The 115343-nt window shown below is 65.6% G+C and carries 105 protein-coding genes and 1 pseudogene (2 of these 106 cut by a window edge); 69 read left to right on the top strand and 37 right to left on the bottom strand.

Annotated features, from left to right (window positions below; genetic code table 11):
• Positions 1-193 carry the 3' portion of a hypothetical protein gene (locus tag OX462_RS12565; protein ID WP_070218501.1) on the top strand. 104 nt of this gene lie to the left of the window's left edge, so the window shows 193 of its 297 coding nt (coding positions 105-297); its start codon lies beyond the left edge, outside the window; it ends in the stop codon at positions 191-193.
• A 28-nt stretch (positions 194-221) separates the two neighbouring features.
• Here the strand turns inward: OX462_RS12565 and OX462_RS12570 are convergent, their stop codons facing one another.
• The 4 genes from OX462_RS12570 to OX462_RS12585 all read right to left on the bottom strand — a co-directional run bounded on the left by OX462_RS12570 (position 222) and on the right by OX462_RS12585 (position 2115).
• Positions 222-485 carry a hypothetical protein gene (locus tag OX462_RS12570; RefSeq protein WP_409028567.1) on the bottom strand — a complete coding sequence of 88 codons (264 nt, stop codon included), beginning with the start codon at positions 483-485 and terminating at the stop codon, positions 222-224.
• The gene (locus tag OX462_RS12575; protein WP_409028568.1) at positions 482-1054 is read right to left on the bottom strand and encodes a hypothetical protein; all 573 of its coding nucleotides are present in this window, start codon (positions 1052-1054) and stop codon (positions 482-484) included. The genes OX462_RS12570 and OX462_RS12575 overlap by 4 nt, the downstream gene beginning before the upstream one ends.
• Before the next feature lie 79 nt (positions 1055-1133).
• Positions 1134-1421 carry a putative quinol monooxygenase gene (locus OX462_RS12580; protein ID WP_121669654.1) on the bottom strand — a complete coding sequence of 96 codons (288 nt, stop codon included), beginning with the start codon at positions 1419-1421 and terminating at the stop codon, positions 1134-1136.
• Positions 1422-1542: 121 nt separating this feature from the next.
• Positions 1543-2115: an FMN-dependent NADH-azoreductase gene (locus OX462_RS12585; protein ID WP_409028569.1), complete on the bottom strand. Its 573-nt coding sequence runs from the start codon at positions 2113-2115 to the stop codon at positions 1543-1545.
• A 162-nt stretch (positions 2116-2277) separates the two neighbouring features.
• Here OX462_RS12585 and OX462_RS12590 point away from each other — a divergent pair, with 162 nt between their 5' ends.
• Positions 2278-2673 (top strand): winged helix-turn-helix transcriptional regulator, encoded by a 396-nt coding sequence (locus OX462_RS12590; RefSeq protein WP_070218572.1) that lies wholly within the window; start codon positions 2278-2280, stop codon positions 2671-2673.
• Here the strand turns inward: OX462_RS12590 and OX462_RS12595 are convergent.
• Positions 2670-2801, bottom strand: a complete 132-nt coding sequence (locus OX462_RS12595; protein WP_409028570.1) for a hypothetical protein — start codon at positions 2799-2801, stop codon at positions 2670-2672. The genes OX462_RS12590 and OX462_RS12595 overlap by 4 nt on opposite strands.
• A gap of 92 nt (positions 2802-2893) precedes the next feature.
• Positions 2894-4368, bottom strand: a pseudogene (locus tag OX462_RS12600) (efflux transporter outer membrane subunit).
• A 94-nt stretch (positions 4369-4462) separates the two neighbouring features.
• Between OX462_RS12600 and OX462_RS12605 the strand changes: the two are divergent.
• The 3 genes from OX462_RS12605 to OX462_RS12615 all read left to right on the top strand — a co-directional run bounded on the left by OX462_RS12605 (position 4463) and on the right by OX462_RS12615 (position 9337).
• Complete coding sequence (locus OX462_RS12605) at positions 4463-5083, top strand: TetR/AcrR family transcriptional regulator (protein WP_070218495.1); 621 nt, start codon at positions 4463-4465, stop codon at positions 5081-5083.
• 82 nt (positions 5084-5165) lie between these two features.
• Complete coding sequence (locus OX462_RS12610; RefSeq protein WP_099409437.1) at positions 5166-6272, top strand: efflux RND transporter periplasmic adaptor subunit; 1107 nt, start codon at positions 5166-5168, stop codon at positions 6270-6272.
• Positions 6269-9337, top strand: coding sequence for an efflux RND transporter permease subunit (locus tag OX462_RS12615; protein WP_409028571.1), 3069 nt, complete (start codon positions 6269-6271; stop codon positions 9335-9337). Before OX462_RS12610 ends, OX462_RS12615 begins: the two co-directional genes overlap by 4 nt.
• Positions 9338-9558: 221 nt before the next feature.
• On the opposite strand, the gene OX462_RS12620 is transcribed toward OX462_RS12615, so the two are convergent.
• Positions 9559-10596: a helix-turn-helix transcriptional regulator gene (locus tag OX462_RS12620; RefSeq protein WP_409028572.1), complete on the bottom strand. Its 1038-nt coding sequence runs from the start codon at positions 10594-10596 to the stop codon at positions 9559-9561.
• Between the two features lie 217 nt (positions 10597-10813).
• On the opposite strand from OX462_RS12620, the gene OX462_RS12625 reads away from it, so the two are divergent.
• Positions 10814-12826 carry a glycoside hydrolase family 3 protein gene (locus OX462_RS12625; RefSeq protein ID WP_409028573.1) on the top strand — a complete coding sequence of 671 codons (2013 nt, stop codon included), beginning with the start codon at positions 10814-10816 and terminating at the stop codon, positions 12824-12826.
• A 13-nt stretch (positions 12827-12839) separates the two neighbouring features.
• On the opposite strand, the gene OX462_RS12630 is transcribed toward OX462_RS12625, so the two are convergent.
• Positions 12840-13958, bottom strand: coding sequence for a Gfo/Idh/MocA family protein (locus OX462_RS12630; protein ID WP_409028574.1), 1119 nt, complete (start codon positions 13956-13958; stop codon positions 12840-12842).
• 34 nt (positions 13959-13992) lie between these two features.
• On the bottom strand, positions 13993-15186 hold the full coding sequence (locus OX462_RS12635; RefSeq protein ID WP_409028575.1) for a phytanoyl-CoA dioxygenase family protein: 1194 nt from the start codon (positions 15184-15186) through the stop codon (positions 13993-13995).
• A gap of 104 nt (positions 15187-15290) precedes the next feature.
• On the opposite strand from OX462_RS12635, the gene OX462_RS12640 reads away from it, so the two are divergent.
• The 10 genes from OX462_RS12640 to OX462_RS12685 all read left to right on the top strand — a co-directional run bounded on the left by OX462_RS12640 (position 15291) and on the right by OX462_RS12685 (position 26396).
• Positions 15291-16331, top strand: coding sequence for a LacI family DNA-binding transcriptional regulator (locus OX462_RS12640; protein WP_409028576.1), 1041 nt, complete (start codon positions 15291-15293; stop codon positions 16329-16331).
• A gap of 65 nt (positions 16332-16396) precedes the next feature.
• Positions 16397-18214 (top strand): DUF885 domain-containing protein, encoded by a 1818-nt coding sequence (locus OX462_RS12645; protein ID WP_409028577.1) that lies wholly within the window; start codon positions 16397-16399, stop codon positions 18212-18214.
• A gap of 66 nt (positions 18215-18280) precedes the next feature.
• The gene (locus tag OX462_RS12650; protein ID WP_409028578.1) at positions 18281-19258 is read left to right on the top strand and encodes a DMT family transporter; all 978 of its coding nucleotides are present in this window, start codon (positions 18281-18283) and stop codon (positions 19256-19258) included.
• Between the two features lie 86 nt (positions 19259-19344).
• Positions 19345-19800 (top strand): homoprotocatechuate degradation operon regulator HpaR, encoded by a 456-nt coding sequence (hpaR, locus tag OX462_RS12655; RefSeq protein ID WP_230492117.1) that lies wholly within the window; start codon positions 19345-19347, stop codon positions 19798-19800.
• A 325-nt stretch (positions 19801-20125) separates the two neighbouring features.
• On the top strand, positions 20126-21292 hold the full coding sequence (locus OX462_RS12660) for a porin (protein WP_409028579.1): 1167 nt from the start codon (positions 20126-20128) through the stop codon (positions 21290-21292).
• A 28-nt stretch (positions 21293-21320) separates the two neighbouring features.
• Positions 21321-21845 (top strand): sugar dehydrogenase complex small subunit, encoded by a 525-nt coding sequence (locus OX462_RS12665; protein WP_227741979.1) that lies wholly within the window; start codon positions 21321-21323, stop codon positions 21843-21845.
• Between the two features lie 9 nt (positions 21846-21854).
• Positions 21855-23465, top strand: a complete 1611-nt coding sequence (locus OX462_RS12670; RefSeq protein ID WP_409028580.1) for a GMC family oxidoreductase — start codon at positions 21855-21857, stop codon at positions 23463-23465.
• A complete protein-coding gene (locus OX462_RS12675; RefSeq protein ID WP_409028581.1) occupies positions 23462-24871 on the top strand; it encodes a c-type cytochrome in 1410 nt (469 codons plus the stop codon). Before OX462_RS12670 ends, OX462_RS12675 begins: the two co-directional genes overlap by 4 nt.
• 117 nt (positions 24872-24988) lie before the next feature.
• Positions 24989-25441, top strand: coding sequence for an Rrf2 family transcriptional regulator (locus OX462_RS12680; RefSeq protein ID WP_409028582.1), 453 nt, complete (start codon positions 24989-24991; stop codon positions 25439-25441).
• Positions 25428-26396 carry an NAD(P)/FAD-dependent oxidoreductase gene (locus OX462_RS12685; protein ID WP_409028583.1) on the top strand — a complete coding sequence of 323 codons (969 nt, stop codon included), beginning with the start codon at positions 25428-25430 and terminating at the stop codon, positions 26394-26396. Before OX462_RS12680 ends, OX462_RS12685 begins: the two co-directional genes overlap by 14 nt.
• On the opposite strand, the gene OX462_RS12690 is transcribed toward OX462_RS12685, so the two are convergent.
• Positions 26324-27085 carry an SDR family oxidoreductase gene (locus OX462_RS12690; protein WP_409028584.1) on the bottom strand — a complete coding sequence of 254 codons (762 nt, stop codon included), beginning with the start codon at positions 27083-27085 and terminating at the stop codon, positions 26324-26326. The two genes, OX462_RS12685 and OX462_RS12690, sit on opposite strands and share 73 nt — an antisense overlap.
• Before the next feature lie 123 nt (positions 27086-27208).
• Here OX462_RS12690 and OX462_RS12695 point away from each other — a divergent pair, with 123 nt between their 5' ends.
• Complete coding sequence (locus tag OX462_RS12695) at positions 27209-28132, top strand: LysR family transcriptional regulator (protein ID WP_409028585.1); 924 nt, start codon at positions 27209-27211, stop codon at positions 28130-28132.
• Positions 28133-28148: 16 nt separating this feature from the next.
• The gene (locus OX462_RS12700; RefSeq protein ID WP_409028586.1) at positions 28149-28901 is read left to right on the top strand and encodes a DUF4303 domain-containing protein; all 753 of its coding nucleotides are present in this window, start codon (positions 28149-28151) and stop codon (positions 28899-28901) included.
• Positions 28902-28904: 3 nt separating this feature from the next.
• On the opposite strand, the gene OX462_RS12705 is transcribed toward OX462_RS12700, so the two are convergent.
• The 7 genes from OX462_RS12705 to OX462_RS12735 all read right to left on the bottom strand — a co-directional run bounded on the left by OX462_RS12705 (position 28905) and on the right by OX462_RS12735 (position 36247).
• On the bottom strand, positions 28905-30026 hold the full coding sequence (locus OX462_RS12705) for a metallophosphoesterase (protein WP_409028587.1): 1122 nt from the start codon (positions 30024-30026) through the stop codon (positions 28905-28907).
• 118 nt (positions 30027-30144) lie between these two features.
• Positions 30145-31662 (bottom strand): ATP-binding response regulator, encoded by a 1518-nt coding sequence (locus OX462_RS12710; protein ID WP_409028588.1) that lies wholly within the window; start codon positions 31660-31662, stop codon positions 30145-30147.
• A complete protein-coding gene (locus tag OX462_RS12715) occupies positions 31649-33472 on the bottom strand; it encodes an ATP-binding protein (RefSeq protein ID WP_409028589.1) in 1824 nt (607 codons plus the stop codon). Before OX462_RS12715 ends, OX462_RS12710 begins: the two co-directional genes overlap by 14 nt.
• On the bottom strand, positions 33469-34554 hold the full coding sequence (locus OX462_RS12720) for an ATP-binding SpoIIE family protein phosphatase (RefSeq protein ID WP_240453641.1): 1086 nt from the start codon (positions 34552-34554) through the stop codon (positions 33469-33471). The genes OX462_RS12715 and OX462_RS12720 overlap by 4 nt, the downstream gene beginning before the upstream one ends.
• A complete protein-coding gene (locus OX462_RS12725; RefSeq protein WP_070291456.1) occupies positions 34551-34988 on the bottom strand; it encodes an ATP-binding protein in 438 nt (145 codons plus the stop codon). Before OX462_RS12725 ends, OX462_RS12720 begins: the two co-directional genes overlap by 4 nt.
• Positions 34989-34998: 10 nt before the next feature.
• Entirely contained in the window at positions 34999-35361 is a 363-nt protein-coding gene (locus OX462_RS12730; protein ID WP_034785745.1) for an STAS domain-containing protein, read from the bottom strand.
• 7 nt (positions 35362-35368) lie between these two features.
• A complete protein-coding gene (locus OX462_RS12735; RefSeq protein ID WP_070291455.1) occupies positions 35369-36247 on the bottom strand; it encodes an STAS domain-containing protein in 879 nt (292 codons plus the stop codon).
• 238 nt (positions 36248-36485) lie between these two features.
• Between OX462_RS12735 and OX462_RS12740 the strand changes: the two genes are divergently transcribed.
• The 4 genes from OX462_RS12740 (at position 36486) to OX462_RS12755 (ending at position 40231) form a co-directional block, all read left to right on the top strand.
• Positions 36486-36899, top strand: coding sequence for a hemerythrin domain-containing protein (locus tag OX462_RS12740; RefSeq protein ID WP_070310643.1), 414 nt, complete (start codon positions 36486-36488; stop codon positions 36897-36899).
• Between the two features lie 34 nt (positions 36900-36933).
• Positions 36934-38115 carry an NO-inducible flavohemoprotein gene (hmpA, locus tag OX462_RS12745; protein ID WP_409028590.1) on the top strand — a complete coding sequence of 394 codons (1182 nt, stop codon included), beginning with the start codon at positions 36934-36936 and terminating at the stop codon, positions 38113-38115.
• Between the two features lie 128 nt (positions 38116-38243).
• Positions 38244-38552 (top strand): DUF485 domain-containing protein, encoded by a 309-nt coding sequence (locus OX462_RS12750; RefSeq protein ID WP_409028591.1) that lies wholly within the window; start codon positions 38244-38246, stop codon positions 38550-38552.
• On the top strand, positions 38549-40231 hold the full coding sequence (locus OX462_RS12755; RefSeq protein ID WP_070291451.1) for a cation acetate symporter: 1683 nt from the start codon (positions 38549-38551) through the stop codon (positions 40229-40231). Before OX462_RS12750 ends, OX462_RS12755 begins: the two co-directional genes overlap by 4 nt.
• Before the next feature lie 90 nt (positions 40232-40321).
• Here the strand turns inward: OX462_RS12755 and OX462_RS12760 are convergent, their stop codons facing one another.
• Positions 40322-40777 (bottom strand): RrF2 family transcriptional regulator, encoded by a 456-nt coding sequence (locus OX462_RS12760; RefSeq protein WP_409028592.1) that lies wholly within the window; start codon positions 40775-40777, stop codon positions 40322-40324.
• A gap of 341 nt (positions 40778-41118) precedes the next feature.
• On the opposite strand from OX462_RS12760, the gene ppc reads away from it, so the two are divergent.
• The 12 genes from ppc (at position 41119) to OX462_RS12820 (ending at position 54738) form a co-directional block, all read left to right on the top strand.
• A complete protein-coding gene (gene ppc, locus OX462_RS12765; protein WP_409028593.1) occupies positions 41119-43872 on the top strand; it encodes a phosphoenolpyruvate carboxylase in 2754 nt (917 codons plus the stop codon).
• Positions 43873-43998: 126 nt separating this feature from the next.
• The gene (gap, locus tag OX462_RS12770; protein ID WP_070291450.1) at positions 43999-45009 is read left to right on the top strand and encodes a type I glyceraldehyde-3-phosphate dehydrogenase; all 1011 of its coding nucleotides are present in this window, start codon (positions 43999-44001) and stop codon (positions 45007-45009) included.
• A 90-nt stretch (positions 45010-45099) separates the two neighbouring features.
• Positions 45100-46560, top strand: coding sequence for a pyruvate kinase (pyk, locus tag OX462_RS12775; protein ID WP_083287864.1), 1461 nt, complete (start codon positions 45100-45102; stop codon positions 46558-46560).
• Between the two features lie 164 nt (positions 46561-46724).
• On the top strand, positions 46725-47522 hold the full coding sequence (locus OX462_RS12780; protein WP_083287220.1) for a heparin lyase I family protein: 798 nt from the start codon (positions 46725-46727) through the stop codon (positions 47520-47522).
• Between the two features lie 25 nt (positions 47523-47547).
• Entirely contained in the window at positions 47548-48456 is a 909-nt protein-coding gene (locus tag OX462_RS12785; protein ID WP_409028594.1) for a heparin lyase I family protein, read from the top strand.
• Positions 48457-48862: 406 nt separating this feature from the next.
• Positions 48863-49345 (top strand): DUF3617 domain-containing protein, encoded by a 483-nt coding sequence (locus OX462_RS12790; RefSeq protein WP_409028595.1) that lies wholly within the window; start codon positions 48863-48865, stop codon positions 49343-49345.
• A 135-nt stretch (positions 49346-49480) separates the two neighbouring features.
• Positions 49481-49987 (top strand): sigma-70 family RNA polymerase sigma factor, encoded by a 507-nt coding sequence (locus tag OX462_RS12795; protein ID WP_409028596.1) that lies wholly within the window; start codon positions 49481-49483, stop codon positions 49985-49987.
• On the top strand, positions 49984-50961 hold the full coding sequence (locus OX462_RS12800; protein WP_409028597.1) for a FecR domain-containing protein: 978 nt from the start codon (positions 49984-49986) through the stop codon (positions 50959-50961). The genes OX462_RS12795 and OX462_RS12800 overlap by 4 nt, the downstream gene beginning before the upstream one ends.
• A gap of 221 nt (positions 50962-51182) precedes the next feature.
• Positions 51183-53642 carry a TonB-dependent siderophore receptor gene (locus OX462_RS12805; RefSeq protein ID WP_409028598.1) on the top strand — a complete coding sequence of 820 codons (2460 nt, stop codon included), beginning with the start codon at positions 51183-51185 and terminating at the stop codon, positions 53640-53642.
• 75 nt (positions 53643-53717) lie between these two features.
• Positions 53718-54086, top strand: coding sequence for a hypothetical protein (locus OX462_RS12810; protein WP_070291444.1), 369 nt, complete (start codon positions 53718-53720; stop codon positions 54084-54086).
• Complete coding sequence (locus OX462_RS12815; protein ID WP_139143140.1) at positions 54083-54496, top strand: hypothetical protein; 414 nt, start codon at positions 54083-54085, stop codon at positions 54494-54496. The genes OX462_RS12810 and OX462_RS12815 overlap by 4 nt, the downstream gene beginning before the upstream one ends.
• Before the next feature lie 41 nt (positions 54497-54537).
• Positions 54538-54738: a hypothetical protein gene (locus OX462_RS12820; RefSeq protein WP_409028599.1), complete on the top strand. Its 201-nt coding sequence runs from the start codon at positions 54538-54540 to the stop codon at positions 54736-54738.
• Positions 54739-54843: 105 nt separating this feature from the next.
• Here the strand turns inward: OX462_RS12820 and OX462_RS12825 are convergent, their stop codons facing one another.
• Complete coding sequence (locus OX462_RS12825) at positions 54844-55068, bottom strand: hypothetical protein (protein ID WP_139143139.1); 225 nt, start codon at positions 55066-55068, stop codon at positions 54844-54846.
• Between the two features lie 27 nt (positions 55069-55095).
• On the opposite strand from OX462_RS12825, the gene OX462_RS12830 reads away from it, so the two are divergent.
• Together OX462_RS12830 and OX462_RS12835 are read left to right on the top strand one after the other, a co-directional pair.
• Positions 55096-58803 (top strand): PAS domain S-box protein, encoded by a 3708-nt coding sequence (locus OX462_RS12830; protein WP_409028600.1) that lies wholly within the window; start codon positions 55096-55098, stop codon positions 58801-58803.
• 13 nt (positions 58804-58816) lie between these two features.
• On the top strand, positions 58817-59812 hold the full coding sequence (locus OX462_RS12835) for an HD domain-containing phosphohydrolase (RefSeq protein ID WP_230502893.1): 996 nt from the start codon (positions 58817-58819) through the stop codon (positions 59810-59812).
• Here the strand turns inward: OX462_RS12835 and OX462_RS12840 are convergent.
• From OX462_RS12840 to OX462_RS12855, 4 genes are all read right to left on the bottom strand, one after another.
• Positions 59784-60503, bottom strand: coding sequence for an RES domain-containing protein (locus tag OX462_RS12840; RefSeq protein WP_409028601.1), 720 nt, complete (start codon positions 60501-60503; stop codon positions 59784-59786). The two genes, OX462_RS12835 and OX462_RS12840, sit on opposite strands and share 29 nt — an antisense overlap.
• 6 nt (positions 60504-60509) lie before the next feature.
• Positions 60510-61154 carry a hypothetical protein gene (locus OX462_RS12845; RefSeq protein WP_227741975.1) on the bottom strand — a complete coding sequence of 215 codons (645 nt, stop codon included), beginning with the start codon at positions 61152-61154 and terminating at the stop codon, positions 60510-60512.
• Positions 61155-61262: 108 nt separating this feature from the next.
• Positions 61263-63140, bottom strand: coding sequence for an esterase/lipase family protein (locus OX462_RS12850; protein WP_409028602.1), 1878 nt, complete (start codon positions 63138-63140; stop codon positions 61263-61265).
• Position 63141: 1 nt separating this feature from the next.
• Positions 63142-63918: a DUF481 domain-containing protein gene (locus tag OX462_RS12855; protein WP_070218454.1), complete on the bottom strand. Its 777-nt coding sequence runs from the start codon at positions 63916-63918 to the stop codon at positions 63142-63144.
• A gap of 238 nt (positions 63919-64156) precedes the next feature.
• Between OX462_RS12855 and OX462_RS12860 the strand changes: the two genes are divergently transcribed.
• The 12 genes from OX462_RS12860 to hmgA all read left to right on the top strand — a co-directional run bounded on the left by OX462_RS12860 (position 64157) and on the right by hmgA (position 76397).
• Positions 64157-64546: a hypothetical protein gene (locus OX462_RS12860; protein WP_409028603.1), complete on the top strand. Its 390-nt coding sequence runs from the start codon at positions 64157-64159 to the stop codon at positions 64544-64546.
• 97 nt (positions 64547-64643) lie between these two features.
• Positions 64644-65330 (top strand): winged helix-turn-helix domain-containing protein, encoded by a 687-nt coding sequence (locus OX462_RS12865; RefSeq protein ID WP_070218452.1) that lies wholly within the window; start codon positions 64644-64646, stop codon positions 65328-65330.
• On the top strand, positions 65323-66675 hold the full coding sequence (locus tag OX462_RS12870; RefSeq protein WP_409028604.1) for a sensor histidine kinase: 1353 nt from the start codon (positions 65323-65325) through the stop codon (positions 66673-66675). Before OX462_RS12865 ends, OX462_RS12870 begins: the two co-directional genes overlap by 8 nt.
• A 165-nt stretch (positions 66676-66840) precedes the next feature.
• A complete protein-coding gene (locus OX462_RS12875) occupies positions 66841-67737 on the top strand; it encodes a VirK/YbjX family protein (protein ID WP_409028605.1) in 897 nt (298 codons plus the stop codon).
• Positions 67738-67849: 112 nt separating this feature from the next.
• The gene (hemB, locus tag OX462_RS12880) at positions 67850-68824 is read left to right on the top strand and encodes a porphobilinogen synthase (RefSeq protein ID WP_070218449.1); all 975 of its coding nucleotides are present in this window, start codon (positions 67850-67852) and stop codon (positions 68822-68824) included.
• A 107-nt stretch (positions 68825-68931) separates the two neighbouring features.
• On the top strand, positions 68932-70275 hold the full coding sequence (locus tag OX462_RS12885) for an MBL fold metallo-hydrolase (RefSeq protein WP_409028606.1): 1344 nt from the start codon (positions 68932-68934) through the stop codon (positions 70273-70275).
• A gap of 56 nt (positions 70276-70331) precedes the next feature.
• Positions 70332-70841 carry a peptide-methionine (S)-S-oxide reductase MsrA gene (msrA, locus tag OX462_RS12890; RefSeq protein WP_409028607.1) on the top strand — a complete coding sequence of 170 codons (510 nt, stop codon included), beginning with the start codon at positions 70332-70334 and terminating at the stop codon, positions 70839-70841.
• 18 nt (positions 70842-70859) lie between these two features.
• A complete protein-coding gene (locus OX462_RS12895) occupies positions 70860-71678 on the top strand; it encodes a helix-turn-helix domain-containing protein (RefSeq protein WP_409028608.1) in 819 nt (272 codons plus the stop codon).
• 175 nt (positions 71679-71853) lie between these two features.
• Positions 71854-73206 (top strand): MFS transporter, encoded by a 1353-nt coding sequence (locus OX462_RS12900; RefSeq protein ID WP_256267170.1) that lies wholly within the window; start codon positions 71854-71856, stop codon positions 73204-73206.
• Between the two features lie 12 nt (positions 73207-73218).
• On the top strand, positions 73219-74898 hold the full coding sequence (locus OX462_RS12905) for an FAD-dependent oxidoreductase (protein WP_409028609.1): 1680 nt from the start codon (positions 73219-73221) through the stop codon (positions 74896-74898).
• A 12-nt stretch (positions 74899-74910) separates the two neighbouring features.
• Positions 74911-75096 carry a DUF2783 domain-containing protein gene (locus OX462_RS12910; protein WP_070218444.1) on the top strand — a complete coding sequence of 62 codons (186 nt, stop codon included), beginning with the start codon at positions 74911-74913 and terminating at the stop codon, positions 75094-75096.
• Positions 75093-76397, top strand: coding sequence for a homogentisate 1,2-dioxygenase (gene hmgA / locus OX462_RS12915; protein WP_409028610.1), 1305 nt, complete (start codon positions 75093-75095; stop codon positions 76395-76397). The genes OX462_RS12910 and hmgA overlap by 4 nt, the downstream gene beginning before the upstream one ends.
• On the opposite strand, the gene OX462_RS12920 is transcribed toward hmgA, so the two are convergent.
• Positions 76398-77729: an LLM class flavin-dependent oxidoreductase gene (locus tag OX462_RS12920; protein ID WP_409028611.1), complete on the bottom strand. Its 1332-nt coding sequence runs from the start codon at positions 77727-77729 to the stop codon at positions 76398-76400.
• A 155-nt stretch (positions 77730-77884) separates the two neighbouring features.
• On the opposite strand from OX462_RS12920, the gene OX462_RS12925 reads away from it, so the two are divergent.
• The 4 genes from OX462_RS12925 to OX462_RS12940 all read left to right on the top strand — a co-directional run bounded on the left by OX462_RS12925 (position 77885) and on the right by OX462_RS12940 (position 84167).
• Entirely contained in the window at positions 77885-79075 is a 1191-nt protein-coding gene (locus tag OX462_RS12925) for a sigma-54 interaction domain-containing protein (protein ID WP_121669614.1), read from the top strand.
• 233 nt (positions 79076-79308) lie between these two features.
• Positions 79309-80391, top strand: a complete 1083-nt coding sequence (locus OX462_RS12930; RefSeq protein ID WP_409028612.1) for an LLM class flavin-dependent oxidoreductase — start codon at positions 79309-79311, stop codon at positions 80389-80391.
• 26 nt (positions 80392-80417) lie between these two features.
• The gene (locus OX462_RS12935; RefSeq protein WP_121669612.1) at positions 80418-81572 is read left to right on the top strand and encodes an LLM class flavin-dependent oxidoreductase; all 1155 of its coding nucleotides are present in this window, start codon (positions 80418-80420) and stop codon (positions 81570-81572) included.
• A 222-nt stretch (positions 81573-81794) separates the two neighbouring features.
• The gene (locus OX462_RS12940; protein WP_409028613.1) at positions 81795-84167 is read left to right on the top strand and encodes a TonB-dependent receptor; all 2373 of its coding nucleotides are present in this window, start codon (positions 81795-81797) and stop codon (positions 84165-84167) included.
• Between the two features lie 114 nt (positions 84168-84281).
• Here OX462_RS12940 and OX462_RS12945 read toward each other — a convergent pair whose 3' ends face one another.
• Positions 84282-85334, bottom strand: coding sequence for an ABC transporter substrate-binding protein (locus OX462_RS12945; RefSeq protein WP_070291424.1), 1053 nt, complete (start codon positions 85332-85334; stop codon positions 84282-84284).
• Between the two features lie 259 nt (positions 85335-85593).
• Here OX462_RS12945 and OX462_RS12950 point away from each other — a divergent pair, with 259 nt between their 5' ends.
• The 8 genes from OX462_RS12950 (at position 85594) to OX462_RS12985 (ending at position 93529) form a co-directional block, all read left to right on the top strand.
• Positions 85594-86352, top strand: coding sequence for a class II aldolase/adducin family protein (locus tag OX462_RS12950; RefSeq protein WP_409028614.1), 759 nt, complete (start codon positions 85594-85596; stop codon positions 86350-86352).
• Positions 86353-86500: 148 nt separating this feature from the next.
• Positions 86501-87574, top strand: a complete 1074-nt coding sequence (locus OX462_RS12955) for a PhnD/SsuA/transferrin family substrate-binding protein (RefSeq protein WP_409028615.1) — start codon at positions 86501-86503, stop codon at positions 87572-87574.
• The gene (locus OX462_RS12960; protein ID WP_099409383.1) at positions 87571-88407 is read left to right on the top strand and encodes an ABC transporter permease; all 837 of its coding nucleotides are present in this window, start codon (positions 87571-87573) and stop codon (positions 88405-88407) included. Before OX462_RS12955 ends, OX462_RS12960 begins: the two co-directional genes overlap by 4 nt.
• Positions 88404-89168, top strand: a complete 765-nt coding sequence (locus tag OX462_RS12965) for an ABC transporter permease (protein ID WP_099409382.1) — start codon at positions 88404-88406, stop codon at positions 89166-89168. Before OX462_RS12960 ends, OX462_RS12965 begins: the two co-directional genes overlap by 4 nt.
• Positions 89161-90441, top strand: coding sequence for an MFS transporter (locus tag OX462_RS12970; protein WP_409028616.1), 1281 nt, complete (start codon positions 89161-89163; stop codon positions 90439-90441). The genes OX462_RS12965 and OX462_RS12970 overlap by 8 nt, the downstream gene beginning before the upstream one ends.
• Positions 90438-91319, top strand: coding sequence for an ABC transporter ATP-binding protein (locus tag OX462_RS12975; RefSeq protein WP_409028617.1), 882 nt, complete (start codon positions 90438-90440; stop codon positions 91317-91319). Before OX462_RS12970 ends, OX462_RS12975 begins: the two co-directional genes overlap by 4 nt.
• Positions 91320-91351: 32 nt before the next feature.
• Positions 91352-92425 (top strand): ABC transporter substrate-binding protein, encoded by a 1074-nt coding sequence (locus OX462_RS12980; RefSeq protein ID WP_409028618.1) that lies wholly within the window; start codon positions 91352-91354, stop codon positions 92423-92425.
• Between the two features lie 48 nt (positions 92426-92473).
• Entirely contained in the window at positions 92474-93529 is a 1056-nt protein-coding gene (locus tag OX462_RS12985) for an ABC transporter substrate-binding protein (protein WP_070292301.1), read from the top strand.
• A gap of 19 nt (positions 93530-93548) precedes the next feature.
• Here the strand turns inward: OX462_RS12985 and OX462_RS12990 are convergent, their stop codons facing one another.
• The gene (locus OX462_RS12990; RefSeq protein WP_268993670.1) at positions 93549-93674 is read right to left on the bottom strand and encodes a hypothetical protein; all 126 of its coding nucleotides are present in this window, start codon (positions 93672-93674) and stop codon (positions 93549-93551) included.
• 161 nt (positions 93675-93835) lie between these two features.
• Here OX462_RS12990 and OX462_RS12995 point away from each other — a divergent pair, with 161 nt between their 5' ends.
• Positions 93836-96529: a polysaccharide deacetylase family protein gene (locus OX462_RS12995; protein ID WP_409028619.1), complete on the top strand. Its 2694-nt coding sequence runs from the start codon at positions 93836-93838 to the stop codon at positions 96527-96529.
• Position 96530: 1 nt separating this feature from the next.
• Entirely contained in the window at positions 96531-96905 is a 375-nt protein-coding gene (locus OX462_RS13000; RefSeq protein WP_409028620.1) for an immunity 22 family protein, read from the top strand.
• On the opposite strand, the gene OX462_RS13005 is transcribed toward OX462_RS13000, so the two are convergent.
• Complete coding sequence (locus OX462_RS13005; RefSeq protein ID WP_070218440.1) at positions 96884-98113, bottom strand: response regulator; 1230 nt, start codon at positions 98111-98113, stop codon at positions 96884-96886. The genes OX462_RS13000 and OX462_RS13005 overlap by 22 nt on opposite strands.
• Before the next feature lie 95 nt (positions 98114-98208).
• Here OX462_RS13005 and OX462_RS13010 point away from each other — a divergent pair, with 95 nt between their 5' ends.
• Positions 98209-100278: a TonB-dependent receptor gene (locus OX462_RS13010; RefSeq protein ID WP_409028621.1), complete on the top strand. Its 2070-nt coding sequence runs from the start codon at positions 98209-98211 to the stop codon at positions 100276-100278.
• A gap of 17 nt (positions 100279-100295) precedes the next feature.
• Positions 100296-100841, top strand: a complete 546-nt coding sequence (locus OX462_RS13015) for an RNA 2'-phosphotransferase (RefSeq protein WP_409028622.1) — start codon at positions 100296-100298, stop codon at positions 100839-100841.
• On the opposite strand, the gene OX462_RS13020 is transcribed toward OX462_RS13015, so the two are convergent.
• From OX462_RS13020 to OX462_RS13065, 10 genes are all read right to left on the bottom strand, one after another.
• Entirely contained in the window at positions 100842-102020 is a 1179-nt protein-coding gene (locus OX462_RS13020; RefSeq protein WP_409028623.1) for a PepSY-associated TM helix domain-containing protein, read from the bottom strand. It lies immediately after the preceding gene.
• Positions 102021-102055: 35 nt separating this feature from the next.
• Positions 102056-104524 (bottom strand): TonB-dependent siderophore receptor, encoded by a 2469-nt coding sequence (locus tag OX462_RS13025; RefSeq protein ID WP_409028624.1) that lies wholly within the window; start codon positions 104522-104524, stop codon positions 102056-102058.
• A 103-nt stretch (positions 104525-104627) separates the two neighbouring features.
• Positions 104628-105620: a FecR domain-containing protein gene (locus tag OX462_RS13030; protein WP_409028625.1), complete on the bottom strand. Its 993-nt coding sequence runs from the start codon at positions 105618-105620 to the stop codon at positions 104628-104630.
• Positions 105617-106126 carry a sigma-70 family RNA polymerase sigma factor gene (locus tag OX462_RS13035; RefSeq protein WP_230502962.1) on the bottom strand — a complete coding sequence of 170 codons (510 nt, stop codon included), beginning with the start codon at positions 106124-106126 and terminating at the stop codon, positions 105617-105619. Before OX462_RS13035 ends, OX462_RS13030 begins: the two co-directional genes overlap by 4 nt.
• Before the next feature lie 129 nt (positions 106127-106255).
• Positions 106256-107491 carry a HupE/UreJ family protein gene (locus OX462_RS13040; RefSeq protein WP_409028626.1) on the bottom strand — a complete coding sequence of 412 codons (1236 nt, stop codon included), beginning with the start codon at positions 107489-107491 and terminating at the stop codon, positions 106256-106258.
• Positions 107488-108702, bottom strand: coding sequence for a tetratricopeptide repeat protein (locus tag OX462_RS13045; protein ID WP_409028627.1), 1215 nt, complete (start codon positions 108700-108702; stop codon positions 107488-107490). The genes OX462_RS13040 and OX462_RS13045 overlap by 4 nt, the downstream gene beginning before the upstream one ends.
• 64 nt (positions 108703-108766) lie before the next feature.
• A complete protein-coding gene (locus tag OX462_RS13050; protein WP_070218433.1) occupies positions 108767-109015 on the bottom strand; it encodes a hypothetical protein in 249 nt (82 codons plus the stop codon).
• Positions 109016-109028: 13 nt separating this feature from the next.
• Positions 109029-110537: a DUF4331 domain-containing protein gene (locus OX462_RS13055; protein WP_409028628.1), complete on the bottom strand. Its 1509-nt coding sequence runs from the start codon at positions 110535-110537 to the stop codon at positions 109029-109031.
• Positions 110538-110668: 131 nt separating this feature from the next.
• Complete coding sequence (locus tag OX462_RS13060) at positions 110669-111316, bottom strand: NrsF family protein (protein ID WP_070292256.1); 648 nt, start codon at positions 111314-111316, stop codon at positions 110669-110671.
• Positions 111313-111903 (bottom strand): sigma-70 family RNA polymerase sigma factor, encoded by a 591-nt coding sequence (locus tag OX462_RS13065; RefSeq protein ID WP_070292257.1) that lies wholly within the window; start codon positions 111901-111903, stop codon positions 111313-111315. Before OX462_RS13065 ends, OX462_RS13060 begins: the two co-directional genes overlap by 4 nt.
• A 131-nt stretch (positions 111904-112034) precedes the next feature.
• Here OX462_RS13065 and OX462_RS13070 point away from each other — a divergent pair, with 131 nt between their 5' ends.
• The 5 genes from OX462_RS13070 to OX462_RS13090 all read left to right on the top strand — a co-directional run.
• Positions 112035-112841, top strand: coding sequence for a DUF1223 domain-containing protein (locus OX462_RS13070; protein WP_409028629.1), 807 nt, complete (start codon positions 112035-112037; stop codon positions 112839-112841).
• A complete protein-coding gene (locus OX462_RS13075; RefSeq protein ID WP_409028630.1) occupies positions 112841-113437 on the top strand; it encodes a cytochrome b/b6 domain-containing protein in 597 nt (198 codons plus the stop codon). The genes OX462_RS13070 and OX462_RS13075 overlap by 1 nt, the downstream gene beginning before the upstream one ends.
• 4 nt (positions 113438-113441) lie before the next feature.
• Complete coding sequence (locus tag OX462_RS13080; protein ID WP_409028631.1) at positions 113442-114218, top strand: molybdopterin-dependent oxidoreductase; 777 nt, start codon at positions 113442-113444, stop codon at positions 114216-114218.
• 191 nt (positions 114219-114409) lie between these two features.
• Positions 114410-114721 carry a pentapeptide MXKDX repeat protein gene (locus OX462_RS13085; RefSeq protein WP_070218428.1) on the top strand — a complete coding sequence of 104 codons (312 nt, stop codon included), beginning with the start codon at positions 114410-114412 and terminating at the stop codon, positions 114719-114721.
• Positions 114722-114855: 134 nt separating this feature from the next.
• Positions 114856-115343, top strand: partial view of an MFS transporter gene (locus OX462_RS13090; protein ID WP_409028632.1) — the beginning only. 733 nt of this gene lie beyond the right edge of the window; only the first 488 of its 1221 coding nucleotides appear in the window; it begins with the start codon at positions 114856-114858; the stop codon falls past the right edge of the window.

The following is a 115343-nucleotide window of genomic DNA, read 5'->3' on the forward strand; positions in this document are numbered from 1 at the left end:
TCAGGAAATGCTTGGCACTGCCGTGGCAGCAAAATACCTGCATACAAATGGCGTGCCGCTATCTGTCGCATTGCGCGTATTGGTCTGCGAGCGCAGAAAAGATCCATCGCCGCCCAAAATGATCGGACTCGAAAAAGGGCCTGCCCATCATCCCCCGTCGAGGTTGAGCGAGACAGGCGCCGAATCGGATTGACAGCACGGGAATAAGCTGCTGTGCCGGGTCATCGCTGGAACAGATTCCTGCTTGCATGGCGTGCGCCGCCGCTTTCCACGGGCGACCAGCCGATGCTGAAACGCCGTATCAGGGCCAGATGGTGCACATTGAGCACCTTGGGCAGCGGGTAGTCCAGGGTGGCCAGGATGCGCTGGCGTACGGCGCGGGGCAGCTCGTTGTCGGCCGCGCGCGCGAGCAAGGGCGAGCACAGCAGGACGCCGGCGACGCGCAGCAGTTGGCGCCGCAGGGGCTGGCTCAGCCGTTGCATCACGGCGCCGTCAAGTCCTGGCGCTGGAATTCGATGCGGTTTTCCTGGTAGGTCCACTTGGTGTAGGGGCCGAACACGCGCCGGTTTTCCTTGCTGTCGGCATTCGATTGCTCGCGCTTCATGCGCCGCACGAGGGCGGTATCGACCAGCGGTTCGGTCGTCGTGCCGAACACTTCGTGGCGCACGCTTTGCTTGGCGTCGGCGCCGCGCGAAATGATGGTGAGCTTGCGCGTGGCGGGATCGAAGTACAGGCGCATGGCAAACGTGTTCATGTCCTGCAGGTACAGGCCATCGTCGCGCTGCTGGGCGTAGAAATAATCGCCGCAGACGGCCTTCGGCTCGCGTTTCCACTCGCAGGACAGGACGATCAGCAGGTGATGCTCATCGAGTTGCTTGACCGAGATGCGTCCCTTGGAATAGCCCCAGTTACTGGGCGGCACGGTCTTCGACGAGAGCAGATTGTATTCGCCCACCAGCTTGGTCAGGGGTAGGGGAGCTTGCGCGGAGGCGCCGGCGCAGAGAGTCAAGGCGGCAGCCGCTGAGGCGCCGCGTAGGCAGGAAAATGGAGTCATGATGGTCATAAAGAAAAGTTGCCATATTATAGATGGCAACTTGCCAAGATGGCCGCGCGCTTGCGCCGCGCGCCGCTTGTTACTTCAGCTTGCTCAATTCCGCCACGTCGATCTTGACGACCTTGCCCTCGGTGGCGGCCACGAGTGCATGGAAGTGGGGCATCGCGTAGTGCGCCGTCAGGGCCGCGTTGTTCGTCCATTCTTCCAGCATGATGAAGCGCGTGGGAATCTTGTTGTCGAGGTGCAGTTCGTAGCGCAGGCAGCCGCTTTCCGCGCGGCTCGGCGGCACGACGGCTTCCAGGGCGGCGCGCACGGCGTCGATATGTTGAGGTTGGGCATCGATGGTGGCGACGACGGTCAGGGTCATGGTGGTCCTTGTAAAGTGGTGGGGCGGATGCAGCTTAGCGCATCTTGCCCTTCCTTGTCCGCCATGCCCAGTCTGGCTGCGCCGAAACAGTTTCCGCCGCAGCCAGAGAATCAAGCTGAACCTACGCCGCCTGCAGCGCGCCGATCTGCTCGAAGGCCGCCGTCATGGCCTGCATCCTGGCCGCGTCGCTGACCTTGACGCCTTCGGCGCGCACGATCTCGAGCTGCGTGATGCCGAGGAAGCCGAGGAAGGCGCGCAGATGGCTTTCCTGGTGTTCCAGGGCGGCCATCGGCGTGTCGGCGCCGTAGTAGCCGCCGCGCGTCGAGGCGATGATCACGCGCTTGGCTCCCAGCAAGCCTTCCGGGCCATTGGCGCCGTACTGGAAGGTCTTGCCGGGCACGGCCAGCGCGTCGAGCCACGATTTGAGCTGGCTGGGGATGGCGAAGTTGTACATGGGCGCGCCGATGACGATGACGTCGGCGGCCAGCACCTGTTCCAGCGCGCCAGCCAGCGCGGCGCCTTCCGCGTCGTTGGGTGCGGCCGTAAATTGCGGCAGGGGCTGGGCGGCCAGGTCGCGGTAGTGGACGGTGGCGCCGGGCGCGGCCGCTTGCAGGCGGGCGGCGATGGCGGCGCTCAGTTGGCGGCTGACGGAGTGCTCGCCGAGGACGCTGGAATCGATATGCAGGATGTTCATGGTTGCCTTCTTGGATGGTATGATCGGGTGGTATGTTTTTGTAACCGGGTTAAATATAGTGACTATCAAATGAACGCACAAGAAGGCACTTTTTCCACACTGGGGCACACGGATGTGACCATGGGCGAGGTGGCCGCGCGCGGGGCCGAGCTGGAAAAGCGCATGCGCGACCACGGTGGCCATGCGGGCGTGGCGGACTCGTGCCGCCCGATCACGGATATCCTGACCCGCGTGGGCGACAAATGGAGCGTGATGGTGGTGATGTTGCTGGGCAATGGCACCAAGCGCTTCAACGAGATGCGCCGCCTGATCGGCGGCATTTCGCAGCGCATGCTGACTTTGACCCTGCGCGGCCTGGAGCGCGACGGTCTCGTCACGCGCACCGTGTTTCCCACCGTGCCGCCGCGCGTCGACTATGCGCTGACGGACCTGGGGCGTTCGCTATTGATTCCCATCAGCGCGCTGGGCGCCTGGGCCTACGGCCACCGCGACGCCATCGATGCGGCGCGGCTGGCGTTCGATGCCAGGGCCGATGCGGGCGCGACGTCAGGCAGCTAGCTTAGTTCGATCACTGCCAGCATGTCATTGCCATCCGCATCCATGCCTTTTTCCACGAAACCCATGCTGGCATAGAACTGTTTCGCGTTGGTATTACCGGGCTTGTAGCAGATTTCGATGCTGCGCACATCCGGGCGGGCGCGGATTTCCTACTGTTCCACCACCCGCATCAAACGGCGGTGGAACACCGAGGGCACGGCGGCTGTGGCTCGGGCCGCCATCACATTGACCTGGCAGTGACCGCCTCGGCCCCGGCCTGCGGCGCCTGCCAGCCGCCGCCCAGCGCCCGGTAGGCGGCGACTGCCGCGCGCGCCGACGCCGTTTGCGCCTGCGCGCTCGCGTCCCTTGCACGCAGCAGCCTCGTATCGGCCTGCAGTACATCAAGCCGGCTGGTGACGCCTTTCTCGTAGGCTGCCAGCGAAGCGGCGCGGGCGCGCTCAAGCGCCTCTACGCCATGCGCCTGTAGAGTGGCCTGTTCTTCATGGCGCAGCAGAGCCGAACAGGCGTTTTCCACGTCTTCGGCAGCATGCAGCGCGGCGAGCCGGTAGGCCGCCAGCAGCTCGGCTTCCTGGCCACGCGAAGCCTCGATCTGCGCATCGATGCGGCCGAAATCGAACAGGCGCCAGCGCAGGCCCAGCATGCCGGCGGCCTGGCCTGAGCCGCTGCCGAACAGGGTGCCGCCGGCCGTGGCGCTGCCAAACAAGGCGCCAAAATTGAATTTCGGGTAGTACTCGGCAACGGCCGCGCCGGTGCGCGCGCTGGCGGCGGCCAGGCGCCGCTCGGCGGCGATCAGGTCGGGCCGGCGCCGCAGCAGTTCGCCTGGCGAGCCGCCGGCCGTGATACGCGGCGCGCGCGCCATCACGCCGGCGGCGGCCATTTCATCGCCGTAGGTGCCGGGTGCCGCGCCCAGCATCACGTCGAGCGCATGCAGCGCCACCTCGCGCGCCGTGTCCAGGCCGGGCACGGCGGCGCGCGTCTGCGCCAGCGATGCTTCGGCCTGCCGCAGGGCCGGCTCGTTCGCCAATCCCTTGTCGTATAGCAGCGTGGCGAGTTCCAGCAGCGCCGCGTCGGTGTCGACCTGCCGGCGTGCGAGGTCGAGCCGCGCCTGCAGGCCCTGGATGGACAGGTAAAGGTCCGCCGTTTGCGCCGCCACGGCCAGGCGCGTTGCGGCCCATCCAGCCTCGCTGGCCTCGTAATCGGCGCGCGCCGCTTCACGTTCGCGGCGCAGGCCGCCGAACAGGTCGAGTTCCCACGACGCCTGCAGGTTCAATTCCCGCGCGCTGCCGGCGCGGTCATGGCCTGGCGTGGCGTTCAAGACCTTGCCCAGCGGCGTTTGCACCGACTGGTAGGCGCGCGCCGCCTGACCGCCAATGCTGGCCGACGGCAGCAGCGCGGCGTCTGCCGCCCCGGTGGCGGCGCGCGCCTGCCTGACCCTGGCCTGCGCCTGCTCAAGGTCGAGGTTTTGCGCCAGCGCCACCGTTACCAGACGGGTCAGGCGCGGATCGCCGAACGCTGTCCACCACTGCCGCAGTTCGGCAGCGTCCGCGTCCTGGCGCGCGCCGAGCGCCGCCTGGTGCAGATACTGCGCCGCTAGCGGCGCTTCGGGCCGGCGGTAGTCCAGGCCAGCAGTCAGCCGGTGGCGGCCAGGCCGGCGGCGATCAGCAGAAAGGGGAGGCGCAGGCGTGGCAGTGGCATGGTGGTCTTCCAGTTCAAAAAAGAAATAATGTGTGACTATAATACATATTGGTCACTTATTGTGCATTCCCTCGCGGCGCGTTAAGCTGTCGCCATGAATTCCACCACACCCGACACACCAAGCCCTGCGCGCGGCCCGGCCGGCCACGACGTGCGCGACCAGATCGTTGCCGCCGCCACCGATTACTTCAGCCGCTACGGCTATGAAAAGACGACGGTCTCCGACCTGGCCAGGGCGATCGGCTTTTCCAAGGCCTATATCTATAAATTCTTCGAGTCCAAGCAAGCCATCGGCGAGCATATCTGCGCCAGCTGCCTGCGCCAGATCGAAACCGAGGTGAGAAACGCGGTGGCGGCGGCCGGCCAGCCGCCGGAGCAGCTGCGGCGCATGTTCCGGACCAGCGTCGAGGCCAGCTTGCGGCTGTTTTTCCAGGACCGCAAGCTGTACGACATCGCCGCCTCGGCCGCCACCGGGCGCTGGCCTGCCGTGCAGGCCTACGAGCTGGCGATGGGCGCCTTGCTGCAGGATATCTTGCAACAGGGACGCAAGACGGGCGACTTTGAACGCAAGACGCCGCTCGACGAAACGGCCAGCGCGATCTATCTGGTGATGCGCCCCTACGTCAATCCCTTGCTGCTGCAGCACAGCGTCGACAGCAGCGAAACGGCGGTGCTGCAACTGTCCAGCCTGGTGCTGCGCAGCCTGTCGCCATAGTTTTGCACTAATTTGTGACCATTGACTTATTTGGTCACTGGTACCAGAATGAGAACCCTGATCACTCATTCATGGGATTCTTATGCGCTGGCGCCGCCTCGCTTCATCTGTAGTCATCTCCACCTTGCCCCTGGCCTTGAGCGCCTGCGCCGACAAGGCGCAGGCCGATCCGCGCACCGCCACGCCGCTGGTGCGCGCCGTCCCGGTGCAGGGCGCCGAAGCGGGCACGCGCAGCTTTACGGGCGTGGTCGCGCCGCGCGTGCAAAGCGACCTCGGTTTCCGCGTGGCCGGCAAGGTGCGCGAACGGCTGGTCGACGCCGGCCAGGCCGTGCGCCGTGGCCAGCCATTGTTGCGCCTCGACGCCGACGACCTGCAACTGCTGGCGCAGGCGCGGCAGGAGTCCGTCACGGCCGACCGCGCCCGCGCGCGCCAGGCGGCGGACGAGGAAGCGCGCTACCGCGATTTGCGCGGCACCGGCGCCATCTCGGCATCCAATTACGACCAGGTGAAGGCGGCGGCTGACGCGGCCGGCGCCCAATTGAAAGCGTCCGAAGCCCTGGCCGGGGTGGCGCGCAATGCGTTGCAGTACGCGGTGCTGCTGGCCGACGCCGACGGTGTCGTGATGGACACCCTGGCCGAACCGGGCCAGGTAGTCGCGGCCGGGCAGGTGGTGGTGCGCCTGGCCCATGACGGCCGGCGCGAAGCGGCGATCCAGCTGCCGGAAACCGTGCGCCCCGCGCTCGGCTCCAAGGGCCAGGCCACCCTGTTCGGCAGGCCGGGTGCCAGCGTGCCGGCCACCTTGCGCCAGCTGGCGCAGACGGCGGACCGGCAAACGCGTACTTTCGAGGCGCGCTATGTGCTCGACGCGGCGCTCTCAAGTGCGCCGCTGGGCGCCACCGTCACCCTGCGCCTGCCCGGCGCGCATGCCGCCAGCGGCACTGTGCAAGTGCCGCTGGCGGCCCTGCACGATGCGGGCAAGGGGCAGGGCGTGTGGGTGATCGCCGGTACGCCGGCGCAAGTGACCTGGCGGCCGGTGAAGGTGCAGGGGCTGCACGATGACGGCGCCGACGTCAGCGGCCTGAAGGCGGGCGAACGCATCGTCGCGCTGGGCGCCCATCTGCTGCACCAGGGAGAGCGGGTCAGGGTCGAACCGGCGCCAGTGGCCGCCGGCGCGGGAGCGCATCCATGAGCGCGGCGGGCTTCAACCTGTCGGCGCTGGCCGTGCGCGAGCGTTCCGTCACCCTGTTCCTGATCTGTCTCATTTCGCTGGCCGGCCTGCTGTCGTTCTTCAAGCTGGGGCGCGCGGAAGACCCGGCCTTCACGGTCAAGGTGATGACCATCGTCACCGCCTGGCCTGGCGCCAGCGCGCGCGAAATGCAGGACCAGGTGGCCGACAAGATCGAAAAGCGCCTGCAGGAGCTGCGCTGGTATGAACGGGCCGAAACCTACACCAGGCCCGGCCTGGCTTTCACGACCCTGACACTGCTCGACAGCACGCCGCCCGGGCAGGTGCAGGCCGAGTTTTACCAGGCGCGCAAGAAGGCCGGCGACGAGGCGGCCAATTTGCCGGCCGGCGTGATCGGCCCCATGATCAATGACGAATACGCGGACGTCACCTTTGCCCTGTATGCGCTGAAAGCCAAAGGCGAGCCGCAGCGCCTGCTGGTGCGCGAGGCGGAAACCTTGCGCCAGCGGCTGCTGCACGTGGCGGGCATCAAAAAGGTCAATATCATCGGCGAGCAGGCCGAACGCATCTACGTGGAGTTTTCGCAGGAACGCCTGGCCACCCTGGGCGTGCGGGCGCAGGACGTGTTCGCGGCACTGCACGGCCAGAATGCCCTCACGCCGGCCGGCTCGGTCGAAACGCGCGGGCCGCAGGTGTCCATCCGCCTCGACGGTGCGCTCGACGCGCTGCAAAAGATCCGCGATACGCCCGTGGTGGTGCAGGGGCGCACCTTGGCCCTGTCCGATATCGCCACCGTGCGCCGTGGCCAGGAAGACCCGGCCAGTTTCATGGTGCGCAATGGCGGCGAGCCGGCGCTGCTGCTGGGCGTGGTCATGCGCGACGGCTGGAACGGGCTGGACCTGGGCAAGGCGCTGGACGGGGAAGTGACGGCCATCGGTGCCGCCATGCCGCTGGGCATGAGCCTGGCCAAGGTTACCGATCAGGCCGTTAATATCAGCGCGGCCGTCGATGAATTCATGCTCAAGTTTCTTGCCGCGCTGCTGGTGGTGATGCTGGTGTGCTTTATCAGCATGGGCTGGCGCGTCGGCATCGTGGTGGCCGCCGCCGTGCCGCTGACCCTGGCCGTCGTGTTCATCGTGATGGCCGCGACAGGCAAGAATTTCGACCGCATCACCCTCGGTTCCCTGATCCTGGGCCTCGGCCTGCTGGTGGACGATGCCATCATCGCCATCGAAATGATGGTCGTGAAAATGGAAGAGGGCTACAGCCGCATCGCCGCCTCCGCCTACGCCTGGAGCCATACGGCCGCACCCATGCTGGCGGGTACCCTGGTGACGGCCGTCGGCTTCATGCCCAACGGCTTTGCCCGCTCCAGCGCCGGCGAATACACGAGCAATATGTTCTGGATCGTCGGCATCGCGCTGATCGCGTCATGGGTGGTGGCGGTGGTGTTTACGCCCTACCTGGGCGTGAAGCTGCTGCCCGAGCTGAAACAGGTCGCCGGCGGCCATGATGCGCTGTACGACACGCCGCGTTACCACCGCTTTCGCCGGCTGCTGGGGCGCGTGATCGCCCGCAAATGGCTGGTGTTCTGCACCGTGATCGGCCTGTTCGTGCTGGCCGTGCTGGGCATGGCCGTCGTCAAGAAACAGTTCTTCCCGATCTCGGACCGCCCTGAAGTGCTGATCGAAGTGCAGCTGCCCTACGGCAGCGCGATCGGACAGACCAGCGGCGCGGCGGCGAAAGTGGAAGCCTGGCTGGCGCGCCAGCCCGAAGCGAAGATCGTCACGGCCTATGTGGGCCAGGGCGCACCGCGCTTTTACCTGGCGATGGGGCCGGAGTTGCCCGATCCTTCGTTTGCCAAGATCGTCGTGCGCACCGACAGCCAGCAGGCGCGCGACAGCCTCAAGCAGCGCTTGCGCGAGGCCGTTGCCGCCGGCCTGGCGCCGGAGGCGCGCGTGCGCGTGACGCAACTGGTGTTCGGCCCGTACTCGCCGTTTCCCGTGGCCTACCGGGTCAGCGGCCCCGATTCCGAGGTGTTGCGCGGCATCGCCGACGAGGTGCGGCGCGTGATGCAGGCCAGCCCGATGATGCGTACCGTCAATACCGATTGGGGCACGCGCACGCCCACCCTGCATTTCAGCCTGCAGCAGGACCGCTTGCAGGCGATGGGCCTGACGTCGGCCGCCGTGGCGCAGCAGCTGCAGTTCCTGCTCAGCGGCGTGCCCGTCACCGCCGTGCGCGAAGATATCCGCACGGTGCAGGTGGTGGCGCGCGCGGCAGGCGACGTGCGGCTGGACCCGGCGCGCATCGCCGACCTGACCCTGGCCGGCGCGAATGGCGAGCGCATTGCGCTGTCGCAGGTGGGCGGCGTCGAGGTGCGCTCGGAAGAACCCGTGATGCGCCGGCGCGACCGCCAGCCGACGATTACCGTGCGCGGCGACATCGCCGACGGCATGCAGCCGCCCGACGTCTCGGGCGCCATCACGGCGCAGCTGCAAGCCGTCATCGACAAGCTGCCGGCCGGCTACCGCATCGAGCAGGCCGGCTCCATCGAGGAATCGGCGAAGGCGACGCAAGCGATGCTGCCGCTGTTCCCCATCATGCTGGCGCTGACCCTGCTGATGATCATCCTGCAGGTGCGCTCGATCTCGGCGATGGTGATGGTGTTCCTGACCAGCCCGTTGGGCTTGATCGGCGTCGTGCCCACCTTGCTGCTGTTCCAGCAGCCGTTCGGCATCAATGCGCTGGTCGGCCTGATCGCGCTGTCGGGCATCCTGATGCGCAATACCCTGATCCTGATCGGCCAGATCCACCAGAACGAGGCGGCCGGCCTGGCGCCGTTCGACGCCGTGGTCGAAGCGACCGTGCAGCGCGCGCGTCCCGTGATCCTCACGGCGCTGGCGGCCATCCTGGCCTTTATTCCGCTGACCCATTCGGTCTTCTGGGGCACCTTGGCCTATACCCTGATCGGCGGCACGTTTGCCGGCACGGTGCTGACCCTGGTGTTCCTGCCGGCCATGTATGCGATCTGGTTCAGGATACGGCCGCAGGCAAGGGTGGTGTAGATTGAAAACAGCGGGCCGGAGACGCGAGCCTGAGAAAATGCCGATGGCGGCGTTGCGCCTTCCTTGCCGTACTTGCGTACTGTCTGCGTCGCCGCGCCTTGCCCCCGACATTTTTCAGGTCCGCTTGGCCCGGGGCGCCTGTCTTTCTGACTTGGGCCGTTTCGTGGCTTGCCGGTTTGCTTGTTTGCTTGTTTCTTGTTTCTTGTTGCTTGTCTCTTTCTCTAGGCTCCGGCGGCATCCTGCCGGTAGCGCGCCGGCGGCAGTTCGAACTGGTTCTTGAAGAAGCGGGTAAATGCGCTTTGCGAGGAAAAACCCAGGCGCTCGCCGATTTCCGCCACGCTCAGGCTCGTTTCGCACAGCAAACGGCGCGATTCGCGGCTTTTCGCGCGCAATTCCAGCGCGCGGAACGAGGTCTGTTCCTGCTGCAGCTGGCGCTGCAAGGTCCAGCGGTTCATCGCCAGACCGTCACACAGGGCCGGCAGCAATGCGGTGCCGTCGGCGTCCCCGGCGTCTTGCCGGCCCAGCAAATCGATGATGGCCTGCTCCACGCGGGCCGAAAACAGCTGCGCTCCCTGTAATTGCTGCAATTGCCCCTGCGCGTAGCACAGCGCGTGCGGCGCCAGCATGGCGTTGAACTGGGCGAAGGGACGATCCAGCGCAGGCGCGTCGAACGTCAGGGTGTTGCGCGCCTGGCCGAAGGTGACGGCGGCGCCGAAGCATTCGGCAATGGCCGGCGCGAACCACGGCGCCTTGCCCTGGAAGCCGGCATGGAAGGCGGTGGGCGCGCCGTCGTCGTAGGCGCGCGCGACCAGCGACAGCATGCGGAAATTGGCCAGCGCCTGCATGGCGCCCCCCAGCTGGCAGAACTCGGACAGGTATTCGATCTCGATGCGCGTGCCATTTTCGCTCATCAGCATGAAGTCGAATTCGCCGATCAGGCCCCGCAAGTGCAGCAGCTCGTGCAGCGCGCTGCGCAGGGTGGGGCGATTGAAGCAGACGTGGGCGATGCCCGAGTAATGCGCGAACCAGTGCGTCACGTCGAGGTCGAGCAGGCCGCGGTGCTGCGGCAGCTGCTGGGCGTAGGCCGTCATGCGGCGGTGCCGCTCGGCGTTGATGCGGCCGCCCGGCTCGTCCAGCTGCGCCGGCGTGATGCCCGTCTGGCGAAAAAAGTCGGCGGGATCGTGGCCATCGGCCTGCATGGCGCGCGCGCATTGCTGCGCGATGCGGTTCGAAACCGTGCGCGTGTCGGGTTTGTGCAAGGCTGCCTCCTGCTTATTCTGCTTGTTGTAGTAATTTTTCACAAATATTAGCACTTTGTAGGAGATTGTTGGTTGTTGTGCCATCTAACCAAAAATTGTTCTCGCGGGTATAAAACGCGTGCTGCGCAGTCAAGAAACTCACGCATTCTCACGCTATATTGTTTTCGGCCGGCCTTGCTGCCGCGCCTTGATACCTACAAAAACAGTCTTGGAGATAATGATGAATTGCACTTTGAAACCGATGGCCCGCGTGGTCGCCGGCTGCGTCGCCACGCTTGCCCTGGCCGCTTGCGGCAACAACCACACCGGCAGCGAGGGATACACGCAGCCCGTGTTCGGCGCCACCACCTACACCCAGTTGAAAGTCGACGGCTATACCTTCAAGGACATGAACCGCAACGGCAAGATCGACCCGTACGAAGACTGGCGCCTGCCGGCCGAGGCGCGCGCGGACGACCTGTTGTCGCGCATGAGCCTCGATGAAAAGGCGGGCCTGATGATGCACGGCACGGCGCCCACCGTGGCCGACCCCACCGGCATCGGCCAGGGCGGCGCGTATGACTTGACGGCCTTGCAAGACCTGATCGTCAAGCAATACGTCAACACCTTCATTACCCGCATGGCGGGCGACACGGCCAATATGGCGGCCCAGTACAACAAGGTGCAGGCCCTGAGCGAAACTTCGCGCCACGGCATTCCCGTCTCCATCAGCACGGACCCGCGCCACCATTTCCAGTACACGGTGGGTGCCAGCGCGGCTACCTCCGGCTTCTCGCAGTGGCCGGAAACCCTGGGCCTGGCCGCCATCGGCGACGATGCGCTGGTGCGCCGCTTCGGCGACATCGCGCGCCAGGAATACCTGGCCGTCGGCATCACGCAAGCGCTGTCGCCGCAGGCGGACCTGGCCACCGAGCCGCGCTGGTCGCGCATCAACGGCACCTTCGGCGAAGACGCGGACCTGGCCAGGCGCATGGTGCAGCACTATATCGAGGGTTTTCAGGATGGCAATACGGGCTTGCATGACGGCAGCGTGGTGGCCGTCGTCAAGCACTGGGTCGGCTATGGCGCCACGAAAGAGGGCTTCGACGGCCACAATTACTATGGCCGCTACATGACCTACCCGGGCAACAACTTCGCTTACCACGTCAAGCCGTTCGAAGGGGCGTTCATGGCCAAGGCGGCCTCCGTCATGCCGACCTACGCCCTGCCGGACGGCAATATCACCATCGACGGCATCACCCTGGAACAAGTGGCGGCCGGCTTCAGCAAGACCATGCTGACGGATCTGCTGCGCGGCAAATACGGTTTCGAGGGCGTGATCCTGTCCGATTGGGGCATCACCTCCGACTGCGACGCCAACTGCCGCAACGGCACGGCGCCTGGCGTGGCGCCGTCCTTCATCGGCTTCGGCACGCCGTGGGGCATGGAAGACGCCACCAAGGCCGAGCGCTACGTGAAGGCCGTCACGGCGGGGATGGACCAGTTCGGCGGCGTGACGGAAGCGCCTTATCTGACGCAAGCGGTGCAACGGGGCCAGCTGACGGAAGCGCGCATCGACGCGTCGGCGCGGCGCATCCTGATCCAGAAATTCAAGCAGGGCCTGTTCGAGCATCCGTTCGTCGATGCGGCCAAGGCGGCCGCCACCGTGGGCAAGGCGGACTTCATCGAAGCTGGCCTGGAAGCCCAGCGCCGCTCGCTGGTCTTGCTGGAAAACAAGGACAAGGTCTTGCCGCTGGCCGCCACGGTCAAGAAGGTCTACCTGTACGGCATCGATGCGGCCGTGGCGCAGCAGTATGGCTACACGGTGGTCGCCACGCCGCAGGAAGCGGACGTGGCCCTACTGCGCGTGGCCGCGCCGTATGAAACCCTGCACCCGAACTACATCTTCGGCAGCATGCAGCACGAGGGCCGCCTCGATTACGTCGATGGCAACGCCGACTACGAGGCGATCAAGAACGCGGCCAAGTATGCGCCGAAGACGGTCGTCACCGTGTACCTGGACCGCCCGGCCATCCTCGGCAACGTGCAGGACAAGGCCAGCGCCATCCTCGCCAACTTCGGCGTGAGCGACGGCGCGCTGTTCGATGTCCTGACGGGCAAGGCCAAGCCGCAGGGCAAGCTACCGTTCGAGCTGCCGTCGTCGATGGCCGAAGTGCAGGTGCAGAGATCGGACGTGCCGTATGACACGGCGCATCCGCTGTACAAGTTCGGCTACGGGCTGGCTTACTAAACCGTCCCTGTTGTCAACGCACGGAAATCCAGCTGCGCTCCCGTGCGGAGCGCAGCGCGGCATCGATCAGCCGGTCCACCTCGTAGCCGTCGCGGAAGGTGGGCCAGACGGGCGCGCCGCTGGCGATAGCCTGCAGAAAATCGCGCGCTTCGATGACGATCTGCTCGTTGTACCCGGTGCCGTGCCCCGCGCCCTGGCTGAACGCCAGGTAGTCGGGGTGGGCGGGCCCCATCAGCAGGCGCTGGAAACCCTGGCGCTGCGCGGGACGGCCGGCGTCGTACAGCCACAGTGCATTCTGGTCTTCCTGATCGAAGGCGATCGCGCCTTTGGTCCCCGTGATGCGGTAGGTGTAGCCCATCTTGCGCCCGGCCGCCACGCGGCTGAAGGTGAGGGCGCCGAGCGCGCCGCTGGCAAAGCGCAGCATTACATTGCCCTGGTCGTCGTTTTCCACCGCTTCCATGCCGTGCGGGCCTTGGCGTTGCGCGTGCACGGTGTTCATATCGGCCACCAGCGCGTCGACGGGACCGCCCAGGCGCAGGGCCAGGTTGAGCAGGTGCGAGCCCACGTCGGCCAGCGCGCCGGCGCGCGTTGCCGTCGCTTCGCGCGTGCGCCACGAAGCGGGCGCGCGCGGGTCGTGCAGGTAGTCTTCCACGTGTTCGGCGGCGACGTGGATGATCTCGCCGATCTCTCCCGATTCGATGATCTGCCGCGCCAGCTGGCTGGCGGGCGTGCGGATGTAGTTATAGCCGACCATATTGGCCACGCCCGCGCTTTCCGCCGCCTGCGCCAGCATCAGGGATTCGGCGGCCGTCATGCCCAGCGGCTTTTCGCAGAATACGGGTTTGCCCAGGGCCAGCGCCGCCAGCACGATGTCCTTGTGCGTGGCCGGCGGCGTGGCGACGATGACGGCGTCGATGGCGGGATCATTGACCAGCGCGCGCCAGTCGCCCGTGGAGCGGTTCCACCCCAGTTCCTGCGCGCTGCGCGCCGCACTCTGTTCGCTGCTGGTGGCGATGCAGGCGCACACGGGATTCAGCGCCGTGTGAAAAATGCTGCGCACGGCCTTGTAGGCGATGGTGTGGGCCTTGCCCATGTAGCCGGCGCCGATCAGGCCGATGTGGATGTCTTGCATATGCGGGTACTCCGTTCGTGTCGCGGTGAGGGATTCAGGCTTGCCGGCGCCAGGCATGGCTGTCCAGCGCGTCGAGGAAGCGCGCAGCGGGCCAGTCCTGCGCCAGCGCTTCGTGCATCAGCTGCTGCTGCGTGGGCGGCGCCATGCCGGCGATGGGCTGGTCGCGGTCGAGGTTGCTGGGGAATGCATAGCCTTCGGCGCAGGCGGCCACCGCGTGGCGCACGCCGTCGTCATCGAGGGTGCCCCGGGAGCGCAGCGCCTGCAGGGCCGGATACAGGGCGGCGCTCATGGCGCGGCGGTCCAGCGCTTCCATGGCGCGCCCGAACGGCGACGACACTTGCAGCAGGTTGGCCATGCGGCGGATGTCGGACGAGCGGTTATGCCCGGCCGCGTGGAACAGGGCGGGGTTGAAGAACACGGCGTCGCCTTTGGACAGGGGCAGCTGCACGCAATGCTGCGCAAAGTAGTCGCGGAACGGCCGCTGCTGCCAGGCGAGAAAACCGGCGCGGTAGCGCTGCGACCCGGGCAGGTACAGGGTGGGGCCCGATGCCAGCGGCATGTCGCAGTGGGCGACGGCGCCCTGCAAGGTCAAGAGGGCCGACATCTGGTGCACGGGCGCGGGGTAGGCGGCGCAGCTGGCGGCGCTCTGGAAGCCCAGGTGATAGTCGCGGTGCGGCGCCTGGGCCGCTCCGCCCGGGTTGACGACGTTCACTTGCGCCGTCATCTGGTAGGCGGGCCCGAGCCAGGCCTCGGCGATCCACGCGAAAACGGGGTTGGCGTAATAGCGCGCGAACGCTTCCGGCGCGCGCAGACACAGTTTTTGCTGGGCGTTCCAGATGCGGTCATTCGCGCCAGCCTTGGCGAAATGGTCGCCGGCCGCCTGGCCGCTCGCATGCTGCTCGGCGATCAGCGCGCGAAACACGCCGCTTACCTGTTCCAGCGTGTCCATGTCGGCGACGGCGCGTTGCAGCACGATGACGCCAGGACCATCCATCAGCGCCCGGCCCCATTCGGCCTGCAGCGCGCGCAGCGACACCGCACTGGCGGCCAGCGCGCGCACCCGGTCGCAGTCGTAGACGAGAATGTTTTCTTTCACCGCAGCGGCTTGGGGATAGTCGGCCAGCGCCGTGCATAGGCTGACGGTGGCGATGAAATCCTGCAGGTCGCAGTTTTCTGATGCTAGCCAGAAGGGGCTGGGCGGCGCTGCGGTGGCGTCTGTGGTGGGCATGCGGTGTCTCCGTTGTTTAAGTTGTAGAATCAGTATAGGGATGAAAATCCGCATTTTTCATCAAAAAATCCATCAAAAAACCATCAATCTGAATTGGATATGGCATGACGCATCCGTTCCCCGTCAAGGTCGTGGCGCTGCAGGCCGGCGTCAGCGTGGCCACGGTCGACCGCGTGATCAAGCAGCGCGGGGGCGTGCACGCCAATACTGTGCGCCGCGTGATGCAGGCGCTCGATGAACTGGCGCGGCAAAGCACGCAGGTGGGCCTGTCTGGCAGAAAATTCATGCTCGATGTGCTGATGGTGGCGCCGCGCCGCTTCACGGACGCCGTGCGGGCCGCGCTGGAGGCCGAATTGCCGTCGCTGCATCCGGCCGTGCTGCGTTCGCGCTTTCACCTGCATGAAACGCTGGACGTGGACGGCATCGTCGACCTGCTGGAGCGCATCCGCAAGAACGGCAGCCACGGCGTGCTGCTGAAAGCACCGGACTTGCCAGCGGTGGCGGAAGCGGTGAACCGGCTGGCGGCGGCCGGCATTCCCGTGGTGACCCTGGTGACGGACTTGCCAGGCTCCGCGCGCCGCAGCTACGTGGGCATGGATAACCGCGCGGCGGGCGAGACGGCCGCCTGCCTGGTCGGCCAGTGGCTGGGCAGCAGGAAAAAACAGCAGGTGCTGGTGACCCTGAGCAGCAACCGTTTTCATGGTGAGGAAGAGCGCGAGATCGGCTTTCGCCGCGCGCTGCGCGAACGGCACCGCCATTTATCCATCGTCGAAGTGAGCGAGGGCCACGGCATCGACGGCGCCACGGGGGCGCTGGTGCGTCTAGCCCTGGCAGATCATCCGGCCATCGCCGCCGTGTATTCGATCGGCGGCGGCAATGCCGCCATCGTGCAGGCCTTTGCGCGAGCGGGCCGGCCCTGCCAGGTCTTCATCGGCCACGACCTCGATGCGGACAACGTGGCGCTGCTCAAGTCGGACGCCATCCAGGCCGTGCTGCACCACGACCTGGGCCAGGACATGCGCCGCGCCTGCCAGGAAATCCTGCGGGCACAGGGTGCACTGCCGGCCCTGGCGCAATCGCCGTCACTGTCCACCATCCAGATCGTCACGCCGTGGAACCTGCCCGTCCTGAACGGGGTGAATTGACAGGCCTGCGAGGCTGGCCGATACTCGCCGCTTCGCTCATCGCTCACCTTTGAAGGAATCCCCCGATGTCCGTCACTCCGCAATTGTGCAAGACCGTGCTCGCCGCCGCGCTTGCAGCCGCGCTGGCCATGCCCGCCATGGCGGCCGACCCCGTCGTTTCCGCAGCTGCTTCCGCGTCGTCCGCCTGGGTCGAGGCCAGCAACCGCAACGCGGCCATCGTGCTGGCGGCGCAGGCGCAGTTCTCGCCCGAAGACGCGTCCGACAGGGGCCTGGCCCAGTACGACGGCCTGGCCGCCGACCTGGGGCCGGACATCACCGGGCGCCAGGTCGCGGCCATGCGGAAGGCGCGCGCGCAGTTGCAGCAGAAGCTGGAACTGGAACGCGACGAACGCATACGCCAGGACCTGGAAATTCTGATCGGCGCCGTCGACCAGGAAATCGCCGGCACCGAGCTGGAAGCCAGATACACCTTGCCGTGGGTCGATGTGCCGCAAATGGTCTTTGGCAGCATGCAAAGCCTGCTGCAGGAGCAGCGCCCGGCCGCGCGCCGCGCCAAGGCGCTTGAGCGCCTGCGGCGCTATGTGGGCCAGTTCCCGGGCAGCACGCCGATCACGCAGCAGGCGAAGGCGCGCTTCACGGAGAAAATCGGCACGCCTGACCTGGCCGGTCCCGTGCGCCTGCAGGTGGCGCAGTCGCTGGAAAACGTGCCCACGTATATCGCCGGCATCCGCAAGCTGTTCGCCGACATGAAGATCGCGGGCGCCGAACCCGCGCTGGCCGCCATGGAGCAGCAGCTGAACGACTATGCGGCATGGGAAAAGCAGGTGGTGCTGCCATTGGCGCGCACGGATTTCCGCATGGCGCCCGAGCTGTACGCGTTTCGCCTGAAGCAGGTGGGCATCGACATCGAGCCGCGCGCGCTGGTGGAACGGGCGCAGGTGGCCTACCTGGAAACGCGCGCCGCCATGCAGGCGCTGGCGCCCGTGGTGGCGGCCAGGCTGGCCTTGAAGGGCGTCGACGGTAGCGACTACCGCCAGGTGCTGCGCGCGCTGAAGAGCGATTCGATCCCCAACGCGCAGCTCGAAGCGCACTACAAGGGCGTCAATACCCAGCTCGAGGAACGCATCGCCCGGCAGCGCGTGGTCGATATCCCTGCGCGCGCCATGACCATGCGCCTGGCGTCAAGCGCCGAATCGGCGGCCCAGCCGGCGCCGCATATGCGTCCGCCTCCGCTGATCGGCAATACGGGAGAGCACGGCCAGTTCGTCCTGCCCGTCAGCAATCCGGCCGCCAGCGGCAAGGGCGAAGCGTATGACGATTTCAACTTCGCGGGCGCGGCCTGGACCCTGAGCGCGCACGAGGGCCGTCCCGGCCACGAACTGCAGTTCAGCGCCATGGTGGAGCGGGGCGTGTCGCAGGCGCGCAGCCTGTATGCGTTCAACAGCGTCAACGTGGAAGGCTGGGCGCTGTACGCGGAAGCGGAGATGATCCCGTACGAGCCGGCCGAGGGCCAGTTCATCGCGCTGCAGTTCCGCATGCTGCGCGCGGCGCGCGCCATGCTCGACCCGATGCTGAACCTGGGACAAGTCACGCGCGAAGAGGCGGGGCGCATCCTGACGGATGAAGTGATGCTGTCGAAACCGATGGCGCGCCAGGAGCTGGACCGCTACACCTTCAACATGCCGGGCCAGGCGGGCAGTTATTTCTATGGCTATACGCGCATCCTGCAGCTGCGCGCGGAAACGGAGCTGGCGCTGGGAGACCGATTCGACCGCCTGGCCTTCAACAACTTCCTGCTGGGACAGGGCTTGCTGCCGCCGGACTTGCTGGCCAAGGCCGTGCGCGAACACTTCATCCCCGGGCAGAGAAAAGCGAAGGGCTGACGGCGGGCGACTCCGCACCGCATACCCTATACTGGCGTCCTTGAATAATGACGTGAGCGTGGCTGCATGTGGCGTGGGATCGTATCTGGTTTGCTGGCCGTCGCCTTCTGGGGCGCCGTTTTCATTGTGCCCGTCTTGCTGCCGGACTTTTCTCCGGCCGAGCTGATGGTGGGCCGCTACCTCTGTTACGGCGCGCTGGCGGCCGGCCTGATGCTGCCGCGCCTCTTGCCCCTGCTGCGCCGGCTGCGGCGCGGCGACTGGCTGGCCATGCTGCGCCAGGCGCTGGCGGGCAATGTCGTGTATTACCTGCTGCTGGCGTATGGCGTCAAGCTGGCCGGCGTGGCGCCCACGTCGCTGATCATCGGTTTGCTGCCCCTGAGCGTGACGCTGTTCGGCCACAAGGACCACGGCGCGCCGCCCTTGCGCCGCCTGGCCTTGCCGCTGCTGCTGGTGGCCGCAGGCATTGCCTGCATCAATGTCGATATCTTCAGCCATGCAAGCGGCGCGGGTGCGGACGGCGCCAGCCTGGCGCACAAGCTGGCGGGCGTGCTGTGCGCCATCGGCGCGCTCGCGTGCTGGACCTGGTATGCGCTCGACAATGCCCGTTTCCTCAAGCGCCATGCGCATGTCAGCGCCGCCGAGTGGTCCATGCTGTATGGCCTGGCCAGCGGCGTCATCGCGCTGGTCGTGGGCGCCGTGATGCTGGCGCTGCAGCCGGCGGGCGGCGCCGATGGCGCTCCGGCGCGCGACTGGCCCCGCTTCTGGTTTGTGTGCCTGCTGCTGGCGCTGGGCGCTTCCGTGATCGGCAACTACCTGTGGAACCTGGCGTCGCGCCGGGTGCCCGTCACCCTGTCGGGCCAGCTGATCCTGTCAGAGACCCTGTTCGCGCTGCTGTACGGCTTCGTCTACGCGCAGCGCATGCCGCGCCCGCTGGAGTGGGCGGCCGTGCTCCTGCTGACGGCGGGCGTGCTGTGGTCCGTGCAGCGGCATGCGCACGAGGAGGCAGAGGGGCGGGGAGAAGGGCGTGGGGCAGGGCGGACGTAGCGAAAAATACATCGTTGTCAGTCCGCCGTTTGCCCTGGGCCGGCCGTATAATGACGCTCATTTGCCGGTCACCCAGGGAGTTCCGCTTGCAGCTACCGATCCGTTATCCGAACATGCCGCAACTGCTGCTGAAGGCGCGCGACAGCCTGCTTCAGCATTTCCGCCCCATCCTCAATCACTTCGGCGTGACGGAGCAGCAGTGGCGCATCATGCGCGCGCTGAACGAAAGCCCCACCCTGGAGCCGCGCGAACTGTGCGAGATCTGCCAGATTTCCAGCCCCAGCATGAGCGGCATCCTGGCGCGCATGGAAGAAATCGGCCTGATCGGGCGCAGCAAGTTCGAAGGCGACCAGCGCCGCCGCAAGGTGCACCTGTCGGAAGCGGGCGCCAGCCTGCTGCTGCAGATGGGTAAGCTGATCGACCTGCAATATGCCCACTTGGAAGCGGCCTACGGCAAGCAGGTGTTCGAAGACATGCGCCGCGCGCTGGAAGCCTTCATTGCCCTCGAAACCCTGCCGGTGGCGCCCGCCATCCTGCGCTGAACCCCAAACTTTTCCTTGCCTGAGCATCCATCGGGCGCGTGTTTTTCGACACGCGCCGCCGCTGCTTTTGTCATGCCCGTTCCACGCATTGCCGCACCTTGCCGGGCGTGCGCCTGCGCGCCTTCTGGTTTTGCTATAAGACTAATCAATGTTTTGCTATAAGACTATGCTCTACAGTCAATCACTTATATGTGAGTAAATAAGCGTATAATTTGCCGCACTTGATCCAGATCAAGAAGAACAGCGGATGCCCCATTGTTGATGGGGCGGCAACGGGGCGCCACGCCCGTATTTCGCCAGATAAAACAGGAAAGTCAGGAAAAAAATGAACCATACATGCATGCGCGCTGCGGCGCTGGCCGTTTCCACGCTCATCGGCGCAAACGTTTGCGCCCAAAGCAATGTCACCATCTATGGCGTGGTCGACGCGGCCACCGCGTACGCGAGCAACCAGGGCGGCAAGTCGAACACCTACATGCGCAGCGGTAACTTGTCCGCCAGCAAGATCGGTTTCCAGGGCGTGGAAGACCTGGGCGGCGACCTGAAGGCGCTGTTCCTGCTGGAAAACGGCTTTGAAAGCGATACGGGTGCGCAAAGTTCGGCCAGCGCCCTGTTCAACCGCCAGGCTTACGTGGGCCTGCAATCGCACGCCTACGGCAGCCTGACGGCCGGGCGCCAGTACACGCCGTACTACCTGCTCGTGGGTTCCCTGGCGTCGAGCAACGTCTTGACGGGCGCCACCGGCGCCCACCCGGGCGATATCGACGGCCTCGATACGACCGTGCGCATCAGCAATTCCGTCACCTACAGCATGCCAGCGTGGCGCGGCTTGCAGGCCAGCGCGCAATACGGCTTCGGCGAAGCGGCCGAGGGCAATGCCGTGGGCAGCAGCTTCAGCGCCGCCGTCAAGTACAGCACCTCGCCGGCGGAATTTGCGCTCGGCTACCTGAAACTGAAGAATGGCGAGAACGGCACCGGCTGGAGCGACAAGGCCTCGGCCAGCTTCGGCATCTCCGCCATCAACCAGGGCTACGCCTCGGCCGACAGCATCGAATTCATCGCCGCCAGCGCCCGCTACACCATGGGCAAGTGGATGGTGGGCGCCAACGCCAGCAACGTGCAATACCAGGCGGGCAGCCATTCCACGTTCCGCGACACGGCCATCTTCAACACGGCCGGCCTGATCGCCAGCTACCAGTGGACGCCGCAGTGGTTCCTGTCCGCAGGCTACAGCGACACCTACGCCAGCCGCGCCAACGGCGTGTCGGACCGCGCGCGCTACCGCCAGCTGTCGTTCGAACAGAATTACGCGCTGTCCAAGCGCACGGCGATCTACCTGATCGAAGCGCGCCAGCTGGCGCGCGGCCAGACCCTGGGCCAGAACGGCGCCATCGTCGACGCCGTCGCCTCGGTCGGCGATTCGCAAAACGGCACGCCGTCGTCGAACGGCGGCCAGACGGTGGTGATGGTCGGTCTCAAGCATTCTTTCTGAACGGTTGCTGAACTCACGGGAGCTTCAATTGGACGCTATACACAACAAGGAGGGCCGCGGCCCCCTGAATCCCGGCCGCCGCATGGTGCTGGCCGGCTTGCTGTCGGCTTCGGCCGCGGCGCTGATTCCCTGGGCGCTGGCCGAGCCGGTCGCCAGTGCGGAGCAGGGCGCCTTCCTGGGCGTGTCGGCCATGCTGGTCGGGCGCCAGGTGCTCGATCCCGTGCTGGCCCGGCGCCTGTATGACGCGTTGGTGGCGCAGGACGCCGCCTTCCCCGCGAATGTGCGCGCGCTGCTGGCCCTGATCAATGCGCAGGGCTTGCAGGCGGCCGGCCTGCAGGAAGCGCTCGATGCGCTCGACCCGGCACAGTCGCCGCTGGCGGCCCTGCCGCGCCAGATCGCCAGCGCCTGGTACCTGGGCATCATCGGCACGGGCGAGGCGGCCGTCTGCGTCGCCTACGAGCAGGCGCTGAACGCGGCCGTCGTGGCCGACGTCCTCAAGCCTCCCACGTATTCCTACGGCGCCTACGGTAGCTGGGCCAGAAAACCAATTTAAGGAGCCATCATGGCTGAAGCACTCTCCGCCGATTACCTCGTGATCGGCTCCGGCATCATCGGTTCGCTGGCCGCGCGCAAACTGGCGCTGGCCGGCGCCTCGGTGCTGATCCTCGAAGCGGGCCCGCGCGTGTCGCGCGGCGAAATCGTCGCCCGTTTCCGCAACACGACGCGCCGCAGCGACTGGATGTCGCCGTATCCATCGGTGGCCACGGCGCCGCACCCGATCTACCAGCCGAAGGATAACGGCTACCTGGTGCAGGCGGGCCCGTATCCGTACCCGGCCGAATACATCCGCCAGTTTGGCGGCACCTCGTGGCACTGGGCCGCGCAGGCCTGGCGCAACGTGCCGAACGATTTCCGCATCCACACCTTGTACGGCGTGGGCGTCGACTGGCCCATCAGCTACGAAGACCTGGAGCCGTTCTACCAGGAAGCGGAAGAGATCATGGGCGTCTCGGGTGCGGAGAATACGGGTTCGCCGCGCAAGCAGCCATTCCCGATGGATGCCGTGACGGAGCCGTACGCCATGCGCCGCATCCGCGAACGCCTCGACCCGTCGTTCAAGGTGGTGGGCAATACGGTGGCGCGCAACAGCGTCAGCTACGATGGCCGCCCGGCCTGCTGCGGCAACAACAGCTGCCAGCCGATCTGCCCCATCGACGCGCAATACCACGGCGGCATCGCCGCGCAGCAGGCGGAAGACGCGGGCGTCAGAATCGTGTGCAACGCCAACGTCTACAAGCTGGAACACGACGCGCAGGGCCGCATCACGGCTGCCCTGTACTACGACGTGGATAAAAAAAGTCACCGGGTCACGGCCAGGACCTTCATTCTGGCCGCCAACGGCATCGAAAGCCCCCGTTTGCTGCTCGTTTCCGCCACGGACAAGTACCCGAACGGCCTGGCCAACAGCAGCGACATGGTGGGCCGCAACCTGATGGACCACCCGAGCACCTCGATCACCTTCGACGCCGATGAAGACCTGTGGCTGGGCCGGGGCCCGCAAAGTCCCAATTCCATCAATACCATGCGCGATGGCGACTTTCGCAGCGAACACTCGCCGTACCGCCTCGATTTCACGAACATTTCGCGCGTCGATGGCGCGACCAGGGAGTTGATCGGCAAGGGCGTGTTTGGCGCGGAATTCGAACAGCAGCTGCGTTTCCGCTCGGCGCGCGAAATGAGCCTGAAAAACGTGCTGGAAGTGCTGCCGAACCCGGAAAACCGCATCGCCCTCAGCAGCGAGAAGGATGCCATGGGCATCCCCAAGCCGCAGGCGCATTATGCGATCGACGAGTACACGAAACGGGGCCACGAACGCTCTAAGCAGGATTTCGAGCAGATCGCCAAACTGATGGGCGGCACCAATCTGCGCCACAGCAAGGAAGGCGTGTTCGCCAACAACCAGCACATCTGCGGCACCCTGTCGATGGGTTCCGATCCGGCCAAGGCCGTGTGCGACCAGTGGGGCCGCACCTTCGACCATGCCAACCTGTTCTTGTGCAGCACCGGCGTGCTGCCCACGTCCGGCACCTGCAATTCGACGGAAAACGGCCTGGCCGTGGCACTGCGCACCGTCAAGCATATCCTCGACGAACAACAGGGAGGAACAGCATGATGGCGACCTTCAGAATGGCGGCCGGCGCCGCCTTGCTGGCACTGGCCTTGCCCGTGCTGGCGGCGAACGCCCCTGGCGCCGACGTGCAGGCCATCGAACGTGGCCGCTACCTGGCGACGGCGGGCGACTGCATCGCCTGCCACAGCGTCCCGGGCGGCAAGCCGATGGCGGGCGGCCTGGCCCTGGCCACGCCGCTGGGGGCCATTGTCGCCACCAACATCACGCCGTCGACAACGCACGGCATCGGCAACTACACGCTCAAGCAGTTTTCCGACGCCGTGCGCCATGGCGTGCGGGCCGACGGCGCGCACTTGTACCCGGCCATGCCCTACACGGCCTACGCCAGGGTGACGGATGACGACACGGCCGCCCTGTACGCCTACTTCATGCATGGCGTGGCGGCGGTGGACACGGCGCCAGCGCAAAAGACGGACTTGCCGTTCCCGTTCAACATCCGCCTGTCGATGGCGGGCTGGAATTGGCTCTTCCTCGACAAGAAGCCGTTCGTGGCCGATGCGGCCAAGAGCATGGAGTGGAACCGCGGCGCCTACCTGGCGCAAGGGCTGGCCCACTGCAGCACGTGCCACACGCCGCGCAACGCGCTGATGGCCGAGCAGCTGTCGAAGGAGCTGGGGGGCTTTGATCTGGGTACCTGGTTTGCGCCGAACATCACCTCGGACGCCAACAGCGGCATCGGCAGCTGGAGCCAGCAAGACCTGGTCGACTACCTGCGCACGGGCCGCGCCGCGCACCGGGGGCAGGCTGCCGGACCGATGGCCGAAGCCATCGACCATAGCCTGAAGCACCTGAGCGACGCGGACCTGAGCGCCATCGCGCACTACATCAAGAGCGTACCCGCCATCCGCGACAAGGCGGATACGAAACCGGTGACGCAATGGGGCCAGGCGGGCGATGAGCTCAATGCGATCCGCGGCGTGCCGCTGCCGCAAAACCTGAACAGGATGTCGGGTGCGCAGCTGTACGATGCGCAGTGCGCCAGCTGCCACCAGGCGAGGGGCGAGGGCAGTTTCGACGGCAGCTTGCCGCCCTTGTTCCACAACTCGGTGACGGGCCGCAGCAACAGCAACAACCTGGTGATGGCGATCCTCGATGGGGTGGAGCGGCAGGATGGCAAGGGTAATCATACTGCGGGACACCGGATGCCCGCCTTCCGCCAGACCCTGTCGGACGAGCAGATCGTCACCCTCGGCAATTACGTGCAGAAGATGTACGGCAATCCTGACGTGAAGGTGACGGCGGAGCAGGTGACGACCCTGCGCAACGGCGGTCCTGCCTCGAACCTGATCGGCCTGGCCCGCGCCGCCATCATCGTCGCCGTGCTGGTGCTGCTGGCCTTGCTGCTGTGGTGGCGGGGACGGCGTCGCAAGGAAACATCCGCAGCTTAAAAAATCACCCTGAAGCAAAGGCTGGGGTCAGACCCGACAGGGCCTGACCCCTTTTTCTTGCGCAGGTTTTTTGCAACTCGTTTGCATATGCGAAATTTATGTACTATCATGAGTTACATGAGACGCGACAGCAAACTATCATCGATTCTCCATGTGCTGCTGCACATGGCCCACGCGGGACGCCCGATGACGTCCGAGGAACTCGCCGGCTGCCTGGACACCAACCCCGTGCTGGTGCGGCGCGTGATGGCCGGCTTGCGCGAACGCGGCTACGTGGCCTCGGTCAAGGGGCATGGCGGCGGCTGGCGTATCGTCTGCGATCTGCACCGCGTCACCTTGCCAGACATCTACGTGGCCGTCGGCTCGCCCACCATCTTCGCCATGGGCAACCGCGTCGACCAGCCGGGCTGCCTGGTGGAGCAGGTGGTCAACCAGTCGCTGGCCGGCGCCTTCGACGAAGCCGAGGCGCTGCTGATCCGGCGCTTCGGCGCCGTCACCCTGGCCGACCTGGCCGACCGTTTCAGCCAACAATATGCCATCCACCGAGGAGCACCCCATGCACATCTTTGACGCCATCATCGTCGGCGGCAGCTACGCCGGCCTGTCCGCCGCCACGCAACTGGCGCGCGCCCGCCGCCGCGTGCTGGTGATCGACGGCGGCCAGCGCCGCAACCGCTACGCCAGCCATTCCCACGGTTTCCTGACCCAGGACGGCAGCGGGACGGCCGCCATCGCCGCCGAGGGCAAGGCGCAGCTGCTGGCGTATGCCACCGTGTCCTGGCTGGACGGCACGGCCGTGCAGGCGGCGGCCAGCCGCGATGGCGATGGCTTCGACGTGATCCTGGCGGACGGCAATGTCGTTCACGGCCGCCGCCTGGTGCTGGCCACCGGCGTGATCGACGAGCTGCCGCCCGTCGATGGTTTGTCCGAGCGCTGGGGCACCAGCGTCTTTCACTGCCCCTATTGCCACGGTTATGAACTGGAGCAGGGCGCCATCGGCGTGCTGGCCACCGGGCCACTGTCGATGCACCATGCGCTGATGCTGCCCGACTGGGGCACGGTCACTTTTTTCCTGAATGGCGCGTTCGAGCCCGATGCGGCGCAGCTGGCGCAACTGGGCGCGCGCGGCGTGACGGTGCTGCGCACGCCCGTGGCGCGGATCGACGGCGTGGCCGACGTGGTCATGGCCGACGGCAGCCGCCATGCGATGGCCGGCCTGTTCGTGGCCACCCGCACCCGCCTGGCCAGTGCCCTGGCTGTGACGCTGGGCTGCGCGCTGGAAGAGGGCGCCATGGGTCCGTTCGTGCGCACCGACGAGCAAAAGGCCAGCAGCGTGCCCGGCGTCTTTTGCTGCGGTGACGCGGGCCGCATGGCCGGCAGCGTGGCGTTCGCGGTGGCCGACGGCGCCATGGCGGGCGTGGCGGCACACCGTTCGCTGATGTTCGGGCTGGATCAGGCGGCAAAACCCCCGTCGATCTTCAGCCCGGCGCCCGTGACGAACGCCGCTTCGTCGCTGGCCAGGTAAGCCACCATGCCGGCGATTTCATCGGCCGTGCCGTGGCGGGGCAGGGCCATCAGGCCGTGCATCAGGTCGGCGAAGTCGCCCGTGGGCGGGTTCATGTCGGTGGCGACGGGACCCGGTTCCACGTTGTTGATGGTGATGCCGTGCGGTCCCAGGTCGCGCGACAGGCCTTGCGTCAGGCCGCTCAGCGCCGATTTGCTCATGGCGTAGGCGGCCGCGCCACCGAACGGCATGCGGTGCGCATTCGTGCTGCCGATATTGATGATGCGCCCGCCCGTCTGCATGTGCGCCACGGCCGCCTTGATGGCCACGAACACGGCGCGCACGTTGACGGCAATCGTCTTGTCGAAGTCCGCCAGCGAAAAGTCATCGATGGCGCCGGGCAGGAACACGCCCGCGTTATTGACGAGGATATCGATACGCCCAAATTGCGCCGCCACCTGGTCGATGGCCGCCGTCAGGGTTGCGGCGTCGGCCGCATCGGCTTGCACGCCCAGCGCCTTGCCGCCGGCCGCTTCCACCTTGGCGGCCAGCGCCTGCGCTTCGGCGGCCGAGCTTTGATAGGTGAAGACGACATGGGCGCCCTGGCTGGCCAGGCGGCGCACGATGGCCGCGCCGATGCCGCGCGAGCCGCCCGTCACAAAGGCGATCTTGTTCAGCAGTGACTGGGTATGGTTGCTTTGGGTTTGCATGATGGGCTTTCTGTGTGAGGAGTCGAGGAATTCAGTATCTAGGTTTCATTCCTGGCGCGCTAGCCATGAATCGCTACAATCACTTTCAACTAAAACGATCAAGTGAGCGGGTAGAATAGGCGCATGGATGCCCTCAATCACTTGCAATCGTTTGTGCTGTCTGCCGAACTGGGCAGTTTTTCGGCGGCCGCGCGCCGCCTGGGGCTGACGCCGGCGGCCGTCAGCAAGAACGTGGCGCGGCTGGAAGCGAGCCTGGGACTGCGCCTGTTCCAGCGCAGCACGCGCCGCCTGACCCTGACGGAAGGGGGCGAACGCTTCCTGCAGCAGATAGCCGGCGCCCTGTCCACCTTGCGCGAGGCGATCGCCGGCGTGGCCGAAGAGGGCGGCCAGCCGGCCGGCATCCTGAAAATCAGCATGGCGCCGTCGTTCGGGCGCAGCTACGTGGTGCCCTTGCTGGGCGACTTCATTGCGCGCTACCCGGGCGTCATTCCCGACTGCCATTTCGACAACCGGCAAGTGGACTTGATCGGCGAGGGCTTTGACGTGGCCATCGGCGGCGGCATCGAGCTGACGCCCGGCGTGGTGGCCCGTGAACTGGGCCACGCCCACGTCGTCGCCACGGCGTCGCCCGCCTTCATGCGGGGGAAAAGCATGCCCGCCCATCCTTCGGACCTGGCGCAATTCGACGGCGTGGCGCGCCGCTCGGCCGGCAGCGGCAGATTGCGCAGCTGGATATTGCGCGATGGAGCGGGCGGCGAAGGCGTGGCCGAATGCCGGCCGCGCGCCATCTTCGACGATCCGGAAGCGATGGCGCAGGCGGCCATCCAGGGTGTCGGCGTGGCGCTGCTGCCCATGCCGCACGCGCTGGCCCATTTGCGCAGCGGCGCGTTGATCCGCCTGCTGCCCGGCTGGCATGCCGATTCCGGCCCCCTGTCCGTGTACTATGCGAGCAAGAAGCTGCTGCCCGCGAAGACGCGCGTCTTCGTCGATTTTTTGCTGGAGCAGTTCCGCCAGCGCGATTTCGCCGCGCAGATGCGGCCCGATTAAACAAAGAAAAATTCTCATGCCTGATAACTACAGTCTGTTTTACACCTTTGACGGCGATCAGCCGGCCCGCTTCCAGGAAGCGCGCGTATTTGGCACGACCGTCTGGACGGCCGCCGGCGCGGCCATGACCTGGGGTGCGGAGACGCGCAAGGACTACGCCAGCGAAGCCGAGGCGCAGGCCGCGTACGCCACCTGTTGCCAGGCGGCGCTGGCCGATGGCTACAGCTTGGCGCGGGCGAGCGTCATCGATCCTGCCGTCTTCGATTTCGCGCTGCTGCAAACCCTGGTGGCGCAGGCCGCGCGCCTGGCTTTCGACTGCGTGCGCCGTGCGCATCCGGATCAGCACATCGACGCTTTCGCGCTGGTCAGCGACGACAGCGCCATGACCATCGGCCCCATGGCGAACAGCCGCGAAGCGCTGGCCGCCTCGGAATACGGCGAAGAGATGCTGTGGAACCCGGCCGAATGGGCGTTTGACGACGGCGGCGCCTACTTCGACAGCGCCTACCGTTTGCTGCTGCAGGCGCACCGTGGCTTGCCGTTCGACGTCGCATTCGCCACCTTCCGCACCGGCGTGTTCGACGCCTGCATCGCGGCGCTGGCGCAGCTTGACGCCGAAGGGGTATTCGGCACGGGCGCGCAGCGCGATGAAAATCTGCTGCTGTTCGAGGTCAGCGACAGCGAGCCGGTGGAAGGCGCGCTGGCGCATTTGAATCCGCCAGCCGTGGCGGCGCGTTACGAGGCATGGATGGCCAGCTGGGCCGACTAGGTTCTACGCCGCCACCAGCCGCAACAGCGTAATCTCCGCCGGCGCGCCGATGCGCTTCGGCGGGCCCCAGTAGCCCGTGCCGCGGCTGACATAAATCCACAGGCGGCCTTGCCGGTGCAGGCCCGCCACGTAAGGCTGCTGCAGCGGCACGAACAGATTCCATGGCCAGAACTGGCCCCCGTGGGTGTGGCCCGACAATTGCAGGTCGTAGCCGGCCGCTTCCGCCTCGGGCGCGCTGCGCGGCTGGTGCGCCAGCAGGATGCGGGGGATATCGGCCGGTGCGCCGGCGATGGCGCCCTGCGGGTCGCTGCGTTGATCCGGATCGAAGGCACCGGCATTGAAATCGGTGACGCCGGCCAGCGCCAGGCGCGCGCCGTCGTGCTCGAGCACCGTGTGCTCGTTCATCAGCACGCGCAAGCCCAGGCGGCGAAATTCCGCCACCCACGGCGCGGCGCCCGAATAGTATTCGTGGTTGCCCGTGACGAGAAAGACGCCGTGGCGCGCCCGAAGCTCGCCCAGCGGCGCCGTATGGCTGGCCAGTTGCGCCACCGTGCCGTCGACCACGTCGCCCGTGATGGCGATGAAGTCCGCTTGCAGGCCGTTGGCGCGCGCGACGATGGCGTCCACATAGGCGCGCTTGATGGTGGCGCCTACGTGGATGTCGCTCAGCTGCACGATGCTAAAACCTTGCAGGGCGGCCGGCAAGCCGGTAATCGGCACCGAGACTTCGCGCACGCGCGCCACACGGCGGGCGTTGATGAAACCGACGACGGTGGCCAGCAGCGCCAGGGCTAGCGCCGCCACGGCGGACGCCTGGGCATGCGGGCGGGTGGCGGGGATCAGCATCAGCAGTTCGCGCAGCACGGTGAGCACGAACAGCGAGGAAAAAAAGCCCATGCACAGCGAGCCGGCCCAGCTCAAACGGTCGGCCAGGCGCGCATCGTTGGTGACGGCGCGGGCGAAGATGGTCATCGGCATCAGCATGGTCGAGGCCAGCAAGACGGCGCCGCCCAGCAGCCAGCCGGCCAGGCCGACGGGCAGCGCGGGCAGCAGCAGCCAGCCCAGCAGGGCGTGCAGGGCGCCCAGTATCATGGTGATGCGCAGCAGCGGCGTGCGGCTTTTCATGTGATCGTTCCAATGGTGGGGTGCCCGGCGCGGCGGATGCGATGCGGCGCCATCGCCGGCCGCCGATTATAGCCGACGCTTCGGCAACCGGCAGCCGTCCCCCCCGCTCATGCTGCGCTCATGGCGTGATATGCAGCCCCAGCATGGCCAGCTTGCCGAAATCGACAGGCTTGGCGAAGTGCTCGTTGAACCCGGCCTGCAGGGCCGCCTGGCGGTCGTGTTCCTGGCCGTAGCCGGTCAGCGCCACGAGCTGGAATTGCTGCGGTATCGGCAGCTGGCGCAATTTGCCGGCCACGTCGTAGCCGCTCATGTCGGGCAGGCCGATGTCGAGAAAGACGATGTCGGGCTTGAATTCCAGGGTGCGCTCGGTCGCTTGCGCGCCCGTGTAGGCCGTGCGCACCGTGTGGCCGTACATTTCCAGCAGTTCGGCCAGGGTGTCGGCCGCATCGCTGTTGTCGTCGACCACGAGGATGCGCTGGCTGCCGCCGCTGGCCGCTTCGGGCGCCGGCGCGGCGGCCGGCACGGGCACGTTGGCGTCGAGGGGCAGGATGACCTCGAAGGTGCTGCCCAGTCCCACGCCGGGGCTGTGCACGCTGACCTGGCCGCCGTGCAAGGTCACCAGGTTGCGCACCAGCGACAGGCCGATGCCCAGGCCGTCCTGCACCCGGTCGGGCGAATGGCCGCTCTGCTCGAACAGGCCGAAGATGCTGTCGATGCTGGCGGCGGCGATGCCGATGCCGTTGTCGCTCAGGCGGATGCGCACATTGTCGCCTTCGCGCGCGGCGGAAATGGCGATGCGTCCGCCCGGCGCCGTGAACTTGGCCGCGTTGAGCAGCAGGTTGGCGACGATCTGCGACAGGCGCACGGCGTCGCCGCAGACCCACAGTTCTTCCTTGGGCAGATGCACGTCGAGCGCATGGCCGCGCGCCTCGATGCTGTGCGAACTCGTTTCCAGCGCGCTGCGGATGACGCTGAGCAGGCTCACGCTTTCCCATTGCAGCGAGATCTTGCCCTGCGAAATGCGCGACACGTCGAGCAGGTCGTCCACCAGGCGCACCAGGTGGTCCGTGTGGCGGCCGATGGTGCGGCGCGCATTGTCCTGCACGGCCGGCACGACGGGGTCGAGCTTGCACAACAGGGCCAGCGCCGTGCGGATGGGGCCCAGCGGATTGCGCAATTCGTGGGCCAGGGTGGCCAGGAATTCATCCTTGCGGCGGTCCACGTCGCGCAGCGCGCGCTCGACCCGGCCCAGCCTCAGCAGCGCCTTGACGTTGGCGATCAGTTCATCGGCCTCGATCGGCTCGACCAGGTAATTGTCGGCGCCGCCATCGAGGGCGCGGATCTTGTCGGCCGTGCCGATGCACGAGGCCGACGTCTGCAGCACCAGAATGGTGTTCGTCTCGGCACCGCCCTTCAGTTGGCGGCACACTTCCAGGCCGTTGATGTCGGGCAGCTTGACGTCGAGCAGGATCAGGTTAGGGCGGTCCTGGCGGGCGCGCAGCAGCGCGTCGCCCCCGTTCGAGGCTTCGATGACCTTGAAGCCGGCGCGTTTGAGGATGCGCGATTTGGCGTAGCGTGCGCCATCGCTGTCATCGACGTTCAGGATCAGAGCATCGCTGTTGTTATCCGGTAGCATGCGCATTGTCCCAGGTGGTTGTGCCTTGCGGCGGAACCGGCTCTTGCCGGTGATGTTGGTTGCCGATCAGCGCGCGCAGGGTCGCCAGCAATTGCTGGCGCGACAGCGGCTTGACGTAATAGGCGTCGGCGCCCAGGGCCAGGCCCTTGCGCACGTCGTCGATCTCGGTGGCGACGATGACGGGCACCTGGCGCCGCAGCGGGTCGTTTTTCAGCTCGGCCAGCCAGTGCCAGGCCGTTTCGCCGTGCAGCAGGATGTCGAGGATGACGGCGGCGGGTCGCTGCTGTTCCCAGCGTTCCTGCGCCTCGCGCACGCTGCGTGCGGGGACGACGCGAAATTCGCTGCCGGCCAAGAATTTTTCATACAGCAGGCGCACGGGCGGATTGTCTTCCACCACCAGCACGCCGATGCGCTGGTCGTTGCCGTTGTCGTTGGCCGGCGCGCTCGGCGGCAGGCTGCCTTCGGGCGCATGGTAGCTGGTGGGCAGGACCACGGAAAACAGCGAACCGTGGCCCGGCGTGCTGTCCACGGACACCGTGCCATTGAGCAGGGTGGCCAGGTTGCGGCACAGGGGCAGGCCCAGGCCCGTGCCCTTGACCTTGCGCTGCATGTGGTTTTCCACCTGGCTGAATTCCTCGAAGATCAGCTGCACGTCTTCGGCATCGATGCCCAGGCCCGTGTCGGAGACGGAAAAGCGGATGGCGTCCTGCTCCGGCAAGGGCGTGGCGCTGACGACGATGGCACCCGCCTCCGTGAACTTGAGCGCGTTGGAGATGAAGTTGCGCAGGATTTGCGACAGCTTGCCTTCATCCGTATGGATCTGCAGCGCCGGGTCGGGGTCGATGAAGGTGAGCGTGAGCGTATCGGACACCAGCAGCGGGCGCAGCATGCCGCGCAGGGCGCTGAACAGGTCGGCCACCTGGAAGCTGTTGGCGTGCACGTCGACCTTGCCCGCCTCGATCTTGGCCAGGTCCAGCAAGTCGTTCACCAGGTCGCTCAGGCTGACGGCGCTTTGCAGGATGAACAGCACCTGCTTTTCCTGTTCCTCCGACAGTTCGCCGTCGATGCGGTCGAGCAGCAGCTTGGACAGGGCGCGGATGGAGCTGAGCGGCGTGCGGAATTCATGGCTCATGTTCGACAGGAAGCGCGACTTCATCTGGTCGGCGCGGCGCAGGTGGTCGGCTTTTTCATCGAGTTCCGCGAACAGCGCCACCACGCCCCGGTTGGTGTCTTCCAGTTCGCGCGTCAGTTGCAGCAAATCGTCCTGGCGCGTCTTCAGTTCGGCCAGGGTGCTCAGCAGTTCGCGGTTCTGCTGCTGCACCTCGGACAGCGTGATATCCGACGGCAGCGCCTGCAGGCTGCCGGACAGCGTGCCGATGCTTTGCCCGTCGAGCAGGGGCGCGTCGCGCGGGAACAGCTTGTGCAGCGTGATTTGCGTGCCGTCGCCGGGCGCGCTGTGGATATGGCAGCGGTCCATCAGGCGCTGCGCGCCCAGGATGCCCAGGCCCATGCCCGTGGGCGAGCGGTAGGTGCCGGCCAGTATCCGGTCGAGTTGCGCGATGCCGGGACCCTGGTCCTCGATGCGGATGCTGAGCACCTGCGGCGCCGTCTGGCCATCGATGGCGAAATGCACCTTGCCGCTGCCCGCGTAGTTGTAGACGTTGCGCGCCAGTTCCGACACGGCCGTGGCGATGCGCACCTGATCCTGCACGCCGAAGCCGCACAGGGCGGCGATCTGTCGCGCGCGCTGGCGCGCCCCCACCACATCGAGTTCGCTGCCGATATGGGCCGTCAATATGCGTTGCGTCATGCCCCACCTGTCCTTTCTGCCGTTACAGCCTGATGTTCCTCATGTTCGCGCAGCACCACCACCGTAACGTCGTCGCGCCCGCGCGAAAAATCGCGGTACAGCACGGCGGCGATCAGGCTGGGGTGGCATTGCGCCAGGCCCGGATACTGTTCCAGGTCCCAGCGCGTGTGCAAGCCGTCCGAGTGCATGATCAGGGTGGTGCCCAGCTGCCACGGATAGCAGAATTCCTGCACCTTGCGCAGATTGCTGCCGACGATGCCGTTATGCGACAGCAGATGCCGGCGCTGCTGCGCGTCGAAGGCGCAGGCGGCGATGTTGCCCACGCCGGCATAGCGCAATTCGCGGCGCGCGCTGTCGATATGCGCCACCGCCATGGCCGCGCCGCGCGTGGTGCGCAGCGCGCCGTGGGCCAGTTCGATGAAGGGGGCGGGCAGGGGCGGCAGGCCGGGCGTGTCGTGTTCCAGCAGGGCGCTGGCGCGTTCCGACGCGCGCGCCGCCAGCGGGCCGTGGCCCAGGCCATCGGCCACCATCAGGCTCAGTTCATGGCCTTCGCACACGACGTTCCACGCGTCGCCGCACACTTGTTCCGAGGCCAGCGGCAGGCACACGGCGCCGATGCGCCAGTTCGGATGGGCGGGAATGGCGCTGCTGGCGTTGGGTCCCCATACCACCATCATCAGTACCGTGCCCTTGCCGGGTCCCGTGTACAGGTCGAATTCCTGGCTCAGGCGGCGTATCGCGCCCAGTCCCACGCCGTAGGTGCCCGTGGTGGAATGGCCATCCTGCATGTGCTGGCGCACATTGGCCATGCCGGGGCCGTTGTCGATGGCCAGCACTTCGATGCCGCTGGTGCCGCCGCGCAGCACCTTGCGCAGCAGGATCTCGCCGCGCTGCGCGTGCTTGACGATATTGGTGGCCGCCTCGCTGATGATGATGGCCAGCTGGCCCGTGCGCACGTCGTCGAAGCCGATGCGGCGCGCCAGCTCGTTGCCGGCGCGGCGGGCCGCGGCGATCTCGCTCGGTTCGCCGATGGGAAAACTTCTTTGCCTGAGAATGTCAGGCTGTGGTTCCTGGTGGTTCAAAACAGCTTCCATTTCGCGATGGTGACGGTGGTGCCCGCGCCGGGCGCCGTGTCGATGTGAAATGCGTCGGCCAGGCGCTTGGCGCCGCCCAGCCCCAGTCCCAGCCCGCCGCCGCTGGTATAGCCATCGGTCAGCGCCAGGGGAATATCGTCAATGCCCGGTCCCGCGTCGACGAAGCGCAGTTCCAGGCCCTGGCGCGCGCCATCGCTGACGCGCGCGATGCGCGCCTCGCCGCCGCCGCCGTAGCGCAGGGTGTTGCGCGCCAGTTCGCTGGCCGCCGTGATGATCTTGGTCTGTTCGATCAGGCCAAAACCCATGGCGACCATGCTGTCGCGCACCTGCTTGCGCAAGCGCACGACGTCTTCGTCGTTATGCAGGGGCAGGATCTGTTGCGCCCCCGGCTGCGCCCGCTCCTGTGCCTGCGCGCCTAGCATGGCGCCCCCGTCATGCGCATGCGCCGCCCCGTTCCAGCAGCTTGATGCCCAGCTCCACGTTGAGCGCCGTGCTCACGCCTTCCAGGGTCAGCCCCAGTTCCACCAGGGTGATGGCGACGGCCGGCTGCATGCCGACGACGACGGTGCGCGCGTCGAGGATTTTCGCCATCGCCGCCGTGTTGCTGATCATGCGGCCGATAAAGGAGTCGACGATGTCGAGCGCGGAAATGTCGATCAGCACGCCCGTGGCGCGGTCCGTCACGATGCGGGTGGTCAGGTCGTCCTGCAGGGTCATCGCCAGGCGGTCGTGCATGTCCACCTGTATCGTCACCAGCAACAGCCGGCCCATGCGTAAAATGGGGATTCTTTCCATAGGCGCCTCAGTGTTGTTGCTGCTGGTAGGTGATGCTGGAACCCGTGCGTTTCAGGGCCACGACGAAGGCGTCGGCCAGGGTGGCCTTGGTCATCACGTCTTCCAGGTTGACGCCCAGGTGCACGATGGTTTGCGCGATCTGCGGGCGGATGCCGCTGATGATGCAGTCGGCGCCCATCAGGCGCGCGGCGGCGATGGTCTTCAGCAGGTGCTGCGCCACCAGGGTGTCGACGGTGGGCACGCCCGTGATGTCGATGATGGCGATCAGGGCGCCCGTATCGACGATCTTTTGCAGCAGGCTTTCCATTACCACCTGCGTGCGGGCGCTGTCGAGGGTGCCGATCAGGGGCAGGGCCAGCACGTTTTGCCACAGCTGCACCACGGGCGTGGACAACTCCAGCAATTCCTGCTGCTGGCGCAATATCACCTGTTCGCGCGCCTTCTGGTAGACGGCGATGGTCAGCAGGCCCAGCTCGTCGAACAATTTGCTGGTGCTGACGATGGCGTCGCCCAGCTGCTCCGGCTGCGCCGTGATTGCCTTGCGCAGGTAGGCGAACAGCGGTTCCTTGAGGGCGAACATGAAGCTGGCCGTGTCGATCGGCGAATAGCCCTGGCGTACGCGCGACTGCGATATTTCGGCCAGCAGCTGGCGCGTGTCGTCCCAGGCGCCGCCCTCGATGTCGAACGAGTCGCCGCTATCCAGCGCGCCCGCCAGCAGCGGCAGGAATTGCGATGCCTGCTGGCGCAGTTCGTTTTCGGCGATCTTGTCGCGCCGCACCAGGCGGGCGATCAGGCCGGCCATCCAGCCGTCCAGCAGTTCCGTGTGGTGTTCGTTGATGATGCCGGCCAGTTGTTGCGCCTGGCCCATGCCCGTCTTGATGTTCATGCTGATCCTTCGCTGAGTGGAGGGTGCGGCACGGCCGCAAACGGGCACGCGCTGTGATGAATAAATTATAGGCAGACATGGCCATGGCTTGTGTTCTGTGCCGCACATAGTGGCGCATGTCGATGTACATTCCTGCCGGAAACATTGACGTCGTCGCCTGGGTCATTAAAGATGTATATGATTTGCATGTTTAAGCGGATTCCGCTACACTGGCAACACTCAACAAGAGAATCACGCCATGAATATCGACAAATTCAAACAGCAGCACCTGGCCATCCTGGCCGCCATCGATGACTTGCGCCGGCTGGCGCGCGGCGGTGTCGCCGCGCAGGCGCAGGCCATCGCCGAACAGATCGTCGCCATGAGCGGCTTGATCAAGCTGCACCTGGCCGTCGAGCAGCGCTACCTGTATCCGGCCGCGCAGGCGTCCGGCGTGGCCACGGTGGCCCAGCTGGGGCGCCAGTACGAACACGAGATGCACGGCATCGCCGGCGCCTACCTCGATTTCGCGGGCCGCTGGAATACGCCCGTGCGCCTGGCAGCCGAACCGGACGCCTTCCGCAGCGAAGCCAATACCGTGCTGCATGCGCTGTTCCAGCGCATGCGCCGCGAAGACCACGATCTTTATCCCGCCATCGAATCACTGGCCTGAAAACCGCCTGCTCATCTATCTAAAGGAATTCCACATGCTGACCCAAGAACAACGCGCCATCATCACGGCCACCGTCCCCATCCTCGAGCAGGGCGGCGAAGCGCTGACCCGTCATTTCTACAAGAATCTGTTCCGCGACCATCCCGAAGTGCTGCCGTACTTTAACCAGGCGCACCAGCACAGCGGCGACCAGCAGCGCGCGCTGGCCAATGGCGTGTTGATGTATGCCAAACATATCGATCAGCTGGCAGCGCTGGGCGACCTGGTGGCCACCATCGTCAACAAGCACGTGGCCCTGCAGATCCGCGCCGAGCACTATCCGCTGGTGGGCGCCAGCCTGCTGCAGGCGATCCGCGAAGTGCTGGGCGCAGAGATCGCCAGCGATGCCGTCATCGATGCCTGGGGCGCGGCCTACGGCCAACTGGCCGATATTTTGGCCGGCGAAGAAGGGCGCATCTACAAGGCGCAGGCGGCCGCACCGGGCGGCTGGAGCGGCGCACGCGACTTTACCGTGCGCAGCAAGACGGTGGAAAGCGGCGAGATCACGTCCTTCCTGCTGGCGCCCGCCAATGGCCAGCCCGTGCTCGACTTTGCGCCGGGTCAATACATCGGCGTGCTGGTCAACGTCGATGGCGTGCCCATGCGCCGCCAGTACTCGTTGTCCGCCGCCAGCAATGGCCAGACCTACCGCATCAGCGTCAAGCGGGAAGAGGGCGGCAAGGTGTCGAATTTCTTCCATGACCACGTGCAGGCGGGCGACACGGTGCAGCTGACGCCGCCCTCGGGCGACTTCGTCCTGACCGAGAGCGACAAGCCGCTGGTGCTGATCAGCGGCGGCGTGGGCATCACGCCGACCCTGGCCATGCTGACGGCGGCCCTGCGCGGCACGCGTCCCGTGCATTTCATCCACGCGGCGCGCCACCACGGCGTGCATGCATTCCGTGCGCAGATCGACGCACTGGCCGCGCAGCACCCGCAGCTGCAGCGCTATTACTGCTACGCGGAACATGTCGGCGAGCAAGATGCGCCCGATGCCGTCGGATTGTTGAATAAAGAGCAGTTGAATCGCTGGCTGCCGGCCTCGCGCGACGTCGACGCCTACTTCCTGGGGCCGCAGCCATTCATGCGGGCCGTCAAGCAATACCTGCGCGAACTGGGCGTGCCGGAACGGCAGACGCACCATGAATTCTTCGGACCGGCAGCCGCCTTGAACTGATTTCTACTGCCTTGTGTTGCCCCTGCGAGAAAAAACCGCCGCCGTAAGGGGCGGGTAAGCCTCGCGCCGTATCGTGAATGCAAGCTCGAAAAGAAAAGAGCAGTTTTTTACATAACGGAGGCAACACCATGCATGACGATCTGGTACAAAAACTCAAGACCGACCCCAATTATCATCGGCTGGTCAAGGTGCGCTCGCGCTTCGGCTGGGCCCTGACGGGCCTGATGATGCTGGTGTATTATGGTTACATCCTGCTCATCGCGTTCGACAAGGAATTTCTTGCTGCCAAAACGGGCGCGGGCGTGATGACCTGGGGCATGCCGATCGGCTTGTTCGTCATCGTGTTTACCGTGGTGATCACGGGCATCTATGTGCGCCGCGCCAACAAGCAATTCGACGACCTGACCAGCGCCATCCAGGCACGGGTGCAGGCATGAGCGCCGCCAAGCATGCGCTGCGCTGCGCGTCCGGTCTGAGCGCGCTGGCCTTGCTGGGTGCCAGCAATGCCGTGTTCGCGGCCGGCGCCGACCTGGGCCAGGCAGTCAAGCAGCCCACCAACTGGACGGCCATCATCATGTTCGCCGTCTTCGTCATCTTTACCCTGTTCGTCACCAAATGGGCGGCCAAGAAGACCAAGTCGGCTTCCGATTTCTACACGGCCGGCGGCGGCATCACGGGCTTCCAGAACGGCCTGGCCATCGCGGGCGACTATATGTCGGCCGCATCGTTTCTCGGCATTTCCGCCGCCGTCTTTTTGAACGGCTACGATGGCCTGATCTACGCCATCGGCTTTCTCGTCGGCTGGCCCGTCATCACCTTTCTGATGGCCGAGCGCCTGCGCAACCTGGGCCGCTACACCTTTGCCGACGTGGCCGCCTACCGCTTCAAGCAGGCGCCGATCCGCATTTTCTCGGCCTCCGGCACCCTCGTCGTCGTGGCCTTTTACCTGATCGCGCAGATGGTGGGCGCGGGCCAGCTGATCAAGCTGCTGTTCGGCCTCGAATACTGGATCGCCGTCGTCCTGGTCGGTACCTTGATGATGATCTACGTGCTGTTCGGCGGCATGACGGCCACCACCTGGGTGCAGATCATCAAGGCCGTGATGCTGCTGGGCGGCGCCACCTTCATGGCCGTGGCCGTGCTGGCGCAGTTCAACTTCAGCCCGGAAGCGCTGTTCGCCAAGTCCGTGGACGTGCATGCGACCAAGGAAGCGATCATGGGCCCCGGTTCCTTCATCAAGGACCCGATCTCGGCCATCTCGTTCGGCATGGCGCTGATGTTCGGCACGGCCGGCCTGCCGCACATCCTGATGCGTTTCTTCACCGTGCCGAGCGCCAAGGAAGCGCGCAAATCCGTGTTCTGGGCCACCACCTGGATCGCCTATTTCTACATTCTGACCTTCATCATCGGCTTTGGCGCCATCGTGCTGGTCAGCACCAATCCCGAGTTCAAGGATGCTGCGGGTAAATTGTTGGGCGGTAACAACATGGCGGCCGTGCACCTGGCCAAGGCCGTGGGCGGCAATGTGTTCCTCGGTTTCATGTCGGCGGTCGCGTTTGCCACCATCCTGGCCGTCGTGGCTGGTCTGACCCTGTCGGGCGCGTCGGCCGTGTCGCACGATCTGTATGCCACCGTCATCAAGAAGGGCAAGGCCACGGGCGCCAACGAATTGAAGGTGTCGCGCGTGACGACGATCGTGCTGGGCATCATCGCCGTGGTGCTGGGCATCGCCTTTGAAAAGCAGAACATCGCCTTCATGGTGTCGCTGGCCTTCGCGATTGCCGCTTCGGCCAACTTCCCCGTCCTGTTCATGTCGGTGCTGTGGAAAGACTGCACCACGCGGGGCGCCACCATCGGCGGCTTCCTGGGCTTGATCACGGCCGTGGCGCTGACGGTGGTATCGAAGTCCGTGTGGGTCGACGTGCTCGGTCATGGCGAAGCGCTGTTCCCGTACGCTTCGCCGGCGCTGTTCTCGATGACGGCGGGCTTCGTCGGCATCTGGCTGTTCTCGGTGCTCGACAAGAGCCCCCGCGCGCGCATCGACCGCGCCGGCTACGAAGCGCAGCAAATGCGTTCGGAAACGGGCATCGGCGCGGCAGGCGCCAGCGCGCATTGATGTTTTTTAGGTAGCTACTGCAGGAAACAATGCCCGGTTCGCCGGGCATTGTTGTTTGTGGCACGCGCTTACCTGACCCTTACCTGACCCTTACTTTGCCACGCGCAAGGGAATCACGCCCGCCGCCAGCGCGGGCGCGCCCGGCGTCGCTTCGAGTATCGAGGCCAGGGTTACCGTGTCGAGCACGGCCAGGAAGGCGGCCGTGGCCTGGCCCAGCTTGGCCTTCAGCAGGCAATCGGGCGTCAGCGGGCAGGTATTGTTTTCCTTGTTAAAACATTCCGCCATAAAAAAGTCATTTTCCGTTTCGCGTACCACGGTGCCGATATTGATCTCGGCCGGGTCGCGCGCCAGGCGCAGGCCGCCATTCCTCCCACGCACGGTTTCCACGATGCCCGACAGGCCCAGCTGGTGCACCACCTTCATCAGGTGATTCTTGGAAATAGCATGCAGGTTGGCGATGTCCTGGATGGTGACAAGGCGGTCGCGGTGCACGCCCAGGTACATCAGGGTGCGCAGGGTGTAGTCAGTGTAGGCAGTCAGTCGCATGGGCATCGTTCATAAGATGTGGATTACATCCTTGTTTCATTCGCAGCATACAGGAGAGCGTCGGCCCTGTGTGTTGCGCCGTTACTTTTGATCCTCGAAAGACAAAAGTTGATTGCCTTTCGCTTAAATGCGTAGTAAATTTTCATATTGTTGCCCTGGTAAATAGCTTGCAGGCCCTTGTTGGCCCTTTGAGCATGGATTTTATTGATGATAATCAAGAGGGTGGTGAAGCAATAAGGTAAATTTACTACAAAAATCGGATGATGGGCGTTTCCCGGCCGGGGAGCGCGTACTACGCAATCTGTGCGGTGCCACCGTGGCCGCCCCAGGAAATACATACCATGCAAATGAATGAAGTGAAAGACGAGCTGCTGAGCAGCGATATCCGCCAGCTGGGCCGTCTGTTGGGCGACGCCATCCGCAACCACCTGGGCGACCCTGCCTTCGAGCGCATCGAACATGTGCGCCAGCTGGCCATTCGTTTCCGCCGTGACAATGATGAAGCGGCGCGCGCGCAGCTGTCGGACGCGCTGCAAGCGCTGTCGCAGGAAGAAACCACGCAATTGACGCGCGCCTTCAGCTATTTCTCGCTGCTGGCCAACATTGCGGAAGATCAGCATCACATCCGCCGCACGCGCGCCCATTTGATTGCCGGTTCGCCGCCGCGCCAGGGCAGTCTCAGCCATGCCGTCGGCAATGTGTTTGACGCGGGCAAGGCCGATGCGCTGGAAACGTTCTTTGAAGATGCCTTCGTCAGCCCCGTGTTCACGGCGCATCCGACGGAAGTGCAGCGCAAGAGCATCCAGAATTGCCAGATGGCCATCGCGCGCCTGTTGAGCGAGCGCGACCGCGTGCAAATGACACCGGAAGAGGCGGAGCAGAACGAAGAAGCGCTGGGCCGCGGCATCGTGACCCTGTGGCAAACGCGCCTGTTGCGCACGAGCAAGCTGTCCGTCATGGATGAAGTAGCCAACGGCCTGTCGTTCTACGACCACACGATTTTGCGCGAATTGCCGAAATTATATTCCTCGCTGGAAACCATGCTGGCCCAGCGCGATGCCCGCTGGGAAGATGCGGAACTGCCTAATTTCATGAAAGTCGGCAGCTGGATAGGCGGCGACCGCGACGGCAATCCCTTCGTCACGGCCGACATCCTGCGCAGCACCCTGCAGACGCAAGCCGACAAGGTGCTCGACTTTTACTTGGGCGAATTGCGCAAGCTCGCTTCGCAACTGTCGCTGGCGCAAATCCTGAACGCCTGCAGCGAGCCGCTGCGCGCGCTGGCCGAGCGCTCGGCCGATGCGTCGCCGCACCGGGTCGACGAACCGTACCGCCGCGCCCTGCATGGCATCCATGCGCGCCTCGATGCGACGCGCGTGGTGCTCTCTGGCAAGGGCAAGCAAGCGGACGGCGTGCAGCCTTACGCGGCGGCCGCCGAACTGCTGGCCGACCTGGACGTGGTCCAGCATTCGCTCGTCAGCAATGGCTTGCGCGCGCTGGCGCGGGGCCGGCTGCGCCAGCTGCGGCGCGCCGTCAAGGTCTTCGGCTTCTCGCTGGCGCCGCTCGATTTGCGCCAGAATTCCGACGTGCACGAGCGCGTCGTGGGCGAACTGTTCGCCGGCGCCCAGCCGGGCCTCGTCTACCTGGACCTCGATGAAGAGCAGCGCATCAGCTTGCTGCTGGCCGAGCTGGAATCGCCACGCCTGCTGACGTCGCCGTATGCGCAGTACTCGGAAGAAACGACGTCCGAACTCGATATCTTCCGCGCCGTGCGCGCAGCCCACGTCAAATATGGCAAGGAATCGGTGCCGAACTGCATCATCTCGAAGGCGGCCAGCGTGTCGGACTTGCTGGAAGTGGCCTTGCTGCTGAAAGAAGTGGGCTTGCTGCGCCAGGACAGCCGCGAAGTGGACGTCAACATCATTCCCCTGTTCGAAACCATCGACGACTTGCGCGCCGGCCCCGCCATCATGGCGCGCGCCTTCGGCTTGCCGTTCTACCGGGGCTTGCTGGCCTCGCGCGCGGACCAGCAGGAAGTCATGCTCGGTTATTCCGACAGCAACAAGGACGGCGGCTTCCTGACCTCCGGCTGGGAACTCTACAAGGCCGAGATCGAGCTGGTGACCGTGTTCAAGCAATACCAGATCAAGCTGCGTTTGTTCCACGGCCGCGGCGGTTCCGTGGGCCGCGGCGGCGGACCCAGCTACGAAGCCATCCTGGCTCAGCCGGCCGGCGCCGTGCAGGGGCAGATCCGCCTGACGGAGCAGGGCGAAGTCATCACGGCCAAGTATGCGAACCCGGAGGTAGGGCGCCGCAACCTGGAAGTGCTGGTGGCCGCCACCATCCAGTCGACCCTGCTGCCGCAGGCGCAGCTGCAGCCGAAGGCGTCGGCCGGCGCGGGCCATTTGGCCGCCATGGAAGAACTGTCCGGCACGGCCCTGAACGCCTACCGCGACCTCGTCTACGGCACCGAGGGCTTCGAGCAGTACTTCTGGGAATCGACGGTGATCGCGGAAATTGCCGCGCTGAACATCGGCAGCCGTCCCGCCTCGCGCAAGAAATCGACCTCGATCGAGGATTTGCGCGCCATTCCCTGGGTCTTGAGCTGGGCCCAATGCCGCTTGATGCTGCCGGGCTGGTTCGGTTTCGGTTCCGCCGTGCAAGCCTACCTGGCCGCCCATCCCGCCGACGGGGCGGACGTGCTGCGCGGCATGTACACGGACTGGCCCTTCTTCACTTCCCTGCTGTCGAACATGGATATGGTGCTGGCCAAGAGCGACATCGCCATCGCCGGCAAGTATGCGGAACTCGTCAAGGACAAGGCCCTGCGCGACGCCATCTTTACGCGCATCCGCGCCGAATACGCGGCCACACTGGACGCCTTGAAGCTGATCACGGGCCAGGAAGAGTTGCAGCAAGCCAACCCGCTGATGCAGCGTTCGATACGCAACCGTTTCCCCTACATCGACCCGCTCAACCACGTGCAGGTGGAGCTGCTGAAACGTTTCCGGGAAGGTAAGCAGGATGCGGCGGCGCGCACAGGGATACATTTGTCGATCAATGGCATTGCGGCGGGGTTGCGCAACAGCGGTTAATTTTTGGGGTCAGTCACTGCGTGATCGGAATGCGCCCCACTGGGGCGTATTCCCCCGCCGGGTCTGACCCCAGCTTTGCACTTGGGTTGGCTTTACGAACTCAGTAGAAAACAACAAGGAGACAGCATGACCATCAAAGTTGCCATCAATGGCTATGGCCGCATCGGCCGCAACGTCTTGCGCGCGTTTTATGAAGGCGGCAAGCAGCAGGATATCGAGATCGTCGCCATCAACGACCTGGGCGACGCCAAGTCGAATGCGCATTTGACGCGCTACGACACGGTGCACGGCAAGTTTCCCGGCGTCGTCACCATCGATGGCGAGAACATGCTCGTCAACGGCGACCGCATCCGCGTCTTCGCGCAGCGCGACCCGGCCCTGATTCCATGGGGAGAACTGGGCGTGGACGTCGTGCTCGAATGCACGGGTTTCTTCACGACCAAGGAAAAAGCCTCGGCCCACCTGAAGGGTGGGGCAAAGAAAGTCATCATTTCCGCGCCGGGCGGCAAGGATGTGGACGCCACCATTGTGTTCGGCGTCAACCAGCACGTGCTGAAAGCCACGGACACGGTCATCTCGAATGCTTCGTGCACGACGAATTGCCTCGCGCCATTAGTAAAACCCCTCAACGACGCCATCGGCATCGAATCGGGCCTGATGACCACGGTGCACGCCTACACGAACGACCAGGTACTCTCCGACGTGATGCATGAAGACTTGCGCCGCGCCCGTTCGGCCACGCATTCGATGATCCCCACCAAGACGGGTGCGGCGGCCGCAGTCGGCCTTGTCTTGCCGGAACTCAATGGCAAGCTGGACGGCTTTGCCATCCGCGTGCCGACCATCAACGTCTCCTTGGTCGATCTGTCCTTCATCGCCAAGCGCGATACGACGGTGGAAGAGGTGAATGCCTTGCTGAAAGCGGCGTCGGAAGGCGCGCTGAAAGGCATCCTCACTTACCAGACAGAACCGCTCGTTTCCATCGACTTCAACCACAACCCGGCCTCGTCGAACTTCGATTCGACCTTGACCAAGGTTTCGGGCCGCCTCGTGAAAGTGTCGTCGTGGTATGACAACGAGTGGGGCTTCTCTAACCGCATGCTCGACACCACGGTCGCCCTGATGGCGGCCAAGTAAGAAGAACCAGCGCTGATCCAGCGCACCAGGACGGCCGGCCCAGAAGGCCGGCCCTTGCAGCAGCACGAACTTTATAGAAAGCAGCACACCATGACCATGCAAGTACAGCAACGCGCCACCAAGATCGTTTCCACCATTGGCCCCGCTTCGAACGATATCGATACCCTGGTCCGCATGTTCAAGGCCGGCGTCGACGTCGTGCGCCTGAACTTTTCGCATGGCAAGGCGCAAGACCATATCGACCGCGCCCGCATGGTGCGCGAAGCGGCAGCGCTGTGCGGCCGCGAAGTGGCCATCATGGCCGACTTGCAAGGCCCGAAGATTCGCGTCGGCAAGTTTGAAGAAGGCAAGATTTTCCTGGAAAACGGCGCCAAGTTCATCCTCGACGCGAAATGGGGCGAAAACGGCGAACTGGGCAACATCGAGCGCTGCGGCCTCGACTACAAGGAATTGCCGCGCGATTTGCGCACCGCCGACGTATTGTTGCTCAACGATGGTTTGATCGTCCTGACGGTCGACAAGGTCGTCGGCAGCGAAATTCACACCACCGTCAAGATTGGCGGCGAATTGTCGAACAACAAGGGCATCAACCGCCAGGGCGGCGGCTTGTCCGCGCCAGCCCTGACGGCGAAAGACATGGAAGACGTGAAAACGGCGATGAGCTTCCAGGCCGATTACGTGGCCGTCTCCTTCCCGAAAAACGCCACGGACATGGTCATGGCGCGCCAGCTGGCCAATATCGCCGGCGAAGCGTGGGACCACAAGCCGATGATGATCGCCAAGATCGAACGGGCGGAAGCCATTCCCGCGCTGCAGGAAATCCTCGACGCCTCCGACGGCATCATGGTGGCGCGCGGCGACCTGGCCGTGGAAGTGGGCAATGCGGCCGTGCCGGCCTTGCAAAAGCGCATGATCAAGATGGCGCGCGCGTCGAACAAGCTGGCCATCACGGCCACGCAGATGATGGAATCGATGATCGTCAACGCCGTGCCGACGCGCGCGGAAGTGTCCGACGTGGCCAACGCCGTGCTCGATGGCACGGATGCCGTCATGACGTCGGCGGAAACGGCCTCGGGCCGCTACCCGATCGAAACGGTGGAAGCGATGGCCGCCATCTGCCTGGACGCGGAAAAGTGGGATACCTGCAAGCTCGATGCCGATTTCCTCAACGCCACGTTCTCGCGCATCGACCAGTCGATCGCCTACGGCGCGCTGTTTACAGCCCACCACCTGCGCGTGAAAGCGATCGCCACCCTGACGGAATCGGGCTCCACGGCGCTGTGGATGAGCCGTTGCAACATCGACATCCCCATCGTCGCGCTGACCCCGAGCGTGGGCACGCGCCGCAAGCTGGCCCTGTACCGCAACGTCAGCACCCTGGAACTGACGTCCGGCACGGACCGCGACAAGGTCTTGCAGCAGGCGGAAGATTTGCTGGTGGAACATAAAGTCGTGACCAAGGGCGACACCGTCGTGCTGACCTGGGGCGAGCCGATGGGCAAGGTCGGCGGCACGAATGCGTTGAAGATCATGAAGATCGGTCAGCACTAAATCGTCCACTGGTGCCGGTGCCCGCCTGGCGGACCCGGCCTCATCCTGCTTTGCCCCGTATATCCAGCAATTATAAAAAATATATTTATTAATTGTAAAAATTAATAGATTTAAATACAATTACATGCATCGTGTTTTTGATAGCCCATCCATAAAGGCTTTGCATGCAGTTATTTCGTCTTGCCGCCATCTCCTTGTTGACCGTTGCGGGCTTGCCGGTGCATGCCGGGGCGGCCGTCTTTCCTGCCACCCCGGCGGCGGACATCGCACAGCATTTCACTGATTACTATGGCGTGCGCCAGCATGCGCAGCAGCGTGTCCAGGTGACGACGGCGACGCTGGGCGGCGTTACGCGGCCCGTGGTGCGCGCTGACTGGTACAGCACGGACGCCACGCCGCACAGCGATGCCTACCTGTTGAACGAACAGCATCCCGTGCAATCGCCCCGGCGCTGGTATGCCATGAGCATCTTCCTGCCGGTCGACTGGATTGCCACCAGCGTGCCCGTCACCGTGGCCCAGGTCGACAACGGCAGCGGGGCAGGTGCATTGGCGCCGCCGCTTGCACTGCAGATACGTGGCGACCAGCTGACGCTGAACATGAATTTCAATCATCGGACGAGCGATATCACGCCCGCCAATTCTGCGCGCCGCACGGTGCTGGCTGGGCCGGCAACTCTGGGCAGCTGGCATTGCATGGTGGTGCGTGCTGACTGGTCTGCGGTGGCCGGCACCGGTGAATTGCGGGTGTACATGAATGGCAGTGCGAAGGAAACTTTCTTTGCCCGCTTAAGCCACAACAGCTATGCGGGCGCGCTGCACGTGCCGCGCGTGGGCTTGAGCGTACCCGAGGGGGCGGCACCCGGCCATCGCGTGATGTATGCCGACTTTATATGGGTGGGCGATGCCGCCGCATCACTCAATGACTTGACGCAAAAGACGCCTTGCCATGCAGCGCCTTGAGCAATCCCTGAAGCAAAGGTTTCCCATGCGCTCATTTATCGCCACCGCCATGCTGGCATTGCTGGCCGCCACGCCGCTGCACGCGCAGGTCGTCAACAGCATCGGCGGACCCGTGACCACCATGGCGCCGACCAGCTTGCCCAGGCCAGCCAGTTTTGACAATGTGACGACACGCTATTTCAGCTGGCTGTATGGCATTAGCGCCGGCAATCCTGCTGGCCTGGAATTGGTGGGCGATCCCGCCGTGACGCAAGGCGTCGAGATGCGCAAGGTATTTCGCATGACGGTCAATGCCAGCGATCCCGACGATTATGGCAAGCGCACAGAGGTAACGCCATCGTATGAGCGCATGCCCCAGGGGCGCCGTTGGTATGCGGGCGGCGTGTATTTTCCCGCCGACTGGGACTTGACGGGCAAGGATGGCTGGATCGTTGTCTTCCAGGTGCACAGCTCCAGGGGCATCGTCGTGACGTCGCCACCGTTCTCGATCGTCGCCGACGGCCCCGACCTGCTGCTGGAGACGCGGGCCAATCACCGCGACACCTACACGCTGAAGGACGGTGTGATGGTGCCCGATGCGACCCCGAACAACACGATGCATCAACGGTTGGTGCTGGGGAAAATTGAACGTGAGAAATGGTATTGCGTGGTACTCGATGCGGATTGGCAGCATGCCTCAGGCACGGGCGCATCGCGCCTGTGGCTCAATGGCAAGTTGGTGTATGAGGGAAGCAATTTCCCGACCCACTATATGAATATGGACTTGCCGTTGCGCGGCAATTATCCGAAGACGGGCGCCTACCTGGGCGGATTTCAGGACACGCTGCACGGCAAGCGTGTCCTGTACACGGATTTCATCCATCTGGGCGGCGCCGCCAGTACCTATGCGCAAATGGCCGGTCAGACGCCATGCCCCGTGCCGCCGGCAACGTAGTCAAGGCGACAGCTTCACCACTGTCGTCAGTGCTATGAGCCTCAGTCTTAAGAATTACTGAAAAAAACGTGCTCAGGGGCGCATTGCCTTGCAGATGCCCAATCTGCCATTGCGATGCCCGCGTTTCCGTGTCAGCATGGTTCTCCTGCCTTGCAAGGCGCATCCGGAGTGCATGATGACTGCATACTTGCCTGCCTTGATCTGGTCGCTGTCGGCTTTCGTTTGCCTCTTCATTGCCAAGCGCCGCTCCTTGAAAACTACGGCTGTCAGGGCCATCCTAGTGGTGCTCCTGGGGCCGTTTGCCATTCCCTTCGTATTGGCCGCCAGGCCCGGGATGCACGGCTAAGCGTGCGGCCTGCGAGCGTTCCTCTTTGCTATATTTAAACTTTTAGCGAATGGAATGCCCATGAAACGCAGCGCGTCCCTGTTCCTGACGATGATCCTTCCCCTGTGCGCAGCCGCGTCCGCCTCGGCGGCGGAACCGGCGCAGCGCTTGCAGCGTGCCACGGGGCTGTGGAAGGTGACGCCCGCGACCTCGCCGTTTTCCTGGGAAATCTGCGTTGATCAGCAACGCGACCGCCTGATCGACGACGACTTGTGGAGCGATTTCGAGCAGGAATGCCAGATCGCGTCGCAAAGCCGCCAGGGCGACAGCTATACTTTCCAGTCCAGCTGTCCTGGCGCCAAGCTGGCGGGCAGTTTCAAGGGCGACCTGGCCAAGGCTTATACCCTGACCGCCGATACCACTATCGAACTGAACGGCAAGACCGAGGTGCAACGCACGGAACTGGCGGGCGTATTCCTCGGTGCCTGTCCCGCCGGGCTGGCGCCGGGCGCGAAGAAAATGCACGGCGGCATGGTCATGAAGAGCTTGTATCTTAGCCGCTAAGGGCCGGTAACCGCGCTGAAACAACGGTTTCCAGCGATAGGCAGGCGCCGGCATTGACGCCGGAGGCCAGGATTTGTGATAATGAGAATTATTATCAATTAGTCGCGCCTTGCCTTGCGCGCATTGGAGTCCCGAGTGAACATTGCGCAGTCCAGCGAGTCGATTGCAGGCATCTACAGCAGCCACCACGGCTGGCTGATGCGCTGGCTGCGCGCCAAGCTGCAGTGCGCCGACCATGCGGCCGACCTGGCGCACGATACCTTCGTCCGCCTGCTGACGGCGCCGCCCGAGGGAAGGCACAGCCTGCGCGAACCGCGCGCCTATCTCACCACCGTGGCGCAGCGCCTGCTGATCGACCATTACCGGCGCCTGTCGCTGGAGCAGGCGTGGCTGGAAACCCTGGCGCAGCAGCCTGAATTGCTGATGCAGTCGCCGGAAGAGCGTTTGCTGGTATTGGAAGCCTTGCAGCGCATCGATGCCATGCTCGACGGTTTGCCGCCGCTGGTGCGCAACGCCTTCCTGCTGGCGCATGTCGATGGCCTCGCTTATGGAGAAATCGCCCGGCGCCTGGGCGTGAGCGAGCGCAGCATCAAGCGCTATATGGTGCAGGCGTTCGAGCGCTGCATCCTCTTGATCCTGTGAACGCCAGCACGGCTGCCATCGACCCGCGCGCCGCCCGCGCGGCGGCGCAATGGCTGGTGCGCTTGCATGGGGGGCCTTTGAACGTTGACGAACAGCAAGCCTTCCAGGCCTGGCGCACCAGCGATCCCGCGCACGAAGCGGCCTGGAAACGGGCCGAGCTCGTGTGCGGCACCCTGGCCAGCGTGCCGCCGGTGCTGCGCCAGGCGGCGGACGGGGCGCCGCAGTCGCCGCAGCGGCGTGCCGTGCTCTACGGCCTGGCCGGGCTGATCGTGGCCGGACCGGCACTGTGGCTGGCCAGCCAGTCGGCGCCGTGGCAAGCGTGGCGCGCGGCCATCCGCACGGCCAGGGGCGAAATCCGCCACATGACATTACCCGATGGCACGCAACTGGTACTCAATACGGACACGGCCATCGACGTGCGCTTTGACGGCGCGGCGCGGCTGGTGGTCTTGCATGCCGGGGAAATCCACGTCGCCACGGCGCACGACGGGGCCGTGCCGGCGCGCCCGTTCCTCGTGCGCAGCAGTAATGGCGTCGTGCGCGCGCTCGGTACGCACTTCAGCGTGCGCCAGGGCGGCAGCGTGCTGGCGCCGCGCACGCAGGTGAGCGTCAGCGAGGGCGCCGTCGAGATCCGGCCAAGGGAAGCTACCGACGCCTTGCGCAGGGTCGATGCGGGCCGGCAGGGCAGTTTTGACGACGCGGCCGTTTCCGCCTTGACGCCGCTGGCGCCGCATGCGGACGCCTGGCTGCGGGGCGTGCTGATCGCCGAGCGCATGCCGCTGGGCGAGGTGCTCGAACAGGTAGCCCGCTATCGCTATGGCGTGCTGCGCTGCGATCCGGCGCTCGCCGCCATGCCCGTGGACGGCATCTTCCAGTTGCACGACCCGGAGAACATCCTGCTCTTGCTGCAGCGCGCCTTGCCGATCCGGCTGGCGCGCCGCACGCGCTACTGGATCAGTGTCGAGGCGGCTTGAGCTTGTCGGCTTACGCGTGGCCTTGCCACGCTAAGCCGACCTAGGCCTGTCGGGTATGGTAGGTCGGCTTAGCCCGCAGGGCGTAAGCCGACGTGCTCCAATTTACTTCTTGCCTGTCCCTTTTTGCAGATTGCTTCGTCATACAAGGTAGAGAACGAACAATCCGAACCATCGAAAGGGTTTACATGGCTTTGCAGCACCGCACGTTGACAGCAGCACGCATGACGCTCCATCCCACCACCGGCGCCGTGCGCGCCGCGCTGGTCTTGTTTCTCGCCGTGGGCGGCGCCGGCGCCACTTTGCCGCACTTGGCGCTGGCGGCCGAGGCCAGCCAGGCAGCCAGCACACGCGACTACAGCATCCCCGCCGGCAGCCTGCGCGATGCGCTGGCCTCGTTTGCCATCGCCGCCGGCGTGAACCTGTCCACGCAGGGCGTGGCGCTCGACGGCCTGGTGACGCCGGGCTTGCAGGGCCGTTATGGCGTCGCGGCCGGCTTGCAAACGTTGCTGCAAGGCAGCGGCCTGGACGTGGTGGACGGCGGCAGCGGCAATTATATGTTGCGCAAAATGAATGCCAGCACGGCCGATGGCGGCCTGGCCAGCATGCCCGCCGTGGTCGTCAGCGCCGAGGCGGACCGCGCTACGGAAGGCACGGGTTTATATACGGCGCGCGCCATGTCGACGGCCACGGGCCTGAACCTGTCGCAACGGCACACGCCGCAAACGGTCAGCGTGATTGCGCGCCAGCAAATGGAAGATTTCGATTTGACCACCTTGCAGGACATCGCGCGCGCCACGCCTGGCATCTATGGCAAGACGCAGGGCGTGTCCGACCAGGAAACCACGTATTTTGCGCGCGGTTTTGCCTTGAGCCACGTCAACGTCGATGGCTTGCCGCTCGATGTCACGGGTTTCAATGAACGCAACGTCTCGGCCGACATGCTGATGTACGACCGGGTGGAAGTGGTGCGCGGCGCCACGGGTTTGATGGAAGGGGCGGGCGCGCCGTCGGGCAGCATCAACATGATACGCAAACGCCCCACGGCCACGCCCCTGCTGAACGCGTCCGCTCACCTGGGCAGCTGGAAGGACCGGCAATTGACGGTGGACGCCGGCAATGCCTTGAACGCCTCGGGCAGCGTGCGCGGCAGGGTGGCGGCCAGCTGGCGCGACAGCGACAGTTTCGTCGACGTGGTCAACAACACCAATGGCACCGTGTATGCGATCGTCGAAGCGGACCTGACGCCGTCCACCACGGCCGGCATCGGCTTTTCGCGCCAGCACAGCCGCACCGATGGCGTCTTCGTCGGCTTGCCGACGTTTGCCGACGGCCGCCACATGGACTTGCCGCGCTCGACCTTCCTGAATAATGCCGACTCGTTCCAGAAACGCGACAACAACGTCGTCTTCGCCGACCTGGAAACCAGGCTGGAGAAGGGCTGGCGCAGCCGCTTTGCCGTCACGCGCATCGATGCCTCTTCCAGCACGCGCAACACCACCAATAGCCGCATCGATGGCGAGATCTATCGCTTCAGCCAGTCGGAAACGGGCTGGAAGTACAACACGGATCAGGTGGTGGCTGACTGGCGCCTGAGCGGCCCCGTCACCTGGTTCGGCCGCCAGCACGACGTCATCGTCGGCGCCAGCTACCGCCACGACGATTCGGATGCGGGCCAGAGCTGGGAGGGCGCCGGGACGCGCGTGATCGACATCCGCCACTGGAATCCCCATGCCTATCGCATGAACGGCGCGCCGTTCGAGCCGTACAACTGGGGCCGCAAGACGGATGAGAAGGGAATTTATGCGGCCGGCAACTTCAGCCTGGTCGATCCGCTGCGCCTGGTGCTGGGCGGGCGCTTCGGCTGGTATGCGCAGGACGTGACGGGCTGGTATGCCAGCAACCCCACGTGGCGGCGCGGCCTGACGGAAAACGCGAAGTTTACGCCGTATGCGGGGCTCGTCTACGACCTGGACCAGCATCACTCCCTGTACGCGAGCGGCACGCAGATATTCGAGCCGCAAAGCGTGCTCGATGTGGGCGGCAATACCTTGCCGCCGCTGAGCGGCACCAACCTGGAAGTGGGCGTCAAGGGCGAGTACTTCGGCGGCAGGCTCAACGCCGGCGGCGCCCTGTTCCGCATCAAGCAGAATAACCGCGCGATGGCCGATGAAGTCAATTGCCCCACGGGCGGCGCCATCTATTGCGCCCGCGCGGCCGGACAGGTGCAGAGCGAAGGCGTCGATCTGCAATTGTCGGGCTCGCCATTGCCGGGCTGGCAGATCGCCGGCGGCTACACCTATGTGCTGGCCAAATACACGAAAGACAGCGTGGCGGCGAACATCGGCCAGCGCATCGCCACGGATGAGCCGAAGCAATTGTTCAAGCTGTACACGACTGTGCAGCTGCGCGGCAGCCTGGCGCGCTGGAATCTGGGCGGATCCGTGTACGCGCAGGACAAGATCTACCGCCGCGACACGGGCTACCTGACGCAACAGGGCGGCTACGCCATCGTCGGCTTGACGGCCGGCTACCGCCTGAGCGAGCAGGTGCAGCTGCGCGTCAGCGTCGACAACGTGCTGGACCGCCGCTACTACCAGGGCCTCGGCTATGCGTGGTCGGGTGGGCTGGAACGCTACGGCGCGCCGCGCAGCGTGCTGCTGTCCCTGAACTACAAGCTGTAGGGGGGACGCCAGCGGAGCGCGCCCGGCCGGGCGCCTCTGCTACACTGCCGCCGTCTTCACTTTTACACGGTTCCCATGTCCGCCACGCCTGTCCTCACGCCCCTGAAAAGCGCTTTCCAGCAATCGCGCGCCGAGAATAACATCGAGCTGATCCTGCCCGAACTGCTGGCCGCGCAATTGCACGTCGTGATCGGCGGGCAAAGCGAGCAGATCGACCTGTTCCTCGTGCCGTCGCCGAATCCCGAGCGCCAGTGCGTGACGGTGGCGGAAGACCCGGCCTTCCTGGCCGGCATCAATTTTCCCAAGATTCCCGTCACGGGCGCGCAACTGATCGCGTCGATTCCTCCCGAGATCGAGATCGTCATCCTGCACGGCGATGGTGCCAACTACCTGACGCGCGAACAGCTGGCGTGGTTCCGCGGCATGCTGGCGCCGACCGCTTGAGCGCAGCGCCGTCTCGCAAGCTCAAAGGGGCACGCGCCGAATGGATACGCTTTGCGCCGGCCGACGATGCAAGTTCCCAGGCAGCGATGATGGCCAATCTGCGTCCCGTGCTGTGGCGCAGCGTGCTGCTGGGCGGCTGCGCCCTGATCCTCGCCTTTGTCCTGCAAGCCGTCTGGCGCGACGTGCCATACGCGGGCGATGCGGTGCTGCTGCTCCTGCCGGCGCTGGCCGCCTGGACCGTCGGCCTGGTCCTGCTGCCGGATCGCCATCTGTCCTTTGATGTCGAAATCAACGACGCCGGCCTGTTGCTGCGCCGGTTGGCGCGGCGTTTGCCCGGTCATGAGAAGGCGCTGCAGCTGGGACTGCGCAGATACGCGCGCTCGAGGTGGTCGCCTACGCGGGCGCGGTAACCGTCTACCGGGGCGGGCCACCGATGGCGCGCCTGGAGCTGTTGCTGCACACGACCCTCGACGACTGCCCGCTGATTCGCGTGATTGGCATGGATCTGCCCGTGCCGCAGCGCTGGTCGTTGCGGCAGATCAAGGACGAGTTGAGCCGCCGTTGCAAACTGGCCGGTATTCCTGTCGCCGTGCGGGCCGGTCCCACCTATCAGGAATCTGCCGCGATACGCGCGCAGTGGCCGCCAGGCTGAGCGGCCGGGAATTGTCGCATCAGGGCTGCGGAATATTTTTCTTTTGGCAACTATATTGCTGAAGTCCTATGAATATGTTCGCAAAGCAACTATACTCATCATTCTTTAAGAAATCATCGTCACGCTGGCGGCCAGATATCCGCGCCAGAGTTCGTACGCATTCCGCTTTTTCCCTCTGTAAAAAGCACCTTTCCCCCGCGCGGCAGGCGCGGGCGTGATGACCGAGCCTTGCCCTGGTCGACTGCTGCCGTTGTCATTTTCGCTGTGTTGCCGCTTTACTAAAAAGCCGGGCGCCGGCGCGCGGTGCGCCGTCATGTTTTGCGACGTCACGTTTCACTCTATTCGGTTCACGACAGTATGCTGAGTTCCATCTTTGCCGTATCGAACGATACCTTGCCGTACATCTATGGCACGCACAATGCCTGGCTGGTGTTGTTTTCTATCGGCATCGCCATTTTTGCCTCGTTCATGGCCTTGCAGATCGCCGGCATGGCGCGCAGCAGCGAGCGCGGCTTCCAGCGCCAGACGGCCATCATCACGGGTGCCATCGCGCTCGGCGGCGGCATCTGGTCGATGCACTTCATCGGCATGCTGGCCTTTGATATCTGCACGCGCGTGTCCTTCGCGCCCGGCCTGACCCTGCTGTCGATGCTGCCAGGCATGGCCGCTTCGTGGGTGGCGCTGCACCTGCTGGCGCGTCCGAGCATCAACTGGCGGCAATTGATGGTCGGAGGCGTGCTCGTCGGAGCTGGGATCGGCTCCATGCATTACAGCGGCATGGCCGCCATGCAGACGTCGCTGGCCCTGCGCTACGAACCCTGGCTGTTTGTGCTCTCGCTGCTGGTGGCCGTCACCATGGCCATGCTGGCGCTGTGGGTGCGCTTCGGCCTGAACGCCATGCGCCAGCGCCTCAGTCCGCTGGCATCCTTGCTGATCAGCAGCGTGGTGATGGGCCTGGCCATTTCTGGCATGCACTACACGGGCATGCTGGCGGCGCGCTTTTCGGGCACGCCCACGGCGGGCGAGAACACGATCACGGTGCAAGCCTCGTTCGTCGCCCTGGCCGTGGCCCTGATTACCGTCACGCTGACCGTCTTTGTGGCCGCAGCGAATGGCTTGCTGCGCTACCGCCAGCTGCTGCGCCACGCCAGCGCCAGCGAATCGCGCCTGCGCGCCATCGTCGACACGGCGGCCGATGGCCTGATCACCATCGATGGCCAGGGCAAGGTGCGCTCCTTCAATCCCGCCGCGGAAAGCCTGTTCGGCTGGCGCGAAGCGGAGATCGTGGGGCGCGACGCCAGCGTGCTGCTGCAACCGGCCGATGCGGCCGAATACGAGGGCTATCTGCGCGACTATCTGGAAACGGGCGCTTCGCGCATCCTCGACAGCGGACGCGAACTCGATGGCTGCCACAAGGACGGCGCGGTGCTGCCCATGCGCGTGGCGATCGGCAAGATCGATACGCCGGGCCAGCCCCTGTTCGTGGCGTTTGTCACGGACATGCGCTCGTCGCGCAGCATGGAGCAGGCGCTCAAGGACAGCGAGCGCCAGTACCGTACCCTGATCCGCAATATCCCGGGCGTGTCCTTCCACTGCAGCTTCGCGCCCGAATGGAAGATGATCTTCATCAGCGACGCCGTCTTCAACCTGACGGGCTGGACGCCGCAGGACTTCATCGAAGGGCGGGTCAGGCTGTTCGACCTCGTGCATCCGGACGACCGCCAGCGCGTCAACGACACCTGCGTGCAGGCGGCCGGCGAACAGCGCGACTTCGAGAACGTCTACCGCCTGATCCACCGCGACGGGCGCGAGCGCTGGGTGCGCGAGAGCAGCGGCCCCGTGCTCGACAACGACGGCGTGGTGCGCTGGATCGACGGCGTCATCCTCGACATCACGGAAAGCGAATTGCGCAACGCCGAATACGAAGGCAAGGTGACGGCCATCTCGCGCGCGACGGCCGTGGCGGAATTCGACCTGCAGGGGCGCATCCTGGCGGTCAATCAGAACTTCCTCGACCTGGTCGGCTACCAGCTCGACGACGTGCTGGGTCTGCACCACAGCATCTTCTGCGAACCCGCCCACGTGATCTCGCCCGACTACATCGCGTTCTGGCAGCACCTGGCGGGCGGCGAATTCAATACGGGCGAGTACAAGCGCATCGGCAAGGATGGCCGCGAAGTGTGGATACAGGCGTCGTACAATCCGATCTTCAACACGGACGGCAAGCCGTTCAAGGTGGTCAAGCTGGCCACCGACGTGAGCGAGCGGCGCGCCATGCAGGAAAACCTGCGCGCGGCGAAAGACCGCGCCGAGCTGGCCGCCGAATCGAAGACCAGCTTCCTGGCCAATATGAGCCATGAAATCCGCACGCCGATGAACGCCATCATCGGCTTTACGGAAGTGCTGCTGGGGACGGCCCTGGACAGCCTGCAGCGCCGCCACCTGGGTACCGTGCGCCAGTCGGCCCGTTCGCTGCTCGAGCTGCTCAACGACATCCTCGACACGGCCAAGCTGGAAAAAGGCGCCACCGAGCTGGAGCTGGTGGACTTCTCGCTGCCCGACCTGGTCGACCACGTGGCCGCCTCCCTGCGCGTCACGGCGCACGCGCGCGACCTGGTGCTGCATGTCGACGTCGATCCCGGCATGGGCCAGTTCTTCCTCGGCGACGCGCGCCGGGTGCAGCAGGTGCTGACGAATTTGATCGGCAACGCCGTCAAGTTCACGGAAGTGGGCCATGTGCGCGTGGCCGTCGGCATGCAGGGCGAGCAAGTGCATATCGCCGTGCACGACACGGGCATCGGCATTCCTGCCGACCGCCTGGACAAGATCTTCGCCCCATTCACGCAAGCTGATTCCTCGATGAGCCGCCGCTTTGGCGGCACGGGCCTGGGCACGACGATTTCGCTGCAGCTGGTCGAGCTGATGGGTGGCACCATCACGGTGGAAAGCACCCTGGGCGTGGGCAGCGTGTTCCACGTGCTGCTGCCGCTGGCGCCGGGCAAGGCCGTGGCGCGCCGCAGCGAGCAGCCCGTGGCGGCTTTGCCGCCGCTGCGCATCCTGGCGGCAGACGACGTGCCGCAGAACGTGGAGCTGCTCTTGATCAGCCTGGGCGCGGCCGGCCACCAGGTGATCGCCGCCAGCGATGGCGAGAGCGCCGTGCGCGAGTTCAGCAAGGGCAGCTTCGACATCGTCCTGATGGACGTGCAGATGCCGCGCATGGATGGACTGGAAGCGACGCGCCTGATCCGCGTGTACGAGCGCGAGCAGGGCCTGAAGGCGACGCCCATCATCGCCCTGACGGCCAGCGTGCTGGAACAGGACCGCCGCGCCGCGCAGACGGCGGGCATGAACGGCTTTGCCTCGAAGCCGCTGGAAATGCACAAGCTGACGGCGGAAATCGCGCGCCTGCTCGATATCGCCGTGGCCATGCCGCCGCCGGCCGCCGGCGCGGCGGCGCGTGCGGCCGCCGGCCAGGTCGACTGGCAGCGCGGCATCGCCCTGTGGGGCGGCCGCGAAGCCTTGCAGCGGGCGATCGGCCGCTTCGTGCAGGCCAATGGCGACTGCGCCGCCATGCTGGCGGCGGAACTGGAACGCGGCGGCGGCAGCGTGGCCGGCCACCTGCTGCACCGTATCAAGGGCGCGGCGGGCAATCTGTGCCTGGTGCAGGTCGAAAGCCTGCTGGGACGCATCGAACAAGCGATCGCGCGCCAACTGCCGGCCACCGAATTGCTGGTGCAGCTGGCCGCCGCCTTCATGGCGCTGGCCGGCGAACTGGAAGAAATGGGTATGCCGGCCGTGGCCATGGAAGCGACGGCCGCCGGCGCGCCCCTCGATGCGCCAGCTGCCGGCGTCTTGCTGCGGCAAGCCATCGCCAGCCTGGAGGGCGGGCAGCTCGACGACGCCCTGATGGCGCAGATCGCCGCCATGCTGGCGCCGCATGGCCAGCAGCCGCGCCTGCAGGCGCTGGCCGGCGCCATCGACGACTTTGAATTTGCGCGCGCCGTGGGCGTGCTGCGCCAGCTGCTGGCGTGGCTCGAGGCTCCTGCGCCTGCCGACCTTTCCTGATATTGGACTGACGATGACCTTACAAGAAGACAAACCGATTTTGCTGCTCGTCGACGACGAAGCGACGAATCTGCAGGTGCTGCGCCAGATCCTGCAGGACGATTACCGCCTGCTGTACGCCAAGGATGGCGAGAAGGCGCTGGAACTGGCGCAGAACAACCCCGTCGAACTGATCCTGCTCGACATCATGATGCCGGCCATGACGGGCTATGAAGTGTGCCGCCAGCTCAAAGCCATGCCGGTCACTGCCGCGATTCCCGTCATTTTCGTCACCGCCCTGTGCGACGTGAAGGACGAGGCGGACGGCTTCGACGCGGGCGCCGTCGACTACATCACCAAGCCCGTCAGCCCGCCCATCGTGCGCGCCCGCGTGCGCACGCACTTGTCGCTGGTGGACGCCGAGGAATTGCGCCGCTCGCGCCTGCAGGTGATCCAGACCCTGGGCCAGGCGGCCGAATACAAGGATAACGAGACGGGCATGCACGTCATCCGCATGAGCTATTACGCGCGCCAGCTGGCACTGGCGGCCGGCTACAGCGCGGCCAGGGCGGAAGATTTATTGAATGCGGCACCGATGCACGACGTGGGCAAGATCGGCATCCCCGACGCCATCCTGCAAAAGCCGGGCAAGCTCGATGCGGAAGAATGGAAAGTCATGCGCCGCCACGCGGAAATCGGCGCGGCCATCATCGGCGAGCACGCGGGCGGACTGCTGAAAATGGCGCGCACCATCGCCCTGACGCACCATGAAAAATGGGATGGCAGCGGCTATCCGCAAGGCCTCAAAGGCGAAGAAATCCCGCATGAAGGCCGCATCGTCGCGATCGCCGACGTCTTCGACGCGCTCACCAGCGAGCGCCCCTACAAGCGCGCCTGGACGATCGAAGAGGCCATCGCCACCATGCAGCGCGACAGCGGCACGCATTTCGATCCCGCGCTGCTGGCGCTGTTCATCGAGCAGCTGCCGGCCATGCTGGAGATCAAGGACAAGTGGCGCGAGCCGGCGTAGGGAGCATCTGCTCAGGGCGGATCCACGCGCAGGCGGTCGGCCAGCAAGCGCGCATATGCTTCAGTGCTGCCGAATTGCACATGGGCGCATGCCATGCTTGTGCCCAAGGTTGCCATGTGGCGAGAGGATATCGCATAGGCAAGTTTGCCGGGTTGTCGCCGCGATGGATACACGAAACCGTGAATCGCGCCTGCCTCCTGCCAATGATCTGATCCAGCTGCCAGCCCAGCCATTGGCACCAGCCGTGGTCGGGACTGCGCAATTGATCGTAGATACCCAGGCGACTGGCGGCCAGCCCGGTCAGATCAAGCAATTGCAGCGGGGCGCTGAACGACAGGGTTGCAATCAGCGCTTGTTGCGCGTTGTGATCTATGTAAAAGGTGCCCGGGCGCGTCACGTCGTTACGGCAAAGCTGGGCTTCCCAGGCAGCCGTATAGGCATCGTCCGCAAGATACGCCCAGTGATAGGGGAAGCCGGCCGCATCTGCCAGTTCGGCGGGTGGGCCGAAGCGGTAGGTGCGCTGGACTTTCAATGGCCAGATCGATGCCATGTTCCACGCCGCGCGCACCAGCGCCTGGCCTGCTGGATGGGTGATGATATGACTCAATAATTCAGCGCGCAGCAATGCCAGCGCCGGCAGGCGCGTGATCATTTCTGGCGGGACAAGCGTATCTTTCAGTTGTAGCGTCATGCGAGGCTAGCCTACGATATCGGCCATGCCCCTATGCTGCCACTTCGCCGCCGCCAGCACCTTGCGCAATCTCTCGCTGGCTGGCAGATCCAGCAGCGCCTGCTGACTGGGATGCACTTCGGCCCGCGTTTCGAACGATTTGCCTGCAAGCAGCTCTGCCGGCGACAGTTCGTTGAGTTCGTCTGCGCTGCTGACCCAGAAGGCATGAATGTCACTGCCGGGCTGGCCGGCGAGAATGGCGAGCACGGGCGCGATCAATTCCGGCACGGGCTGGACAAATTGCCACGCCGGAAACTCCTTGCCGATACTGCGCCCCTTGGGTGTCACGCAATAAAACCGCTGGCTTTCCACTGCGCGATACAGCGACGCCTGCGACAGTTCCACCCATCCTTGCCCAATGACATCGGATACCTTGAGTTTTGACACGGGAAGTTGCAGCGGTATCGATGGCGGGGTGGCGCGCAGAGAGGCGCGCGCCGCATCGAGCGCGCGCGTGGCCAGGTCGATCAGGCGCTCGCGCTCGGGACCTTGCGCCAATAGGTCGAGCTGTGCGCTCACCAATTGCGAGAATTGTTCCACTACCCGCAGGTCGTTGTCGGTCCATTCCCGGCGCGCGGGCGCCAGAGTGTCGTGATGCAGATGCGCTGTCATGTTCGCTCCTCGGGTATATGCGCCAGGCGTCTTACACACAAGATTATCATGTTTCGCAACTTTATCAAGCGAAAAACGCATCTTTTCTGCATCAGGCAGCGCTGTATGTCAGGGCAAGCTGTCCGGCAGCCGCAAGATCCGCCGTATCTCCAGGATCGCCTGCGGGCTTTCCTGCACGCTGTGCCACGAGGGGATGACTTTTTCCGACAGGGCGCCGTCGAGGTGGGCGCTGGCATAGGGCACCACGCCGTCGCTCGATTCGGCCAGCGGCAGGTCCGGCGTGTCGTTGCCCATGATGGAGTAGTAGCGCACTTTCGGGCTGATGGGCAGGTCCGCCACCAGGCGCACGAACGGGTCCTTGTCGCTGAGGTTATCGATGCTGTTGGGGATGCGCAGCGGCTCGCTGCTGCCCGTGTCGAGCTGCGCCAGGCTGCCGGCCGCGTCGGACAGCTGGTCGAGCATGGTGATGGGCAAGGTGACGAGATTGGCGATCCAGCGCGCCACCTTGTGGTTGGCGAACGAGGTGCCGCGGTGCGGCGCGGCGATGAAGATGGCGCGGTTGACCTGCGGCATGGCCGTGAAATTGAGGTAGGGCGCCAGTCCGGCGCGCATTTTTTCCGCCTTCTTGCCCTTCAAATTGTATTCTTCCGTGATGGCGTCGAGCAGGGTGTTGCTGGCGTCGGACACCATCAGGCGCGCCAGCACGCCGCCCATGCTGTGGCCGATCAAGACCATCTCGTTCGCGGCATCCGCCTTGCCAGCCGGGTCGAACTGCGCCAGCGTCGCGGTCAGCGCCTTGCGGATGGCGGCGTTATTGGCCGCCAGCGGCGCATTGCTCGGATAGTACACTTGCCAGATCTGGTAGCGGCGGCGCAGCTGTTCGTCGCCCATCAGTTCATTCGCCACGTTGATCCACGCTTCCGGGCTGCTGGCCAGGCCGTGCAGCATGACGATGGTGCGCTTGTTCGGGTCGTAGGGCTGCATCAGGTGCACCTGCGGGCGCGAAATGCCGTCGGCGCGGCCGAACAGGGTGCGCAGCGCCTGCACGCCGAAGCCGGAGCGGGCCAGCCACAGGCCATAGCCGGCCGTGAAGTTGGCTGCCACGGGCAGTTCCTGGCCTGCCATGCGCGTCGATTCGCTGCGCGTCGGGTCGACCAGCATCACCAGCAGCTGCTGCGTGGCCAGGACTTCCTGCAGGCTGTTGCCGTCGAAGCGGATCAGCGCCGTGACGACGGGGAAGCGTGTTTCCTGGAACGGTGCGTTGCCCGCTTGCGCGGGCTTGGGCATGACGGCCACCAGGTCGGCGCCGAAGCCGTCGCGCCGGTACACATTGCGCAGGCCGGAAAACGTCAGCGAGGTGGCCGGCAGCAGTTCTTCCGGCAGGGTGCCGTCTGCGGGCAGCCGCAGGGCAGACAGTTCGCTGTCGATCTGCCAGCCGGCGACGCGGATCACATGGCCGTCCGGGCGGTATTCGCCGCGGTGGCGGAACAGGTTGCCGACGGCCTTTTGCACGGCATAGTTATAGTAGTCGCGGATCTGCGTCTGGCGTTCCTCGAACGCGCGCTGGCCCGGCGTGCGCGTCGTGTAGAACAGGTAGGCGTAGGCATAGCGGGCCGATTCCAGCCACGCGGCCAGCAGCTCGGCGCTGGGGTGGCCGCCCTGTTTTTCTTCGGCCAGGGCGCTTTCCAGCCACAATTCGGAGAGGGTTGCCAGGCGCTGTTCGTCGCTGAGCAGCTCGGAGCGGGCCAGGTCGGCGCGACAGCTGCCCGTATTGGCTTCGCAGGCGGCGATGTCGCTGCCGATGATGCGCAGCACTTCGCTGGCCGATGCGCTGAGTTTGCCCGTGGTGAGGATGTCGCCGCGCCGCTGCTGCAGGTAGTCGGCCGGCGAAATGGCGCTGACGGTGACGGCGGCGCAGCCGCTCAGCAGCGCCGCGGCACAGAGCAGGGCGCCCAGGCGCAAGCGCCGCATCAGCGTGGCCGGCATCTCAGAACGAGTAGACCAGGGTCAGCGAGGTTTGCGTATCCGTGTTCTTCTTGTCGTCGGGTACGCGGGTATCGTTGCGGGCGCTGAAGGCGGCCTTCATCTGCATGGTGCCGTTGATCTTCGTGCTGAGGGCCGTTTCGGCGATCGAGTGGGTGTTCGAGGTGCCCCGTTCCACGCTGACCGTCTGCGTAAACATGGCCGACTGGCTGATCTTCCACTTCATGGCGGCCGCGCCGCGCACCGTCAGGCCGTGTTCCGATTCGCCCGCGTCATTGGTGCCGCTGAAATAGCCAGGACCGAATTCCACATCGACGCTCTTGTCGCTGGACTGGTACCAGCGCGAGCCGTGACCGACGGCCAGGGTCGAGTACTTGGTGTAGGCGCCGAACTTGTCGTTCACGTGCGAGGCCAGCACGAACAGTTTTTCATGGTCGGCCATCAGCTTGTAGGCGGCCTTGGCGGAGGCGGAAAAGCGTTCGGCCGAGCGTTCGCGGATCTTTTGTCCTTCGTCGTTCGTCGTTTCGTCTTCCTTGAAGTAGCCGCTGAAGATGTACTGGTTGCTCCAGTCGTCGAGTTCCTGGCGCGCGTCGATCTTGCCCGTGACGGAGGTGCCCACCGTGTTGCCCGAGGTGGTGATGGCGCCCAGTTCGGCGGAAGTGCTCCAGCTGCCGATGGGGATTTCATCGAACAGCATGCTTTGTTTGGTGTCTGCGGCGGCGGCGTTGCCGCAAGTGATGGCCATGGCCAGCGCCAGTGCGAGAGAGTGGGTCGATTTCATGGCTGTAGTGGTCTGTGGCGCGCGCCAGGCGCGCCTGATGTTCGTTAGTGGCAGTGGTGGCGATGCTGGCCGCGGCAAGCCGGGAAGCGCCGATAAAACATGCGCGCGCGGGCGCGGCCAAACATTGTCGAGGCTGTATTGTACCCGACCCCGTCAACGTTCGCCGCACGCCCCGGCGCGCACGAATGCTGCTATATTGATGGAAATATTGCAAACCTGGCATGTGTGGATGATGACGATGAAAATAGCTTGCAAGCTTGTCACCGCGGTCTGGCTGTGCGCGGCGGTGCAGGCCGGGGCCCAGGCGCTGGAGACGACGCCGGGAGCGGGAGCGGGAGCGGCACCGCCACTGACGCAATCGATGATACGCGACGCCGTGCGCGCCGTACTGGCGGAAGAGGCGCAGGCGCGCGACGCACTTCCGCAGCCGGCCATGCAGCAGGTGACGATACGCGCCGACCGGAAATACGAGCAGTTCTCCGCCGCCTTCGCCGAGGCGAAGGTGCCCGACTGCCTGCACGCCGACGGCTTGAAGCGCCAGCCCACCGGCATCGGCCCGATCGGCATCGGTGGCGTGTATGCCTTGCCCTTCGTGGCGATCGCCAAGCTGCGCGGCAAATGTAACTAGCCGGCCGCCGCCTGGCGGCGCACGCCGGGGCTGGCAAGTGGCGCGCGCCTGGCGTATGCTGCGCGTATTTGCTGCCTGATCTTACAAGGAATCCCCCGTGCGCTGCCTGGTCATCGAAGACGAAGCCGAAACTTCCCGTTACATTTGTGCCGGCCTGCGCGAAGCTGGCCACGACGTCACCGCCTGCGACAATGGCATCGACGGCATGCGCCTGGCCTGCGGCGAGGACTGGGATGCGCTGGTGCTCGACCGCCTGCTGCCCGGCGAAATCGACGGCCTGGCCATCGTCGCGCGCCTGCGCGGCATGGGCCGCAACACGCCCGTGCTGGTGCTGTCGGCCCTGTCGAGCGTCGACGAACGCGTGCGCGGCCTGCGCAGCGGCGGCGACGATTACCTGTCGAAACCGTTCGCCATCGCCGAACTGCTGGCGCGCATCGAGGCGCTGCTGCGCCGCGCCGCGCCCGTGCCCGAATCGACGCAACTGCAGGTGGCCGACCTGGTGCTCGACATGCGTACCATGCGCGTGACGCGCGCCAACCGGCAAATCGCCCTGCAGCCGCGCGAATTTCGCCTGCTCGAATACCTGATGCGCCACCAGGGGCAGTCCGTCACGCGCGCCATGCTGCTCGAAGCCGTGTGGGACTACCATTTCGACCCGCAGACCAACGTCATCGACGTGCAGGTGAGCCGTTTGCGCACCAAGGTGGACAAGGAGTTTTCTCCGCCGCTGATCCACACGGTGCGCGGCGTCGGCTACACCCTGGGCGTGCTCGACAGTGCGTAAGCTGCACCGCTCGATCGCGGCCCGGCTGGCGCTCGGCTATGGCGTGCTGGTGGTCGTGTCGATCAGCATCGTCTGCGCCGTGTTCTATTTCGGCACCATCGGCGTGCTGGACCGCAGCGTGGACCGCAAGCTGACCCTGCTCTCGGAGCGCTTCGCCGCGCTGTACGAGCAGGGCGGCAGCAGCCGCACGACGGCGGAAATCGCCCATCTGCTGACCGACCGCACCGACAGCGACACGGAGATCTTTTTGCTGGTCGATGCCGATGGCCGCCGCGTGGCAGGCAATCTGTCGTCCTGGCCCGACCTGGGCAGCCCCGTGGGCCGCCTGCTGCACCGCGACGTCACGCGCGAAGGGCGCCGGGTGCCCGCGCGCATGCTGATCCGCGACCTGGCGGGCGGCGCGCGCCTGTTCGTCGGACGCGACATGGAGGAGGGCAAGTCGATCCGCACGCTGGTGCTGCGCTCGCTGGCCTATGGCGGCGGGGTGGCCATCGTGCTGGTGGTGGCGGGCGCCTGGCTGTTCCGCCGCCAGCTCGAGGCGCGCATCGGGCAGATACGCCGCACGGCGGGGGAAATCGAGGCGGGTGACCTGAGCCGGCGCATTCCCGTCTCCAGCGAGGATGAGTTCGGCTTGCTGAGCCGCGACATCAACCGCATGCTCGACCGCATCGAACACCTGATGGAAGGCGTGCGCCACGTGTCGAACGCCATCGCGCACGACTTGCGCACACCGCTGGGCCGCATCCGCAACAAGCTCGATGGCGCCTTGCGCCAGCAGCAGGGCGTGGCCGGCTACGAGAGCGCGGCGCAGGCGGCCATCGACGACATCGACGACCTGACGCGCGTGTTCGACAAGCTGCTGCAGATCGCGGCGGCCGAATCGGGCATGCGTCCCGAGAATTTCGACGACATCGACCTGCACCAGATCGGCGCCGACATCGTGGAAATGTATGAAGCGACGGCCGACGAGCAGGGCGTGCTGCTGGTGCAGATGTATGGCGAGGCCGTGCCGGCGCGCGGCGACCGCAACCTGCTGGGCAGCGCGCTGGCCAGCCTGGTCGACAACGCCATCAAGTACGCGGGGCAGGGCGCCACGGTGGAAGTGTCGGCCGGCAGCGATGCGCAGGGCAGCTGGCTGGCCGTGCGCGACAACGGCCCCGGCGTGCCCGCTGAGGAATTGCCGAAGCTGACGCAGCGCTTCTACCGCCTCGACAAGAGTCGCCATTTGCCCGGCAATGGCCTGGGCCTGTCCATCGTGGCGGCCATCGCGGCCCTGCATGGGGGCAGTCTGGAAATCGAGGATGCGGCGCCGGGCTTGCGCCTGCGTTTGCACCTGCTGCGCTAGCGTAGGCAGGCAGCACATTACCAACTTGTAACCCCCATTGTTTTAGCTCCCACCTATCATCCGCTCTACCCGGCGTAGAGCGGCTGCATGCGTGCTGCCGCCTGTTTCGGGCTGCTGCGGCCCCGCCGCGTTCTGTTTGCCGAGACCTGTTGTAGAAGCATACGCATGCATACTTTTGCCATCATCGAGGAGCGCGCCGCGCTGCCCGCACTGCGCCAGCATGGCCACCGCCTCAAGGCCGCGCTGGGCGCCGTTGTCTTTCCCCTGCAGCGCGCGCGCTGGCAAGCCTTTGTCGCAGGCACGCCTGGCCTGGCGGCGCTCGCGCACGCCCATCCCAGCCTGCTGTACAAGATTTACCGTCCCTACGCCAGCCGCCAGTTTGGCTGCGCGGCGAGGGTGGACCTGCTGCGCGGGCATTACCGCTTCCTGTGGCAGGCGGGCGCGCGGCCGCTGGTGGAGTACGCGGCGCGCCGCGCGCTGGTGCTGGCCGCCATCGAGGGCAAGGATGGCGCCACCTACCGCCTGCAGCTGACGGCCATCCATGACAGCCACCGCGAGGGCGACCTGTGCCTGCGCCTGACGCGCGAGGGCGTGTCGCTGTACCTGGCCAGTTTCCTGTTCCGTCCCCAGCCCGGAGGCGCCGTCATCCAGCTGGGCGCCTTGCAGGGACTGCGCTCGCAGGCGGGCGCGCAGGCGGTGAAGGACGCGACGCGGGCGCTGCACGGCTGCCGGCCGAAGAACCTGATGGTGGCCGCCTTGCGCGACCTGGGCGATTTTTTCGGCTGCGGCCACCTGGACCTGGTCAGCAACGCCAACCGCATCGCGCTGAACTGGCGCCGGCGCCGCCACATCTCGTGCGACTACGACCTGGCGTGGCGCGAACTGCATGCGCTGCCTGCCGGCGACGGCAATTACAGGCTGCCATGCGGCCCTTGCCGGATGCCCGACCTGGAGCTGGTGCCGTCGAAAAAGCGCGCCGATGCGCGCCGCCGCGGCGCCATGCTGGTGCAGCTGGCGGCGGACATGCGCTGGCAAGTGGCGGCCCTGTTGCAGCCGCAATGACGGAGCAGGGCGGCATTTTTTGACCTGCGCGGCTTTTTTGCCGGGCAGCCCGGCGCAAGCGGCGCGATCGGCGTATACTTGCTGGCGTTGTTAACCTGAAGCCAGTCACCCCATGCCAGCACAATTCCCCACTTCGCGCATGCGCCGCCTGCGCGCGACCCCGCAACTGCGCGAGCTGTTCCGCGAAACCGAGATCAATCCGCGCGACCTGGTCCTGCCGATCTTCGTCGACGAAGGCAGCAGCGATTTCATCGACATCAAGTCCATGCCCGGCGTGCGCCGCATTCCCGAAGCGAAGCTGGCGCAGGAAATCGAGCGCTACGCGCGCGCCGGCCTGCGCTCCGTCATGACCTTCGGCATTTCGCACCACAAGGACAGCCACGGCACGGACACCCTGAACCCGGACGGCCTGGTGGCGCGCATGTCGCGCATCATCAAGGACGCCGTGCCGGAAATGGTCGTCATGTCCGACACCTGCTTCTGCGAATACACGGACCACGGCCATTGCGGCATCCTGCATGGCGACACGGTCGACAATGACAGCACGGTGCTGAACCTGGGCAAGCAGGCCGTCATCGCGGCCCAGGCGGGCGCGGACATCATCGCCCCTTCGGCCGCCATGGATGGCCAGGTGGCGGCGATCCGCAGCGCGCTCGATGCGGCCGGCTTCCACGACACGCCCGTGATGGCGTATTCGACCAAGTTCGCCTCCGGCCTGTACGGCCCGTTCCGCGACGCGGCCGGCAGCACCCTGAAGGGCGACCGCAAGACCTACCAGATGGACCCGATGAACCGCCGCGAAGCGGTGCGCGAGTCCCTGATCGACGAAGCCGAAGGCGCCGACGCGCTGATGGTGAAACCTGCGGGCGCCTACCTGGACATCATCCGCGACCTGCGCGAAGTGACGCGCCTGCCGATTGGCGCCTACCAGGTCAGCGGCGAATACGCGATGATCAAGTTCGCCGCCCAGGCGGGCGCCATCGACGAGCGCCGCGTGGTGCAGGAAACCCTGGGCGCCATCAAGCGCGCGGGCGCGGACATGATCTTTACGTATTTTGCGATGGATGTGCTGAATAATCCGTATTGAGCATTCCCGGCGTTTTTCTCACCCCGAAAGCAAATTCCGGGGTCAGACCCGGCGGGTCTGACCCCAGCATTTACGCTGCAGGGGTTCTCTCTGCATTCCTCACGCCCATGCCCCTGAAAATCTCCCGCATCCTGCACGCCGGCTATGTCTTCGAATGCGAAGGCACGGCCATCGCCTTCGACCCCATCGTCGAAAACCCCTTCAGCCGCAACTGCCACGCGTTTCCGTCCGTGCGCTTCGACCTCGACGCCGTGCGCCGGTTGCGCTGGAATGCCGTCTTCATTTCGCACTTCCATGACGACCACTGCTCGCTCGACAGCATCGACGTGCTCGACCGCGCCACGCCCATCTATCTGTACTGCGTCTTCGACGAACTGTTCGCGATGCTGCGCGCGCTCGGCTTTACGCAAGTGCAGCGCCTGCACGTCGACGTGCCCGTGCGCGTGGGCGCCATCGAGGTGATCCCGCGCCGGGCGCTCGACGACGATGTCGATTCGCTGTTCCAGGTGCGCGCAGCCGGCATGAACGTGCTCAACGTCGTCGACTCGTGGATCGGCCCCGAGACGCTGGCGCAGCTGGCCGCGTTCGCGCCGTGGGACATGGTGCTGTGGCCATTCCAGACCATGCGCGAGATCGCCGTCATCGCGCCGTCGCTGGCAGCGCGAGGCCCGGTCGAACTTCCCGACGACTGGGTGCCGCAGCTGCGCGCGCTGGCGCCCCGTTACCTCGTGCCCAGCTCCTGCCAGTTCGTGCAGGAAGACTGGTCCTGGTACAACCACGCGATGTTCCCCGTTACCTACCGCCGCTTTGCCGATGAAATCGGCGCCGCGCTGCCCGAGGCGCACATCTTCCGCCTCGATCCGTCGACGGCCGTGCTGCTCGACGCGCACGGAGTGAGCAGCGCCGAACCCTTGCCCTGGGTGCTCCCGGTCGGACCGCAGGACGTGGATTTCGACTACCGTCCCGACGCAACGCCGCCCGCCACGGCGGACATCGCCCGCCGTTTCGCGCCCCTGAGCTCCGCCGACACGGCGCTGGTGCTCGATTTCTGCCGCCAAGGTTTGCTTGAGCGCTACCGCGACATGGAACTGCCCGAGGACAGCTACTTCCAGCAACCGCGCCTGTGGCGCTTGGCCCTGTACGGCCATGACGGCGCGGCCACCATCCTGCATTACCGCACGCATGGCGACTTGATCGACCTGGTGCCCGAGACGAACGAAGCGCCCGGCTGGACCACCGAGGTGCCGCTGGTGAAATGCCATGCGGCGCTGGTGCTGGGCGAATCGCTGACGTCGATGTACATGCGCATCAACGATGGCCCGTTCGATGCCGGGGCGCGGGCCGCACTGGCGGAGGCCGACATCGTCGACGACCCGCTGATACGCTGCCTGTTCAATGACGCCATCGGTGCCTACCAGGCGGCGCAGCTCAAGCGCTTGCTGGCCCGCTGAAGAAAGTCGCGCGACAGAGTAAGATAGCTGCTTCTGACTAGAACGGGAAAGACACCATGGCACAAGACAACGAAACCGCGATCCTGGCCGGCGGCTGCTTCTGGGGTGTGCAAGACTTGCTGCGCCGCTATCCGGGCGTGATCGCCACGCGCGTGGGCTACAGCGGCGGCGACGTCGCCAACGCCACCTACCGCAACCACGGCACGCATGCGGAAGCGATCGAAATCATCTTCGACCCGAGCACCATCAGCTACCGCAAGATCCTGGAATTCTTCTTCCAGATCCACGACCCCAGCACGGAGAACCGCCAGGGCAACGACCGCGGCACCAGCTACCGTTCGGCCATCTTTTACACGAACGACGAGCAAAAGCGCGTGGCCGAAGACACCATCCGCGACGTCGACGCCTCGGGCCTGTGGCCCGGCAAGGTGGTGACGGAAGTGGCGCCGGCCGGCCCGTTCTGGGAAGCGGAACCGGAGCACCAGGATTATCTGCAGCGCTTGCCGCACGGCTACACCTGTCACTACATCCGGCCGGACTGGGTCTTGCCGCAGCGTCAACAATAAGCGTCACGGGAGACGGCCATGCGCTATTGGCAGGTGGAGCGGCAGCAGGCCGAGGGGCAGCTGGATCTGGGGCGCGCCCTCGATCTGGTGGCCGCCATCGGCCATGCCGACGTGAATGCCGTTGCCGGGGCCATCCTGAAGACGGTCAGCACGGCCGCGCCCATTTCCCAGTGCACGATCTTTGCCTATGAATTCGGCAACCGGCCCCGCACGGTGGCCGTGGCCGACCGGCGCGGCGGGCGTTTCCTGCAAGATATCGCCGACAGCTACGCGCGCCACTATTACGCGCTTGACGGCAACCAGCGCGTGATCGCGCCCGCGCCCGGGCGGGAAATCGATCCCGCCATCGTGCTGCACCAGCAAGCCAGCGACGAGATCTACCATCCCGGCTACCGCGCCACCTGCTATCAAAAACCGAATGTCTCTGACCGGCTATCCTTGCTGGTGCAGCCGGCCGGCGATATCTGGTTGTCCGTCAATTTCTACCGCGACAGCAGCCAGGGCCAGTTCCGGCCTGGCGAAATCGCCGCCATCGAAACCCTGTCACCGCTGTTCGCCCATGCGGCCAAGCACCACTACAGCTTGAACGGCCAGCCCGCGCAAGGCGTCGCGCCCATGATGCTGGCCAGGCTGCGCCAGCATTGTCCCGCCTTGAGCAAGCGCGAACTGGACGTGCTGCGCTGCGTGCTCGAAGGCTTCACGGCCGTGGAAATCGCCGAGACCATGGGCGTGCAGCCATCGAGCGTCATCACCTACCAGAAGCGCGCGTATAAACGCCTGGGCATTTCCAGCCAGCGCCAGTTGTTTGCGCTGTGCATGGCGCCAGCGCCTGTCTAGTCCCTTGGACGTAGCAATGGCTCCGCCTTTTTGACGGTGTTCGCCGCGAAATGTCCCCAAAATGGGGACAGGGTTCGCGGCGCGCGTCTGCATACTGTGTTGCAAGCCGGGATCACCCGGCCTCCCTCACCCAATAAAATCAACAAGGGGAGGGCGACACCTTATGGAGACAAGCATGACCATCGCCCAAGGGGCCACCCCCGCCATCGCCGCCACCCCGGCGCCCGTCCTCGACGCGGCCAGCGTGCAACTGGAACAGCAGGTGATGCGCAAGGTATCGCGCCATCTGCTGGGATTTTTATTCCTGTTGTTCGTGTTTTCCTTTCTTGACCGCATCAACATCGGCTTTGCCGGCCTGACCATGATGCAAGACCTGGGCCTGTCCGGCACCCAGTTCGGCTTTGCCACCACGCTGTTCTACATCGCCTACATCGCCTGCAGCATTCCCAGCAACATCGTGCTGGCGCGCATCGGCGCGCGTAAATGGATCGGCAGCATGATGATCGCCTGGGGCCTGGCCTCGACGGCGACCCTGTTCGCCAGCGGCCCGGCCAGCCTGTATGCGCTGCGCTTTTTGGTGGGTGTGACGGAGGCGGGCTTCCTGCCCGGCATGCTGCTCTACCTCACGTACTGGTTTCCCAGCGCCTACCGGGCGCGCGCCAATGCCCTGTTCATGATCGCCATGCCCGTCACGGCCGCCATCGGTTCGGCCTTGTCGGGCCTGATCCTGGGGCTGGACGGCCACTGGGGCTTGAAGGGCTGGCAATGGCTGTTCTTGCTCGAAGGCATGCCTTCCGTGCTGCTGGGCCTGGCCGTCTACGGCTACCTTGACGACGCGCCCAACAAGGCAAACTGGCTGGGCAAGCTGGAACAGCAGGTGCTGGCGCGCATGCTGGCGGCCGAGCACAAGCCTGATGCGCCCCGGCAAAAAGTCTCCGTGCTGGCGGAAATGCTGTCGCCCACCGTGCTGAAATTCGGCATCGCCTACTTTTGCCTGGTGAATACCCTGGCCATGGTGGCCGTGTGGACGCCGCTGATCGTGAAAAGTTTCAATAGCGGCGCCAGCAACACCCAGATCGGGCTGCTGGCGGCGATACCGCAGGTCTGCACCGTGATCGGCATGATTGTCTGGGGCCGCCGCTCGGACCGCTTGCAGGAGCGCCGCTGGCATATCGTCTGGCCCATGCTGCTGTCGGCCGGCGGTTGGCTGTTGACCGCCTATGCGGGCAACCCCGTGCTGCAGTTGCTGGGCGTATGCATGGCTTCGACGGGCGCCTACACGGCCATGTCGGTCTTCTGGACCACACCGGACCGGGCCCTGAGCCTGGGCGCGCGCGCCATCGGCATCGCCGTCATCAATGCCACGGGCAATATCGGCTCGGCCCTCAATCCCGTCGTCGTGGGCTGGCTGAAGGATTTCACGCACAGCTTTGCCACGGGCTTGCTGTATGCGAGCGTGCTGCTGGTGGCCGGCGCGGCCATCGTGCTGACCCTGCCGATTGCGCGCGGCGGCAAAACACATTCTTGAGAGGACACCATCATGCGCGACACGTTTCACCCTTATCCCCATGTGCCGAAAGTGTATCCGCCCGGCAAGCCTGCGGGTGCCGGCACGCAGCACGTGCCGGTCCTGATCGTCGGCGGCGGCCCCGTGGGCCTGGCCACGGCCCTGGGCCTGGCGCGCCACGGCGTGCGCTCGGTGCTGATCGAGGCGGACGATGGCGTTTGCACGGGCAGCCGCGCCATCTGCATCTCGCGGCGCAGCCTGGAAATCATCGACCACCTCGGTGCGCTCGACGGTTTTATCAGCAAAGGCTTGCCATGGGCGGGCGGCCGCAGCTTTTACCGCGACGAGGAAGTGCTGCACTTTACGATGCCGCAAGACGCGAACCAGAAATTGCCGCCGATGGTCAACCTGGCGCAATACCATATCGAGCAATTCCTGCTCGATGCGGCCGAACGCCAGAGCGAGCTGATCGATATCCGCTGGCAAACGCGCGTCACTGGCGTGCAGCAGCGCGCCGATGGCGCCAAGGTCACGCTGGCCACGCCCGATGACACCTACACCATCGACACGGACTGGCTGGTGGCGGCCGATGGCGGGCGCAGCGCCGTGCGCGAGGCGCTGGGCTTGAAATTGCAGGGCACCAGCTATGAAGGCCGCTATGTGATCGTCGATATCCATCTGAAAAGCGAGCGCCCCACGGAGCGCCTCGCGTATTTCGACCCGCCGTCGAACCCCGGCTCGACCGTGCTGGTGCACAAGCAGCCCGACGATATCTGGCGTATCGACTACCAGCTGCGCGACGACGAGGATGCGCAGGCGGCCGTGCTGCTGGAAAACGTGGCACCGCGCGTGGACAGCCTGCTGGCCATGATGGGGGAGACACAACCATGGCACCCCGTGTGGATCACCATTTATAAAGCCAACGCCTTGACCCTGGACAAATACCGGCACGGCGCCGTGCTGTTCGCGGGTGATGCGGCCCACCTGGTACCCATCTTCGGCGTGCGCGGGGCCAATTCCGGCATCGACGACGCGGACAATCTGGCCTGGAAGCTCGCCTACGTCGTCAAGGGCCGGGCGCCGGATAGCTTGCTGGACAGCTATTCGGACGAACGCGTGTACGCCGCCCATGAAAACCTGCGTCACGGCACGAAAAGCACGGAATTCATGGCGCCGCCCACGTTTGCCTTCGAGCTGATGCGCACGGCCGTGCTGGGCCTGGCGGGCAAACATGCGCACGTGCGCTCGCTGATCAACCCGCGCCAGACCAGCGCCATCGCGTATGCGCAATCGGCCCTGAATGCGCCTGAGCTGGACGCGTTCGCAGCCGGTCCCGCGCCGGGCACGGTCTTGCCTGAATGTCCGCTCGCGCTGCCGCACAACGGCGGTCAAAAAGCGGGGTATATTACCGATTTGCTCAAACGCGCCGATGGCCATTTCACGGGCTTGTATTTCAGCGACGATGGCGCAGTGCCTGCGGAACTGCTGGCGCTGGGCGACAGCTTGCCGTTGACGACCGTGGCGATTGCCTGCAGCGGGGAGCAAGGGGGCGCCTGCGACCACACGGCACAGGTATGCTCGCTGTTCGACGCGCAGCCAGGCACGTTTTATCTCGTGCGCCCGGATGGACACGTGCTGGGGCGCTGGCGCGAGGTGAGGGTGGGGCAGGTGGTGGCAGCGCTGGCAGCGGCCGGCATCGCCCAATCAAAGTAACAAGGAGATCATATGACCGACATCGAACTCGATAATTTATACACCGAGCTGTGCCACACCATGGGCGGCCTGGGCGAACAGCGCTCGCCCTTGTTCCTGGCCCGCTTCGCCTTGCTGGCCATGGGCGCCATCGGCCAGGCCGACGTGGTGCAAGGCTTGCTGCGCGACGCGGCCGACGGCCTGGCGGAGCGCGCATGATAGGCGCCGGCTACCAAAGCGGCTTCGGCAACGAGTTTGCCACGGAAGCCGTGCCCGGCGCCTTGCCGCAGGGACAGAATTCGCCGCAGCAAGCGCCCCTGGGCCTGTACGCGGAGCAGCTGTCTGGCACGGCCTTCACGGCGCCGCGCGCGCAGAACCGGCGCTCGTGGCTGTACCGCATCCGTCCCGCCAGCCAGCATCCGCCGTTTACCTTGGCTGAAAATACCCGCATCGTCAGCGATTTCCACGCCATGCCGCCGACGCCGCCGAACCAGCTGCGCTGGGATCCGCTGCCGCTGCCGGACAGCGCCACGCCGGTGGACTTCATCGACGGCTGGCAGACGATGGCGGGAAACGGCAGCGCCGAAGCGATGAGCGGCTGCGCCATCCACGTGTATGCGGCCAACCGCTCCATGCAGCGCTTCTTTTATTCGGCCGACGGCGAATTGCTGGTCGTGCCGCAGGAAGGGCGGCTGGCGATTGCCACGGAACTGGGGCTGATCGAACTGGAACCGCAGGAAATCGCCGTGATTCCCCGCGGCGTGCGCTTCCGCGTCACCCTGCCGGACGGCCAGGCGCGCGGTTATGTGTGCGAAAACTTCGGCACCGCTTTCCGTTTGCCGGACATGGGGCCCATCGGCTCGAACGGCCTGGCCAACAGCCGCGATTTCCTCACGCCGCACGCGGCCTACGAGGATATCGAGGGCGATTGCGAACTGGTGGCCAAGTTCGGCGGCCATCTGTGGCGCACGACCTTGGATCATTCGCCGCTCGACGTGGTGGCCTGGCATGGCAATTACGCGCCCTACAAATACGATTTGCGCCGCTTCAATGTCATCGGCTCCATCAGCTACGACCATCCCGACCCGTCGATCTTCCTCGTGCTGCAGGCGCCGAGCGAAAATCCGCTGTTCGGCGCCATCGACTTCGCCATCTTCCCGCCCCGCTGGCTGGCCGCCGAGCACACGTTCCGCCCGCCCTGGTTCCACCGCAACGTGGCCAGCGAATTCATGGGGCTGATCCACGGCGTGTACGACGCCAAGGCGGCCGGTTTTGTACCTGGCGGCGCCAGCCTGCACAACTGCATGTCCGGCCACGGCCCCGATGCGCAGACGTTCGAGAAAGCCTCGCACAGCGATACGTCCGCGCCCGTGAAGGTGGCCGATACCATGGCTTTCATGTTCGAGACGCGCACCATCCTCAAGCCCACGCCGTTCGCACTGGACGGCGGCCTGCTGCAAAACGACTATTTCGAATGCTGGCAAGGCTTGCGCAAGCATTTCGATCCGGATCCTGATTGATCAGGCGGCCCGCGCCCGCGTATGCGGGTTGGCGGGCCGGTCGAGGCCCAGGTGGCCGCGCAGGGTGCTGCTGGCATACTCGGTGCGGAACAGGCCGCGCCGCTGCAGTTCCGGCACCACCAGCCGCGTAAAGTCCTCGAAACCTTGCGGCAGCAGCGGCGGCACGACGTTGAAACCGTCCGCGCCCCGTTCCACGAACCACTGCTCCATCACGTCGGCCACCGTCTTGACGGAGCCGATCGCTTGCAGGTGGCCGCGCGCCACGCGAAAGCGCAGCACCAGCTGGCGCAAGGTCAGGTGCTCGCGGCGGGCAAGCTCCAGCTGCTGCTGGAAACGTCCCTTGCCGTTGTCGCCCGCCTGGTAGGGCAGGTCGGGCAGGGGGCCGTCGAGCGGGTAGCCGGACAAGTCGAAGCCGCCAAATTCCAGGTTGCTGAAGTCGACCAGCGCCTGCAGCTCGCCGAACTGGTCTTGCGCCTGCTGGTCCGATTCCGCCACCACCACGGACAGCCCGGGCGTGACTTTCAATTGATCTTCGGCGCGGCCATATTTCGCCATGCGTCCTTTCACGTCCGCGTAATACGCCTGCGCCACGGGCAGCGAGGTGGCGGAGCAGTACACCATCTCGGCCAGCCGCGCGGCAAATTCGCGGCCCGTCTCGGAATTGCCTGCCTGGACCAGCACGGGGTGGCCCTGCACCGGGCGGGGCAAGTCCAGCAAGCCTTGCGAGGCGAAATACTCGCCCCGGAAATCGAGCGCATGGCCGGCTGCCGGCTGGTAGAACCGGCCGCCGGCGCGGTCTGGCCGGTCGAAGGCATCGTCGTCCCAGCTATCCCACAGGGCCTTGGACAGGGCGACGAATTCATCGGCGCGCGCATAGCGCTGCGCGTGGCTGCGCGGCGCATCGATGCCGAAATTGCGCGCCGTATGCTCGGCGAACGAGGACACGACGTTCCAGCCCGCGCGCCCGCCGCTCAGGTGGTCGAGTGAACTGAATTTGCGCGCCACGTGATACGGGTGCTCGTAATTCGTGTTGACGGTGGCGATCAGGCCGATGTGGCGCGTGACGGCGGCAATCGCCGACAGCAGCGTGAAGGGTTCGAACGGCAGGCCGATGGCGGCGCGGCCCGTGTCTGGCGTGACGTCGCCGGCGCGGCCGATGAAGTCGGCGATGAAAAAGCTGTCGAACCTGGCCGCCTCGGCCAGCCTGGCGGCGCGCAGCCACCAGGCCAGGTCGGGCCGTCCGCTGGCGCTGGCCGATGGATGGCGCCAGGCGGCCGGATGATGGCCGTGGCGTTGCAAAAAGACGTTCAGGACAAGCTGACGTTGCGGCATGGTGGCTCCGTGGTGTGTTGACGACATGGCGTGCATGGCTGGCCATGCAAACTCCGGGCCAGCACAGGAGCTGCGCCGCGCATATGCAAAATCCGGATAAGCTAGCGCGGCACCATTCGTTCACGCCTGCAGATGGCACGCGGTATAGTCGGCCCATGGAACTCTTAGCCCACAATTTCAGCAGCGATTTCGCGCGCAGCGCTCACCTGGCCCGCGGCGCCAGCGCCGACGATGATGGTGCGCTCGTCGCCTTCCGCGACCCGCAGCAAATGAGCTTGCTGGTGCGCGCCACGGCCTTTGTCTTTGCCGACCCCCGTTCGCGCCAGTTGCATGAACTGATCGAACGCATCGCGCCCAGCGAGGCGACGGTGCTGATCACGGGCGAGACGGGGACGGGAAAAGAGCTGATTGCGCGCCATGTGCACGGCTTGAGCGGGCGCGCCGAGCAGACTTTCGTGGCGATCAACTGCGGCGCGTTTTCCGAAACCCTGGTCGAGAGCGAACTGTTTGGCTATGAAAAGGGAGCATTTACGGGCGCGCAGCAGGGCAAGCCGGGCTGGTTCGAGACGGCCAGCGGCGGCACCTTGTTCCTCGATGAAATCGGCGACTTGCCGCTGGCGATGCAGGTCAAGCTGCTGCGCGTGCTGCAGGAGCGCGAAGTGGTGCGCCTGGGCGCGCGGCGCGCCATTCCCATCGACGTGCGCCTGATCGCCGCCACGAACGTGGACCTGGCCGAAGCCGTGCGGGCCGGGCGCTTCCGCGAAGACCTGTATTACCGTCTGCAGGTGATTGGCCTGCCGCTGCGTCCCCTGCGCGAGCGTCCGGGCGATATCATGCCGCTGACGCGCCACTTCATGGCCATCTATGCGCAGCGCCTGCACCTGGGCGAGGTGGAGCTGGACCTTGATGCGCACGAGGCCTTGCTCGGCTATCCATGGCCGGGCAATATCCGCGAACTGGAAAACGTCATTCACCGCGCGCTGCTCGTGTGCCGCAGCGGCGTCGTGCGCGCCGAAGACCTGAGCTTGTCGGGCTGGCACCGCGCTCCGGCGCCTGCATCGGCCCCTGTGCCCGTGCCGGACGCGTGGGCCGGCGGCGCCGACATCGCCTACGCGGCCCACGGCGCGGCCGGCCAGGACGATTTATTGGCCGCCGAGCGCTTTGCCCGCGCCTGGCAAGCCTTGCTCGACTCGGGCGAGGCCGTGGAATTCGAAGCGATGCAGCAGGAACTGGTGCGCGCCGCGTGGGAGCGCAATGAGCGCAACCAGGTGCGCACGGCGAAACACCTGAACCTGAGCCGCAACATCCTGCGCACCTTTTTGAAAAAGGCGGGCGCCATCGACTAGGCGCGTGATGGATCTCCTGGAGCCGGACCCGCAGCGCTGCGGCTCCGGCTTTTTTCATGGCTGCTGCGCGCGCAGCACGCTGCTGCCGTGGATGCAGCTGATTGCTGCCAAATCAACAGAGAATGGCGCTGGCGGACCCACGGGGCATGGCATGCTTTCTGCGAGGAGGGAAGGGCAGGCCGCCGCGCCAATGTGCGGCGGTGTTTTCTTCGACCCACGACAGGAGTCCATGCATGACCATCGAATTCATCTGGCAATTGCCCACCAGCGGCGACGGCCGTTACGCGGCGCCCGGCATTACGCGCCGGGGCGAACGGGCCACTGGCGCGCCCAGTCCCCTGCAGGCGGGCGTGAGCGACCCGCGCGGCGCGCGGCCACCGTTCAATTACTTCGACTACCTGCACCAGATCGCCCGCGCAGCCGACCTGTCAGGCTTCGACGGCATCCAGGTGCGCCACGATACGCAGGGCGATGAAAGCTGGATCGTCGCTGGCTATCTGGCCCGCAGCACGCGCCACCTGAAGCTGATCGCCGAATTCGACGCGGCCTGGGGTTCTGCCGTGTATGCGGCAAAGAACGCCGTCAGCTTCCAGCGCTTCACGGGCGGGCGCTTCGCCTGGCAGATCGGCCACGGCGGCGATGCGGCGGCGCGCAGGCGCCAGGGCGATGCGGCGCCGGACGCCGATATTCTGCCCCGCATCGATGAATTCATCACGGTGGCGCGCGGCGTGCAGAACACGTCGCCGTTCAGCTTCAAGGGCAAGTTCTTCGAGGTGCAGGACGGCGGCTTCAAGGGCCCGCTGGCGAACCATCCCGTCAACGGCATCTACCTGACGGGCGAGACGCCCGAAGCGCTGGCCCTGTCGGCGCGCCAGGCCGACGTGCACGTCTTCGATGCGGCACCGCTGGCGGACTTGCAGCCTTCCATCGGCAGCCTGCAAACGCAGGCGCGCCAGCTGGGCCGCATCGTGGCGGCGGGCTTGCGCATCGACGTGCTGGCCCGTGAAACGTTCGACGAAGCCTTGCGCGACGCGCGCCGTTACCGCAGCGGCGCGGGCCTGCCAGATGAACTGCCGTCCGACGGCAGCGCCGCCGCGTTCTGGCCCGGCTTTGCGCAAGCGCAGACGGGCTCCCACGGCGCCCTGGTGGGCAGTTATGCGCAGGTGGCCGCCGCGCTGGAAGCGTACGCGCAGGCGGGCGTGTCGAGCTTCGTGCTGGCGGCCATCCCTCATTTCGAGGAAGCCTATCGCGTCGGCGAACACGTGCTGCCGCTCGTGCGCGCATCGTTGACGGCATCCGCGCTGAAAGCGGCCTGAATCCAACTTACCAAGGAGTACTCCACATGGCAATCGATTTTTTCTGGCGCATCCCCACGCATGGCGAACCAAGTTCGCACCGCGCCCGCACGCCGTTTCGCGGCGACTGGTTTCCCGGCAATGACAACCTGCGCCAGGCCGGCCTCGGTGGTGGTGGCGCCGACGGTTTTACGTATATCGACTACCTGGCGGAGATCGCCCGCGCGGCCGAGCTATCGGGCTTCCAGGGCGGCCTGATCCCGTCGTTTCCCATGACGGATGAACCGTGGGCCATTTCCGCGCTGCTGGCGCGCGAAACGCGCACTTTCCGCTTCATGATCCCGTTCCAGCCCGGCTTTCTGAACCCCGTGGTGGCCGCGCGCATGACGGCCAGCCTGCAGCGGGCCACGGGCGGCCGCGCCCTGTACAACGTCATCACGGGCGGCGGCGGCCCGGCACAGCTGTGGTGGGGCGATGCGGCCGGCCACGACGACCGCTACACGCGCACGACGGAATTCCTTGACGTGGTGCGCGGCGTGTGGCGCGGCGGACCGTTTTCCTACCAGGGCAAGTTCTACCAGGTGGAAGACGCGGGCCTGGCCACGCCGTTGTCCGAACAGGACTTCCCCGAGATCTATTTTTCCGGCTCGTCCGACGCGGCCCTCGGTTCGGCCTCGAAGCACGCCGATTACTACCTGACGTGGCTGGAACCGTTCGAGCAGCTGCGCGAGAAATTCGCCCGCGTGCAGGAAAAGACGGCGCTGCTGGGGCGCAAGATCAAGTGCGCCGTGCGCGTCGACATCGTCGCCCGCGCCACGGAAGAAGAAGCGTGGGACGAGGTGCGCAAGGGCTTTGAGGCCGTCGATGCGGCCACCCTACGCCAGTTCCTCGGCACCGATGGCGGCGATTCCGTGGGCGCGGCGCGCCAGCGGGGCAACCGCCCGACCACCTTGAACAGCTACAAGGACTTGATCACGGCGCCGAATATCTGGTCCGGCTTCAATCTGCTGCGCGGCGGGCAGACGCAGGGCATCGTCGGCAGCTACCAGCAGGTGGCCGAACGCCTGGACGAGCTGGTGCAGCTGGGCGCCGACGCCTTCATCCTGGCCAGCACGCCGCACCTGGAAGAAGCGTACAGGGTGGGCGAGGAAGTGCTGCCGCTCGTGCGCGGCCACACGGCGGCACTGCTGCGTGCCGCCTGATCCTTTCCCCTGTTGCCGCGACAGCAGCGCCACCGACTGCTGTCGCGCAGGCAGCACGCGGCGGCGGCGCTGCTGCCAAATCAACAGCACTACCATGATGATAGTCTCCCTTTGAAATCAAGCACTTAACTTCCATTTTGCTGCGCTGCGGCAGCGGGCACGCCACTTGCAATATAGGTCATCACCATCTCGCGTTTTGACTTTACTCAAGGATAATCACCCATGCGCCGTTCGACTGCCCCTGCCGCCTTCTCCCCATCTCCTCTTCATTTGACGCCAGTGCGCCGCGCGCTGCGCTCGGCCTTCGCCATCGGCGGCCTGATGCTCGCCCCAGGGTTGGCCCATGCGGAAACGCCTGGCGCCGATGTCATCGCTGCGGCTGACGCGAATGGCACCGGCGAGGGCGCCTCGCTGCAATCGGTGACGGTGACGGCGCAAAAGCGCGAAGAATCGGCGCAGAAGGTGCCCAGCGCGATCACGGTCCTGGGTGGCAAGGAGCTGCTCGACACGGGCATCGGCCGCTCGGCCAGCGAAATCCTCAATTACGTACCGAACGCCTCGGCCGGCACGCAGCAGCACGGCCGCCCGCGCTGGTGGATACGCGGCGTGGGTGCGGGCCAGCAGCAGGTGGACTTTCCGAATCCCGTCGGCTTCTACCTCGATGACGTCTACATCAGCAATTCCAGCGCCACGGGCTTTCCCCTGTTCGACCTGGACCGGGTGGAAGTGCTGCGCGGCCCGCAAGGCACCCTGTGGGGCAAGAACACGACGGGTGGCGCCATCAACGTGATCTCGCGCAAACCCTCGTTCAAGTCCAGCGGCTACGCCAAGCTCGACTACGGCAGCTACGACACCACCGTGGCCGAAGGCGCCATCGGCGGCGCGCTTGTCGACGAGGTGCTGGCGGGGCGGCTGTCCTTCCATACGGAGCAGCAGGACAGGGGCCGCTTCCGCAACCAGTTTACGGGCGAACGCGATGGAAAACTCAAGGACAGCGCCATCCGCGGCCAGCTCAAGGCCCTGATCGGGCGCGACCTGACGGCGAATCTGAACCTCCATTACCGCGACTACACGACCAAGGGCGCCACCACCACCGTGGCCAGCTATGGCGCCAATGGCGTGTACCGCAACGGCTACGTCCCCAGCACCAATCCCGACGACGTGAGCACGAATGCGCCGGCCGACAGCGACGTGAAACAGGGCGGCGCCCAGCTGAACCTCGAATATGCGCTGGGCGAACTGACCCTCACCTCCATCACCGGCTATGAAAATTTCAGGAACGAGGCCACGGGCGACAGCGACAATACGCCGCTGGAAGTGGGCCGCAGCCGTTCCAAGGCCAGCAGCCGACAAGTGTCGCAGGAGCTGCGCCTGACGTCGCCGCAGAACGGCGCCGTGAGCTGGGTGGCGGGCCTGTTCTACTTCAATGAAAAGATCGATGCCGATGCGGCCGGCGCGCGCCTGCCCAACGGTACCGTGCCGGCGCTGGCGGGCAGCACCCAGCCCGTTGGCTACAACCGCACCGTCTACCAGCACAAGGCGCGCAGCGCGGCCATCTTCGGCAGCACGACCGTCAACTTCAGCGAGCAGCTGCTGTCCACGTTTGGCTTGCGCTGGACCACGGAAACCAAGGACCTGGACTTGCAGCGCGTGCAGGCCGCATCGAACACGGTGACGTTCGGCGACGCGGCCAGCTGGTGGAACACGGTCCGGGGCGGCAATTACACGGCCGCCTCCGTGGCCAACAACAATTTCACGTCGAATCCATCGACCACGTGGAACGCGCTGACGTATGACGTGACGCCCGAATACCGCTTCAGCCGCACCCTGCGCGGCTACCTGAAATACGCGCACGGCATCAAGTCGGGCGGCTACAACACGAGCGCCACGGACGTGCGGGCACTCAATACGGTGAAGCCGGAAACCCTGAACTCGTTCGAGGCGGGCATCAAGTCCGAATGGCTGGACGGGCGCTTGAATTTCAACGCCAACGTTTTTCACTATGATTACAAGAACGTGCAGGTCAATATCACGGGCGTGTACAACGGCGACCCCACGCAAAGCGTCAATTACCTGCAAAACGTGCGCAAGGCCCACGTGAACGGCGCGGAATTCGAGATCGAGGCGCAGCCGACGGACAACCTGCACATCAACGCCAACCTGGGCCTGCTGCGCACGGAATTCGACGATTTCGCCATCCAGAACAATGGCGGCGACCGCTCCGGCAACGAATTCGTGCGCTCGCCCCACGTGACGGCGCTGCTGGCGGCCGACTACCGCTACCCGCTGGGCAATGGCGCGCAGCTGGTCTTCAGCGGCGACGTGCGCTATACGTCGAAGCAGTACTACTATGTCGACCCGCAAAGCGACGCGCGCGGCTTGCTGAACCAGGGCGGCTTCGCGCTGGCCAATGCCCGCCTGTCGTACGTGCTCCCGGGCGGCAAGCAGCGGATCACGGCATATGCGAACAACCTGGCCGACAAGGTCTACCGCAACCACACCTTGACCAGCTTCGTGCCGGGCGCCGTCAACGGCGACACCGTCATCATCGGCCAGGGCCGCACGGTGGGCGCGTCGTACACGGTGCAGTTCTGAGCGTGACTGCCTGAGGTAAAAAAGGCCGGCAAACTCGCCGGCCATTTTTTCTTCCAGTAGGTCGGCTCAGCGCAGCGGTAGGTCGGCTTAGCGCAGCGTAAGCCGACAACACCACTACGCCGCCACCCGCAGCAGCGCCTCCAGCCGCCGCTGGGCCTCTTCCAACGGCCGGCGGTCGATCCAGCTGTCGATATCGACGTCGCGGTCGAGAAAACCGTGCTGCAATTGAAAATCCTTCTGCTGGCGGAACAGCGCCACCTTGTCGTCGGACAGGTCGGGCGCCAGGGTCAGGTGAAAACCGTCGCGGTAGGCTTCGGCCACGGCGTCGGCGCCGGCCCGCGTCTCGCCCTGCAGGATGGCCAGCACCTCTTCTTTGTGGCTGCGCGCCCAGTGCGCGGCGCGCAAGGTCTGCGTCAAAAAGCGCACGACCAGCTCGAAATGCTGTTCCAGCATGGTTGCATGCACGGTGATCGGGCGCGGCGTGCCGTTGTTGACGCGGAAGCGCCGGTCGGGCAGGGCGTCGATGTCGATGGCCACTTCCAGCCCCGCCGCGCGCGCCGCTTCGGCCGCCGCCGCGCCTTTCACGTAGACGGCGTCGACTTCGCCGCGCAAGAGCGGGCCTATGCCTTGCCACAGGCCCGCGCCCAGATTGGCCGATGCCTGGGCGTCGGCACCCACTTCCACCAGCCGCACATCGTCGAGCGTGAGGCCGGCCGACGCCAGCACGCCCTTGTAGCCGGCCAGGCTCATGCCGCGCGCGATGCTGCGCCCGCGCCGGTTCTCGCGCAAGTCTTCAGCGCGGAACACGGGCAGCGCCAGCCGCTTGCCCTGCAGCTGCGCGGGCGTGGCGATGCCGGAACCGGGGCGCACGAGGATGGCTTGCCATTCATCGATCCACGTCAGGCCGATCAGGCGCGTGGGCGCTCCTTGCGCGCGCGCGGGCAAGGCCAGCAGGTTGCCCCCTTCGCGCACGAGCGTGGACAGGCCATGGTCGTAATGGTGGCGCGCCAGCTCGCCGCCCACTTCCTGCAGCGTCTTCAAGGCGATGCCGTCGCGGGCGAATTCTTCGTCCAGCCAGCCCAGTTTATAGGCCAGGCCCGTGGCCGTGGGCACGGGGCAGCGGGTGAACCAGACGGTATCGACGGCGGGGGCGGTTGCGGTGGTCATGGGATTCCTTGGTAAGGTGAGGAAGACCGAACGCTGCACGAAACATGCCTGCTGCCGGGGTCTGACCCGCCGGGTCAGACCCCGAACCGCGCTTGCTGGCTGGTAGACAGTGCATATCCGTACCACTGCTGCCATGCCAGCAGCCGCTGTTGCACAGGCAGCAGCGCTCCGTCATTTGTACGGCCCCGGCGCTGGCACGCGTCTTGCGAAAGTAGAGGCATGACTGATTCGTACCTCAACCTCAAGAATGGAGCATGACATGACGGACGTGGCACAAGCACAAGCACCAGAGCAAGTACAAACCCAGGATCTGACGGCGGCCGAACTGGCCTTCGTGGAACAGGTGCGGCGCGATGCGCAGATCGCCTTCGATGGCTTGCGCGAGACGGGCAGCCTGACGGCCAATGGCACGGTGGGCTTTGTCGAACGTACCCCTGGCGGCGACAAGGTCGTGGTGGTCAACGACCCGGGTCCGTTCCGCCGCGGCCAGCCCCTGAAGGCGGCCGTGCTGGCGCTGGACGGCACGGTGCTCGTGGGCGACGCCAACAACGGCGGCGCGCGTTACCTGAAACTGTTCCGCGAGCGGCCCGAGGTCACGTCGATCTCGCACGTGCACTCGCCGTCGCTGGGTGCGTGGGCGCAGACGCACCGCACCCTGCCGATCCGCTACGTGCCCGTGCAGCGCTTCCAGCTGATCCGCGAAATCCCCATCTATATCGACCGCCGCCAGCCCGAGGTCGATTTCATCCTCGGCGAAATCGCGCGCAATACGCATGCGACGGCCATCCTGGAAGCGAACGGCGGCGCCACCGTGTGGGGCAAGCAGGGCTTGCTGAAGCTGGCCGAATTCATCCTGCTGCTGGAAGAAGGCGCGCAGATCCAGATCGCGGCCGAAGCCATCGGCGGTTCACGCGACTTCGGCCCCGGCGTGCTGCTGCAGCAATGGAAGATGAGCAAGCTGATCGACACGGCGCGCGCCTTGTCGCTGCTGCCTGCCACCGATCTGGTCAACACCTGACCAAACCTGCTGCGCGTCGCGCCTTGCGGCCTGTGATGCTCGCTGTGCCTGTGCACAGCTGCGCTTCTCGGCCACAAATCGCTGCCGCTCGCGACGGTTTTGTCAGGCGTCGTTGTTTGAATGATCTTTAATCAAGAACAGGCCCGCAATGTCATTGAAATTCTTAGGTTTGAGCTGGCGCAAGCTGTCTGTCGCCGTAATGGCGGCCAGCCTGCTGGCGCCAGCCATCGCGGCGGCGGCCGAGCCGCTGCCGGCTGCCGTTCGCATCGCCGTCGTGGCGCGCACGGCGCCGTCCGGCAAGACCGTGTTTGCCGGTTCGGCCGCCCAGGTGGCTGCCCAAGGCTGGCTGGCGGCCGAACTGGGCAAGCTGGGCGTGAAGCTGGAATGGGTGCCCGTCACCACCAATTCCGTGGCGACGCAAGTCAACGAGGCGTTTGCCAACCACTCGATCGACCTGGCCCAGTATGGCGACCTGCCATCGATCATCGCCAATGCCTCGGGCCTGCAGACGCGGCTGATTTTGCCGGGTGGCAGCTTCAGCAACACTTACCTGGTGGTGCCGAACGGCTCCACGGCCCGCTCGATCAAGGAGCTGAAGGGCAAGAAGATCGCCCTGCACCGTGGCCGGCCGTGGGAATACCCGTTCGCGCGCTTGCTGGAAGCGAATGGCATGAGCTTGCGCGACGTGAAAATCCTCAACCTCAATCCGCAGGCGGGCGCGGCGGCCGTGGCGACGGGCGGCGCCGATGCCTTCTTTACCCTCAGCGACGCCTTTTTGCTGGAAGATAAAAAGGTCGGCAAGATCATCTGGTCCAGCAAGGCGCCGCCGCAGGACTGGAAGATGCGCGCCGAACTGTGGGCCGACAGCGGTTTCCTGCAACGCTGGCCGCAGCTGGCCCAGCTGGTGGTGACGGCCTATGTGCGCGAGCATCACCGGGCCGCCGGCGCCGGTGGCGAAGACGAGTATGTGCGCACGGAGGCGGCGGCGGGCCAGGTGGAAAGCGTGGTGCGGCGCGAACTGGCAGGCGACCATACGCCGTGGCAGGCGCGCTGGTCGCCATTGTTCACGGCCAGCCTGCGCCAGCATTACCTGGGCGAGGCGGCATATGCGAAGAGCGCGGGCCTGATCGGGCGGCCCCTGCAAGTCGACAGCCTGTTCGCGCCCCAGTTCGTCAACCAGGCGCTGGCGCAGCTGAAATTGCAAACGTACTGGGCGCCATGACTTCCCTCACTATCGCCTTGCCGCGCTCTTGCGCGCCTGCGCATGCGGCGTCCATTCCCTGGCTGCGGCGTTTTGTGCGCTCGCCCTGGTCCGTGTGGGCATCGCCGCTGGCCTTGCTGCTGCTGTGGACGGCCGCCACCACCTTCGAGTGGATGCCAGCGCACATCTTGATGTCGCCCTGGCAAGTTCTGCTGACGGCGGCGGACCTGGCCGAAAGCGGAGAATTGGGCCAGCACCTGGGTATCAGCCTGTTCCGCCTGCTGGCCGGTTTCGGCCTGGGCGCCAGCGCGGGCCTGGCCTTCGGCGTCGTGCTGGGCCTGTCGCCTGGCTTGCGCAGCTATGTCGATCCCACTTTCAATGTCTTGCGCCAGTTGCCGACCGTGGCCCTGATTCCTTTGTTCATCTTGCTGTTCGGCATAGGCGAGAGTTTCAAGGTGTTTATCGTGGCCAAGGCCAGTTTCTTCATCGTCGCGCTGGCCGTGCATGACGCCATCCGCAATCTGTCGCAGCGCTACTTTGAGGTGGCGCAAGTGTATTGTTTTTCGCGCTGGCAGCGCATCCGTTTGATCGTCCTGCCCGCCATCGTGCCCGCCGCGCTGACGGGCATGCGCATCGCGCTGTCGCGTTCGTGGATGGTGCTGGTGGGCGCGGAATTGCTGGCCGCCGACAGCGGCCTGGGCCAGATGATGGAAATGGGCCGGCAAATGTTCCGCCTCGACGTGGTGATGGTGGGCGTGGTGCTGACCGGCGTGATCGGCTTCGGCCTGGACCGGGCCTGCCATGCGCTGGAAGCACGGCTGATGCGCTGGAAGCGCAGTGGAGAGAACTCATGAAGCAACGTTTGAGTGTGATCTTCAAGGGCGCGCTGCTGCCGCTGGCCTTGCTGGGCGCCTGGCAATGGGCATCCGGCCAGGGCGCTGCCGCCGCCTACATCTTTGTGTCGCTGGGCGATCTGGCGCACAGCCTGCGCGACCTGGTCTGGACGGGCGAACTGTGGGTGCATCTGCGCGCCAGCCTGGGCCGCACGCTGGCCGGCTTGCTGCTGGGCGGCAGCGCCGGCATCGTCACGGGTGCGCTGATGGCGCAGTCGCCGCTGGCGGACCGGCTGATCGGCCCGCTGTTCCACAGCATCCGCCAAGTCCCCCTGTTGGGGCTGATTCCCTTGCTGGGATTGTGGGTGGGCAATGGCGACGGCGCCAAGCTGCTCGTGATCGCCATCGCCGCCTTTTATCCCACCGTGCTCAACACGTATGCGGGCATGCGCCAGGTGGAAGGGAGACTGCGCGAAGTGGGGCAGGTGCTGACCCTGACGCGCTGGCAAACCCTGCGCCAGATTCTGTTGCCGGGCGCCATGCCGGCCATCGTCACCGGTGTCACGCATGCGCTGGCGTTCGCCTGGCTCGCGTGCCTGGGCGGCGAATTGCTGTTTGCGGCCGGTCCCGGCATGGGTTCCTTGCTGCTCAACGGCGAGGTGTCGGGCCGCATGGACGTCGTGCTGCTGGCCGTGCTGGTGATCGCACTGCTGGCGCAGGCGATGAACGTGGCGTTTGCGCGACTGGCGCGTTTGCTGGTGAAGGGGCGCAGCAGTGAGTAAATCCCTGCCATTCCAGCCAGACGCGGCCGTCAGTGCTCGCGAAGGGGAGCTGCGCGCCTTCCTGCTGCGCTTTATCGGCTTGACCCTGCTGTCGGGCGTAACGATCGGCATGAACAAGGTGCTGGCCACCTTGCTGGGCTTGCATTTGCACGTGAGTAATTTCCAGCTGGCCGCAATCAGCAGCGCGGAAACCCTGGCCATGGCGCTGGGGACCATTCCGGCCGGCTACATCTTGTCGCGCGGCAATCCGAAGCACCTGTACGCGGGCGTCAGCCTGAGCCTGGCGCTGGCCTTTTGCGTGCTGCCGTGGCTGCCCGGCTGGCAATGGGTGGCCCTGCTGATGTTTTTGGTGGGCCTGTGCATCTCGCTGCGCATCGTGGCCATGAGTACCGTGTTTCTCGTGCGCTTGCCGGAACTGGGGCAGGGCAAGGCGGGCTGGTACAAGGGCACCTTGATCCTCGGCATGCAGTTCCTGGGTCCCCTCTGCGGCAACTACCTGATCGCGCAGTTGGGCCTGAAGGCGGGCTTTTTGATTTCCGCCCTGATGTTCGCCATCCTGGCCGTGCTGGGCTGGCACGTATTGCCCAACAATACTTTGCCGGATAACACGGCACCGCGCAAGCAGATAGGACAAAGTGCGCTGCCCGGTGCGGCCAGCCTGCGCGAGCTGCTGCGCCTGCCTATCGTGCGCGTGACTTACCTGTTCGAAATCCTCGCCAGCTTCACGGCATCCAGCGTGGGCGTGTTTTCCATCCTGCTGGCGATCCGCGTGCTGCACTGGCCTGCGCACCACTCCGTCTGGCTGATGGCCGTGCAGGGACTCAGCTGCGTGCTGGTACTGCTGTTCCTGGGGCGTTTCGTGCTGGCCAGCCGCTACCGCGAGCAACTGTATGGCGGTGCGCACCTGGCCATCATGGCCGCCTTGCTGATCCTGGGCTTGTGGCCGTCCAGCATCACCTACCTGGCCGCTTCCGTGCTGCTGGGGCTGGGGCTGGGCGTGAATAACCTCGTCAACACGGACAACATCGCCCGCGCGCCCGTCGACAAGGCCCGCGTTTCCGCCCATCTGACCCTGTTCGGCATGGTGGGCGGCACGGCCGGCGCGCTGGCGGCCGGCCATCTGGCCGACGTGGCGGGCTTGCGCAATGTGTTTCTGATCTGGCTGTTTCCGTGGCTGGCCGCCTGGCTCTGTTTCCACGGCAGCCGCTGGCTGCGCCGGGCGCCGCCCGCCGCCATTCCTTCCCTCGCCCCCACTGCAGAGAGTGCGCCATGAATGATTTTGTTTCCCCATCGACCTTGCTGCCGCAGCGGCAGCAGCTGAGCGGCGGCTTGCAAGTGCAGCACGTGAGCAAGTCGTTTGCGCTGAAAGGCGCGCCGCTACCCGTGCTCGACGATATTTCGCTGACCATCGCCCCCGGCGAATTCGTCGCCATCGTGGGCGCCTCCGGTTGCGGCAAATCCACCTTGCTGCGCCTGCTGGCGGGCCTCGACACGGATTACACGGGCTTGCTGCTGCACGACGGCGTGCCGATCCGTGGCACAGACTTGCGCCGGGGCCTCGTGTTCCAGGATCACCGATTGTTTCCGTGGCTGACGGTGCAGCAGAACGTGGCCGTGGCCTTCAGCAATACCCGTGTGCCGCAGGCCGAGCGCGACGCCCGCGTGGCGGCGGAAATCGCGCGCGTGGGCCTCGACGGCTATGCGGATGCCTATCCGCATCAATTGTCAGGCGGCATGTCGCAGCGGGCGGCCATCGCGCGTGCGCTCGTCGGGCGGCCCGACGTGCTGCTGCTGGACGAGCCGCTCGGTGCGCTCGACGCGCTGACCCGCTTGCGCTTGCAGCAGGAATTGCGCCGCCTGTGGCAGGACGAGGGCATCACCATGGTGATGGTCACGCATGACATCGACGAAGCCGTCTACCTGGCCGACCGCATCGTCGTGCTCGATGCGCGGCCCGGCAAGGTGCGCCGCGTGCAGGACGTGCCGCTGGCCCACCCGCGCCAGCGCGGTTCGCAGGGCTTCGTTGCCATCCGCGACGGCTTGCATGCGGATTTCAGCGACCTCGACGACACGCACGCGCCCGTGGCGCAGGAAGTGGATCCCAGCAGCCTGTGGGATGGCAATGAATGGGCGCGCAGGATGGCGCTGTAGTTTTTTGATATTCATCAACCTGGAGAGACAGCATGAGCAATGAAAGTCAGGCAGCAAACCAAGCACTCGACACCCTGTGGTACACGCGCTGCCCCGTCCCCACGGGCCTGGGCATTTCCCTGCAGCAGGGCTGGCTGGAAGACGCCTTGCGCGCCGACGGCACGAGCTTGCGCTCCTTGCGCGAATCGGACCAGGAAGCCGTGCGCGAATCGCATTTCGACCATACCTTGCAGAACTCCGTGCGCCACGGCGGCAATATTCCCGCCCTGTGGGCGCGTGCGGCGGGACGCGACACGCGCGTCATCGGCCTGTCGTGGTCGGACGAGACGCAGCTGATATTGACCCTGCCCGACAGCGGCATTCAGACGGTGCGCGACTTGAAGGGCCGGCGCTTCGGCTTGCCCCTGTGGGCCAGGGCGCAGATCGACTTTGCGCGCGCGCAAGCCTTGCGGGGGCTGGAAAATGCGCTGAGCCTGGAAGGCTTGACGGTTGCCGACGTGGAACTGGTCGATTATGTCATTCAAGCGGGCCAGAGCGAAACGCCACCGGAGCGGGGCGCGGCAACGAATCTGTTCAGCGGCGCGCGGCGCGGCGGCCAAAGCCCGGAGCTGCTGGGCTTGCTGCGGGGCGAGGTCGACGCCATTTTCCTGAAAGGCGCGTCGGCCGCCCAGCTGGCGCAGCAGTTCGGCTTGCACACGGTGATCGATACGGGCAGCCATCCGGAGCCCTTGATCCGCGCCAATAACGGCACGCCGCGCACCTTGACCGTCGATGCGCACTTGCTCGACCACCATTTTGCTTCCGCCGTGACTCTGGTGGAGCAGGTGCTGCGGGCCGAAGCGTGGGCACGCGGTCATGCGGACGAGACGCGGCGTTTCCTGGCGCGCGAATCGAATGCCAGCGAGCACTGGGTGCAAGTGGCTTACGGCAAGGATGCCCATCTGCGCCTGGACACGGATTTGGCGGAAACGTCGGTCGCCGGCTTGCAGGATTTCAGCGACTTTTTGTTCCGCTGGAACTTCCTGCCCAGCAAGGTCGACGTGCGCGCGTGGATCGATCCCCGTCCTTTCGACGCGGCGCTGGCGCAGACGCGCCGCGCGGCTTGAGCGGGAAGCACGTCAACGGTGGCCATGTTCGATGATGAGGAGAATGCGATGCGGCGACGCACGGTGATGGGCGGGCTGGCCTTGCTGCCCCTGGCGGGAAAGGCGGCCTCGGCGGCGAAAGCGGCGGGGGCGCCGCCGGCGGCCCTGCGCATCGCCTCGACGGGCTTTGCGGAAAACGGCAAGGCGGAACTGGGCGGCATCGCTTACCGCGTGCAGCAGGAAGGCTGGCTGGCCCGCGAACTCAAGCTGCGCGGCGTGCGGCTGGAATGGCTGCCCGTCACGGGCGACACGGGCGCGACCATGAACGAGGCGTTCGCCAGCGGGCGCATCGACATGGCCGCCTATGGCGACTTGCCGTCCGTCATACTCAACGCGGGCGGCGTGCGCACGCAGGTGATCGTGCCGGCGGGGCGCGGCACGGACCAGTTCCTGCTGGTGCCCACCGGCTCGCGCGCCACGTCCCTGGCCGAGCTGAAGGGCAAGCGCATCAGCGTGCACCGGGGCCGGCCGTGGGAACTGGGCTTGCGCCAGCTGATCGCCGACCAGCGCATGTCGCCCACGGATTTCCGCCTGATCAATATGGATTTGAAGCCGGGCACGGCCGCCCTGGCCACGGGCGCCGTCGACGCCTTGTTCATGATCAATGGCTATCCGCTGGAAGACAAGGGCATCGGCCGCATCATCTGGTCCAGCAAGGGCTTGCCGGAGAGGAAAATGCGCGCGGAACTGTGGGCGCGGCGCGACTTTACGCAAGCCTATCCCGATATTGCCGAACTGGTGGCCACGGCCTGGCTGCGGGCCCAGCATTGGGCGGCGCTCGATGGCAACCGCGAGGCCATCATCAAGGATGGCACGCGCAACGGCACGCCCGACAGCGTGGTGCGGCGCAGCTACGACGATCCGGGCTTGCAGTGGAAGGAGCGCTGGTCGCCGCTGTACGACGACGCCGTGTACCGTCATTACCGCCGCGTGCTGGCGTTTGCGCAGGAACAAAAGCTGATCCGGCTACCGTTGACGGCGGAAGAGTTGCTGGAACCGCGTTTCGTGGCGGCCGGCTTGAAAAAGCTGGGCCTGGCCAATTACTGGGAACCGGCCAAGGTGTAGTGCTCGCGTGGGACGTGGCTCAGTGCGGCAGGCACACGCGCCCGGCCACGACCTTGTCCGTGTCGTCGCCCGCATGCGCGCGCAGTTGCAGCAGCATCAGGGCCACGCCCAGCATCAGCGCCGCAGCGCAGAGTTTCTTGTGCATCGTCGTTCCCGTTTTCACTATCTATGAAGGTGTGCAGCGATATTATTGCCGAAATTCATCGTGCGGGCTGAGCAAGTGCCAAGCGTGCTTTACAATTATGCATCTTGCGCATCCGCGCCATCTGAATTGTATGCATAGTATGTGAAGGGAATGACAAGCCTGTGACTTCCAAGCCGATCAAGATCGCCGCCACCGTTGTCGTGGCTCTCGCCGCTGGGGCCGGCATTTATAGCTACACCCGTCCGGCCGCCACCGCCACGCCGGGCGCTCCCGCCGCGGGCAGCCCGGCCGCCGCACCGCATTCCGCCGTCGATACGGCCGCCGTGGCCAGCCAATTCCGCGACTTGCTGGGCAATTTCCGCAAGATCATCGTGTTGCTGGCCGACGAGCAAAGCTTGCCAGAAGGCGCACGCGACGAAGCCCGTAAAGTGGGCCAGGCCCTGTTCCATGAAAACCAGGAGCGCATCGCCAAGCTCGATGCAGCGCTCGATCAATTGACGGCACCCACCAATCCGGGCCGCTTCGAAGCGCTCGACAGCCTGCTCACCTATATCGAATCCGATCCCGGCCTGTATGACGCGGACCGCCTGGCTTTCCGCGAACTGCTTCAAAGCATGCTGGCCGACGTGGCCAAGGACTCGTCCTTGCCGGCGATCAAGCTTCACAAGCGCATTTCCGAAGACCTCGACGCGCTGGGCGAGATCGAGCGCAATTACGAGAAGGAAATCCGGCAAATCTTCGGCAACCTGGGCCAGCGGTCCATCGAACTCAAGCGTGAACGGTGGGACGATTACGTGGCGCAGCTGAAAAAACTGTACAGCCGCGAACAGATTCTGAAGGAAAACGGCATCGTCGTGCCGTATGCTGTTCCTCCCGCCGGCTCCATGCCCGAAGCCAAGCCGGCGCCAAAAAAAGATGAGGCGGAAATCTTCGGCCTGGGCTTGCCGAAGAAAACCATCGTGCTGACCTTCGACGACGGCCCGCACCGCCGTTACACGGAAGAAATCAGCGCCATTTTGAAACAGTATGGCGTGCCGGCCGTGTTCTTCAATGTGGGACGCAACCTGGGCAGCCTGGACGCGGAAGGCCACGCCAAGCTGGGCGCGGGCGCGGAAGTGAGCCGCAAGTTGATGAAGGAAGGCTATGCCGTGGGCAACCACAGTTTCAGCCATGCACAATTGTCGAAGCAGACGGGCGACAAGCTGAAAGGCGAAATCCTCGGCACCGACACTTTATTAAAAGCCATCAGCCCCGAGCGGGCCGCGCTGTTCCGCTTTCCGTATGGCGCGCGCAACAGCGAAGGCATGGCCGCGCTGGCCGATGCCCATTTGAAATCCGTGATGTGGAATATCGATTCGCTGGACTGGGCCGACCCCGTGCCCAGCTCGATCACGAACCGCGTGCTGGCGTCCGTCGACAAGGCGGGGCGCGGCATCGTCCTGTTCCACGATATCCACGAACGCACGGTGAAAGCCTTGCCGGCCGTGCTCGACAAGCTGATCGCGGAAGGCTATCAATTTGCGGGCTGGGATGGCACGAGCTTCCAGGTGGCGAAAAGCACGGCGCCCGCGCCCGAGAAAGTGCCCGTCACCACGGGCTACGCCAATTCCTGGGCCGTCGTGATCGGCATCGACGATTACGCGAAATGGCCGAAATTGCAATATGCGGTGCGCGACGCGCAGGGCATCCGCGAAACGCTGATCGAAAAATTCGCGTTTGCGCCCGAGCGCGTCGTGACCCTGAAAAACGGCGAAGCGACGCGCAACAACATCCTGGCCGCCTTCCACGACAAGCTGGCCCATGGCGGCGTGCAAAAGAATGACCGTATCTTCGTCTTCTTCGCCGGCCACGGCGCCACGCGCAAGCTGAGCTCGGGGCGCGACCTTGGCTACATCGTGCCCGTCGATTCCGACCCGGCGCAGTTCGCCACGGATGCGATTCCGATGACGGAAATCCAGAATATCGCGGAGTCCCTGACGGCCAAACATGCGTTTTTCGTCATGGACGCCTGCTACAGCGGCCTGGGCCTCACGCGCGGCGCCGGTTCCAGCTCTTTCTTGCGCGACAACGCCAAACGCATCGGCCGGCAAATGCTGACGGCCGGCGGCGGCGACCAGCTGGTGGCCGATGGCGGACCGAACGGTCACTCCGTGTTTACGTGGACGCTGTTGCAAGGCCTTGCGGGCAAGGGCGACCTGAACGGTGACGGCCTCATCACGGCCACGGAACTGGCGGCGTATGTAGCCCCCGCCGTGTCCAGCGTGTCGAACCAGACGCCCGCGTTCGGCAGCCTGCCCGGATCGGAAGGGGGCGATTTCGTCTTCGAATTGCCGGGCGAGACGGAATTCCTCAGCCCGAACACGACGCAGCTGTCGACGGAAGCCATCGCCCTGAACAGCAAGCTCGACGCGAAGCCGGCTGCGGCCAGCGTGACGGTGAAGGATTTGCAGGGAGGCGAACAGAAGATCGTCACGCCGGGCGCCGTGCCGACCTCCACGCGCCAGCTGGCCCAGCGGGCCAACGACCGCGGCTTGCAGCTGTACAAGGAGAAACAGTACGCGCAGGCGGAAGCGCAATTTACGGAAGCGCTGAAATTGCGCCCCGACTTCGCGCTGGCGGCCAATAACCTGGGCTTTGTCTTCTACAAGCAGGAAAAATACCGCGAAGCGGCACGCTGGTTTGAAAACACGGTCAAGATGGACCCGTCGCGCGCCATCGCCTACCTGAACCTGGGCGACGCGTATGCCAAAGCCGGCGATGCGGCCAAGGCGAAAGCGGCCTATAAAACCTATCTGGAACTGGCGCCGACGGCCTCGACGGCGCCGACCGTGCGGCAAAAGATGGAGAAGCTGTAAGTTGACGTCCAACTTGCCCATGGTCCACGTCTTCACCTGCAGCGGCCGCTTTCCCAGCTGGGAAGCGCTGCAGGCTTACCTGGCGCCCGCGTACACGGAAGATGGCGATGCCGTGCCGTCGCCATTCTTCCTGGAAACGGGCCTCACGTGTTATGAGCCGGCCTGCTTCGAGAGCGCGCTGCTGGCCGCGCCCGCGCCGCTGGCAGAGTTGCTCGATGGCGTGTCGTATGCGGACAACTGGCTGGCGCAGGCGTGCGCGGACGCGCAGGGTGTGCTGGCCGATACGGTCGTCTGCGTGTTCGCGCCGAATCGACTGGCGCATCCGCAGCGCAGCTCGCTGCACCACGTGGGCAGCTACGCCTGCGACGGCGGCTGAGCCTCATTTCCGCGTTGTTCATGTATGAGCTTGTTGACGCTGGCCAGCAGGCTGGTGCCCGAGGTGGTGATGAAACGGGCACCCGCCGCCTGCGCTTCCGTGCCATAGCTTGCCAACGTATCCTTGTTGCAATAGACGATGATCGGTAATGCGGGCTGCGCCTGCCGCACTTCGCGCACAGTGCGCACGCCCGCATCCTTGACCCGGCGGCCGTTTTCCACCCTGGCCATGTCCGTGATGAACAGCGCGTAGTGCTTCTGTTGCAGCATGGCCAGCGCCTGCCGCGTCGACACGGCCTGGTCCACCTTGATGTTTTCCCGCTCCAGCTGCTCCATCAGCAAGGTATTGTTGCGCGGGTGGTCGTCCAGCCACAGCACGAGACTGACCGGCCGTTGCGCCGTCGGCGCGGCGGCCAGGGCCGTGACGGCGGCGGCGCCATCGGGGGGATGGGCCAGCAGCAGCTGCGTGACGGCTTCCTGCATGTCGTCGAGCGACTTTTGCTGCAAACGGCTCAGTTCCGTCACTTCGATTTCCTTGCCGCTTTCCAGGCGCACGGATTCGTTTTTGACGAGGCTGTCGGCGCGCTTGATCATGATGGACAGGTAAATGCGCGTGAGCAAATAGCCGATCAAAAAGCCGTGCACGGAAAAGAACAGCATGATGCCGCCCACTACCGCCATGGCCGTGGGCGTGTCCGTGGCCAGGCTGGGCGCGATAAAGGCGGCCATGCTGCGCGCGCTGCCAGGCAGGCTTTTGAGCTCGATCAAACCCACGCCGACAATGATTTTCGTCAGCCAGTCCGACACTTCCACCAGATTCGAATTGATTTCCATGGGCGTGGGCGTGCCCAGAAACAGGGTATTGCTGGGGTTGCCGGTTGCCGCGTCCGCGCTTGCCGGGGGAGGCTCGTCCGTGGAACGGCCCTTGCCATTAGCCTGCTCGTCGGGCGGGGCGGCGTTGACGGTACCCGAGGGCAGACTGCGCGGTATGCCGAATAAAAACCCCAGCAGCATGCCGCTGACGCAAAAGCCCAGGCTCCACAGCAGGGCCGGCACGGCGTGGTAGTAGGGCGGCAGCAGGGCGCCCGCCAGCACGGCCAGCAAGCCCGCCAGCAAGATGAACAGCAGGATGTACGGCAGCACGTCGCGCTTGCGCACGGCCGCCGTGACGCTTTTGCTCGCCTTGCCGCTGCTGTCGCTCAGGTCCACGGTCGCTCCTTGAAAAATGCTGAATCCAGGCAGCCGGTCTGCCGCGTATATATCCCGTAGGAGCCTGTACTGACATCATAAAAAGGGGAGACGCGATGCGGTTGATAAAACGCAAACAGCTGGCAGCTTGTGCCTTGTTGCTGGTGGCCGGTGCCGGCAAGGCGGCTGCGCCGGAGGCCGCATCGCCCACGGATGCGTCGCGCACCGTGCGCGTGACGGGCCACTACGACAACGCCGTCGGCACCTCGGATGCGGCCAGCCAGGGCGTCATCACCAATGAGCTGATCGTCAACCGGCCCGCCTTGCGCACGGGCGAATTGCTGGAATTCGTGCCGGGCCTGATCGTCACCCAGCACAGCGGCGACGGCAAGGCCAACCAGTATTTCCTGCGCGGCTTTAACCTCGACCATGGCACGGATTTCGCCACCTATGTGGACGGCATGCCCGTCAACATGCGCACGCATGCGCATGGCCAGGGCTATTCCGATCTCAATTTCCTCATTCCCGAGCTGGTGCAGCGCATCGATTACAAGAAGGGGCCGTATTTCGCCGGCGAAGGCGATTTCGCCTCGGCGGGCGCGGCGCGCATCCGCCTGGCCGACAGATTGCCGCAAGGCCAGGCCAGCGTGTCCGTGGGCCAGCATGGTTATGTGCGCGCCGTCGTGGCCGATTCCCTTGATGCAGGACCAGGCACCTTGCTGTATGGCCTGGAAGTGAACCGCAACAATGGCCCCTGGGACGTGCCGGAGCGCGTGCGCAAGGTCAGCGGCGTGCTGCGCTACAGCCAGGGCACGCCGGACGACGGCTTCAGCGTGACGGCCATGGCCTACAAGAACAGCTGGAACGCCACGGACCAGGTGCCGCTGCGCGCCGTGGAGTCCGGCCAGATCGGCCGTTTTGGCTCGCTCGCGCCCAGCGACGGCGGCGACACCTCGCGCGCCAGCCTGTCGTATGCGATGCGCCGGCGCACGGAAAACCGGGTGTTCGAGTTTGACGCGTACCTGATCCGCTCGCAGCTGGAACTCAACAGTGACTTCACCTATTTCCTGGCCGACCCGGCCGCCGGCGACCAGTTCCAGCAAAGCGAGCGGCGCACGGTGGCCGGTGTCAACACGAGCGAAAGCTGGACCACGGAGCTGGCGGGGTTTTCCATGCGCAACAAGCTCGGCGTGCAGGCCCGTTATGACCGGGTGTCGCCCGTGGGCCTGTACAGCACGGTGGACAGAGTGCGGCAAGCCACGGTGCGCGAAGACCGGGTGCGCGAGGCCAGCGTCGGCCTGTACGGCGAAAACACGACCCAGTGGCTGCAGTGGCTGCGTTCCGTGGCGGGCGTGCGCTACGACACCTACCGTTTCAATGTGGCCAGCAGCATAGCCGGCAACAGCGGTACGGCGCAGGACCACGTGGTGTCGCCGAAACTGTCCGTGATCCTGGGGCCGTGGAGCCAGACGGAATTCTTCGTGAACTACGGCAAGGGTTTCCATAGCAACGATGCGCGGGGCACGACGCAGACGCGCTTGCCCGATGGCACGCCTTCGGCTCCCGTGACGCCCCTCGTGCCGACCAGGGGCCTGGAACTGGGCGCGCGCACGGAATGGCTGCCGGGCCTGCAAAGCTCGCTGGCCCTGTGGCGCCTCGATCTGGCGTCGGAACTGCTGTTCGTGGGCGATGCTGGCGAAACGCAGCCCAGCCGCGCCAGCCGCCGCCACGGCATCGAGTGGAACAACCATTATGTTGCCGCGCCGTGGCTGCTGTTCGACCTGGACCTGGCAGCCTCGCGCTCGCGCTACACGCAAAACGATGCGGCCGGCAACCATATTCCGGGCGCGATCGGCAAGGTGGCGTCGTTCGGCGTGACCGTGACGGACCGGGGAGCGTGGTCGGGCGCCTTGCAGCTGCGCTATTTCGGCCCCCGTCCCCTGATCGAGGACAACAGCGTGCGCTCGGCGTCGACCACCCTCGCGTATGCGCGCCTCGCTTACCATCTCGACCGCAGGACGCGGCTGTCGCTCGACGTGTTCAACCTGTTGAATAAACGCGCCAGCGACATCGATTACTACTATGCGTCGCGTCTGCCCGGCGAGGGGGCGGACGGCGTGAATGACCGGCACTTTCATCCCGTCGAACCCCGGTCCGCGCGCTTGACCTTGTCGTATGCGTTCTGATAACGGTAGACTGGGGCATGACCGATCACCTAGTACAAATCAGTAAATTCCTTTCCCTTATCCTGCGCCACGCGCCTGAAAAAATCGGCCTCGCCCTTGATGCCCAGGGCTGGGCCGATATCGGCCAGCTGCTGGCGCACGCTGCCCAGCATGGGCGACATATTTCCCGCGAACAATTGGATGAGGTGGTGGCGCGCGACAGCAAGACGCGCTACGCGATCAGCGATGACGGCTTGCGCATCCGCGCCAACCAGGGGCATTCCTTGGCCGCCGTCGATATCGCACTGCCGCCCGCCACGCCGCCCGCCATGCTGTACCACGGCACGGCCAGCCGCTTTGTAGCGGCGATCCGTGCCGGCGGCCTGCTGCCGGGAGCGCGCAATCACGTGCACCTGTCGTCCAGCCGCGAAACGGCCGTGGCCGTGGGTGCGCGCCACGGCAAGCCCGTCGTGCTGACGGTCGATGCGGCCGCGATGCAGGCGCAGGGCCACGTGTTTTATGTGTCAGACAACGGCGTGTGGCTGACGCAGGCCGTGCCGCCGGCGTTCATCGGTTTTCCCTGATTAATGGCTTAGCGCCCTGGCCCTGGCTTGCCCCTGGCGCTTGCGCCGCCAGATCAGCACGCCCGTCACGCTCAGGCCCGCCACCAGCACGCCCATGGCGCAGATGAACAGTTTGAAGGGCCAGCCCCACATCGAGGCCATGTGCAGGGCGCTGATCCAGCTGCGGATGGTGTCGCCGCTGGCCGCGCCCGTGGGCAGCCAGGCGGCCAGCTGCCGGCCGCTGGCCGCATCGAAAAAGACGGTGGTCAGGCCCTTGTGTTCGCGCACGTCGCGGCTGCTGCGCACGCTGTAGCTGTAGACGCCCAGCGCGCGCTCGTAGGCCAGCGCATTTTCCTCGAGGATGGCAAAGTGCCCGCTGCGCGCCAGCTGCGCCATCAGGCTGCGACCCTGCGCACGGGCCGCTGGCCAGTCCAGCCGTGGCCCCGGCGACGGCGTGTGCCGCGCCACCACTTCCTCGGCTGGCTGATGGGGAAATAGCGGATGCATCACGGCCGCATACGCGCCGTACAGGTTGAAGGCGACGCCGCTCCAGGCAAACACCAGCAGCATGGCCCACAGCCACAGGCCGCCCGCGCGGTGCAGGTCGAACACCAGTTTATAAGTGCCGCCATGGCGGCGCAGCAGCCACGACGGGCGCCAGCGCAGCAGCCACGGCTTGCTGCCCGGCGAGCGTTTTTTCAGGCGTGCGGGGAAGGTCAGGGCGGCGCCGACGAAGCAGTCGATGGTCCAGACGATGGCGATCAGGCCGAAAATCAGCAAGCCCGTGTCGCCCAGCGCCAGCGCATAGTGCAGGCGCTCGATGAAGGGCAGCAGGTTGATGGCACCCTGGCCGATCTCGCCCCATTTTCGCTGGCCCAGCACCGCGCCCGTGTACGGATCGACAAACACTTCATCGCTGGCCGGCGGCGCGTCGCCAGACTGGCGCAGGTAGAACACCATGCTGTGGCCGGGCGGTGCCGACAGCGGCGCGTAGCTGAGCTGCGCTTGCGGGAAGCGCGCGGCGACGGACTCGCGCAGCAGCAGGGCGTCGAGCGGCGCGGCGCCCGGCGTTGGCGGCGCCGCGCGGAAGACGGCAGGCAGCAGGGCCGCCTCCAGTTCATCCTTCCACGCGAGCGCGCTGCCCGTGACGCCGGCCACGATGAGGAAGCCGGCCATCAGCAGGCCGGCATAGCGGTGCATGGCCGCCAATGCAGGGCGCATTTGCAGCGATGGCATCAAAAGCGGTACATGGCGCTGACGTTGGCCGTGCGTTCGGCATTGCGGTAGCACAGATTGGGCAGGTAGCCGCAGTCATACAGGGTCTGCTTGTTGAGCACATTGTTGACGTTGAGGGCAAACTGCCACGGTCCGCGCGACAGGCCCAGCGCCGCGTCCCACTGCGTGATGCCGCCATTGCGGATATTCAGGTTCTCGCCGTCGGAGTTCGAGCGCATGGCGCCGAGAAAGCGCATGCCCAGCGCCGCATACGCGGGCAGCGCCGTGCCCAGGTTGAACGCTTGGCGGGCCCAGGCCGAGGCGCTGTGGCGCGGCGCGCCCGCTTGCTGCAGACCCAGGTCGCCGTTATTGCTCTTCCTGACTTCCGTATCGAGGTAGGTGTATTGCGCGATCAGGCTCAGGCGGCTGGCAAACTCCGTGCGCGCTTCCAGTTCCAGGCCGCGCGAGCCCACCTGGCCCGTTTGCTGCAGGCGGCCCGGATTGCCGATGTCGGAGGTGGTGACGTTGTCGCGCACCAGGTCGAAGACGGCCGCCGTGTAGCTGGCCCGCTGGCCCACGGGTTCGTAGCGCACGCCCGCCTCGAACTGCTTGCCGCGCGATGGCTTCAGGGCGCTGCCGTTGGCCGTGATGCCCAGTTCGGGCGAGAACGAAGTGGCGTAGCTGACGTACGGCGCCCAGCCGCCATCGAGCAGGTAGACGGCGCCCACGCGGCCCGTGGTGGCCGATGGCGACTGGTGGAAGTCGGGTTTGACGGCGCCGCTATGGAGGTCTGTGACGTCGCGCGACTGCGTGGCCTTGTCGCGGCGCAGGCCGGCCGTCACGACCCAGTGGTCCCATTTCAATTGATCCTGCGCATACAGGCCCAGCTGGCGCGACGGCGCTTCAGCGCGCGTGGGCGCCTTGGCGGGAAGCAGCGGCTGCTTGCCGTACACGGGCTGGTACAGGTCGATCGGCGCGATAAAGCCTTTTTGATGGCGGTAGTCGTCCGTGTTGCGGATGTTCGCGTAATCGACGCCCAGCAGCACCTGGTGCGCCAGGGCGCCAGCGGCAAAGCGCGCCTGCAGCTGGGTGTCGGCGAACAGACTTTTCGACGCCGTATCGACGGGCATGAAATAGCGCTCCACCGTGCCATCGTCATTCAGGCCCAGGGGGAACATGTCCGTGCGGTCGTTGTTCAGGCGCGTGTAGCGCAGGTTCTGGCGCAGCGACCAGGTGTCATTGAAGCTGTGCTCGAACTCGTAGCCCAGCATGGTATTGCGGCGCTTGAAGCGGTTATCGGCGCCCATCAGGTTGACTTTCGGATCGACCTGGCCGCGCGGGCCAGGCTGCAGCAGCTGGTTGGGAAACGCGTACTGCTGGTTGTCCTGTTCGTAGCGGGCCAGCAAAGTCAGGCGCGTGGCCGGTCCCGCCTGCCACGTGAGCGAAGGCGCGAAGTACAGGCGGTTGTCGCGGTCGCGCTCCAGCCGCGTATGGGCTTCGCGGCCCAGCATGACGACCCGGTAGGTCCAGTCGCCGTGTGCGTCAAGCGCGCCGCCCACGTCGGCTTTCAGCTGGCGGCGCTGGTAGCTGCCGTACTCAATCCCCACTTCGCGCACGGCATCCGCGCTGGGGCGCTTGCTGACGGCGTTGACCATGCCGCCGGGCGGAATCTGCCCATACAGCACGGACGCGGGGCCGCGCAGCACTTCCAGGCGTTCCAGGCCATACGGCTCGATCGAGGCGCCAAAGGTGCGGCCCGAATTGCGCAAGCCATCCTGCAGGATGCCGTTCGTCTCGATGGTGAAGCCGCGCAGCAGCGAGGAATCGTCGCTGCCCAGCGGGCGCTGGTTCGGCGTCACGCCGGCCGTGTAGCGCAGGGTTTCGTCGAGCGATTCGGCATTGCGGTCGCTGATTTCATCGGCCGTGACCACCGAGACGGATTGCGGGTTCTCGTTCAGGGCCGTGTCGGTCTTGGTGGCCGAGGCGGCGCGCCGTGCCACATAGCCGCGCACGGGGCCCGTGGCCGTCTCGCGCTCGCTGCTCGCATTGATGGTGATCGCGGGCAGGGTGGCGCTGGCCTGGGCCGGCGCTGGCGTCTGTGCCGCGGAGGCGTCCGCGCGCAGCGCATACGCGCCATGCGCGCCCGCCACCAGGCGCAGGCCCTGGCCGCGCAGCAGTTCCTCGAAGCCCTGGCGCACCGTGTAGCTGCCCGCCAGCCCGCCGCTGCGCTTGCCCTGCAGGAGCGCGGCATCGGCCGACAGTTCCACCCCGGCCGTGCTGGCGAAACTGGTCAGCGCGCGTTCCAGCGGTCCGGCGGGAATGGCGTACTGGCGCTGCGCCCGCGTGTTGCCTGCCGCCTGGGCGTGGGCGGCTGGTGCCGTGACGGCCAGGGCGCCCACGGCGGCACCAGCGAGGAACAGGGCCTGGATGGCGGCGGCGAGGGGAAACGGGCGCAGCTTGGGTGCGGGAGCGGTCAGGCGAGCAGGCATGGTGCAAATCCTTGGAAAGTGGCGGGAAAAAAATCGTTCTTCCCGTATTCCGAACGAAAAGCCAAAACCCTCAACGTTTTTTCAATTATTTTGCAGGTATTTTTCAGGACGCCTGGCGCGGCCCCACGCTGACCCAGTAGCGCGTGCGGTAGCGCAATTGCACGGGCAGGCTCAGGGCCAGGTTGGCCAGCGAGCGGTCCGTGTCGCGCAGCGTATACACGCCCGTCACGCGCAGAGCGGCGATGGACTCGTCGCAGCGCAGCACGCCATGGCGGTAGCGGCCCAGCTCGGCCAGCAAGTCATCAAGGCGCATGCGCTCGGCCACCAGGCTGCCCTGCGCCCAGGCGGCGGCGTTGTCTTCCACGCTCGCCACGTCCTGCACGTCCTGCCGCGTGTAGCCGGCGCGCTGGGCCGCCTGCAGATGCAGGGATTCCGCCCCGGCGCGGGCCGGCTGCAGGGCCACGGCGCCCTGGAAGACGGCGACCTGGCTGACGCCATCGTCGAGGCGCACGGAGAAGCGCGTACCCAGTGCCGTGGCCGTGCCCTGCGGCGTTGCCACCAGCAGAGGGCGGTAGACTGCCGCGTTTTCATGCGCGCTGGTGACGAGGATGGCGCCCGCGCGCAGCACGATGCGCCGTTCGCCGGCGTTGTAGCGCACGTCGATGGCGCTGGCCGTGTCGAGCACCACCTGCGTGCCGTCGGCCAGCACGATGGCGCGCGTCTCGCCCACGGCAGTGCGGTAGTCGCTGCCCATGCCCGTTCGTTGCCACAGGCCGGATTCGTGCGCCAGCAGGGCCGTGCCGCCGCCCGCCGCGATCAGGCCCAGCAGCTGCAAGGCGCGCCGGCGCCCGGTGGCACGGCGCTGGACCGGCGCCAGCGCGCCGCGCGCGACCTCGCGCGGCAAAGCGTCGAATTGCCGGGCGAAGCGCTGCAGCCGGGCCCAGGCCCGCTCGTGCTCGGGGTGGGCGGCGCGCCAGGCGGCGCACGCATCCGCGTCGGCCACGCTGGCGTCTTCCGCCCACAGCCGCGCCATCCACTCGGCGGCGCGCTGCAGCGCGGCGGGGGCGATGGGTGCGCCGTCCGGTTGGGAACTCATGCGAATTGCGCCGCGCAGCAGGCCAGCAGGGCGCGGGCGATGTATTTTTCCACGGACGAGACGGATACGCCCAGGCGCGCGGCGATGTCGGCATACGCCATGCCTTCGAGCTTGCACAGCAGGAAGGCGTCGCGCACCTTGGCTGGCAGGCTGGCGAGGATGGCGTCGATTTCCAGCAGTGTCTCGACGATCAGCGCGCGCATTTCCGGCGTGGGGACAGTCGCTTCCGGCTGCGCGGCGATGGCGTCCGCATAGGCGGCCTCGATATGCCGTCGGCGGAACAGGTCCACCACCAGGCCGTTGGCGATCTGCGCCAGATGCTGGCGCGATTCTTCCGGCTGGGGCGCGCGGCCCCGCGCGAGGATGCGCAGATACGTGTCGTGCGCCAGGTCGGCCGCATCGAAGGCGTTGCCCAGCTTGCGGCGCAGCCAGCCCTGCAGCCAGCCGTGATGGTCGCTGTACAGGATTTCGATTTGATGGTGCAGTTCCAGTTCGGGGCGTAGCATGCAACCTTTCCATGCCACGGTCCACAGGACAGACAGGCCTTGATGCGATTGAGAATTGTTCGTATTGTAGCCCGATTGCCGCGACTTGTGGCCCGGCAGTGGCGGGCCAGCAACGCTTTCGGGCCGGCATCAGGCCGGGATCAGCCTGATATCGGCCACCCGCTCCACCAGCCACACGCACGCCACCAGGGCAATCGCCAGCGAGCCCACGGTCAGCACTTGCCGGTACAGCCAGGTCTTGCGCAGCAGCCACGCGAGGGGCAGAAACGCGGCGACGATGGCCAGCTGGCCCAGTTCCACGCCCACGTTGAAGCCCAGCAGGCTGGCCAGCAGCGAGCCTTGCGGCAAGCCCAGGTCGCGCAGCACGCTGGCAAAGCCGAAGCCGTGGATCAGGCCGAAGGCAAAGGCTGCCACGGGGCGCTTGCCCCGGAACAGGGGCAGCAGGTTGTTCAGCGCGGCCAGGATCACGGAAGCGGCGATGGCCGACTCCACCCAGCGCGACGGCAGCGACACCACGGACAGGCTGGCCAGGCTCAATGTGATGGAATGGGCGAGCGTGAACGCCGTGACGACTTTGAAAACGTCAATAAACGCCGCATTCAAACCCAGAGGCAAAGTCTGGGGTCGGACCCTCAGGGGGAATATGCCCGAATGGGGCACATTCCGCTCCTGGAAGGACAGACCCCAGCTCTCTGCCGTTGGGTTTAAACGGTCCGTGTCATTTGGACTTTTTAGCAGCACGGCCGGCAGCAGCAGCGACAGCAAAAACAAAATATGGTCGTAGCCGATCCAGATATGCCAGATGCCGTGTTTGACGTAGGCGCCGAACTGCGCCAGGCGGTCGGGTGCGGCCAGCGAAATGGTCTGGCGCGGGCTGTTCGGGTCGAAGATGGCCGTTTGCGTGGCGCCGCCGCTATCGATCTTGAGCAGCCCCTTGTGCTGCGGATCGAGGTCGGCGAACAGCGTGTAGCCAATGGTCACACTGGCCGGCGCAGCGCCGCCCGGGCAAGTGGCCTGGAAGCGCAGCACGTTGTAGGCGCCGTCCGTGTGGCTGTCGACCAGCTGTTCGATGGCTTGCAAGGGGCAGACGCCCTGGTCGCTGGCCAGCTGCAGGCGCTGCAGCGCATAGGCGGCAATCGCCGCATGGCGCGCGCGGATTTCATCCCAGGTCAGGGCGCCATCGCCATTGCCATCGAGGCCGATGGCGAAATCGAGGTCGCGCAGGGCGATATCCCATTGCCCCTCGACCTGCTGGCCGTGCACGGCCAGGCTCAGATAGCTGTCGCTGGGCTTGTGCGCCTGCGCGGGGGCCAGCCAGGCGCACAGGAGCAGGATGAACAGGCAGCGCTTTACAGCACACCTCACAGCACACCTGCTTTCCTGATAATACTGACTTTTTGCCCATCCTGCGGGCCCAGCTGCCTGACGAGGCGCTGCAGAGCCACGTCTTCCACGCCGTTGGCCCCGATCCAGGCCAGCACCGGTTGCGCGGCGCCGTCATTGTGCGCGGCCAGGGCCGCTTCGAGCAGGATGCGCATGTCGGGCACTTCCTTCTGGATGGCCCAGTTCTGCTGCGCCAGCTGCAGGGCGGCCGGCACATCTTTTTGCAAAAACAGGGCGAAACGGGCTTGCTCGCGCTGGTGCACGGTGTCGCCCCGCTGCATGGCGGCGGTGAAGCGGGCCGCCAGCTCGGCCTTGGCCGCCTGGAATGCCGCTTGCTGGCCGGGCAGCGATTGCAGGGCCAGCGCGTAACGCAGCAGCAGGGCGTCGATGCGCTGCCGGTCCTGCAGCAGCTGGACGACTTCCTGCGGACGCTGCCGGTCGAGCAGGAAATCCGCGTAGGCGCCCAGCAGATAGCTGTCGCGCGGCTGCCGCGCCAGTGCCTTGGTGTAGCGCGCCTCGGCCAGCGTTGAATCTCCGCGCCGCGTGGCCATTTCCGCCAGCAGGGTGGCGGCCCAGCTTTCCAGCTCGGGCGCCGCGCCGGCACTTCTTTGCAGGGTCAGGTCCAGCAGGCGCTCGCTGGCGGCGGCGCGCCCCGTGACGCTGGCGATATTGGCAAGGCAGGTGACGGTGACCAGCTGCGTCGTGAGCGCTGACAGGCGGGCGCAGCTGGCTGTCGCCTGCGCGTAATCGCCCTGCACGGTCAGGACGGTGGCGCGCGTCAGCCAGGCCTGGCCATTCGCCGGTTCCTGCGCGATGACGGCGTCGAGGTCTTGCAGGGCGAGACCGAACTTGTGGGTGCTTTGCAATATGGTGGCGCGCAGCAGGCGCACGGGCAGGGGCGGTGCCGCTTGCCGCCACCAGGGCGCCAAGGCCGCTTGCGCGTAGCCGAGGTAGCGCGGGTCCGTTTCGCTGCGCGCCAGGGCGATGTAGCGCTGCGCCAGGCTTGCCGCCAAGGCCAGGTCTTGCGGCGTGGCATTCAATTGCTGGCGCAGGCCGCGCAGCTCGCTCTGCGTGGTGTCGGCGCGGCGCGGCAGCTGTTCGATGACGGCGCCGCCGTCTTTCGGCGTGTAGGGCGCGGCCTGGGCCAGCAGGGGCAGGCAGGCGCACAGCAGGGAAATCGGTGTTTTCATCATGGATGCCATCAACAGTCATTGATGCGGGCGCCGGAGAGCGGACTCCCCGGCGCCCGCAAGGGCTTTACAGCGGCACCGGTTCCGTGTCTTCCGGCGACGTCGCCATGATGGCGTCGATGGCGACGCCATCCTTGTCATCGCTGGTGGTCAGGATGACGTTGCTGACGGCCATATAAAACGCATCGAGCAAGACCACGGGCGGCGGCGTGGTGCCGCCGTTGCCGTTATCGCCACCATGGCTGCTGCCGCCGCCACCGCAGCCGGCCAGCAGGGCCGCGAGCGCCAGGGCGCCGATCAGATAGAGCTTTTTCATCGCGTTCTCCTTGTTACTGCTGTGGCGAACCGGCCACGGGCGTTTTCAGGTAAGGGAAACCCGCCGTGAAGAAGGTTTCATCCAGGAAAGCGCCGTCCGTGAAGTGCAGGGCGCCGGCCGGTGCGTCGGCCGGGGCGCAGCCGATGTTCAAGGTGCATAGTTTGCCCATGGCCACGCGCAGCACCACGTCGACCACGTCGTCGCCAGGGCGGCGGCCGTTCGGGAAGCCTGCGTTGTCGCCATCGATCACGCCCAGGCGCTTTTGCGATCCCACGGCGGTGGGCGCGATGGACGTATTCAGGCGCAGCATTTCCGATGCCGTCACGGTGACGGGCTGGTTGACGCCCTTGATGCCCGTCAAGAAGGTGGCCACCAGGTCGTTGCGGGGGAAGTTGGTGGGCGCCTTGGCGCCTGCCGAGCCGAACAGCACTTCCACCAGCGCCGGCGCCGTCGGGTTGGTGACATAGTCGGCAAACTGCGCATCGCCGGACGGTTTGCTGGCGTTGAAACGGTCTTTGTCCTTCAGACCGATGACCAGTTCATTTACCAGCGGCATGCCCAGGCGCGACACTTGCACCCACGCGCCGCCTTCCTTCGATGCCGCGGTGCTGCCCGGCGCCGGGTTCAGCAAACGACCCTGGCGCAGGCTGGCCGTGGTCCAGCCGCCGATGACGGGGTCGCTGCCGGCCGTGAGGCAGGCGGTCGGCACTTCCATCTCGATGGCCGTGACGTTCTTGCGTGCCAGGTCATCCTTGGCAGCCGACTCCGCATTCGCGGCAAACTCCGTGGCGGGCGCCTTGATGTTAATCAAGTCAAACGTTTCGCCCAGGTTCACCACGAACGGGTCCTTGCGCTGGCCGACGAACATGCGCGCCGGCGTGGCGCAGCCGGGGATGTTGACCGTGTAGACGTGCTGCGCGGCATACGCGGCATAGTTGGGGATGGACTTGGTACCAATGTAGTCGACGGGCTTGTCGAACGTCGTGCCGCCGCCCGTGGCATTGGTCACGCTGCTGCGCGTGCCCGAGCGGCGGTCGCCCCGCACCACCGTCACGCTGTAGGTTTCGCGCACGTTCAGGCCGGCCGGGTTGACGGAATCGATGGCGCCGCCGTTGATGACGAGCGGAATCGACACTTTCTTGCCGCCCACGGTGAACTGGCCGTCCTTGATGGTGTTGTTGAAGCGGAACTGGAAGGTGAGGTCTTCCTTGCCGTCGCCATTGTTGTCGATATGGATTTCGTACAGGGCGTTCGGGTCCATGGCGAAATAATTCGGGCCGCCGTAGGCGTCCTGCAGGGGAATATAGTCGGCCACCAGGGTGGTGTAGGCGCCGCGGCCCGCTTCATAGCTGCGGAACATGTAGAAGTCGGTGGCGTCGACTTTGGGGTTTTGCGTGATGAACGGCGCTTCGCGGTGGCTGGACGCGTAGGCGGCTGGCGCGATGGCCAAAGTGAAGGAAACGGCGAGAAGGTTGCCCAGGAGGGCGGCACCCAGTGCGGTTTTCGAGTGTGACAATGACATTTCGATTCTCCCGATTTTTGTTGGCGTTGACAGACAAGTCCAAGAAACTGCAGGCTGCCTGACTTATACGAACGGCTACAAAAAACGGATTCAACTCTTTGCCAAAGTCTGCAACTGACCTTGTAGGCCCCCTACCAGGCCAGCACTTTGGGACCGATGGCGGCGCCGATGGCGGTCGGCACCAGCATGCCCAGCACGTACCAGAAGCCGACGAAGCTGGCCGCCAGCTCCGGGCAATGCAGGCAATACACGAGTGCGGCCATGGCGCCGGCGGCAAACCCGGCGGCGGCGCCCGCCAGACGCAGGCGCGTGGGCGCCAGCTGGCGCATCAGGCGCAGCACGGCGGCCAGGATGGGCAGCGACAGCATGGCGATCAGCAGGGGGCAGCTGCGCCAGGTGGCGCCCCAGAACAGCTCGGCGCGCTGTTCGGGCGGGGCTTCGTTCAGGATGATGGCGCCCAGCGCCCACATCAGCAGCACGGGCATGGCGAGCAGCAGGGGCAGGGCGCGGGTAGCGGCGCCCGGCAGGCACAGGCGGCGGCTGACGTACCAGGCCGCCAGGCACAGGCACACGACGAAGCCCACCTTGATCCAGAAGTCGGGCAGCTGGGCCAGCTGTTCCAGGTTGGGCCGCACGCCCAGCAGCATGGCCATCAGGGCCACGCTGGCCAGCAGGCCGGCGCCCAAAGTGCCTGCGGCGCGCCAGTGCGTGCCGGGCGGCGCTGCGGCGGCCACGTCGGGGCCGCTGGCCAGCATGGCGATCAAGTCATCGGTTTTCATGGTGCGCTTCCTTCTATCCTTAAATGGGCCGCCAGTGCTTTCAAGCCGCGGTGCACGGCCACCTTGACGCTGGCTTCCGAAATGTCCATGGCCGCCGCCGTGTCGCGCACGGACCAGCCGTCGAGCTTGGTATGCACGATGGCGTCGCGCTGCTGCGCCGGCAAGGTGGCAAGCAGCTTGCCCAGGTCGCGGCTGGCCTCGGCCGCCTCGGCATCGGCGCTGGAAAACAGTTCCTGCGCGCTATCTTCTTCGTCATACGGCAAGTGCTGCGCCTCGCGCCGCCCGTGCCGGCGCAGCCAGTCGATCATCTTGTAGCGCGCGATCGCATGGATCCACGACGTCAGCGGCACGCCCGTGTCATACGTCAAGCGCTGGTTGTGGATGGCTAATAAACATTCCTGCACCAGGTCTTCCGCCTCGTCCGGCCAGCGCTGCAGGCGGCGCCGGAAAAATGCGCGCAAATGGGCGCTGCTTGCCTGCAAGAAACTTCGATACGCCGCCGCATCGCCGTCGAGGCCGCGCAGCATCAAGCCGTGCAGCCGCAATTCCGTGCCGTGCAACTGCTCGCTTATTGGTATTCGTTGCATGCAAGCCTTTGGTGACAGGCGTTGAAAAAAATATATCTTAAATTATTTGAGGGTGGCTGTAACCAATCCGCACGGTGCGGCGAATTGACAGGCAAGCACGCTTCCTATTTTTAATATACCGGTGAAAGACCATGGACATCAAGCAGCGCCTTGCAACATTACTTTTACCCTTGCTGAGCATGGCTGTGGTAGCGCCGGCCATGGCGCAGATGGCTTCCGGCCAGCGCTGCGAAGTCAAAAGCGGTGCGCAGACGGCGGCGCTGGTGGAGCTGTACAGCAGCGAAGGCTGCTCCAGCTGCCCGCCCGCCGACCGGCGCCTGAACGCCTTGCGCAAGGAAGCGGGGGCGGCCAGCCTGATCGTGCCGCTGGCCCTGCACGTCACGTACTGGGACCAGATCGGCTGGACGGACCCGCTGGCGCAGGCGCAATTCGATGCGCGCCAGGCCGAGCTGTTGCGCCACCAGCCGCGCCATGTGGCCTATACGCCCCAGTTCTTCGTGGGCGGTACGGAATTGCGCGGCTGGGATACGCAGCTGCCGGCCGCCATCCGCCGCATCAACGCGACCGCCGCGCCCGTCGCTATCCGCCTGTCCGCCACGCCGGCGCCGGGTGGGAAGCTGCTGCTGGAAGCCGATGCCAGCGCGCCGGACGCGCGGACGGACGGCCAGCTATACGTCGCCATCAGCGAAAACGGCATCGTCTCGACCGTGCTGCGCGGCGAAAACCGCGGCGCCACCCTGCATCACGATGCGGCCGTGCGCCTGTGGCTGGGGCCGGTTGCGCTGGCGCAAGGCCGCGCCCGGCTGCGCCGCGAAGTCAGCCTGCCCGCCAGCTGGCGCCCGGAAAACCTGCAAATCGTCGCCTTCGTGCAGCGGGCCGACAGCAGCGCCATCCTGCAAGCCGTCAGTACGGCATCCTGCGCGAAAGGGGTGATGTGATGAACGGACAAGCGAGCGTGATCCACCCTGCCTGGCTGCGCCTGACGCACTGGTTCAATGCCGTGGCCGTGGTAGTGCTGGCCACCAGCGGCTGGCGCATCTACAACGCGGCGCCATTCTTCCCGTTCGAGTTGCCACGCGCGCTGACCCTGGGCGGCTGGCTGGGCGGCGCCCTGCAATGGCATTTCGCCGCCATGTGGCTGCTGGTGGGCAATGGTTTGCTGTATCTGGTCATCAATATCGTCTCGGGAAGGCTGCGGCGCCAGTTCTTTCCCCTCTCGCCGCGAGCGCTGCTGGCCGATTTCATCGCCGCGCTGAAGGGCAAGCTGGCCCATGCGGACCCGCGCCGCTACAACATGGTGCAGCGCGCCGCCTATCTGTTCGTGATGCTCGATTGCATCGTGCTGGTGCTGTCCGGCCTGGTGCTGTGGAAATCCGTGCAGTTTCCCCTGCTGCGCGAACTGCTGGGCGGCTACGAGCGCGCGCGCAGGGTCCACTTCATCGCCATGGCGCTGCTGACGGGCTTTGTGGGCGTGCACCTGCTGATGGTGGCACTGGTGCCGCGCACCCTGGTCGCCATGCTGCGCGGCCGCTAAGGAGATGAGCATGAAAAAAACCATCCTCGTGCAAGAGCAGGGCCAGGCCATGCTGGCCGACGCCTTGCGCCAGATCAAACAGCCGTCGCGGCGCCTGTTTTTGCAGCGCAGCCTGACCCTGGGCGGCCTGTCCTTGCTGACGGGTTGCAACGCCAGCGACCCGTCCAGCATCGAGACAGCCTTGACGGCCGTGTCGCGCATGAACGACCGGGTGCAGGGCTGGCTGTTCGACCCCAACAAACTGGCGCCGACTTACCCGGACTCCATGATCACGCGGCCGTTTCCCTTCAACGCCTATTACGGCGAGGATGAGGTGGAACAGGTCGATGGCGACGCCTGGCGCCTGGAGTTGAGCGGCTTGATCGCCGACAAGAAGCCGTGGACCCTGCCGCAGCTGCGCGCCTTGCCGCAGGAAACGCAGGTCACGCGCCACATCTGCGTGGAAGGCTGGAGCGCCATCGGCAAGTGGGGCGGCGTGCCGTTTTCCCATTTCCTCAAGCGCGTGGGCGCCGACACGACGGCCAGATACATCGGCTTCCAGTGCGCCGACGATTATTTCACGAGCATCGACATGGCCACGGCCCTGCATCCGCAAACCATCATGGCCCTCACGTACGACGGCCAGGAATTGCCGCCGAAATACGGCTACCCGATGAAATTGCGCATGCCGACCAAGCTGGGCTACAAGAACCCCAAGCACATCCAGGCCATTTTTGTCACGAATACCTACCCGGGAGGGTATTGGGAGAATCAGGGCTACAACTGGTTCGGCGGTTCCTAGAAAGGCCGGGGAGCCGGCCAGGGCGGCGTTGCATTGCCTTGTCGTACTAGTCGTACTGCCTGCGGCAATGCGCCTGGCCCTGAGCACCTCCCGGCCTTCCTTATGTTCAGCAGCAAGCAGCACCCTGTAGCGCAGCAATAGTTTTACCACCGGGCAATCTCGCCCATCCAACACTGAGACAAGGACATATCATGAAAACCACCATTACCACCTTCGCCGCCATCATCGCTTCCGCCATCCTCATGTCGGGCGCCGCGTTTGCCCAGGACGCCATGCAGAAAGACGCGATGGCCAAGCCTGCCTCGGCCGACGCCATGCACAAGGATGCGATGGGCAAGGACGGCATGCACAAGCCGATGGCCAAGAAACACATGAAGAAGGATCACATGGCCAAGGATGGCATGGCAAAAGATGCCATGGGGAAAGACGGTATGAAGAAGGATGAAATGAAAAAGGATGAAATGAAAAAGGATGGCATGGCCAAGGATGCGATGGCCAAGTAGTGCAGGGGCCTGGCGCCGTCAACGCGATGGCGCCAGGCCGCGCGCGTCTTCCTGCGTTCACCCATGCTGGCTCAGGATGCGAACTTGCCAATTGGTGTAAGCTGGATGCCTCCTGATTTCCCGCATGCACAGTCATGACCGAACCGTCCGTTGCCACGCTGTCCCCCGAAGCACATCCTTCCGATAAATCGATCCGGCGCCGCTCGCTGTTCGCCGCCTGCAGCGCGCATGCCGTGCATGACGGTTTGACGGACGTGATCTATGTGCTGCTGCCCATCTGGCAGGCGCAGTTTGCCATCAGCTACGCCATGGTGGGCCTGTTGCGCGGGTCCTACTCGGGCATGATGGCCGGATTTCAGCTGCTGGCCAGCCGCCTGGCCAGGCGCTGGGGGCGCGAGCGCATGCTGGTGGGCGGCACGGCGCTGGCCGGCGTCGCCTACCTGATCGCGGGGCAGGCGGGCGGCCTGGCCGTGCTGCTGATCGCCTTGCTGCTGGGCGGCCTGGGCGCCAGCACCCAGCATCCGCTGGCGTCTTCCATCGTCACCGATACGCACGAGGCGGGCGGCGGCGTGAAGGAAGCGCTGTCGCACTATAACTTTGCGGGCGATATCGGCAAGACCCT

Origin of the sequence: Janthinobacterium aestuarii, from assembly GCF_046113285.1 — a bacterium.
Taxonomy (GTDB): domain Bacteria; phylum Pseudomonadota; class Gammaproteobacteria; order Burkholderiales; family Burkholderiaceae_D; genus Janthinobacterium.

Coding starts and splice junctions, on each gene's coding strand:
- OX462_RS13065 (WP_070292257.1), bottom strand. CDS start 111,903: ATGCAACGAATACCAATAAGCGAGCAGTTGCACGGCACGGAATTGCGG.
- OX462_RS12580 (WP_121669654.1), bottom strand. CDS start 1,421: ATGACCCTGACCGTCGTCGCCACCATCGATGCCCAACCTCAACATATC.
- OX462_RS12740 (WP_070310643.1), top strand. CDS start 36,486: ATGAATATCGACAAATTCAAACAGCAGCACCTGGCCATCCTGGCCGCC.
- OX462_RS12690 (WP_409028584.1), bottom strand. CDS start 27,085: ATGCAAACCCAAAGCAACCATACCCAGTCACTGCTGAACAAGATCGCC.
- OX462_RS13055 (WP_409028628.1), bottom strand. CDS start 110,537: ATGTCATTGTCACACTCGAAAACCGCACTGGGTGCCGCCCTCCTGGGC.
- OX462_RS12910 (WP_070218444.1), top strand. CDS start 74,911: ATGACCGACATCGAACTCGATAATTTATACACCGAGCTGTGCCACACC.
- OX462_RS12935 (WP_121669612.1), top strand. CDS start 80,418: ATGGCAATCGATTTTTTCTGGCGCATCCCCACGCATGGCGAACCAAGT.
- OX462_RS12685 (WP_409028583.1), top strand. CDS start 25,428: ATGCACATCTTTGACGCCATCATCGTCGGCGGCAGCTACGCCGGCCTG.
- OX462_RS12605 (WP_070218495.1), top strand. CDS start 4,463: ATGAATTCCACCACACCCGACACACCAAGCCCTGCGCGCGGCCCGGCC.
- OX462_RS12855 (WP_070218454.1), bottom strand. CDS start 63,918: ATGAAATCGACCCACTCTCTCGCACTGGCGCTGGCCATGGCCATCACT.
- OX462_RS12985 (WP_070292301.1), top strand. CDS start 92,474: ATGCGGCGACGCACGGTGATGGGCGGGCTGGCCTTGCTGCCCCTGGCG.
- OX462_RS12805 (WP_409028598.1), top strand. CDS start 51,183: ATGACGCTCCATCCCACCACCGGCGCCGTGCGCGCCGCGCTGGTCTTG.
- hmgA (WP_409028610.1), top strand. CDS start 75,093: ATGATAGGCGCCGGCTACCAAAGCGGCTTCGGCAACGAGTTTGCCACG.
- OX462_RS12860 (WP_409028603.1), top strand. CDS start 64,157: ATGAAAATAGCTTGCAAGCTTGTCACCGCGGTCTGGCTGTGCGCGGCG.
- OX462_RS12790 (WP_409028595.1), top strand. CDS start 48,863: ATGAAACGCAGCGCGTCCCTGTTCCTGACGATGATCCTTCCCCTGTGC.
- OX462_RS13025 (WP_409028624.1), bottom strand. CDS start 104,524: ATGCCTGCTCGCCTGACCGCTCCCGCACCCAAGCTGCGCCCGTTTCCC.
- OX462_RS12755 (WP_070291451.1), top strand. CDS start 38,549: ATGAGCGCCGCCAAGCATGCGCTGCGCTGCGCGTCCGGTCTGAGCGCG.
- OX462_RS12835 (WP_230502893.1), top strand. CDS start 58,817: ATGACCTTACAAGAAGACAAACCGATTTTGCTGCTCGTCGACGACGAA.
- OX462_RS12810 (WP_070291444.1), top strand. CDS start 53,718: ATGTCCGCCACGCCTGTCCTCACGCCCCTGAAAAGCGCTTTCCAGCAA.
- OX462_RS12660 (WP_409028579.1), top strand. CDS start 20,126: ATGAACCATACATGCATGCGCGCTGCGGCGCTGGCCGTTTCCACGCTC.
- OX462_RS12925 (WP_121669614.1), top strand. CDS start 77,885: ATGGAACTCTTAGCCCACAATTTCAGCAGCGATTTCGCGCGCAGCGCT.
- OX462_RS12730 (WP_034785745.1), bottom strand. CDS start 35,361: ATGGAAAGAATCCCCATTTTACGCATGGGCCGGCTGTTGCTGGTGACG.
- OX462_RS12635 (WP_409028575.1), bottom strand. CDS start 15,186: ATGCCCACCACAGACGCCACCGCAGCGCCGCCCAGCCCCTTCTGGCTA.
- OX462_RS12975 (WP_409028617.1), top strand. CDS start 90,438: ATGAATGATTTTGTTTCCCCATCGACCTTGCTGCCGCAGCGGCAGCAG.
- gap (WP_070291450.1), top strand. CDS start 43,999: ATGACCATCAAAGTTGCCATCAATGGCTATGGCCGCATCGGCCGCAAC.
- OX462_RS12960 (WP_099409383.1), top strand. CDS start 87,571: ATGACTTCCCTCACTATCGCCTTGCCGCGCTCTTGCGCGCCTGCGCAT.
- OX462_RS12680 (WP_409028582.1), top strand. CDS start 24,989: ATGAGACGCGACAGCAAACTATCATCGATTCTCCATGTGCTGCTGCAC.
- OX462_RS12590 (WP_070218572.1), top strand. CDS start 2,278: ATGCGCGACCACGGTGGCCATGCGGGCGTGGCGGACTCGTGCCGCCCG.
- OX462_RS12875 (WP_409028605.1), top strand. CDS start 66,841: ATGCATACTTTTGCCATCATCGAGGAGCGCGCCGCGCTGCCCGCACTG.
- msrA (WP_409028607.1), top strand. CDS start 70,332: ATGGCACAAGACAACGAAACCGCGATCCTGGCCGGCGGCTGCTTCTGG.
- OX462_RS13010 (WP_409028621.1), top strand. CDS start 98,209: ATGCGGTTGATAAAACGCAAACAGCTGGCAGCTTGTGCCTTGTTGCTG.
- OX462_RS12625 (WP_409028573.1), top strand. CDS start 10,814: ATGATGAATTGCACTTTGAAACCGATGGCCCGCGTGGTCGCCGGCTGC.
- OX462_RS13080 (WP_409028631.1), top strand. CDS start 113,442: ATGAGCATGAAAAAAACCATCCTCGTGCAAGAGCAGGGCCAGGCCATG.
- OX462_RS13070 (WP_409028629.1), top strand. CDS start 112,035: ATGGACATCAAGCAGCGCCTTGCAACATTACTTTTACCCTTGCTGAGC.
- OX462_RS13050 (WP_070218433.1), bottom strand. CDS start 109,015: ATGAAAAAGCTCTATCTGATCGGCGCCCTGGCGCTCGCGGCCCTGCTG.
- OX462_RS12990 (WP_268993670.1), bottom strand. CDS start 93,674: ATGCACAAGAAACTCTGCGCTGCGGCGCTGATGCTGGGCGTGGCCCTG.
- OX462_RS12785 (WP_409028594.1), top strand. CDS start 47,548: ATGCGCTCATTTATCGCCACCGCCATGCTGGCATTGCTGGCCGCCACG.
- OX462_RS12760 (WP_409028592.1), bottom strand. CDS start 40,777: ATGCGACTGACTGCCTACACTGACTACACCCTGCGCACCCTGATGTAC.
- OX462_RS13020 (WP_409028623.1), bottom strand. CDS start 102,020: ATGCACCGCTATGCCGGCCTGCTGATGGCCGGCTTCCTCATCGTGGCC.
- OX462_RS12965 (WP_099409382.1), top strand. CDS start 88,404: ATGAAGCAACGTTTGAGTGTGATCTTCAAGGGCGCGCTGCTGCCGCTG.
- OX462_RS12905 (WP_409028609.1), top strand. CDS start 73,219: ATGCGCGACACGTTTCACCCTTATCCCCATGTGCCGAAAGTGTATCCG.
- OX462_RS12615 (WP_409028571.1), top strand. CDS start 6,269: ATGAGCGCGGCGGGCTTCAACCTGTCGGCGCTGGCCGTGCGCGAGCGT.
- OX462_RS12675 (WP_409028581.1), top strand. CDS start 23,462: ATGATGGCGACCTTCAGAATGGCGGCCGGCGCCGCCTTGCTGGCACTG.
- OX462_RS13045 (WP_409028627.1), bottom strand. CDS start 108,702: ATGATGAAAACACCGATTTCCCTGCTGTGCGCCTGCCTGCCCCTGCTG.
- OX462_RS12900 (WP_256267170.1), top strand. CDS start 71,854: ATGACCATCGCCCAAGGGGCCACCCCCGCCATCGCCGCCACCCCGGCG.
- OX462_RS12575 (WP_409028568.1), bottom strand. CDS start 1,054: ATGACTCCATTTTCCTGCCTACGCGGCGCCTCAGCGGCTGCCGCCTTG.
- OX462_RS12735 (WP_070291455.1), bottom strand. CDS start 36,247: ATGAACATCAAGACGGGCATGGGCCAGGCGCAACAACTGGCCGGCATC.
- OX462_RS12980 (WP_409028618.1), top strand. CDS start 91,352: ATGAGCAATGAAAGTCAGGCAGCAAACCAAGCACTCGACACCCTGTGG.
- OX462_RS12940 (WP_409028613.1), top strand. CDS start 81,795: ATGCGCCGTTCGACTGCCCCTGCCGCCTTCTCCCCATCTCCTCTTCAT.
- OX462_RS12700 (WP_409028586.1), top strand. CDS start 28,149: ATGCCTGATAACTACAGTCTGTTTTACACCTTTGACGGCGATCAGCCG.
- OX462_RS12885 (WP_409028606.1), top strand. CDS start 68,932: ATGCCCCTGAAAATCTCCCGCATCCTGCACGCCGGCTATGTCTTCGAA.
- OX462_RS12930 (WP_409028612.1), top strand. CDS start 79,309: ATGACCATCGAATTCATCTGGCAATTGCCCACCAGCGGCGACGGCCGT.
- pyk (WP_083287864.1), top strand. CDS start 45,100: ATGACCATGCAAGTACAGCAACGCGCCACCAAGATCGTTTCCACCATT.
- OX462_RS12630 (WP_409028574.1), bottom strand. CDS start 13,958: ATGCAAGACATCCACATCGGCCTGATCGGCGCCGGCTACATGGGCAAG.
- OX462_RS12850 (WP_409028602.1), bottom strand. CDS start 63,140: ATGCCGGCCACGCTGATGCGGCGCTTGCGCCTGGGCGCCCTGCTCTGT.
- OX462_RS12715 (WP_409028589.1), bottom strand. CDS start 33,472: ATGACGCAACGCATATTGACGGCCCATATCGGCAGCGAACTCGATGTG.
- OX462_RS12750 (WP_409028591.1), top strand. CDS start 38,244: ATGCATGACGATCTGGTACAAAAACTCAAGACCGACCCCAATTATCAT.
- OX462_RS12705 (WP_409028587.1), bottom strand. CDS start 30,026: ATGAAAAGCCGCACGCCGCTGCTGCGCATCACCATGATACTGGGCGCC.
- OX462_RS12670 (WP_409028580.1), top strand. CDS start 21,855: ATGGCTGAAGCACTCTCCGCCGATTACCTCGTGATCGGCTCCGGCATC.
- OX462_RS12955 (WP_409028615.1), top strand. CDS start 86,501: ATGTCATTGAAATTCTTAGGTTTGAGCTGGCGCAAGCTGTCTGTCGCC.
- OX462_RS12945 (WP_070291424.1), bottom strand. CDS start 85,334: ATGACCACCGCAACCGCCCCCGCCGTCGATACCGTCTGGTTCACCCGC.
- OX462_RS12920 (WP_409028611.1), bottom strand. CDS start 77,729: ATGCCGCAACGTCAGCTTGTCCTGAACGTCTTTTTGCAACGCCACGGC.
- OX462_RS13060 (WP_070292256.1), bottom strand. CDS start 111,316: ATGAAAACCGATGACTTGATCGCCATGCTGGCCAGCGGCCCCGACGTG.
- OX462_RS12895 (WP_409028608.1), top strand. CDS start 70,860: ATGCGCTATTGGCAGGTGGAGCGGCAGCAGGCCGAGGGGCAGCTGGAT.
- OX462_RS13075 (WP_409028630.1), top strand. CDS start 112,841: ATGAACGGACAAGCGAGCGTGATCCACCCTGCCTGGCTGCGCCTGACG.
- OX462_RS12725 (WP_070291456.1), bottom strand. CDS start 34,988: ATGCTAGGCGCGCAGGCACAGGAGCGGGCGCAGCCGGGGGCGCAACAG.
- hmpA (WP_409028590.1), top strand. CDS start 36,934: ATGCTGACCCAAGAACAACGCGCCATCATCACGGCCACCGTCCCCATC.
- OX462_RS13015 (WP_409028622.1), top strand. CDS start 100,296: ATGACCGATCACCTAGTACAAATCAGTAAATTCCTTTCCCTTATCCTG.
- ppc (WP_409028593.1), top strand. CDS start 41,119: ATGCAAATGAATGAAGTGAAAGACGAGCTGCTGAGCAGCGATATCCGC.
- OX462_RS12840 (WP_409028601.1), bottom strand. CDS start 60,503: ATGACGCTACAACTGAAAGATACGCTTGTCCCGCCAGAAATGATCACG.
- OX462_RS12695 (WP_409028585.1), top strand. CDS start 27,209: ATGGATGCCCTCAATCACTTGCAATCGTTTGTGCTGTCTGCCGAACTG.
- OX462_RS12830 (WP_409028600.1), top strand. CDS start 55,096: ATGCTGAGTTCCATCTTTGCCGTATCGAACGATACCTTGCCGTACATC.
- OX462_RS13085 (WP_070218428.1), top strand. CDS start 114,410: ATGAAAACCACCATTACCACCTTCGCCGCCATCATCGCTTCCGCCATC.
- OX462_RS12780 (WP_083287220.1), top strand. CDS start 46,725: ATGCAGTTATTTCGTCTTGCCGCCATCTCCTTGTTGACCGTTGCGGGC.
- OX462_RS12650 (WP_409028578.1), top strand. CDS start 18,281: ATGTGGCGTGGGATCGTATCTGGTTTGCTGGCCGTCGCCTTCTGGGGC.
- hemB (WP_070218449.1), top strand. CDS start 67,850: ATGCCAGCACAATTCCCCACTTCGCGCATGCGCCGCCTGCGCGCGACC.
- OX462_RS12950 (WP_409028614.1), top strand. CDS start 85,594: ATGACGGACGTGGCACAAGCACAAGCACCAGAGCAAGTACAAACCCAG.
- OX462_RS12645 (WP_409028577.1), top strand. CDS start 16,397: ATGTCCGTCACTCCGCAATTGTGCAAGACCGTGCTCGCCGCCGCGCTT.
- OX462_RS13035 (WP_230502962.1), bottom strand. CDS start 106,126: ATGCTACGCCCCGAACTGGAACTGCACCATCAAATCGAAATCCTGTAC.
- OX462_RS12845 (WP_227741975.1), bottom strand. CDS start 61,154: ATGACAGCGCATCTGCATCACGACACTCTGGCGCCCGCGCGCCGGGAA.
- OX462_RS13030 (WP_409028625.1), bottom strand. CDS start 105,620: ATGAGTTCCCAACCGGACGGCGCACCCATCGCCCCCGCCGCGCTGCAG.
- OX462_RS12610 (WP_099409437.1), top strand. CDS start 5,166: ATGCGCTGGCGCCGCCTCGCTTCATCTGTAGTCATCTCCACCTTGCCC.
- OX462_RS12710 (WP_409028588.1), bottom strand. CDS start 31,662: ATGCTACCGGATAACAACAGCGATGCTCTGATCCTGAACGTCGATGAC.
- OX462_RS12640 (WP_409028576.1), top strand. CDS start 15,291: ATGACGCATCCGTTCCCCGTCAAGGTCGTGGCGCTGCAGGCCGGCGTC.
- OX462_RS12585 (WP_409028569.1), bottom strand. CDS start 2,115: ATGAACATCCTGCATATCGATTCCAGCGTCCTCGGCGAGCACTCCGTC.